This window comes from Labrys sp. KB_33_2 (assembly GCF_052114505.1).
GTDB lineage: Bacteria > Pseudomonadota > Alphaproteobacteria > Rhizobiales > Labraceae > Labrys.
The window spans coordinates 283,927-397,247 of record NZ_JBFREW010000004.1; the positions used below are offsets into that span (position 1 = coordinate 283,927).

Consider the following 113,321-nt stretch of genomic DNA (forward strand, 5'->3'; position numbering starts at 1 on the left):
AAATATATATGACTTCATGATGTCATGACTTAACTTAAGTATATTTCTTTGTAAAAATCAATAATTAAAATATAAAATTGTAATCTTCAGAGTTATATTTTGACTTCGCTATTTTTTAGGTCAGATTCATAAAAATTAATATATGATTTTTACAAAAAATCTCTACGCAATGCAAAAATGTTACTAATATGTACAATATATAGAAAAAAACATCGCGTTAATCAAATAAACCTTTAGGGAAATTTGCGATAATCCGAATATATGCACACTCCGCCCTGCAATTGCTCAAGTCACCGCCGGTGGATACCTCTTCAATCCCGCGGCCTTCCGACAAACTTCGCCAATTAATCAAGTATATTGAAGAAATGGGTCTTTCTGTTTCCGTTTTCAATTCAAGGCCTTAGGCCGCGCGTCGACCGAAACAGGCCCTGATCACCCGTGAGGAATAGAACGAATGAACCGCGGAAATCGCGTTCGGAAATCGGCCAACTCTTCTGCCCGTCCGAAGACGATTGCCTTCGCAAGAGCACAGCGGAGGAGCCGGATAACGCCATCACCGGTTCACGTAGCGCCCGAACCGCAAGGCCTTGCAGACGAAGCGGTCCGCCGCGGCAATCTCAATCCGCCAGCGGATGCAGGTCGCGCACCATCGACTTCACACGCTCGTCGAGGACATGGGTGTAGATCTGCGTGGTGGCGATATCGGCATGGCCGAGCATCATCTGTACGGAGCGAAGATCGGCGCCGTTCTGCAGGAGATGGCTGGCAAAGGCATGGCGCAATACATGCGGGCTGATGCGGTCGGCGCGAATGCCAGCGCTCGCCGCCAGCAGCTTCAATTCCCGCGCGAAATGCTGGCGCGTGAGATGGCCGCTCTCGCCGAAAGACGGGAACAGCCAAGGAGAGGCGCCGTCCCTGCCCGCCTCCGCGAGCAGGGCAAGATAGGCCCGCATGGCCCGCCGGGCAGCCTCGGTGAGCGGTACCAGCCTCTCCTTGGAGCCCTTGCCCACCACGCTCAGCATGTCGAGCCCGGGCCGGGCCGCGGTACGCTTGAGGCTGACCAGTTCCGAGACGCGCAGCCCGGAAGCATAGAGCGTCTCGAGCAAGGCGCTCATCCGCGCTGCCCGCAGACGCTCCGACAAAGGACGGGCGGCATCCTCGATCCCCTCGGCCGCCGCCGCCAGCAGGCGATCGACCTCCGCCTCATCCAGCACCTTGGGCAGGCTACGCCCCCGCTTGGGGCCGTCGAGCACACCGGTCGGATCGTCGGTACGAAAACCTTCGGCATAGAGGAATTTGTGCAATTGCCGGATCGCCGACAAATGACGGGCCAGGGTTGTCGCCTTGAAGCCGAGGTCCGTCAGGGCGGCAAGATGCGCCCGCGCCTCGTCGGCGCCGGCGGTGGCGATCGCCCCGCCCCGGCCCCGCAGGAAATCGCTGTAGTCGGTGAGATCGCGCCGATAGGCCTGCAGCGTATTGTCGGCGCCGCCACGCTCGGCGGACACCATGTCGAGGAAGGCATTGATCAGGCGGCTATCGCTGGCGGGCTTGGGCATGGCGTCAGCCTAAGCCCGCCGAGGTTAACAGCCGGAAAACCGCGCCGGCTATCGGCAGCTCAATAGCCCAGTGCCGCGCGCAGTTCCGCCTTGGCCGGCGCGAACTCGGCCTTGAAATCGTCCTGGCGCATGATGGTGACGGCGATCACCGAGCCGGATATGCGCCCCATCTCGATGTCAGAGGGGTAGTGGATGCCGGCGACCAGGCGGCTATGGCCGTAGTCCCAGGCCCGCGCCATGATCTCGGCACGCTTCTCGGGAACCATGTCGGCGAGGACGATGCCCATCAGCGTGCCGAGGGTGGTGTGGCCCGAGGGATAGGCGCCCGAACTCGACATCTTCACCACCGGCTTTACGATGTCGCTCACCATATGCGGGCGCGGCCGGTTGAGGATCTTCTTGGCCGGATCGACGACGGCGGCTTCGGTTTCGACCACGCGATCGAAGAAAGCGGTGAATTTCGGCAGCTTGGCCTTGTCGAATTTGGGCCCGAACAGCTCGCCGGCAAAGCGCCAGACGGTCTCCTCGTCATCGGCCTTGGCATGGGCGACCATCTCCGGCGTACGCTCGACCTGGAGAGTGAGGATCTCGGCGAGCTCGGCCTTGGTCTTCGCCGAATCCTTGGCCGGCGGCGGCGGCAGGATGGTGACGAGATCGATGGTCTTGGCATCGGTGAAGGGCCTGGCATCTTCGGCATTCGCGGGAGCGAAAGCGGCCAGCGCCAACATGGCGGCGGCAGCGAGAATCGTGCGCATGGAGCACTCCTGTGCATGGGGGCCGCGCCCGCATGGCAGCCGCCGATGACAGCAGGATGACGCTGCTTTGCGCCATTCAGAAATAGAGCGGGTGGTCTTCGAGAGCCAAGGCGATCACCCGAAGCGAGGCCGCGGCCTGCAGGTGGGCATTCGGGCTGGTTTCCTTGACGATGACGGCGGCAAGTTCCCTCAGTGCCCCGATCATGTCGCGCAGCAGCTTGGCATGCGGGATGCGGATGGCCAGGAGGCGGGCGAGCCGCACCAGCATCTCCGAGACGGCGGCGGCATGGTCGGGCTCGATCTGGCCCTCGCGCAGAAAGCGGCGCAGACGCAGGATTTCCAGCCCCATGGTCACGGCGGCCAGGCTCCCGTCCAGCACATATTGGCCCTTGCTGCCCACCCGCTCCAGCGGCGCCATCAACTGGTTGATGCGGTCATAGGCCAGACTCTCGAAAGCCGAGGGCTTGGGCAGGCGCTCATGCAGGCAAAGCCGGGTGAGATCGGCCCGGAAGGCCTCCACCACCCGCTCGACCACGCTTTGCGGCCGGCGGGGCAGCACCACCGCGAACACGGCAAGACTGAGCAGCCCGCCGCCGAGAACCGCGACCGCCGCATTCAGGAAAAGCCAGGGCTCGGCCACCATCGGCTGGCGCGGATTGAGAAAGAGCAGGAAATTGATGGCGAAGGCAGTGGCGATCGGGGTGAAGCGCGGATTGGCCATGCCCAGCGCCGCCGGCAACAGCACCAGACCGATCAGCGCCAGCAGCCAGGGGAGCCCCGGCAGATGCGGCAGCATGAGCTGACCGACCAAGAAGGCGGCCGGCACCGAATAGGCAGTACCCTTGAGGAAGTCCCAGGCCGAGCGCAGCGGATTGGGCATGGTGGCGAACAGGCTCGACATCACCGCCACCATCACAGCCGCGCCGGCAAGATCGGCCCAGCGCGTGGCGATCCAATAGGCTGTGACGATAGTGGTGGCAATCGCCGCCCTGACGGCATTGACGACCGCCACCTCGGTGTCGCGATCGATGGTGAGGGCCGGCAGCTTCCACTGACCGGGTGGATCGGGCGCGCGCAGCCGCAGGGCGGCCAGCCCCTCCAGCACCAGGCGGATGGCCGTAAGGAACTCGATCAGCAGGGTGATGCGTGCCGCTGCCGCCGCACGGTCTTCATGCGGCTGCAGCGGCGCGCCGCGCATCGCCTCGGCCTCCCGGCAGAATTCCTCGATCTGCCGCCGCCAGGGGCGGACGTCCTGGGTGAGCCAGTCGCCCTGGGCGATGCCGTCCAGCATGGTCCTGACGCGGTTGAGCAGCGGGCGCCAGCTCGAATCCGGGGCGCTGGCGTGGGCAAGCAGCGTGTGCACGGCCGAAATGGCCGAGAGCATGTGGCCGATCGTGTGCCGCGCCATGCGGCCATGCGTCACCAGGCTCGGTGCCTCCAGGCGCGCATAGGCACGCATGCCGGCCAGCGCCTCGATATCGACGATCAGACGCTGGTAGCGGGCGTCGAGTTCAGCCTTGGCCGTGCCGCCGATGGCGCCCGCACCATAGAGCGCGATCTCCCTCAGGCTTGCTCCCGCCCGTTCGACCAGCAGGTCGCGGGCAAGCTGAGGCAGCAGCAGGCGGCTCGCCAGCCCCGCGCAAACGATGCCGAGCATGATCTCGATGCAGCGGGCCGCGGCCAGTTCACCAACGAGATGGGGATTGTCGAAAGCCGGCAGTCCGATGATGGCGGCGGTGTAGCCGGCCAACACCGCCCCATAGGATTCGGGATTGCGCAGCATGGAGGCCACGAAGGTACACAGGCCGATCCACACCGCCAGCATGGCCAGGAAAAGCAGATGCTCGCTGCCGGTGAGCTTGACCATCGCCACCGAGGCGAGCGCGCCGATCAGCGTGCCGGCCAGCCGGAACAGACCCTTGGCGAGCACCATGCCCGCGACGGGCTGGCTGACGATATAGACCGTCATCATCGCCCATTGCGGTTGCTCCAGCCCGAGCGCATAGGCGATCGCCAGGGCGAGGAGCCCGATGGCGGTGGTACGGAATGCAAAGATCCAGTCGGCCCGCGGTGGCAGGACCAGATGCGGCAGGCGGGACGACAGGCGTGCAGGAAGCAAGGTCGGGCGAGACATCAGACCGGCCATACAGGGTTTGTCGCTGATTTGGTACCGGATCATGACGCGAGATCATGAAGGGCATCCTACCGCCGAGGCGGCTATGCTCGGCGCGGCAGCATAGGAAACAATCGTTTCCGAACCCCTCCTCGCCTCACCAGATCCCGGGCAGCATGCGATAGCGCACGCGCTCGGCGTAGTCGGCATAGCCTGGCAGACCGCCCGTCAGCGTGTGCTCCTCGACGCGGAAGCGGATCGCGAATGCCAGGAAGAAAACCGGCATCATGGCAAGGCCCCACCAGGAGCCGATCAGCAGCGGCGTGCCGATGAAATAGAGCATGACGCCGGCATACATGGGATGGCGGATGACGGCGTAGGGGCCCGTCGAGATCACGTGATGGTGACGCTCGGCCTGTACCTTGACCACTGGTGCGGCGAAGGAATTTTCGCGAAACACCCACATGATGAAGAGCGTCGAGGCCAGATAGAGCACCAGCCCGATGCCCTGGAGCAGGACGGGCATGGTGGAGGCCTGCAGACGCCGGTCGAGCCCGATGACCACGAACCAGGTCACGGCGACCACGAGGAAAACCCGCATGAACCATTTGTCCGCGCTGGGCTGCTCGGGCGCTTTCAGCCGCATGCGTTCGGCCAGCAGACCGGGATCGGTCCTGGCAAGCCACAGGCCGGAGGCGAGGCCGACAATGAGGGAAACGACCAGGTAAAACCAGGCCGAAGCCCAGTGCAGCGTGCCGGCCGAGAGGAACAGCACCAGGGCCATGATGCCGACGAACACCAGATTGTGCAGGACCAGTTTGACGATCATGGGCACCGTCTCCATTGGGTGGCGCCATCATCCCGCACGTCTTGGGCAAAAATGCAGTTGTCCGAACACGAAGCCTGAACGGGAAAGCCTGGCCGCCGAACACCGGCGCCGCCTTTGTGCGGGACTGCCTTCCGCCTGCCTATGCCTACGGCTTGCTGCCCATGCTAGGGCTTGGCCGGCTCCTTTGGAGGCTCCAGGTTCTTGAGCGGCACATCCTGGCTCATCGGCCGTGTCGCCGGCTTCACATAGGTGCCCAGCACATAGACGAGGCCGAAACCGGTCAACCCCAGCAACAAGAGAATGAGAAGGAAGCGGAAGAGGCTGGGCATGAGGATCCTGAACGCAACGGTGCCAGGATAATGCGCGATTCAGGGCAGCGCCATGGCGTTGTGCCGTCCGCGCGCCCGTGAGGCTCTTGCATCGAGGCCCCTCTCCGGTTCATTAGAACGATGAACTTGTTGATGCAGGACGATATGAGCGGCTTTGCGACACCTCCTGTCCCGGCCGAACGCGAGAGGAAAGTGGCGGAGGCCCTCGCGGGGCGGTCGGTCGTGCTGGTGGGTATGATGGGAGCAGGCAAGAGCGCCGTCGGCCGGCGCCTGGCGGGGCGGCTCGGCCTTGAATTCCGCGACGCCGACACCGAGATCGAAGAAGCCGCCCAGAAGACCATTTCGGAGATCTTCGCTGCGGATGGCGAGACCTTCTTCCGTGACAAGGAGCGGCGGGTCATCGCCCGGCTGCTGGACTGCGAAACGCCGATCGTGCTGGCGACCGGCGGCGGCGCCTATATGAATGAGGAAACCCGCGCCCTCATTGCCAATTGCGGTGTTTCGATCTGGCTGAAGGCGGAACTCGATGTTTTGATGCGGCGCGTCCGTCGCAAGCCGACCCGCCCGCTCCTGCAGACGCCCGATCCGGAAGGCACGCTGAGGAAGCTGATCGAAGCGCGCTACCCCGTCTATGCCGGGGCCGATATCACCGTGCTCTCGCGCGACGTTGCCCAGGAGGCGGTGCTGGAAGATGTCGTCACCGCCCTCGAACACCATTTGTCGACCGAAAGATCGGATAGATCCGCATGAGCCAGCCCATCGTCGTTCCCGTCGCGCTGGGCGCGCGCTCCTATGAGATCGCCATCGGCCCGGGCCTGCTCGCCGAAGCCGGCCAACGTATCGCCGCCCTCGCACCCAAGGCGCGCCTCGCCATCGTCACCGATGCCAATGTCGCGGCCCTGCACCTGAAGACATTGGCTGACAGCCTCGATGCCGCCGGGATCGCGCACCAGACCATCACGGTCACACCCGGCGAGGCGTCCAAGAGCTTCGCCACCTTCGCCGAGGTCTGCGAGGGCCTGATCGCCACCCGGGTCGAGCGCGGCGATCTCGTCGTCGCCTTCGGCGGCGGCGTGGTCGGGGATCTGGCCGGCTTTGCGGCGGCGGCAGTCCGGCGCGGCATGCGCTTCGTGCAGATCCCCACCAGCCTGCTGGCGCAGGTCGATTCCTCGGTGGGCGGCAAGACCGGCATCAATTCCCGCCACGGCAAGAACCTGGTCGGCGCCTTCCACCAGCCCAGCCTGGTGCTGGCAGACACGCAAGTGCTCGACACCCTGTCCAAGCGCGAGTTCCGCGCCGGCTATGCCGAAATCGCCAAATATGGCCTGATCAACGACGCCCCCTTCTTCCATTGGCTCGAGGAGCATTGGCAGGAGGTGATGGCCGGCGGGCCGGCGCGCGAGAAGGCCATCGCCACCTCCTGCCGCGCCAAGGCCGGCATCGTCGCCCGCGACGAGACCGAGACTGGCGAGCGGGCCCTGCTCAATCTCGGCCACACTTTCGGCCACGCCCTGGAAGCGGTCACAGGGTATGATTCCGCCCGCCTCGTGCATGGTGAGGGCGTCTCGATCGGCATGGTGCTGGCGCATGAATTCTCGGCGCGGCTTGGCCTCTGCTCGCAGGAAACACCATCGCGCGTCGCGGCTCATCTCTCCGTCGCCGGCCTGCCCACCCGCATAGACCAGGTGCGGGGCGGGGTCGGCACGGCGGATGATCTGATGAACGCCATCCTGCAGGACAAGAAGGTCAAGCGCGGCAAGCTCACCTTCATTCTAACCCGCGGCATCGGCGAGAGCTTCATCGCCAATGATGTCGATCCCAGTGCCGTGACGGGCTTCCTGGCAGAGAAGCTCGCCGATGTTTAGAGGCTCCATACGAAGCCACTGCCGCCGGGTCATCCCGGACGCGGCGCAGCACGGGATGACGAAGAGCAGGCCTCTCGCAGTGCTCCCTCCTCGATCCCATAGGCGCTGACCATGCATCCCGAGGCCTGGTACTCGCTCTTCATCGTCTTCCTGCTCCTGCTGGCGGGCTTCTTCTTCGCGGGCTCGGAAACCGCCCTCACCGCCGCCTCGCGGGCGCGGCTGCACTCGCTGGAGAAGAACGGCAGCCAGCGCGCCAAGATCGTCAACAAGCTGCTCGACATCCGCGAGGCGATGATCGGCTCGCTCCTGGTCGGCACCAGTATCGTCAACACGGCCGCGGCGGCTCTGACGACGGGCATCCTGCTCGACATCTTCGGCGATGTCGGAATCTTCTATGCCACCATCGTCATCTCGGTGCTGACCATCGTCTTCGTCGAGATCCTGCCCAAGACGCTGGCGATCAACTACCCCGAGCGGTTCTCCCTGGCCGTGGCCTGGCCTGTCAGGCTGGTAGTCGTGGTGTTCTCTCCCGTCACCGGCCTGCTCGGCTGGCTGGTGCGTGCCATCCTGCGCCTCTTCGGGCTCGAAGTCGGCAGGCATCCTTCCCTGCTCTCGGCCACCGACGAATTGCGCGGCACCGTCGATCTCCTGCATAAGGAAGGCTCGGTGGAGAAGACCGATCGCGACATGTTCGGCGGCCTGCTCGACCTGCAGGAACTCACCGTCGACGACGTCATGGTCCACCGCACCAAGATGTTCTCGGTCGACCTCGACGAGGGGCCTGCCCAGATCGTGCAGAGCGTGCTGGCCGCCCCCTATACCCGTATCCCGGTATGGAAGGACAGTCCCGAGAACATCATCGGAGTGCTGCATGCCAAGGACCTGTTGCGGGCCCTCGATGCCGCCGGCAATGATCCCCTCAAGCTCGACATCGAGGAGATCGCCCTGCCGGCCTGGTTCGTGCCCGACACCACCTCGCTGGTCGATCAGCTACGCTCCTTCCGCCGCCGCAAGCAGCATTTCGCCTTCGTGGTCGACGAATATGGCTCGGTGCTCGGCATCGTCACGCTGGAGGACATCATCGAGGAGATCGTCGGCGACATCTCCGACGAGCACGACCTGGTGGTGACGGGCGTGCGCCCGCAGGCCGACGGTGCCGTCAATGTCGACGGCTCGGTGCCGATCCGCGACCTCAACCGCGCGATGGACTGGAACCTGCCGGACGAGGAGGCCACCACCATCGCCGGCCTGGTCATCCACGAAGCCCGTACCATCCCCGAGGCCGGCCAGACCTTCACCTTCCACGGCTATCGCTTCCAGGTGTTGAGGAAGCAGAAGAACCGCATTGCCTCGCTACGGATCACCCCGATCGTGGCAGAGACGCCAGAGGGGTGAGAGCAGGGCGTGGCGCGCCCCAGCCATCCGGGTTCGCTGGGTGCGATGCCCGCCGCATAGCCGAGGACTTGCGGCCGTGCCGATCACCTGGCTGGAACAATCACGATCCGGGAAGTGCGCATTCTCCCTCGAAATCAGGCGGTTCCGAATGGGACAGGCGCGCTTCACTGCCCCTCATCCTCCGCCCCAGCCTCCCGTTTGGTGACATTCAGGATTTGCGGTATGGCGTATTGGCGATCCCGCCAGCGAGGTTGATGGTCCATTCCCAAGCCGACTTTCCACGCGATTGCACGCCTCGCGGGCGTTGGTACGGCGACGGTCGAACGTGTGCTGAACGGCCGCGGTGGTGTACGGCCACGCTTGACCGAAAAGGTCATCGCAGCCGCGCGGGCGCTCGACTATCCGCGCCGGCTGCCGGAGCTGCACCGCGGTATTTTGCGGATCGACGTGATCCTCGTGCGGCCTGAAACCACCTTCTTTTCGCGCCTGTCACAGGCCTTCGGACGCATTGCCGCCGGCCTGGATGCATCGCTCGCCGTGCATCGCACCTTCATGGACGAGCATGATGCTGCCGCGATCGCCAAGCGCATCGCAGAGCCCGAAGCGAGGCGGGCAGGCCTCATCCTCGCCGTACCCAACCATCCACTGATCCGAGCCGCCCTGGCAAAGGTCAGAGCCGAAGGCATCCCGGTCATCCAGATCGTGACGCGTTCGGAGGGGACCGACGCTATCTATGTCGGCATCGACAACTACGCCGCTGGTCGTACGGCCGCGCATTTCCTGTCCCGGATGCAGCCGAGCCGGGGCTCGGTCATCGCCCTCTGCCACAGCCAAGCCTATCAGGTGCACCGCGAACGTATCCGGGGGTTCTCCGATTATCTTCAGGAGCGGCCTCGCGACGGCCTGTTCTTCGTTGCCGTCCTGTTCGGCCTGGATGACGCCGACCACAGTGCGAATAGGCTCGTCGAGGCCTTGCGGGCCTGGCCCGATATGGTCGGTCTCTACAACGCAGGCGGCGCCAACGCCTCGCTGTCGTCGGCTTTGCGCGGCCATCCGCGCGGCGGCGAGATTTTCTTCATCGGCCACGAACTTACCGAGCGCAGCGCCGTTGCGCTGCGAGAAGGGGTCATGTCGATGGTGATCGATCAGGCACCCGAGGCCCAGGCGCGGCGCGCGCTCGACCTGATGCTGGCGCGCCTGGGCCTGGTCGGCGCGCCCCTTGCAAACGACCCCATCCGCTTCGTGACGATCACTTCCGAAAATCTGTGACGCTTGAGGTTCTTGATCTGATTTGATCAGGAAAGCAGCGGCGTGGCCTGCCGCCCCCGCCTATGGTTCTCCCGCCAGTTTCGGGAAGAACGCCATGGGAAAACGCATTACGGTCTATGACCTGCAGAGCCGGAAGGGTCAGAGAAAATGGCTGCAGCTGCATGTCGACAACGCCGAGGAAGCCGCTGCAGCGGTGGAATGCGGCATCGTCGTCCTCTCCTGCGAGCCCGATCATCATCTTGAAGGCATCCGCCAGGCCGCACCTGCGGCTTTTCTTTCGGTCGGCATGCCGCACGGCACCGTCGCCTCCCCCGAAGAAGCCATCCGTCTTGGTTTCCAGATGCTGAGACGTGGGGCGGATGCGATCTATTGTTCCCATTCGCCGCTTTTCATCGAGGCCATGGCCCGGGAGGGCATTCCGGTCACCGGCCATGTTGGTCTCGTGCCCAACCGTGGGACCTGGACGGGCTTTCGCGCCGTCGGCAAAACACCGGAGGAAGCGGTGCGCGTCTTCCGGGCGGTCAAGGATCTCGAAAACGCTGGTGCAGCCGCGATCGAGGTCGAAGTGGTGCCGGTGCGGCTGGCCGAATACATCACCCGCAATACGCCGATGATCACCATGGGGATGGGCTGCGGCTCCGCCTGCGATACCCAATACCTCTTCTCCAGCGACGTGCTCGGTACGCACGCCGGCCATTATCCCCGCCATGCCAAGCGCTATGCGGATTTCAGGGCGCTGATGTCGGAGCTGCAGCACAAACGCGTCGAAGCCTTCAGCGCCTTCGCCACCGACGTCGCCGACGGCACCTATCCGGAGCGCAAGCACAAGGTGGACATGGACGATGCCACTTACGAGCGCTTCCAGGCGCTTGCACGATCAATCTGACGGAGCACCTCCATGGATGATTTGACCTTCGGCAAGCGCAACAAGCGCGGTGACTGGGCGCCCGCCAACCGCATAGAGATCGCCCCGGTCTTCGTGCTGCCACCCCAGCCATTCGCCTTCCTCAAATGGCTTCCCCATTATTTCCTGCCGTGGAACCTGCTGTTCGCCGCTTCGGCCGTGGCCTACTGGTATTTTGCCGTGCCTGAGACGGAGGCTTTGAAGACGCTGCACTGGGGCTGGGTACTGCAGCTCTTCGCCATCAACTCCCTGGCGGTCTTCTTGTTCTACGGCGCCTTCGAGCTGCGTCTCTATATCCTGCGCCGGCAGGGCAATCGCTTCAAATACAACGGCAAATTCCCGGGCGACGCCAGCAATCCGGCTTTCCTGTTCAACAGCCAGAACCTCGACGGCATCATCCGTACCTTCGCCTCGGGCGTTCCGATCTGGACGGCGATCGAGGTCGGCCTTCTCCATGTCTCCGCCAATGGCTGGGGGCCCTGGGTAGGCCTTGCCGAGCATCCCTGGTACCTGTTCTGCCTGGCACTGATCGCGCCGCTCTTTCACGAGGCGCATTTCTTTGCGATCCACCGGCTGATCCATTGGGGCCCGCTCTACCGCTTAATCCATTCCGTGCATCACAACTCGGTCAATCCCTCGCCATGGTCCTCGCTTTCGATGCACCCGGTGGAGCAGTTGCTCTATTTCTCCTCGGCCCTGGTCCATCTGATCATCCCCTCAAATCCGATCTTGGCGATCTACCAGCTGCATTATGCCGGCTTCGGCGCCGTGGTCGGCCATCTCGGCTTCGACAAGATCGAGCTGGGCGAGGAGGCTGCGATCGATAGCCATGCCTATACCCATTACCTGCATCACAAATTCTTCGAGGTGAACTATGGCGACGGCCTCGTGCCTTTCGACAAATGGTTCGGCACTTGGCACGACGGCACCGCCGACGGCGATGCCCGCATGCAGGCTCGCTACGAGAAACGCAGGGCGCGGGCCAACGCCGAAAACACCGCCCAATAGCCAGATCAAGCGAGGGGATCACTGAAATGAACTGGATTTCCGCCTGTCATCTCGACGATATCGAACAGGAAGGCGCGCGCCGCTTCGATCATGCCGGCCGGACCTATGCGCTCTACCGTTCGCCTGCCGACGAAGTCTTCTGTACGGACGGCCTGTGCACCCACGAGGCCATTCATCTCGCCGACGGCCTGGTCATGGATTACGAGATCGAATGCCCCAAGCATTCCGGTATTTTCGACTATCGCACCGGCGAGGCGAAGAGACTGCCAGCCTGTAAGAATCTGAATGTCTACGTAGCGCGGATTGCCGATGGGACCGTCATGGTCAAACTGCCCGGCTGACAGCGGTTCCCCGCTCGCCCTCCCCCTTCATTGCAGTCCCTATGAAATGCTCCAATCCTTGGGCAAGGGTGCGGAACTCGCTGCGCCTGGGGTAACATGCCGACACGTAGAGCCATTCTGGCACGAGGCGTCCTGGCGGCCGGTAGCGTGCTCGGAGCGAGCCTATGCCCGAGGAAGGTGAGCCTCACGCCGCCACCTGGATGGCCTTCGGCCCGAGCACGAAGATCTGGGGCAAAAGGCTGCGCTCCGTCGCCCAGGAAAACCTGGCGGAGATCGCCAAGACCATTGCCGCGCATGAAACGGTGAACATGCTCGTGCGGGAGGAGGAGCATGACCTCGCAGCGCGCCTGTGCGGCCCGGCGGTCAATCTGCTCGTCCAACCGATCGACGATCTGTGGATGCGTGACACCGGTTCCGTCTTCGTCAAGAACGCCTCCGGCGAACGAGGCGGTGTCGGCTTCAACTTCAATGGCTGGGGCGACAAGCAAAGCCATGCCTGAGACGCCAAGTTGCCGCCTTCGTGGTGGGCAAGGTCGATGCGCGTTCATCGAGACCGACCTCGGGATGGAAGGTGGCGGCATCGAGGTGGATGGCGAAGGAACAGCCATCATTACGCAGAGCTGCGTGCTCAATCCGAGCCGCAATCCCGGCGTGAGCAAGGCGGCCTGCGAGAAGGAACTCTTCCGTCTCCTGGGGCTGGAAAAGATCATCTGACTGCCCGGCATCGCCGGCATGCAGCAGCGGGTGGCGGCATCCATTGCACGACGCAGCAGCAGCCGAAATAGGGCTTCGACCATGCCATAGGCAAAGGCGTTCCGATGAGCGAAGAAAAGACGTTCGAGACCGAAATTGCCCCGTTCCGTCAGCCGATGGTGACCTCGATCGGCATCGCGTTGGGCTTCCTGCTGGCCTTGGTCGGTCTGGCGATCGCGCTGGTCATCTGAGCGGTGCAAGCATGCGGCGAACGGCCGGAAACGGCGAGACGCGGGCTGCGCATCCCACATTCCCGCCCTGCTGCCGGCTCGTTCACCAGCCGGACCGTTCGAAATTGGAAAGCCCTAAATCCCGTCGAGAGTCCAACTGCCACTGGCTGAAAATCCGGGTGGAGGTTGCGGCCCCTCGAGTTCAGAGCTTGTGAGTCGTCGCTCCGAGACGACGCCGAACCGAGGCTTCCAATTCCTCGGCAAAGACGATGGTGGAGCGCAGGACTGCAATCTCATTCAAGGCCTGTGATCCCTGATCGTCGATCGCGATCGGAAATTCCATCTTGCCCGCGGCGGTAGGCACTCGAACGCTGAACAGAAGGCGACCGCTCCCCTGTACTTCGACTTTCATCAATTCGACATTTGTCATTTTACTCTCCTGAAAAAAACCGCCCCTCCATTTTCGAAGCCCGAATTTAGAGAATTAATCCGAATATTTGAGTTTATTATTTGAGTTATATTTCAACTTCGAATGACGACGAGTAATCGCGGGGCGGGATGCCCCATCAATACCCCATTCCTCCATTTGGCATGGCGCCGGCAGCGTCCGATTCGGTCGACACGATAATCGCTTCGGTGGTGATCATCAGGGCCGCAACGGAGCCTGCATCCTGCAATGCTGCCCGGACCACCTTGGCCGGGTCGATGATGCCGGCCTCAAGCATGTCGACATAGCGCTCGGTCTGGGCGTCGAAGCCGAGATTGGGATTGTTTGCTTCCAGAAGCTTGCCAACCACCGTCGACCCCTCGACGCCGGAATTCTCGACGATCTGCCGGATTGGCGCTTCGAGCGCACGCATGACGATGGCAATGCCTGCCCGGACATCGGGATTGTCCGAGACGATCTTGTGGAGGACAGCCTTTGCCCGCAGCAAAGCGACACCGCCCCCGGGGACAATGCCCTCCTGGATCGCCGCGCGGGTGGCGTTGAGCGCGTCCTCGATACGATCCTTCTTTTCCTTGACCTCGACCTCGGTTGCGCCACCGACGCGAATAACAGCCACGCCGCCCGAGAGCTTGGCGAGGCGCTCCTGCAGCTTCTCCTTGTCGTATTCGGAGCTGGTCTCTCCGATCTGGTTCTTGATCTGCCGGATGCGGGCCGTGATCTCCTTCTTGTCGCCGGCACCATCGATAACGGTGGTGCTCTCCTTGTCGATGTGCAGGCGCTTGGCACGGCCGAGCATGTCGATCGTGACATTCTCGAGCTTCACACCAAGATCGTCGGAGATGAGTTGTCCGCCCGTCAGCGTGGCAATATCGGCAAGGATGGCCTTGCGCCGATCCCCGAAACCCGGCGCTTTCACCGCGGCGACCTTGAGGCCGCCACGCAGCTTGTTGACGACGAGCGTTGCAAGAGCTTCACCCTCGACATCCTCGCAGATGATCAGGAGAGGCTTGCCGGTCTGCACCACCGCTTCCAGGAGCGGCAGGAGGACCTGGACGCTCGTCAGCTTCTTCTCGTGGATCAGGAGATAGGCATCCTCCAGATCCACCGACATCTTCTCGGCATTCGTGATGAAATAAGGGGAGAGATAGCCCCTGTCGAACTGCATGCCCTCGACGACATCGAGTGCGGTTTCGGCGCTCTTGGCCTCCTCCACCGTGACGACGCCTTCATTGCCGACCTTCTTCATCGCCTTGGCGATCATCTTGCCGATCGAGGCGTCGCCATTGGCCGCGATGGTGCCGACTTGAGCGATTTCATCCGAGGATCGCACCTTCTGGGCCCTCGCCTCGATATCTTTCACCACGGCAAGCACGGCGAGATCGATGCCACGCTTGAGATCCATCGGATTCATGCCGGCGGCGACGAATTTCGTACCTTCCCGGAAAATGGAGGCGGCCAGCACCGTCGCAGTCGTCGTTCCGTCGCCGGCAAGGTCATTGGTCTTTGAGGCGACCTCACGCACGAGCTGGGCGCCCATGTTCTCGAATTTGTCGACGAGATCGATTTCCTTGGCGACGGTCACGCCATCCTTGGTGATGCGAGGCGCACCGTAGGCACGGTCGATGATCACATTGCGCCCTTTGGGCCCAAGCGTGACCTTGACGGCATTGTTGAGGATCTCCACGCCACGCAACATGCGATCACGGGCATCGCTGGAGAATCTGACATCTTTGGCGGGCATGGTTGAACTCCGGTCTCTGTTGTGTGTGAAAGGCAAAGGCAAGCACGGCGTTTACGGCCGCCTCAGCGACGGCTTTCGTTTTGTCGGGACGGCGACGACGCTGCTCTCCCATGATCGGGATCGCCTCACCTTGCCCCGCGTCTGCTCTGCCGTTTCGAAGTAGCGACCTCGTCCCACCGCCGAGGCGACCGACAACGGTTCGGTCTGCCTGAGGTCGAATGTCTTTGAAGTGCACTTTTCAGGCTCGGCGCACATCGGCACGCCACCCCTTTCTTTATACACTCTTTGGCACTCCATGGACATGAGTGCTAGAAAATAAAAATCAACCCTTATTCCAGAGATTGAAGAAAATTTAATTCCACTTGACCGAAAAATTCCAACACAGCTTTTGTATACTTTAAAAAATAATTCTCGATATTAAAACGAATAGGGAGTAAAGTATTTTTCTTTAATGGAAAAAACGCATGGCGGATTTAGAAATGGGATCTTTAATAAAAGGTTTTATTTGAATCTCTGTATTTTCCGAGCGCGAAGCCGTGCCCAGACCTGCCATGAAATAGTATCCATACGGCGTTGATTGGCGCACTTCGCGACTGCAGAGCGAACGTCGCGACATGGCCGACAATACGCACGATGGCATGTCCACGCCCTTCCCGAGACGTCTTGCGAACAGCGATATCGCTTCTGGCGTGGCGCCGAAGCCCAGGCGAAGGAAGCGTTTTGGACATTTGCTTCGCCGCGTGAGGAGGCCCCGATGCGACAAATTCTTTTCAAGTCACCATTCGACGATGGCTTCGACAAAGCGATCGCCAATTGGGAGAATGAAGGAGGCGCCATGCGGGTAGCTCCCGACAGACTTTCCTTGCAGGTTCAGCGAGATTTGCTCGAACGGGAAATATTCCAGGCCATCCTGACAAAAGGCCTGGACGACGAAGGGGCCTTTCGCCCATTTCATTCCTTCCCGTGGGCAATCCGAGCAACTGTCGTCGAATGAACGCCCCCGCCCGGAATCTGGTTGTCGCAGCGAAGGTGACGATCAGCCGGGTGCCATCAGAGGCGGAAACGGCGGTGTTGGAGCAATGTGACCCGCCTGCAGGGGAGATTCCTCTAACTCTTTGTTTTAGCGTACTTTCTTATTCGAAAGATCTGTCGCTTTTTGGAAGTCGCTCTAGGGACGACGTGAGGACCCAAGCCATGAACAGCCCCGGAGGCGTCCTTCTGGAAAAGGCGGTTCTCGCCTTGCTTCAGCCCAAAATCGGCTATTTCTCCGACCATGCCGTGGTCACGCGTACGATGCCGATCTCGCTCTGGCGCGAGCATATGCAATCAGCCATCCAAGCCTACCTTGCCGCCGCGGCGGTAGAGCGAAAGTCCTCCCGTTCTCGCAAGAGCCGAGAGCGGAAATTATCCGTCGGCAAAGGAGAGGTGTGATGAATGTCCGCACGACGCGTTCGACGGTGACTTTTACCAAGCCATTCCGCCTCGATGGCTTCAACGAAAATCAACCGCCAGGAGATTATAGGGTCGACATCGACGAAGAGCTGATCGAGGGCGTGTCGTTTCTGGCCTATCGCCGCATAGCGGCTCTTTTCCACCTGCCGGCGCTCTCAGAGCCACAAACCTCGATCCAGGTTGCCAGCATCACGCCTGCCACGTTCGACGCCATGCTCGAACAGGATTCCACGGCGATTTAGCAATTGCCGGAATTGGCTCGGCAACACGACCGCAAGTCTCGTCGGGCTGGACTTACGCGGTCAGCCGATGTGCTGCAAATCGGAGCCAAATGGCGGCAGGGGAAGCATTTTACGTTGGTACCTCGTATGTCCAGACCCGAAACGACTTCAAGACATGCGGGCCGAACGAGTTGATGAGAGGGACATCGGCTGCGTCCCGGCCCCGAGCAACCACGATCCGGCCAATCCGGGGAACATTGTTTCGCGGATCGAACGTATGCCATGCCCCGCCTAGGAACACCTCTATCCAGGCGCTGAAGTCCATGGGGTCGACAATGGGGACGCCGATGTCCCCCAGATGACCGTTGACGTAGCGCGCGGGAATATTGAGGCAGCGGCAGAGCGTTAGCGCCAGATGCGCGAAGTCGCGACAAACGCCGATGCGCTCATGGAAAACCTCGAAAGCCGTTCGTGTCGAACGGGCCTGCATGTAATCAAAGCGGATGTGGCCGTTGACGAAGTCGCAGATTGCCTGCACGCGGCCCCAGCCGGGAGCGATCTTGCCGAACATATCCCAGGCGATCTGGCTGAGGCGATCCGTTTCGCAGTAGCGGCTCCCCATGAGGTAGGCAAGGCAGTCATCTGGCAGTTCAGGCACCGGGAACTCCCGAGCGGACGGGAATATCCTGTCCGGCTTGCCGTCGTCCTCGATCGTGGCATCGCCCCAGATGGTCAGGTCGCCCGTCGGCGCCACAAGCCGACGGCAGCGATTGCCAAAGAGATCGTGATAAGTCGACAGTTCGGCGGGTGGCGTGGTGAGGATCGTTTCTGCGGCCCGAATGTCGGCCGCGCGATCGTCGTGAACAGACATCAGGCAGACCAAGGCGGTCGGTTGTGGGCAGTTCAACGTGATTTCGTAGCCATAGCGGATCAGCATCAGACCACCGATCGGAAATCAGAGACGGTCAGCGTGTAGGAACTGAGGTGATCGTGAGAATAGGCCTCGCGGGCGACATCATGGATGGATGCCCGCAAGGCATCGAAAGCCGAAATGCACTCCGCTTCCGATGCCGTCGGTCCGCGTGACATCGTGGCCGCTTTGGCGAGCGCACCAGCCTCGACGAAGAACCGTATTTCGAACATGCCATCATACCCGAAGAAACGGACGGCGTTCCGTACTTCATCGAAGCTACGGCTTAGGTTGGGAAAGGCGAGTGTCATGATTGGTACCCCGTTCTGGCAGGTCCCGAGCGAAGTACGATTTCCATAAAACGCCCTTTGGAAACATCCTTTGCTCGAACTTCTTGTTTTGACGAACTTTCATCGCTGTCGATGTTCAGGCGGCGCCCTTTCATCCAGAAGCGCGATGCTGCCGAGACTCTGTGCGAATAGAGGCGGTTTCCTCCGCTATCACTGATGGTGACGGCGTCGGGTTGCTGCGGCATGTTGAGGGTACGCCAAAGCTGACAGGCGATCTCGATCGCATCGTCGACGCCGGCGGCATCCACGGTCTCACGGCCGATCACAGCATGCGCATCGTCAGCCTGACGGACGCGGTAGAATTCGATCACGACCTTCATCAGCATCTCGTCGCTCCGCACGATTTCATCGTTGTCGGATCTTCCCTTTTCGAGTGCGGCGCCCGAATCGGAGGGAATGATCGGTACCGGCGGCCGCGGTGACCTTTGCATGCCAGATCCAGGCAGGTGGGCGAGGGAGCTCACGCGGCGAAGCACAAGCCAGGAGCCCCTGGATTGTTTCCTCGTCAGGGTAGGCACGGGAGCTTCCAAACGACAGACAAACGCCGATATGCCATGCGGTGGCTATATTTTGAGCTTCTGCCTCTCGAAAAGGCAATCAGCCAAGTCAACAACCTCTATAGATATGCGCTTCGATTGGGCTCCAAAAAAGGCGCAATTGATTTTATTTTTTGGTGAAGGAAAAATACTTCCCAATGTTAAAATATTTCAAAGAATGGCACGCGATTTTGTATCCGGATTAAATTATTATGGATGTTGCCACATCTTAAACAGATACTATTCGGTCGAGCATCGGCAGTACATGCTAGGCATTCGTCTTTTTTCCACACCTCGAACAGGCACCCGTCAAGCCGCCACCCCCTTCCCACCACCGCCCTCTCGCATGGGGTCGTGGGAAGGGTGTGGCGGTACTGCGAACCCTCTCCCCCGTTCCCATGTGCCCTACGTCACACGCCAGTCGACGCCCCTTTGCCACGCCCTTTAAACTTGTCTCGATTTCCCCTATCTGGTTGCTCAATATTCAAAGCGTCTTACGATTTGGCGGAACCGCCAGAAATCGCAAAGACGCTCCAGCCAATCCGTTGGATTGGCTTGGAAACAATCAGCCTGGAACAAATAAGCGTTCGGTATGAACGCGTTTGCTCCAGGGGTGCCAACCCAGGGGAGAGCCGCATGGCCGAGTTTGACGCCGCGATCAAAGCCGCCGAATCCGAGATCAAGGCCGCCCAAGCCAAGATTTCCGAGGTCAGCTCGAAAATCGAGCGCGCCCATTCCAAGATGGAGCACGGCGAGGACATCTCCATCGACATCCAGAACGCCACGCTCGACGACGTTCATGCCCATTCCAATGCCATGAACGCCAACATCGCCGAGCTGATCATGGGCCTAGACGACGTCACCGCCGGCTTCTCCAAGGAATTCGACGCCATGCGGGAGAAGTCCGGCTGGGAGAGCTTCGTGGGCATGTTCTCCTCGGCGAAATCGGACTCCATGCGCGAGGAGCGCCTACGCGCCGCCTCCATCGACGACAAGCTGCAGGATCTGATCTCCAAGTCCGACATCATCGTCAACCTGCTGCAGAGCCAGCTCGGCGTGCTCAACGACCACAAGAGCCGGGTCGAGAAGAACCTGACCGGCACCCTCACCGACCGCGAGAACACCGTGGCCGAGCTCGAGAAGATCCGGGCCGAGGTGCTGGCGATGGACCCCAGGATCATCGACCTCGAGAACAAGATCTCGATGGAACAGGACGCCGCCGCCCGCACGCGCCTGGAGAGCGAGCTCGCCCAGACCAACGGGATCTACAACGAGCTGGTGCAGCAGGAGCAGGTCAAGGTCGCCCAGTCGCAGACGCTGGAACGCTATATCGAGCAGGGCAAGACCTGGGTCGACAGCCTGCAGAACCAGGCGGCCACCCAGATGGTGCTGATCAACAAGCTGCAGACCGACACCAAGCAGCGCGTGGTGCTCTATGACGCGCTCACCAAGTCGCTCAAGACGGCCCAGCAGCAGGACGTCGCCCATCGCATCAACGAGATCGGCGTCAAGACCGACCAGGAGGCCCAGGCCGCCATGGCGGCCATCGGCTCGGCCACCAACCAGCGCATGGCCGAGATGATGGAAAAGCACGAGGACCATATGGTCTTTGCCCGCAAGGTCCTGGAAGAAAAGGCCAAATCCGACGAGCGCTTCGCCCGCCGCTTCGCCAAGATCGTCGAGAAGCACGACAAGAACCTCTATGGCGGGGCGTGAGGCTCGCTTACCCATCTCGGAACGGTGCGTGTGACGATGTTTCCCGTGGCTCGACTTTTGTCATTGCCGGGCCTGACCCGGCCATCCAGCCGACCTTTCCATCAAAGATGGATCAACACTGGATGCCCGGGTCAGGCCCGGGCATGACAAGATCGGTGTTTCCACCATCAGGAACTAGAGGCCGCCCTTGAACCCTCCCGGTAACGACCACGTCACCTTGCCGGATCCCCAGGCGATGCGGCGCTATTTCGGCAAATTCTCCCGCATCATCCGCCACTTGCGCGAGGTCACCGGCCAGACCGGCCTGGCCAACGACACCAAATATGGCGGCAATGAATTCGGCAGGATCCAGCTCGACCTGATCGAGAACTATCTCCAGCGCCTGGCCAAGACCTTCACCGCTCTCAGCCTCAAGCATCTGATGTCGGGCCGGGTCTCCTCGTTTCCGCTCACCTTGGCGATCGACCGCTCGGAGAGCGGCTTTCCGGTGTTCCAGGAGATCATGACGATGGCGAACGACCTCGTGCAGGTCGACCGCCACCTCGCCAACCAGCCCGACCAGGTCCGGCTGAAGGAGGAGATGATCGCGCACATCCTCTCCGAGCGGGCCAGGCCCACCAGCCTGCAATATGCCCTGAGCCAGCGCATCTACTACGAGACGCTGAAGTCGCGCGGCCTGTTCTTCGCCCAGAACCATCCCCAATTCGTGCTGCTGTCCGACGCCAAGGCGCAGCGCCGGCGCTACCTCCTGCACTGGGCCGTCTATGACAGCGCCCTCAGCCTGCCGGTGATCTATCTCCTGGTGGTCGAGGATACCGGGCACGTCATCCTGAACGAGGATCAGATGCGCTGGCCGCAGGTGCAGTCCCACCTGATGGCTCAGTCGCTCTCCAGCCTCAAGCTCCTCACCATCGCCCGCGGCTTCGACGTCGATTTCGACAATCTGCACCCCAAGCTGTTGAGGCGCATCCATGTCGGGCCGATGTATTCGCATGCCTTCACAGAGCAGACCGGCCCCTTGCGCGAGATCCTTGCCGAGGTCTCGCGTACCGAGGACAGCGACTGGGCGTTGGCCTGGACCATCGAGACCCTGGTCTCGGCCCGCAGCGAAAGAGTGCCCGCCGGCCTCCTGTCCACGGTGGAGCGCGAGATCTTCGACCTCGACCAGTACCAGCCCGCCGCCGCCGAAGCCGGCGTGACCAGGCTTGAACGCTCGCTCATCCTGCCGGTCCTGCCCTATCAGGTTCTCGTCGACCGCGACCCGCCCGGCTTCCGGGACGTGCGTAAATATGTGGTGGGCGAGGACGGTTCGCTGCTGACGGGGTTGTGATGGGTAGCGCCGCGCGAAAAACCTTCTCCCCTTGCGGGGAGCATAGAATGACCGTGAGGACCCTATGACCGCTTCCCTCAATCTGATGGAAATCCGCGAAGCGGCGATCCGCGCGCAGTATCCACAGGCCCTGGCCCTGATGGAGGGGTTCGAGCATGCGCCGCGCATCGCCAAGGCGAAGGCCGCGCCAGCCGGCGCCGCGCCGGCCGAACGCTCGCCCGGCATTCCCACCGCCACCGGCCGGCTGTTCCGCGCCACCACGCCCGGCCTGACCGCGCGTTCCAGCGCGGCGCAGGACGGCGTCCATCTGATCGCCCGCATCAGCCAGGCCGATCCTGGCGAAGCCCTGATGAGCCCGGCCCAGGCCAGCGTGCTGCAGGCTTTGCGCCGGGCGCTGGCCACCGCCATGGCCGTCGGCGAGCTCTATGAGGAGCGCACCGCTCTCGGCCAGCTCAAGCGCGACAATCGCGAGGGCCGCCTCGATCCGGCAAGGCGCACCGAATTCGCCGAGCTCCTCACCGCGGCCTCCCTGATCGCCCTGCACGTCACGGCGAACATGCTCTCCTTCCTCATCGCCGCACAGGCGAGCGAGGGCCAGGCCGAGGTCGGCGAGCTCGAGGAAATCCTCACCGACAACCCATCCATCGCGCTGCAGGGCGCCCTGTGGGAACTCGACGGCATCCTGAGCCGAATGGATGGCGGCCTCAAGCTGGTGCCGACCCTGACGGCCTGGTGCGAACGGCTGATGGAGGCGGTCGCCATGCGCGCAGGCACCGCCCCGCGCCTGGAGGCCTTCACCAGCGCCGCCTATCGCGTCGAGGCGGACGATTTCCAGATCAATGGCTTTGCACCCTCCACCCACAAGCGCTCCACCGCGCTGACCATGGCCTTCAAGAAACCGACCGAGGTGGTGGGCAACCACATCGCCAAATACCAGTCGATGAAGCTGGCCAAGATGCTGATGGCCTATGATTTCGACAAGCGCCTCAATCCCTTCGCCGAACTCGGCGGCTTCATCTTCACCTTCATGGGCGATGGCAAGCCCGGCACCGGCAAGACCACGCTGATCCAGATGATGGCCGGCCTGCTCAACGATTATTGCGCCAATGCCGGCTATCCCTTCCGCTATGCCAACCTCTCCACCGACAGCATCGATTCCTACCAGGGCAAGTCGGCCCAGAACGCCAAGGCCTTCATCCGCGAGATCATCGACCCCGCCGTGATCGGCTTCGGCACCATCGACGACATCGACCAGCTCGCCGGCAAGCGCGGCGACCGACAATCCTCCTCCGGCCAGCTCGAGATCACGGCCGTGTTGATGGAGAGTTTTGCTGGCGCCAATACCGTGGTGCGCGGCAATTGCACCTTCGGCATGTTCTCCAACTTCCCGGAAAATGTCGACGACGCCCTGCGCCAGCGCGCCGGCGCCCGCTTCCTGGTGGATGGGCCGCAGAGCAAGGAGGACTATATTGACCTCCTGTCCTTGCTGCTCGGCAAGCGCCACCAGATCCCGCTCGGCGAGCACGACCTCTTTGCTGCACAGGAGATCCGGCAAGCGGTGGCCGCCTCCTATGACGCGCATTCGCGCCCGCAGGAGGAAGCCCTGAAAAAGGTGTTCGACAGCGTGCAGGGCAAGATCGGGGCGCTCGACACCGTTGCCAGGCTCGGCGCCTATCTCAAGGCGATCCAGGAGGCAGACGAGCGCTTCACCGGCCGCGCCATCAAGAACATCACCGATGCCATCAAGGTCAGGGCGATGGATTTCGAGCTGCCGGACGAATGGATGGAAAAGCCCGAGCTCTTCCTCACCAAGGACTATGCTACCAAGCTCGCGATGATCTCCGAGCTCGCCAAGCCCATCACGGTCGAAATGGTGATCCAGGAGATCAATCGCTACGCCGATAGCGAATTCCGCTATGCCGACAAGTCGGACGAGGCGGCCATCGACAATGCGGTGCGCGACATGGGCCGCATGGAGGAAGCCAAGAAACGCTATCTGGAGCAGCGCACATGATAGTGATCATCGGCGTTGGACGTTCTGTCATCCCCGGCAAGGCCGAAGGCCTTGGGAAGGGGATCCAGGGGCCAAAGGGTTGTTCACATAGCCCCTGGATTCCCTTCCCGCCGCCTGCGGCGGCGCCGGGAATGACAGATAGTCTTTCGAGGTCATCGTCATGATGGAGCGCCTGATCGAAGCGGGGCTGATGTTCGGAAACCTCATCGAGGTCTCCTCCCCCACCATGGTGGCGCGCTACAATGCGGCGCTGGAAAAGCTCATCGGCAAGCGCACTGGGCTGGAGGACTTCCACATCGACCTCTCCGGCTTCTCGCCGGAAGTCGGCGACGAGCTCGACGACATCCGCTACCTCAATCCCGAGGGCTGCAACCGGATGTTCATCCTGCTCAGCCTCGACCAGCTCAAGGCGCCGCTGCTGAACGCCCAGTTCTCGACCATGCGCTCGGTGCTGCGCAACTTCATCCAGGACAATGCCAAGGAGCTGATGGCGTTGAGCGTGCGCGAGGCCGTGATGGGCGAACTCGTGCATTCGATGTGGCGCATCAAGAGCCCGGCCGACCTGTTGGAACTGCGCACCGTCACCGTCGAGGCCAACACGCCTACCGACCGGCTCGGCGAAGCCGAACAATTGTCGCGCCTGATCGAGGACTTCCGCGTAAAGGACGATCTGTGGCAGGACGACGCCTATATCGACGGCATGATCAAGCTTGCCGGCCGGGTTGGCGACATCACCCGCAACCCCGTGCGCTTCCGCAAGACCGACTACAGCCAGGGCAATTTCTACACCAATTATTTCGACGGGCTCTATCTGTTCCGGGACATGTCCTACCCCGCCATGCTCTATCGTGGCGTGGCGCCGGGCTTTCCCAAGATCGGCACCGTGGAGACCAAGAATCTCGAAAGCGCCGTGGATGTCTGGCACTTCCTGCAGCTCAACGGCCTGATCACCTCGGTCTTCGAGGCTGCTGACCTCAACGCCAAGGCGCTGCTGCGCCAGCGGCTCGATTTCATGCTGGCCAGCGTCCTCGCCGGCAAGGATGACGCACCGGCGGAGCTGGCCCGGCTCAATCGGCAGGATCTGCGCCGCTTCGCCATGCGCCATGCCAACGACCTGCCGCCGGAATTCGAGGCGGTGGAAGCAGCCCTGCGTGCCGCCGAACAGGGCCTGAATCCGCGCCTTCCCGGCCCGTCGGAACCTGGCTGCTTCTATCTCTATCGTGCGGCCCAGTTGCCGGACCGCGACCTCGTCAACCAGTTGCTCAGCGAGTTCACGCCGCTCGACATCCGTCAGCTCTTCCTGTGCAACAAGCCGGCCTTCTACAAGGCCTATCAGGGTTGGTCCGCGCGCAAGCAGGATTATGTGGTGGAGTTCCTGTCCCGGGATGAAGCACTCAGGAACGACGATGCCTGGGAGGATCTGTTCGGCGACGGCACGCCGGAGGAAGAACCCCAGCCCCAGGCCGGACCATGGGGCGCGATCCCGAAGGGGTGAGGAATGGAGCGCGGACATCTTGTCCGCCCCTTAAAAACACCCTACCTCTCAAATCGCTAAGAGCGGACACCGCGACATGAAGGCATGTCGCCGGGATGTCCGCGCTCCAAGGTTGGTTCATGCTGCGTCTGTTCAAATGGATCCTGATCGTCCTGGTGCTCACGGTCGGCTATTGCTGGCTCGACCAGGTGCTGCCGCGCTATGACGTGGTGCGCATCGTCGGCACCGACACCAAGCGCCTCGACAGCTCAGGCTTCTTCGACAGTGAAGCGCCCAATGTGCAGGCGACCAATACGCGCGACGTACGCTTCATCAACACCGTCTACCCCAGCGGCACCCTCAGGGTATATCGCAACGAGGATACCGACTGGGGCTTTCCCTGGTACTACAAGTTCGACTCCGGCAACCTGATGGCGGCGGCCCAGTCCTTCCAGTCCAGTACCGAAAGCCCGAAATGGGTGGTGATCAAGAGCTATGGCTGGCGCGTCACCTATTTGACCATGTTCCCCAACGTCCTTTCGATCCGCGCTGCCAGCGGGCCGGACGAGTATGTCATTCCCTGGATGCGAATCTTCGTGTTCGGCGGTCTGGCGATCGCCCTGATCTGGCTCTATTTCCGCCTGCGCCGCTTCAAGCGCGAGCGGCTCGACCCGATGCTGACCCGTATCGAGAACCATGTCAGCGCCGCGGCTGATGCCGTCGACGATCATGCCGTCGCCGTCTCGAGCCGGGCCACGGGTTTCATGGCACGGATCCGGCGCTGGCTGGATAGCTGGAAGCCAAAGAACCAGCGGCGCTACAAGTAGGATTAGAGACCCGTCTCCGGCCTGAATGCCTCAGGCTGCCGCTCGCGCGATACCATCGCCCACGATCGTCAGGGTCAGCGGTCCCGGAAGCATTTCGCCGATCGCCTCGAAGGCGGGGTGCTCCAGCGTCACCGCCGGATCGAGTTCGATCACGCCCGTGGTCTCGCCCTGCGCGAAGCTGAGCTTGGCATTGAAGCGGCGGGCCAGCGCCTTCATGCTGGCATTGTCGGCATGGGTGGTGACCTCGAGGCGGGTATAGCCGAGGCCGAGAGCGTGCAGCAGCAGGCGCGCGAACAAGCGTCCGCCGATACCCTGATGCTGGCGATGACGCTCGACGCTGAAGGCGATCTGCGCCGTCGGCTCGGACAATTCGGGCAGTTCATGGAGTTCGGCCGCGCCGAGAACCTGGTCGTCCTCGACATAGCCGATGACGGTGGCGCCGCCGCGGAAACTGCGCTCGGCATAGTCGGCGATGAAGGTGGCACTGATGCCGCCATTGAAGCGGTCATGCCGGCTCTCACGGTCCAGCCGCAGCAGGTGATCGCGAAACTTCGGCAGATCGGACGGTCTCAACTGCCGGATAATGCCCCTGGGGGCTATGGTGGTGACCTGGTTCATCTCGCAGTCCTCGTGGCTTACCCTCGAGTCGTCACCTCCCTGTGCGCCAAATATTGTGCACCGCAGCAATAATTGCAAGAGACCTCTGCTGCACTGCACTCAAAGCTGCTATGCAGGGAATGAAAGCCGGTGCCTTCCTCCTTTTTCAGGCCATGCGGAAACCGGCAATCGGAGGCCGGCCAACGGCAAGCGCCGGAACTGGCGGGTAGGCTAGGCTCCGATTTGCTGCATGAGGCCGAACACGTCCATCAGGATACGCGAGCGCTTGATTCTGCCGCGCTCCAAGCCATCGATCACCATGCCCCAAACCGACACAGTGCGGCCCGAGGCGGGAACACCGAAGAATTCCCCCTCATGCGTGCCTGTCCATGTAAAGCGGGTCAGCACGCTGGACTGCTCGGCGATCTGTTCCTCGATGGTCCAGTGCATGTCGGGAAACGCAGCGAACATGCCGCGAAGCACATCCTTCAGCCCGGCAAGACCAGGCCCTTGCCCTGGGAAGGGAACCAGCTCGATCATGTCCTCCGCCATGTAATCGCCGGCAGCATCGAGATTCCGGCCATTGATGACGTGCTCCACGAAGTCACGAACCAACTGCTTGTTTTCTTCGGCCATCCTCAACCTCCCCAAAGATCCATCACCAGACCTGTCCACCCACCGACGCCCGCCCCGGCAATCATTGTCCGGTCGTAGCAGCGATGATCGACCCCGGATGGGCCAGGCGCAACGCCTATATGTTTCCCAGAACCTGCTTGCGGATATCGTCGGCCAGCGGATGCAGCGTCTCGGCCGGCATTGATCCGACGAGGCTGTAGCCCATGCCACGGGTTGCCCAGGTCCAGCCATCGACCTTGCCTTCCGAATGGGCCGCCATCGCCCTGTCCTGGTCCACGGCCATCGGCCTGGTCAACATCACGAGGCGGCCGCCGCGATCGTCGTCATACATCAGCATGAGCGCCGGGCTGTGAGGCGTTGACACGACCCGCCCGCCCATCAGCCGGTACCCCGCCTTCGACAGGTCCGGCAAGACAGGCCTGCGCCCCATCCGTTCAGCCGCCCAATCGGCGAGCTCGGTTGCCTTGTCGGCACGGATTTCGACCGGCCGGACGGTATCCGAGGCATAGGCACTGAAATTCGCCGACGCCTCGCGGGCCAAGGCGCCCACTCCCTCCTGGGGTATGGATGTCATCTCGCGCAAAAGCCATCCCCCCGAACCGCCGATGGCGAGAAGCAGGATGGCGGCGGCCGTAGCCCACCATCGCGAAACGTGGGGCCGCCGCTGCATATCGATCATGTGAGCCAGGTTGAGCCTGGTGGGAATGGGTTCGTCCGCGATCGCGGCGAAGGCGGTACGCAGATCCGAACGCTGGCCAGCATAGGACCCAAAGCGGGCGGCGATGTCGGGATGCGCGTGGAGATAGGAAGCGATCTCCGCCCTGCGGGCCTCGTCGAGGGCGCCGTCGATATAGGCGTGGAGATCATCTTCGGAAATCGGTTTGTCAGTCATTTCACACTCCGCAGATGGCCGCCGCGCCTGGTGGCAGATCGGTCAGAGTTTTCAAGAATTTGCCGCAGGCGTTCGCGGGCGCGCGAGAGCCTCGACATGACGGTTCCGATCGGGATCGCCAATATGTCGGAAACCTGGGCGTAGGAAAGATCTTCGACGCAGACCAGCAGGAGCAGGCTGCGCTGGTCATCCGGAAGCTGCGCCAGCGCCGAGACGAGGTCGGCATGGACCAGGGCGTCTTCCTGGGCCGGCCGATGGACAAGAACGCCTTCCTCGACATCCTCGAACGGCAGATGATCGCCACGCCGCGCCTTCTGTCGAAGCCGGTTGACGGCGAGATTGTGCAGGATGGCAAACGCCCATGTGCTCGGATCCTTGCCGCGCCGCTGCTGCCAATGCGCGATCACCCGTTCCAGGCAATCCTGGACCAGGTCATCGGCGGCGACGGCATCCCTCAGCAAGGCGCGGGCATACCGTCGCAAGGCGGGGATCATCGGCTCGACAAGCCTTTGCAGGTCCCTCATGGCTTTGGGTCACTCATGGCTTTAGATCACTCATGGCCTTGACGCTGCTCCCGCTCGATGGCGCGCTCGCCGGGATGGCCGAAGCGAGCGCGCCGGTCGCTCATTGAACCTGCACCTGGACCACTTCGTCGGGCTTTCCCGGCGTGGAGGCCGCAACCACCAGGAACCGCCTCTCGTCCTTGGGCCTGGCTTCGACGATCTGGCGTATCGGTCCGACGGCATTGACGATGGCGGAGCCGGCCGGGTTCGTGGTGAAGGCCGAAAGCGGCTGCAACGGGCCTCCTCCATCCGGCTGGCTCGAAAGCGCGAGGACATAGGACTTCTTCGGTTCGAGTCCACTGACCGCGGCCTGGAGGATTTGAGTCAGGCCCTGGTCAAACAAGGATACGCTGGTCGGGGCGGTCTTGTCCCCTCTTCCCCCGGGCGCAAGCTTCAGATGGGCGGCCTCGCCGGAAGTGCCGAGCGGCACCAGGTTCTGCAGGCCGTCGCCCTCAGGCACGGCATTGGGGACATAGGCGACGGCCTGCGGCGCCTGCCCGATCGGAATGGTGGCGATCACCTTGTTGGTCAAGGTGTCGATGACGGCAAACTGGTCGGCATTCTCGAGGCCGACATAGACCCGGCTGCCATCGCCGGAGGGCCAGATGCCATGCGGCAGATTGCCGACCGGAATGGTCGCGACCTGCCGGAAATCATTGGTGCGGAACACCTTCACTTCGTTCAACCCGCCAATGGTGACATAGGCGAAGCTGCCGTTCTTGTTGACCACGAGGTTGACGTGATTGGTGATCGGCCCCGTATCGAGCGTCTTGACGAGATCGAAGGGAGGCTCGGCCTTGAAGACCTGCGTCTTGCCGATGTCCTTGAGGGTGAACCACACCTGCTTTCCATCGGCCGAGGCCGCAATGTTCGGGCAGAAGGGGCTCGCCTGCTTGACGCTCCCGACGATCTTGTGATCGGCCGTGGACACGACGACCGTCTGCGGGTTGAATGACGAGCAGACATAGCCGTATTTGCCGTCCGGCGAGAAGATCTGCATGCCCGGCCCACCGGGAACCTTGATCCGCAGCTTTTCCTCGAAGGTGCCGGCATCGATGACGGAGACATAATCCTCACCCCGCACCGTCACCCAGACTTCGCTGCCATCCGGTGTGAAGAAGGCTTCATGCGGGGAACGCCCGACATAGGTGGTGTGCTTGACCGCGTTGGACGCTGTATCGATGAAGGTCACGGAATTGGAGCCGATGGAAACGACAGCCAGCGTTTTATGGTCGGGAGAAAAGCCCATGCCGTGGACCAGCACCTGACCCTTGTAGAGCGGGCTGAGATTGCCCGGCTGGGGATCGCCGAGCCGGATGACGCCGAGCAGCTTGTTGTCCACGGGATCGCTGACCGAGACGGTGTTCGAGAACTGCTCGGCCGCATAGAGGCGATCCCTGTGGCTGATCGGAATGTCGGCACCCGACGCCGATCCTGGCACCTGCCCAGCAAAACCGGCAACCGGTGCCAGCATGGTGCCAGCGAGAAGGCCGAAGGCAAAAAGGGTGCGGCGCATGGATGAGTCCTTCATTTGCCCGCTCCCGTCATCGACATGGCAGGAGGCGGGGGATTGTCGTTGGCGGGCGGATTGAGGGGAACGCCGGCAAAGGGCCGGGCCTGCGTCGGAGCGGCGGCCGGAGGCGGCACCGGATCCCCCACTGCCAGGCGCATGGCGGCGATTTCCTGTTGCTGTTCGACGATGATTTCCTGGGCAATGCGCCTGAGTTGTTCATTGCTGCCGTAACGCAGATAGGTTTGGGCCATATCGATCGCGCCCTGGTGATGCGGGATCATCATCTCGATGAAGTCGCGATCGACATTGCCGGTCGGCTTGACCGCCATCGCGCTCATCATCTTCGACATCGCGGCATCGTTTTCACGGAGGAACGGTGCCTCGGTGGAAGCCGGCATGGCCTCGTATCCATGGTGCTCGGTATCGTGGGCGGCAGCCGGCACGAAGCCGGCAGCCAGGATCCAGGCCAGCACGACGAGGGCGGCCTTGCGCTGAACGATCATGTTTGGTGTCCCGTGGTGTTTCGAACGAGCTCAACTGGGTGGACAACCGGGGGCAGTGTTTATTCCATCGCGCGGGAAATTTTCTGCTTTGCTGTCTCGGGCTCCCTATCGGACCCATATTCACCCGGATAATATTGACATCCATTCGACCCAGGCCTATCCTGCGCACCCAACAGGACCTGGGATCATGACCCATCTTGCCCTTATCGCCTTTGCCGGACGCCAGCGTCTGGCCGAAGGTGACGCAACCACCGTTGCCCTGGCCATCCGCCAGGCCCAGGATTCGGGTGAGGCGTTGCCCGTACAGGTGTTCGAAGATGCCACCGGTCGGCCTGTTGACCTGGATTTGCGCGGCACGCCGGATGACATCCGCGCCCGCTATGCCTTGATCGAGCCACCGCCACGTGGGCCTGGGCGTCCGAAGCTCGGCGTCGTCGCCCGCGAAATCACCTTGCTGCCGCGTCATTGGGACTGGCTGGCCTCACAGCCGGGCGGCGCCTCGGTGGTGCTGCGCCGGCTGGTGGACGAAGCGCGCCATGCCTCCGAGGCGACGGATCGGCTACGTGAAGCGCGCGAGGCTGCCTATCGTTTCATGAGCGCCATGGCCGGCAACGAACCACATTACGAGGAAGCGATTCGCGCCCTGTTCGCCGGCGACAACGAAAAATTCACCGCCATGATCGCCGGCTGGCCCGATGACATCAGCAGGCACGCGCACAAGCTGGCGGAGGCGGCCTTCACGATTGCACCGCAAGGCAATGGCAAGGGGCAGGAGCGATACAAGCCCGCAATCGGGAGCCTGCACGCCTGAAACAGGCCAAGATCGGGTTCCGGCCAGCCTCCGTGACAAACCTGCCGGGCGCCCCTGACGTAACTCCTTTGCCGGCCACGCGAATTTTCACTTTTTGCAACGCAGAAAAATTTCGGCCCGGGCGAAAATTTTTTCTTGCATATGACGCCCATTCTTCCTATTTCCCGCCTTGCCCAATTTCGCACGTGCCTGTGGCCGCGTGTCGGTCGGTGGACATCCAGACAAGAGGCTGGACGGTCGCCAGGGATGGACTAGGGATCGCGGCAGTGGTCTCTTGAGGTGATCAAGCACTGAGGTGCCAAAGTCATCGAATCCCGAACAACGATCGGCAGCCGGAGGCGACCGGTGAACCCCGTACTCCGCGGGGGACGCAGCTTGAAGCAACGACGAAGCGGGCTTTTTTGGTCTCGGCTGGTTTCCATATCCAGCGACTGAAGAGGCTTGTTTCTCTTTGCCAGGCGTGCGGACCGGGTATCCCGATCCAATCCAAGGCAGTTCCGAACCATGCGGCGGCTTGTTCCGTTGCGTGGCGATTTGCATCCCGTCGCGGCGAGGCATCCGGCCTTTCCGGCGGTGGGCGGCGCATCAGCATCGATCGTCCGCGGCTCCACCCCGCGGCGGCCGCGGCGACGCACCGATCCTTGAGACTTTTGGATTTTGGGGAGACCCGCCATGACCGACCGCATCCTCGACTACCTCCGACGCACCCCCGCCGACGGCCCCCGGCTCGTCGTCGACATCGACGTGGTGGAGCGGAATTATCGGGCGTTCGCGCATGCGCTGCCGGACACCCGCGTCTTCTACGCCGTCAAGGCCAACCCGGCTCCTGAGATCCTGAACCTGCTGGCCGGCCTCGGCTCCAGCTTCGACTGCGCCTCCGTGGTGGAAATCGAGCAGGCCCTGGCCACCGGCGCCGGTGCCGATCGCGTCTCCTTCGGCAACACCATCAAGAAGGAGCGTGACATCGCTCGCGCCTTCCAGCTCGGCGTGCGCCTGTTTGCCGTCGATTGCGTGGCCGAGGTCGAGAAGATCGCCCGCGTCGCCCCTGGTTCGCGCGTGTTCTGCCGCATCCTGTGCGATGGCGCCGGCGCCGAATGGCCGCTGTCGAAGAAGTTCGGCTGCGCCCCGTCCATGGCCCCCGACGTGCTCGAACATGCCCAGATCCTGGGCCTCACCGCTTATGGCGTGTCGTTCCATGTCGGCTCGCAGCAGGGCAATGTTCAGGCCTGGGACAGCGCCCTCGCCACGGCTGCCGGCATCTTCCGCGAGATGGCCGAGCGCGGCATCACGCTGTCGATGGTCAACATGGGCGGCGGCTTCCCGGCCAAGTATCTGCGCGCCATGCCCGGCGTTCCCGCCTATGGCGACGCGATCTTCAACTCGCTGCGCACCCATTTCGGCAACCAGCTGCCCGAGACCATCATCGAGCCGGGCCGCGGCATGGTCGGCGATGCCGGCATGATCGAGGCCGAGGTGGTGCTGGTGTCCAAGAAGGCCGAAACGGACGAGATCCGTTGGGTCTATCTCGACATCGGCAAGTTCCATGGCCTCGCCGAGACCATGGACGAGGCCATCCGCTATCCGATCCGCACCGAGCGGGACGGCGATGCCAAGGCGCCCTGCGTCCTGGCCGGACCGACCTGCGACAGCGTCGACGTGCTCTACGAGAAGACCCCTTATGATCTTCCGGTGAGCTTGTCGATCGGTGACAAGGTGCTGATCGAGGCCTGCGGGGCCTACACCACCACCTATTCCACCATCGGCTTCAACGGCTTCCCGCCGCTGGCTTCCGTGGTGATCTGAGATTCAGCGAGGAGCGGTAGAAACCGCTCCTCCGACCTCCAGCCATTCCGTCGTCTCCCAAGCCGGGCGTCCGATCCGGCCTGTGGGGATAGTTGTGTCCCGTACGGCCGTTTCATCGGTGCGAGGGCTGTCGCTCTCCTTTTGCCAGGAGCCACGGCCATGATCCGTATTGTTCCCGAAACCTCTGCCCATCTCGAAGCTCGCGAGGCGCTGCTCGACGCCTGCTTCGGTCCGTCCCGTTTCGCCAAGACCAGCGAGCGCCTGCGCGAAGGCCGCCTGCCGGCCAAGGGCCTGGCCTTCACCGCCGTCGATGACAACCGGCTGATCGGCACGCTGCGCCTGTGGAACATCTCCGCCGGCCCGGGCCGGCCGGCCCTGTTGCTCGGCCCGCTCGCTGTCGATGGCCAGTATCGCAGCGAAGGTCTCGGCGCGCGCCTGATGTGGCACGGCATCGGCTATGCCCAGGAATATGGTCACAAGGCCATCCTGCTGGTGGGCGATGCTCCCTATTACAGCCGTTTCGGCTTTTCGACCGATCTCACCGAGCGCCTCTGGCTGCCCGGCCCGGTGGAGCGCAACCGCTTCCTCGGCCTGGAGCTGGTGCCCGACGGACTGGTGGGAGCCGCCGGCCTGGTGAACGCCACCGGCGAACTCGAAACCGCACCCGACTTCGCGGCGCTCGTTGCCAGGGCAGCCAACGAAGCAACTTTCCGCTTCGCAGCGTAATCTTCGGGGAAGGGTCCCTTTGCCCGTGGCGCTCCCCGAGGCGTCATCGCGTCTTCACATATTCGCGACAAAACTTGCACCCGCGGGCCCCAGCCCCTAAACGCTGGGGCTCGCACATTTTGGAGGATTGAATGGCTCAATGGCCTGTCTACGGTAAGATTTCCGGCCCCGTCGTGATCATTGGTTTCGGTTCGATCGGTCGCGGCGTGCTGCCGCTGATCGAGCGTCATTTCGAATATGACAAGGAGCGCATGGTCATCATCGACCCACATCCGCTCGATGCCGACCGCAAGATCATCGAGGAGCACGGCATTCGTTTCGTGCAGGAGGCCGTTACCAAGGACAACTACAAGAGCCTGCTGCAGCCTTTGCTTACCGCCGGCGGCGGCCAGGGCTTCTGCGTCAATCTCTCGGTCGATACCGGTTCCGTCGACCTGATGGAATTCGCCCGCAGCCTCGGCGCCCTTTATATCGACACGGTGGTCGAGCCCTGGCTCGGCTTCTATTTCGACAAGAACGCCGGTCCTGAAGCGCGCACCAATTATGCCCTGCGCGAGAGCATGCTGGCCGCCAAGCGCCGCACGCCCGGTGGCCCGACGGCCGTTTCCTGCTGCGGTGCCAATCCCGGCATGGTCTCCTGGTTCGTCAAGCAGGCCCTGCTCGACGTTGCCGAGGCAACCGGTCATGGCTCCGCCGATCCCAAGACCCGTGAGGAATGGGCCGCGCTCGCTCATAAGGTTGGCGTCAAGGGCATCCATATCGCCGAGCGCGATACCCAGCGCGCCAAGCATCCCAAGCCGCGCGGCGTGTTCGTCAACACCTGGTCGGTGGAAGGCTTCATTTCCGAAGGCCTGCAGCCGGCGGAGCTGGGCTGGGGCACGCACGAGACCTGGATGCCCGAGACCGGCCGCACTCACAAGGAAGGCTGCGGCGCGGCGATCTACCTGCTGCAGCCCGGCGCCAATACCCGCGTGCTGAGTTGGTGCCCGACGCCCGGCCCGCAATATGGCTTCCTCGTCACCCACAACGAGGCGATCTCGATCGCCGACTACCTGACGGTGCGCGAGAATGGCGAGGCGGTCTACCGCCCGACCTGCCACTACGCCTATCACCCGGCCAACGATGCCGTGCTCTCGCTGCACGAGATGTTCGGCGCGGCCGGCAAGGCGCAGGACAAGTTCGTCATCCTCGACGAGAAGGAAATCGAGGACGGTGCGGACGAGCTCGGCGTGCTGCTCTACGGCCATGGCAAGAACGCCTATTGGTATGGCTCCCAGCTCACGGTCGAGGAGACCCGGAAGCTCGCGCCCTACCAGAACGCCACCGGCATGCAGGTCACCTCGGCCGTGCTGGCCGGCATGGTCTGGGCCCTGGAGAATCCGGAAGCCGGCATCGTCGAAGCCGACGAAATGGACTTCCGCCGCTGCCTGGAAGTGCAGAAGCCCTATCTCGGCCCGGTCAAGGGCTACTACACCGACTGGACCCCGCTCGACGGCCGGCCGGGCTTCTTCCCGGAGGACATCGACACCTCTGATCCCTGGCAGTTCCGCAACATCCTGGTGCGGTGAACGATCTTGCCTTCTCATTGAGAGGGGGCAAAGCGAGACGCGACAAGCCTTCTCCACGCAGTGGGGAAGGCGACCCCGCAAAGCCGGGTCGGATGGGGTGTGGCCCGCAAGCTCTACCCATCCGATCCGGCCCCCAACAATATGTAGAGCCTGTGCTCAACTGGTTCAGGCCCCGCTAGCGGCCCACACCCCATCCGTCATTTCTTCGAAATGCCACCTTCCCCAGCTGCGCTGGAGAAGGTCAGCCGCGCCTTATCCTGCAACGATGGAATGCAGGCCGAGTTGATTGAAGCGCTGAGCACGTAGGGGAAAAAGCCCTCCTACGCCGGCGCGAAACGGAAATGGCCTGTTTGCGGGAAGGCGAACAAGGTGTCCTCTTCCCGCGCACCCTGCCCGATATTGTGGATCGCCAGCCTGCGCCCCGGCGTCTCGGCCGAGACCTCCGACGAGACGATCAGGATATGCGGCAGATTGCCGGGCAGCATCTGGGTGACCAGGTCGCCCGGCAAATAATCGGTCGGATCGGCGGTCACCGGCAGCAGCGTGCCCTTGCGCTTGAAGAAGGCGATCAGATTGGGCACGCGGCGGTGGTCGATATTGGGATCCGGGGCTCGCATGCCCCAATTCCTGGGATAAGCGGCAAAGCCGGCCTTCATGTCCTCATGCACCAGACGCTGGAGGTCGAGGGCGAAGGCCTTGCGATAGGCGCGCACCACCACGTCGGTGCACACGCCCCGCTCGGGCGCCACGTCGCCGCCGGGATAGGCGATGCGCTTATAGGCAGGATCATAGAGTGTGGTGACGCCGATCTGTCCTCGCGCCGCATCCACCAGGTTCTCGCGCCAACCGGCTGCTGCGGCTTCCGCACTCTGCGCGCCGGCCATTCCGGCAGCCAGGGCAATAAGGCCCGATAGCAGGACCCGTCGACGCGTGACTTCGTTCATACCAGGCCCTTGCTTCCCACCAGTTTCTCCAGCGCCGACAGCCAGTGCTTGTAATAATGCGAGCCGTCGTCTGTGGGCGCTGCCGCGATCTCGCCGCCCAATGCCTGCGCCCATTCTGGCCAGGTGAACACGCCCTTTTCGTGGAGGGAGACGGCAAGCGCAAAGGCGCGGGCCTCCCAGGGCTCGCGGAATACCGGTTCGCCGCGGTCGCGCGGAATGGAAGGAATGGCGTCAAGCGGGGTCAAGGTAGCTCTCCCACAGATCGAGCATCACGGTCAGCGTCGGGTCGGCCTGCGGCCCCCAGAGTTCGGTACCGGCGAAGCGCACCGTATAGAGCCATTCGGGATTCTCGCCTTCGCCATGGGCGTTGCTGTCAGGCAGCACGAACATGCCATGGGCTTCGACAATGGTACCCAGATGCCCGCGCGCATAGCGTGGCAACCTCGTATGGGTGAGCTTGTGCTCGTTGCGTGCCCGCACCCCCTCGCCGGCGGCAAAACGCGCGGGCTGGCTCGCCGGGCGATCGCAGCGCGTGCCGGCGGCCAACGCGGCCGGCACCTCGGCCGCCTTGATCACGCGTTTGAGCGGCTTGCCCGGCTCGATCGCCTGCCCCTCGGCAAGCTCTGCCTCGCTGACCAGCGCTTTCGCCAGCATGAGCTTGATCAGGGCCTTGATCCAGATCTCGTAATAGGAGGAGGACAGATAGTCCGCCGGCGGCAGGCTCTCGCGCGCATAGCGCCCGGCGTCGAGCGGCCAGGAGCCGGTCGCGCCCATCGCCAGCGTCACCGCCATCGCCCGCTTCTCCCAGGCGGCGTGGAAGAAAGGTTCGTCCTTTTCCGGCGCGATCGGCCCGAAGCCCATCATGCCGCCGAGGTCCTGCGCACCGTTCATGCCAAACTCCGAGAAAGGCAAGGCCACCAGCCTGTCTTACGCGGAGTCGGTCCCGCTTGGCAAAAGCAATGAAGCCTCACCCTCGCCCCGGCAGCATGCTCTGCAGCACGCCGTCGCGATCCCACAGCCAGTGCTTGAGGGCAGCGGCCACGTGTAGGAGGACGAGGCCGATCAAGATCCAGGCGACCCGGTGATGCAGCGCCTTCATCTGCTCAGAAAGCTCGAAATCGGGCGCAACGAGATTGGGAACATGCCCTCCCCCCGGCAGCTGGATCGGCAGCGGCAGAGGCGAGGCCGAGATCATCACATAGCCGGTGATCAGCATGGCGAAGATCAGGCCGTAAAGCGCCGCATGCACCGCCTTGCTCAGCACGCGCTCATGGCGCGGCATGGTCTGCGGCAGCACCGGTGCCCTGGCCAGGAGGCGCCAGGCGGCACGCAGGGCCATCATCAGGAAGGCGAGGGCACCCAGGCTCTTGTGCAGCTGATAGAGATCGAAGCGCTCGCCCTGGTCCTCCACCCATTCCACCATGACGAGGCCGAGCCCCAGCATGAACAGGATGAGCGCGGCGCAGGACCAATGCAGGAATTGCCCGGTCGCACTCCAGCGATGACGGAGGGATGGCCTCGCCTTCATCACCACGCCTCCCGTCACTGGGCTTGCGCCTCAGTGGTGACGATCAGGTCGACATCGTTGCTGATCGCCGGAAAGCCCGCGCTCATGTTGAAGGCGAGGCGCTTGATCACCCCGGTCGCGCGGAAGCCGATCTGCGAGCTTCCCCCGTTGGCGGGCTTGTCCAGCGCGACGTCGATGGTGAGCGGGCGGGTGACGCCGCGCATGGTGAGGTCGCCCGTGACCCGGGCATGGCTGCCATCGACCTTCTCGACCTTGGTGGACGTGAAGCTGATGGTTGGATACTGCGCCACGTCGAAGAAGGCATCGGTGCGCAGATAGTCGTTGAAGGAGGGCGAGCCGACATCCACCGATTTCGCTACCACCTTGAAGGTGACGCGGCTGGCGGCGGGATTGTCGAAATTGATCGAGATCCTGCCATCGAAATCATGGAAGCGCCCCTTGGTGCGCGGCCAACCGATGCCGTCGACGACAAAGCCCACCGAGGTTCGGGCTGGATTGATGCGCCAGTTGCGCGCTTGCGCGGAATCGGCCTGGCTGGCGCCGAGCAGGCAGATGATCACGGGTATGGCTCCCAGAGAGAGCCTATTCAGTCTGGCGGTGGTCATGGCTCAATTCCGTCTCGATCCGTCACACAGGAGGTTCGGCTGGAAAACACACCGGGCCGGATTTTATTCGTGTTCCCGATGATAGGCCGATCACAACGGGGTGAGCGGGAGAAAGACGACGCGTCCTAGCCCAGGCCGATGCGCGGCGCCGGCGCGCGCGAAGCCTGATCGATCAGCCAGTCGACCAAGGCGCCGATCTCCGGCTTGGCGAGGTTTTCCTGGCTGCAGATGCAGTGATAGTTCTTGGCCGCCGGCACACGCTGCGTCAGCGGCTGCACGAGCCTACCTTCGTCGAGATCGCGCGCCGAGATCACGTCGTCCACCAAGGCGACGCCATGGCCATCCCGCGCTGCCTGCAGGATGAGGGCGAAGTCGCCGAAATAGATGTCGGCCGCACCCGGATATTTCACCCGGGCTTGTGCCAGCCATCGGCGCCATTCCGATCCGTCGTCCTCGTGCAACAGGCGATGATGCAGCACGTCGGCAGGCTGGCGGATGGCATGCGGCCCACGCAGCAATTGCGGGCTGCAGACCGGCATCAGATAGACGCCATGCAGCATGCGCCACCAGAAGCCCGGCCAGGGCGGGTTGCCGTAGACGATGGCGACATCGGTCCTGCGCCAGTCGATAGCATGGAATTCAACGCCGCTGGAGACCTGCAGCCTGACATGCCGGTGATCAGCCATGAAGGCGAACAGCAGGGGCGCGAGCCAGGTCGTGCCCAGGACCGGCGGAATGCAGATGTTGACGACGACCTCCGCCTGGCTGTCGATGCGCTGCGCCGTAAGATTGCGCACGCCCTCGCCGATCTCGGCCATGGCGGCCCCGACAGATTGCCGCAATCCCAGGCCCGCCTCCGTCAGCATCAGCCGGCGGCCTGTCTTGGTGAAGAGTTCCACGCCGAGATGGAGCTGTAGGGAACGCAATTGCTGGCTCACCGCCCCTGGCGTGACATGCAGTTCGGCGGCGGCAGCCCCGACATGGCCGAGCCGGGCGACGACCTCGAAGACCTTGAAGGCATGAAGCGGCGGAAGCATGTGAGTCAGATCATTTAATTTTTCTGCTCCTTTAACTAGCAGAACATTTAGCTTGTTTCCATGCTTTCCCTGCCTGAAAGTCTGGTCATCCAGAACAGAACGGCCGGGATCACGGCATCAGGGGAATGCTTCCATGCGCTCGACGAAGAACCATATCGCACGCGCCATTCTATGCGGCCTTGCCGTCTTCCCGTGGATCTCCATCGGGCCGGCACGGGCGGCGGATGTCCCCTCCTTCGTGCAGAACGGCACCTTCAAGGTCTGCACCGCCGGCGAATTCCCGCCAATGGAATTCTACGAAAAGCCCGGCGACAAGGCCCTGGTCGGCTTCGAGATCGATGTGGCTGAGGCACTGGCCAGGCAATGGGGAGCCAAGACCGACTATGTCGTCGGCGACTTCAAGGGCCTGTTGCCTTCGCTGGATTCCCAGCGCTGCGATGCCGTCATCAGCGGCATCACGCTGCGGCCCGAGCGGCTGCAGAAATATGACGGCATCGCCTATTTCAAGACCTCCATCGTGATGGTGACGGCTGCCGGCGACAGCGAACCCCGCACCCCCGAGGATCTGAGCGGCAAGACCGTCGCCGTCGAGGCAGGCACCAGTTTCGAGCCGACTCTCGCCGCCCTCAACGCCACCTTTGCCAAGGCCGGACGGCCCGAGGCCGTGCTGCAGCCCTATCCCTCGGCCGCGGCCGTCATCCAGCAGATCCTCGTCGGCCGCGCGGCCGCGACCATCACCCTCGACACCACGGCAGCCTATCGCATGGCGCAAACGCCCGGGCGGCTGCAGATGCCCTATGCCTATGCCGACAAGGAATTTTACGCGATCTATCTGCGCAAGGATGTTGGCGACCGCAACGCCGTGCGGGCCGGCCTCGAGGCCTTGCAGGCGGATGGCCGCATGCAGGACATCCTGAAGAAATGGAACCTGTCGCCCCAGGCCGTCGAGATCGACGGCGTTGCGGCTCGATGACCCGGCGCGATGTTCGATTTCCATCTGTTCCTCGAAGCCGTCTTCGGCTGGCCCCTGGCCGAAGGCGCCCTTTTGACCATCGCGCTGTCGCTGGTGGTGATGTCCGTGTCGATGCTGACGGCCATGGGCACGGCCTCCCTCGCGACCTCGCCGCGGCGCCTGGTGCGCTGGAGCATCGTCGGCTATGTCTGGCTGCTGCGCGGAACGCCGGCTTTGCTGGTGTTGCTGTTCATCTGGAACGGCCTGCCCCAGCTTTCGCCGCTGTTCCGGGCCGGCTGGTTCTCGCCCTTCCTGGCCGCCTTCATCGCACTCACCTTGATCCAGGTGGCCTATCTCACCGAGATCCTGCGCAGCGCCTTCGCGGCCGTGGGGCCGGGACAGCGTGAAGCCGGTGCGGCGCTCGGCCTGCATCGCGGCCAGATCTTCGTCCTCGTCACGCTGCCCCAGGCCATGCGCATCGCCCTGCCCGCCCTGATGAGCGAGTTCATCACGCTCCTGAAGACGACGTCGCTTGCCACGGTGATCTCGCTCAAGGAACTGATGACTGTCACCCAATATGCCATCGCCACCAGCTTCCGCTTCATGGAGTGGTATGGCGCAGCGCTGGTCTATTATCTCGTGATGGTCTCGATCCTGACCGCCATCCAGATGCGGACCGAGGCGATCTTCGCGCGAGGCCGGCGTTGATGTTCCCGCCTTCCATAAACGTCGCGCTGCCTCATTCGAAGAAATCACGCCTTGATCCTGGAGTAACGGCATGACCGTGGTCCCTCCTACTGCCTGGTTTGCCAGGGAAAGCCTTACGCCCGACCTGACCCGGCTGTGGGAACCCTGCGTGCACGCCTTCTTCCAGGCCAACATCTTTCACCTGAGGGGCCGCGATGCCGATCTCGTGCTCGATTTCGGCATGGGCCTGTCCTCGCTGCGCGGCGCCCTGGAACTCACCGAAGGCAAGCCCGTCCTGGCGGTGGCAAGCCACGGCCATGTCGACCATGTCGGCTCCTTCCACGAATTCGAGCAGCGTTTCGGCCATGTCGCCGAGCAGGCGGCCTTCGCCGAGATGCGCGACGATGACACGCTCGCCTCGCTGTTCCGCGACATGGATGGCGCCGTCACACGTCCGCCGGTCCCATCCTGGCAGGCGGCAGACTATCGCCTCGACCCCGCTCCCCTCACCGCGTGTCTGGCGGAGGGCGACACCATCGATCTCGGCAATGTCAGGCTGCGCGTGCTGCATCTGCCGGGCCATTCGCCCGGATCGATCGGACTGCTGGACGAGCAGGGCGGCCTGTTCTTCAGCGGCGATGCGATCTATCGCGGCGGCCTCGTCGACGACGTGCCGGGCGCCGATAAGATAGTCTATCGCAGGACGATGGAGCGCCTGGCCCGGCTCGACATCGCGGTGGCCCATGGCGGCCATGGTGACAGCATGGACCGCGCCGCCATGCAGGCGATCGCTCTCGACTATCTGCGGGATTGAGAAGAGAAATCTTTGACTTGTCATCCCCGGCTGAGCCACTCGCGAGCGCAACGAGGGGAAGGGGATCCAGGGGCCAGAGGTGCCGCCCATAGCCCCTGGATCCCCTTCCCTCGGCCAGTGGCCTCGCCGGGGATGACGGATCAAGCTCGGCGCCCTTGATATAAGATTGGCCGCATCTACCGGCTTGCCGACATTGACAAGACCGGCTGCCTGGCGCATTGGGCTCGCCCCCAATTTTCCTGATCGGTGCCACCATGCTGCCCTTGGCCTGCCTCGGCGAGCGCATCGTCGTCCTCGGCCCCTCCAATGCCGGCAAGTCGACGCTCGCCGTCGCCCTCTCCAGAAAGCTCGCGGTTCCCGCCATCCACCTCGACCAGCTTCACCATCGGCCCCATACCGATTGGCAGCCCCGGCCAGAGGCGGAGTTCGCGGCCCTGCACGATGCCGCCATCATGGGAGAGCGCTGGGTGATGGAGGGTAATTATTCGCGCCTGATGCCCCAGCGCTTCGCCCGGGCCACCGGCGCGATCCTGATCACTTCCCATCACTGGCTGCGCTTCTATCGCTATCTCAAGCGCACGCTGGTCAACCGCTCCAGCCGTGCCGGTCATCTGGAGGGCGCCAAGGACAGCCTCAAATGGGAGATGATCCACTGGATCCTGGTCAAGACCCGCGACAGCAGCAGCAAATATAGGGCGATCATCGGCCAGTCCGGCCTGCCGGCCGTCGAATGCCATACGGCGAAAGCGCTCAATGAACTCTATAGGGCCTGGGATTTGTAGGGACTATGCCCAACACGGTTCACTCATACGTCATTCGAACTCGCGCGAGCTTTGTCATTGCCGGGCTTGACTCGGCAATTCAGTCCTAAGCCCTGTTGCGTGCGTGGCTTCTGGATAGCCGGGTCAAGCCCGGCTATGACAAATCAGAGCCGTTCCCCAAAGTGAACCGGGGTCACCCCCCGATCTCCTCCTTGCGCTTGGCGATATAGGCGTCCACCGCATCACGCACGGCCGGATCGAGCGGCGGTGGGACATAGGCATCCCGCGTTTTCTTCCAAATCCCCAGCGCACGATCGGTCGCGGTACGCTCACCGGCATCGCGCCAATTCTCGAAATTGGACCAATCAGAGAGCACGGGGCGGTAGAAGGCGTTCTCATAACGGGCGAGCGTGTGGGGCGAGCCGAAGAAATGGCCGCCCGGCGCCACGCCGCGGATGGCATCGAGGGCGATCTCGTCGTCGCCGAACTCGATGGGTTTGAGGATCTCGGCCCAGCCGCGCAGCAATTCGGCGTCGATCACGATCTTTTCGAGGCTGGCCGACAGGCCGCCCTCGAGCCAGCCGGCCGCGTGGTTGATGAGGTGGCTATGGCTCATGATCGCTGCCCAGAGCGAGAAGCTGGTCTCCCAGGTCGCCTGAGCGTCCGGCGCCGGGCTGGCATTGACGGCGCTGGTGCGCACCGGCACGCCGAGGCGCCGACCGAGCTGGGCGGTCGCCAGGGCCGCATTGACATATTCGGGCGTGCCGAAGGCGGGCGAACCCGTCTTCATGTCGACATTCGACGTGAAGCCGCCCATCACGCAGGGCGCGCCGGGACGCAGCATCTGGCAGAGAGCCATGATGGCGCAGGCTTCTGCCGTCTGCTGCACCAGGGCACCGGCCAAAGTTACCGGTGCCATGGCGCCCATCAAGGTGAAGGGAGTGATCACCACGCATTGGCCATTACAGGCCATGGTCATGATGGAGTCCATGATCTCCTCGTCCACCACGCGGGGCGAGTTGACATTGGTCACCGTCATCAGGGTTGGACGGTCCGCCAGGGCCTCGATGCTGCAGCCGTGCTCGATCGCCGAAAGGGCGAGCGCATCACGCGCCTGCACGCCGCCGACACCGCGCGCCGCCCAGACCAGATCCGACAATTCGATATGGGCGCGATACATTTCCAGATGCCGCACGGGGACGGCGATATCGACCGGCTCCACCACCACGCCGCCCTGCCAATGCAGGAGGCCCAGGCCATTGGTGATCTTGAGGATGTCGCGGAAGGCCTCCAAGTCGCCATAGCGCCGGCCGCGCTCGAGGTCACGCACATTGGGCGCGCCGTTGACCGGGCCGAAATTGACGACATTGCCGCCGACATGCAGGTCCCGCTCGGGGTTGCGTGCATGCAGCACAAAGGACGACGGAGCCTTGGCCAGCATGGCCTCGACGATATCGCGGCCGAGGCGCACCATCTGCGTCGCCTCGTCCACCAGCGCTCCGTGGGTACGATAGGTCTCACGCGCCCTCGGGCTGAGGATCTTCATGCCGTCGGTTTCGAGCAGGGTGAAGGCGGCATCGAGGATGCGCTCGACCTGTTCGGGCGAGAGGATGTCGACCGGCGCGAAGCGATTGGTGAGCCGCGGCATCGGCGGGGTTGCCGCCCCGGTGTTGCGGCTGCCGCGTTCGCGGCGGCCGGCACGACCGTGCTCCGGCGGCGTGTTCTCGCGGGCGATAGGCTGGTCCGAGGGATCCTGGCTCATCCGCGCAACCTTCCGCCGTTCGGATCGTGCAAGGGAGCCTTGCGGATGATGGCCGGGCATTCCCTGCCAAAGATGTCGATGGCGAATTCGCCGCCGTCCTCGTGATATTCGGACTTGATGTAGCCGATGGCCACGCTCTTGCCGACATAATGGCCATAGCTGCCGGACGTGACGTGGCCGACGACCTTGCCCGATTTGAGGATCGGCTCATAGCCGATCACCTCGGTATCGGTGTCGACCTCCAGCACGGTGAATTTCTTCTTCGGGCCCCGCTCGCGCTCCGCGAGCACGGCGTCGCGACCTGTGAAACCTTCCTTCTTGAAGTCGACAAAGAGATCGAGACCCGTTTCGGCAGGCGTGTAATCGGGCCTGAAATCCTTGTTGAAAGAGCCATAGGCCTTTTCGATGCGCAGGGACGACAGAGCCCGACCGCCGAAATGCCTGAGGCCGAGATCGCGTCCGGCCTCGAAGATCTCGTCATAGAGCGTGGCCTGGTAGTCGGGCGTCGCCCAAATCTCATAACCGAGCTCCCCGGTGAAACCGGCGCGGGAGAAGATCACCGGGGACATGCCGACGGCGGTTTCCTTTACGGCGAAGAGCTTGAAGGCATCGGGCGAGAGGTCCTCACGCACCAGGCGCTGCATCAGCGTGCGGGCATTGGGGCCGGCGATGGAGAAACCCGTGAGCGTCGATGCCGCCGAGCGCACATGCACGTCGGCGGGCGGGTTCTGCAGCCAGAACCAGCGCAGGTGATAGGCCTCGGCGAAGCCCGAGCCGATCAGGAGATAGCGGTCCAAGGCAAGGCAGGCGATGGAGAGATCGCCGACGATGCGCCCCTCGGGGTTGAGCATCGGCGCGATCGCCATGCGGCCGGGTTTCGGCAGCTTGCAGGCCAGCAGCTTGTCGAGCCAGGCGCGGGCGCCGGCGCCCTCGATCTCGTATTTACCGTAATTGGAGGTCTCGTAGATGCCGACGGCCTCGCGCACCGCCAGGCATTCGTCCCTGACATGCGGGAAGGCGTTGGAGCGCCGGTAGGTCGGGTTCTCGACGGGTTCGACCCCGGGCGGGGCGAACCAGAGCGCATGCTCCAGGCCGAAATTAGCGCCGAACACGGCACCCGCTCGTCTCAGGCGGCCATAGACAGGCGTGCGCCGCAGCGGCCGCGCATCCGGCAACTCCTCGTTGGGGAAGGCAAGGCGGAAGCGCCGGCGGTAATTCTCGATCACCTTGGCCTTGGTATAGCGCGGCGTGGCGAACACACCGAAGCGTGCGACGTCCATGGCCATGATGTCGGCACCCGGATCGCCCTCGGCCATCCAGCGCGACAGGGTCAGGCCGATGCCGCCACCCTGGCTGAAGCCCGCCATCACGGCGCAGGCCACCCAGAAATTCGGCAGGCCCTTGACCGGGCCAACCAGCGGATTGCCGTCCGGCGCGAAGGTGAAGGGGCCGTTGATCGATTTCTTCACGCCGGCCCGGCCGACAGCGGGGAAATGCTCGAAGCCGACTTCGAGCTCGGGGGCGATGCGGTCGAAATTGTCGGGCAACAACTGGGTGGCGAAATCATCCGGCGTCTTGTCAACAGACCAGGGCGTGCAATTATGCTCATAGGTGCCGAGCAGAGCCCCCTTGCCTTCCTGGCGCACATAGATCTCGCCGGAGAAATCGGTGGTGTTGATGATCTCCTTGTCCAGTCCTTCCAGCTCCGGGATGGCCTCGGTGACGATGTAATGGTGCTCCATCGCCAGCACCGGCAGCTCGATGCCGACCATCCGCCCGATCTCGCGAGCCCACAGGCCGCCGGCATTGACGACATGCTCGGCATGGATGGAGCCCTTGTCGGTGGCGACGTCCCAGGAGCCGTCGGGACGCTGGCTGAGGCCGGTAACGCGGGTGAAGCGATGGATCTCGGCGCCGAGCTTGCGGGCCGCGCCGGCATAGGCATGGGTGGTGCCCCAGGGATCGACATGGCCGCCATCCGAGCGCCAGAGCGCGCCGGTGAAGTATTTCTCCTCGATCAGCACGTTGCGACGCTTGGCCTCGGCCACCGGGATGATCTCGGTTTCCATGTCGAGATAGCGGGCACGGCTGGCGACGAGGCGCAGATAGTCCATCTCGCCCTCATTGGCGGCCAGCATCAGGCCGCCATTGGCGTGGATGCCGCAGGACTGGCCCGTCAGGGCCTCCAGCTCGCGATAGAGGTCGATCGTATATTTCTGCAGCTTGGAGACGTTGGCATCGCCATTGAAGGTGTGCATGCCGCCGGCGGCGTGCCAGGTCGAACCCGAGGTCAGCTCGTTCTTCTCGATGAGCGCGACATCCGTCCAACCGATCTTGGCCAGGTGATAGAGGATGGAACATCCCACCACGCCACCGCCGATGACCACGGCACGCACTTCGCTCTTCATTCTCGGGACCCTTTCACGGCAACAGGTCCCTGATACACGACATCAGGCCGCTCCGCGACGATGGTAGGGAAAACGTCCTGATGACAAAACAAACATGACCAGAGTCAACTCATCAGATTTTTCAGGCTAAAAGTGAGGATAGGAAACAAATGATGGATAAGGAAACGCATTGACCCTGGGACCGCAGGCTTCCAGCCCATGAGCGCTAACTTTGGGTGGTGGCACCAGATTGGAGGGTCGATCTCCAGATCGACCATCTTGGAAATGTCGGCCAGATAGAGGACAAAGGTGGTCGATCTCGCTCCATCAATTGATGGAGCTGTGGAGATCGACCCTCCACGCTACCCGCGCCTCTGGCCGCAAAATTAGCGCCTATGGGCTTCCAGCCTGCATCTTCACCTGCCACAGGCATAGCGTTTCCACGACGCAGGCTGGAAGCCTGCGATTCCAGGGCTCACCCCGTCGCGAAGCGCGCTTCCAGCAAATCAAGCTCGCGCACCAATCTGCGGGCCACCTCATCCGAAAGACGCCGGGTCCGGGCGAACTGGAAGATCTGGTCGCGCTCGGCCCTGAGGCCCGCCAGGCGCAGCTGGCGCTCGATCTCGTCGATGCGGCGCGTCAGCTCGGCTTCCTCACCGGTCTGCAGCCGCCCGTCGATGCGCTGGCGATAGAGATCCATGATGCGCACGCTGGCATCGGCATAGAGATCGGCATCGCTGCGCCCCAACCCCAATTCGTGCTGGGTCCGCTCGATCGCCTTGATCGCGGCTTCCGCCGCGGCGATGCGGGCCTGGTCCTCTTCCTCCTGATGCGAGGGCTCAGGCGGCAGCTCCAGGCCTTTGAGCAGGCGGGGAAGCCCCACGCTTGCCGCCACCAGGGACATCACGATCACCCCGGCCGCCAGGAAAATGGCAAGATCGCGCGCCGGGAAAGGCGAACCGTCGGTCAGGGTCAGGGGTAGCGTCAGCACGCCGGCCAGGGTGATGGCACCGCGCACGCCGGCCAACGAAGCGGCGGCGATCAGCCGCCAGCTCGGCAGTACCTCCACCTTGCCCTTGCGCGCGGCCCGGAACAGGGTGAAGCGCAGCGAGGTCCACACCCACAGGAAACGCAGGATCGCCAGCGACAGCGTGATAGCGAGGACATAGACGATCATCCAGATCGCGCCATGGCTTTCGGCCGCAGCGGCGACGATCTGCGGGATCTGCTCGCCAAGCAGCACGAAGATGATGCCGTTGGCAGCGAACTGCACCATGTCCCACACCGCGCCGCCGCGCATGCGGGCAGCGACCAGCGACTGGCCGAGGCGCTCGACATAGCTCATGGTCATGCCGGCGGCTACGGCAGCCAGAATGCCCGAGCAATGCAGTTCTTCGGCGAGGAGATAGGCGGCAAAGGGGATCAGCAGGCTGACCAGCACCTGCGAACCCGCCTCGTCGCCGAAGCGGCGGGCGACCCAGCGATTGGCGAGGGACGCCCCCCAGGTAACGGCGATGCCGATGGCGACGCCACCGCTCGCCACCCAGATGAAAGTGCCGAGCGCGCTGGTGAAGGAGAAGGTGCCGGTCAAGGCCGCAGCGACGGCAAAACGCATGCAAACCAGGCCGGAGGCGTCGTTCAGCAGCGATTCGCCTTCCAGCACATGCATCAGCCGCTTGGGCACGGGGACCCTGGCAGCGATGGCCGATACCGCGATGGGATCGGTCGGCGAAACGACGGCCGCAAGCGCAAAAGCCACCGCCAGCGGCATGGAAGGGATGATCCAGTGGATGAAGAAGCCGACACCGATCACGGTGAAGACCACCAGGCCCAAAGCGAGCTCTATGATCGTCCCCTTGTCGCGGAACAGGCCGTCCTTGGGGATGCGCCAGCCATCCAGGAACAGAAGCGGCGGCAGAAACAGGAGGAAGAAGACCTGCGGGTCGAGCTCGACCTTGAAGCTGGCGAAGGACGCGATGAGCGCGCCGAAACCGATCTGGACCAACGGCAGCGGCAGGACGATCGGCAGCATCCTGGCCAGCACGCCGCTGAGAACGACCGCCAGCAACAAAAGTAGAATGACCGAGATCGTCTCCATGCCCGCCTTATCCGCTCGTGACGCGGTCAAGCTAGGTAGCGGCTGTTAAGATATTGTTGACCAGTCCGAGTTTTCACCAGTTCTCCGGGGTGCGTCGGATCCAACATTCCCTCTGGCCGGTAACGACTCTCCTAAGGAATCCGGTACGGCCGAAGCCCGATCATCGGAATAGCTCCCAACAACAAGCGCAAGGCGTTCAATGGATTGGGAATAGCCGCAATTGTCCATTGCGCGACATGTTGGCTTAATTCTAGGTTGAACCGGACGGTGGGCCTGCAAAACATTTGGGCCGCCTTGCCTGCAAGGTGTCGTCGGGGGAAACGCAATGTCTTCTTACAAATCCATTGAGCAAAATCCAAAATATCAGGAACTCGTAAGGCGCCGGCGAACGCTTGGCCTTACGCTTTCGGCCATCATGATGATCATCTATTTCGGCTTCATCCTGGTCGTCGCCTATCTGCCCGGCGTGCTGGGCCAGCATCTGGGTACTGGGGTGACCACGATCGGCATTCCGATCGGCCTGCTCGTCATCATCACCGCCTTCATCCTCACGGGCATCTATGTCCGCAAGGCCAATGCCGAATTCGACACGCTGACCCGTGAAATCGTCGAGGAGGCCCGCTGATGGCACGCCGCGCCCTTCTCCTCGCCGCCCCTATCCTCGCCCTGACTGTAAATCGGGCCTTCGCCGATGCGGTCTCGGGGCCCGTGCAGCAGCAGGCCACGAACTGGCACGCCATCATCATGTTCGGTCTGTTCGTGCTCCTTACCCTGGCTATCACCGCCTGGGCAGCCAGGCGGACCAAGTCGACCTCCCAGTTCTATACGGCGGGCGGCGGCATCACCGGTTTTCAGAACGGTCTTGCCATTGCAGGCGACTTCATGTCGGCCGCCTCCTTCCTCGGCATTTCCGGCCTGGTCTATCTTTCCGGCTATGACGGCCTGATCTATTCGATCGGCTGGTTGGTCGGCTGGCCGATCGTGACATTCCTGATCGCCGAACCCCTGCGCAATCTCGGCAAGTTCACCTTCGCCGACGTAGCGTCCTTCCGCTTCAAGCAGACGCCGATCCGCGTGCTGGCGACCTGCGGCACCCTGGTCACGGTCGCCTTCTACCTGATCGCGCAGATGGTCGGGGCCGGCAAGCTGATCCAGCTTCTGTTCGGCCTGCAATACAGCTACGCCGTCGTTATCGTCGGTGTCTTGATGATGCTCTATGTCACCTTCGGCGGCATGGTCGCGACCACCTGGGTGCAGCTCATCAAGGCCTGCCTGTTGCTCGGCGGCGCCACCTTCATGGCCCTGATGGTGCTGGCAACCTTCTCCTTCAGCCCCGAGGCCCTCTTCGCCAAGGCCGTCGAGGTCCATCCCAAGGGCCAAGCGATCATGCAGCCGGGATCGCTGATCTCCAATCCGATCTCGGCCATTTCGCTCGGCCTCGCGCTGATGTTCGGCACGGCCGGCCTGCCGCATATCCTGATGCGCTTCTTCACCGTCGCGGACGCCAAGGCGGCCCGTAAATCGGTGTTCTACGCCACCGGCTTCATTGGCTATTTCTACATTCTCACCTTCATCATCGGCTTCGGCGCCATCACCCTGGTCTCGACCAATCCGGAGTTCTTGACCGATCCGGCCAAGGGCCTGGCCTCCATCCGCGGCGGCGAGAACATGGCGGCCGTGCATCTGGCTTCGGCCGTCGGCGGCAACATCTTCCTCGGCTTCATCGCCGCCGTCGCCTTCGCCACCATCCTGGCGGTGGTATCAGGCCTGACGCTCGCCGGCGCTTCCGCCATCAGCCACGACCTCTATGCCACGGTCATCAAGGGCGGCAAGGCCAAGGAGCAGGACGAGATCCGCGTCTCCAAGATCACCACCGTCGTGCTCGGCGTGGTCGCCATGGTGCTCGGCATCACCTTCGAGAACGTCAACGTCGCCTTCATGGTTGGCCTCGCCTTCGCCATCGCCGCCTCCTGCAACTTCCCGGTATTGCTGATGTCGATGATGTGGCGTGGCATGACCACGCGCGGCGCGGTCATCGGGGGCTATCTAGGCCTGATCTCCGCCCTCGTCGGCGTCATCCTCTCGCCCGGCGTGTGGGAAGCCGTGCTCGGCCACCCCAAGGGCTCGGCGCCGTTCCCCTATTCGAACCCGGCGCTGTTCTCGATGGTGCTCGCCTTTGCCGGAATCTGGCTGTTCTCCAAGCTCGACAACAGCCAGCGCGCCGCCCAGGACCGGGCCGGCTTCGACGATCAGTATGTCCGTTCGCAGACCGGTATCGGTGCCGCGTCGGCCAGCAAGCATTGAGGCAAGGGTCGCCCGGATGAGGTTCACCCCTCATCCGGGCCACCTTCTCCGGCAGGGGGATGAGGGAGCTTCCTCAAGCCCGCAACCACCGTGTCACCTCAATCCAGCTTCAGACCATATTCGGCCGCGCTTTCGACCAGCACCTCGGCGAAAGCCTGGGCCAGGGTCGAGGGCGCAAAAAGATCATAGGCCGGCTCGTCGGACACCTGATGCAGCAGGACGGGAATCTGCGCCATCACGGTCCGTGCGACACGACCCGGCCCGAACACGCGCGGATGCAGGTCGATTCGGCATAGTTTCATGAGGGCGGTGCGGGCCTTGGCGCCCGACAGGCGCAGCACGCCGAAGGCGGAAGACAGATCCACCACCGAAGCGCTCTCGCCGAGCGCATGTTTGAGGCTGACGGCAAGGCTGCCCGGCCGGCCATGCTTGTCCAGAACCAGCCAATCGCCGGGACCCGATGACAGCACCTTCAGGGCCCCCGAGACCGCCGACCGGCCCGGCTCGGGTAGATCGAGCCCGAATTCTGCCTGGAGCGCACGGCGCAGGGCCGCATCGCCGCCCCGCCGCAGCTTGATCTCGGCGATGTCGGGACTGCGCTCGGCCAGTTGCACCTCGGCGACGCGATCAGAGGGGCGATCCGGAATCAAAGCATGATGACCGGGCACGGAACGCGGCAGAGGCAACGGCTCGACGGCTCCGACCGGCGAAGCGTCCTTCACCCTGAGATTATCCGGATCGATGAAATGCGGGGAGACGATGGTGACCTCGCAGGCTTCGCCGCGCACAGGATCGGCGGCATGAAGCCTCTGGCCGATCCGCTCCTTGCCGCCGCGCAGCAGGGCAAGGCCGATGAACCCCGCGCCGCGCGTGGTCGGGCAGGCCGCGGTGACGAAGCCCAGGCTCTCCTTGGCTTCGGCCGAGGCGGTGAGATGGGCACCGGCCCGCAGCTTGCGGTCGGGGTCGTCCACCTTCACGCCGACCAGGGTAAGGCGCCCGGCATCGGTCAGGCCAGGACGGCCTGCCAGGACACGGCCGACATAATCGCCCTTTTTCTTGAGCATGCGGCCAAGGCCGAGATCATCGGCCGTGGTCTGGCCGTTGAGTTCGCTGCCCGCCACATGCCCTTTCTCGATCCGCAGCAGATTGAGGGCATCCAGCCCATAGGGCTTGATGCCGAAGGGCTTGCCGGCGGCGAGGATCGCTTCCCATACCGGCTCGGCATGGCCCGATGGCACCGACACCTCATAGGCGAGTTCGCCCGAGAAAGAGATGCGGAAGAGCCGGCCAGAAACCCCGGCGATTACGGTCTCGACGACAGCCATGAAGGGAAAGGCCTGGTCATCGAGATCCTGGCTGGCGATGCGGGCGAGCACCGCCCTTGCCTTCGGCCCGGCGACCGCGAAGGTCGCCCATTGATCGGCGACATTGGTGATCTGGACGTCGAGATCGGGCCACACCGCCTGATGGTGGAATTCGAGATGCTCCAGCACCGGCCCGGCATTGGCCGTGGTGCTGGTGACGAAATAATGGTCCTCGGCCAATCGCGACGTAGTGCCATCGTCGAAGACGATGCCGTCCTCGCGCAGCATCAGGCCGTAGCGGGCTCGTCCCACCGGCAGGGACAAAAAGCCATTGGCATAGATGCGATCGAGGAAGACGCCGGCATCGCGGCCCTGGACGTCGATCTTGCCGAGCGAGGAGGCATCGGTGACGCCGACGGCCTCGCGCACCGCCTTCGCTTCGGCCAGCACCGGCGCCCAGCTTGTATCGCGCGAGGGGGAATAGACCAGGGGCCGCAGCCATAGACCCAACTTGACGAAGACGGCGCCATGCCGCGAATGCCAGTCATGCAGAGCGAGCCGGCGCTTGGGCCGAAAATGCTCGCCCGTCTCGGCGCCGGCAAGCGCACCGAAGGAGACCGGCGCGGCATAGGGCCGGAAGGTCGGCAGGCCCGTTTCGGCGATGCTCTCGCCCTTCTCGCCGGCGAGGATGGCGCTCCCGACGAGGCCGCCCGTCTTGCCCTGGTCGGTGGCCATGCCGAGCGTGGTGTAGCGCTTGGCGTGCTCGACATGGCCATAGCCTTCGCGCACCGCGAGCCGCAGGTCATCGGCGGTGACGTCGTGCTGCAGGTCGACGAAGGCCTTTCCGAGGAAGGCCTTGCTGGAGCCGCGCGAAGTCTTGACCTCCCAGAAGGGTTGGGGCGGCGTGCCCTCGCCCTCCGTCCCCGCGGCATCGCCGACGAGCTCGATCCGCTCATTGCCCATGGCGCGGAAAGACACGGCCTTTTCGTCCCATTCGAACGGCAACCGGGCCTGGCCGGCCAGCTGCAGCCGGGGATCATGGCCGCCCGAGATGCAGAGCAGATCGGCCAGCAGCATTTGCGGCCGCAGCCTTGCCGCGATCGAAGTGATGGTCAGGACATGGAGGGGAGTGCCCTCGGTGGCCGTGACCTGCGACCCGAACCAGACGGGGATGCCCGATCGCTCCGCCTCGCGACCGGCCGCCGAATCAGCCCTGACATCGATGATACCGGCAATCTCGACGCCGGCTTGCGCAAGCTGCCTCACCGCCTCATAGGCGCGATCATTGTTGACGAAGAAGGCCGCCCGCCGGCCCGGCGCCACGCCGAAACGCGCGGCAAAGGTCGCAGCCGCCGAAGCCAGCATCACCCCGGGCCGGTCATTGCCGGGAAAGGCGATCAGGCGTTCCTGCGCGCCGGTGGCGAGCACGATCCTGCCCGGACGGATGATCCATTGGCGCTGGCGCACCTCGTTCGGCTTCGGCGTGGCGCGATGATCGGCCACCCGCTCGACGGCGCCGACCACCAGCCCGTCATAGAGGCCATAGGCACCGGTGCGGTTGAGCAGCGTCACCTCGGGAAGCGCCGCAAGTTCGGCGAGCTTGTCCGTCAGGCCATCGCGCATCGCCGGATCGAGCAGCGCCGAGCCGCCGAAGGCGAAGTCCTGTTCCAGCACGATCACGCGTTTGCCGGCCCGCCCCGCCGCCAGGGCGCTGTCGAGCCCTGATGGGCCGGAGCCGACGACCAGCAGATCGCAATGGGCATGCATGGTGTCGTAGCTGTCGGGATCCGGCTCCCGCGCCGCCCGCCCCAGCCCCGCCGCCCGGCGGATCAGCGGTTCATACACCTTCTCCCACCAGGCTGGCGGCCACATGAAGGTCTTGTAGTAGAAGCCCGCCGGCAGAAAGGGCGAAAGCCAGCCATTCACCGCGCCGAGGTCGAAACCGAGCGAAGGCCAGCGGTTCTGGCTCACCGCCTCCAGTCCCTCGAAGAGTTCGATCGTGGTCGCTGGAATGTTGGGTTCGCGCCGCGCGCCTTTGCGCAGTTCCACCAGGGCCGAGGGCTCCTCGGGGCCCGCCGTGAAGATGCCGCGCGGCCGGTGATATTTGAACGAGCGCCCGACGATGCGCACGCCATTGGCCAGGAGCGCCGAGGCGAGCGTATCGCCGCGATAGCCGTGCAGGATCTTGCCGTCGAAGCGGAAGGACAGCGGCTTGCCGCGATCGACCTGCCCGCCCTCGGCGAGGCGATGGGGACCGCTCATGCCGAACGCTCCGGCAGGGCGATCTCGTCATGTCTGCTAACCACAGTCTGGATCTCGTGGTTGACCGTATCGCGCAGCACCTTCAGCACCTGCCGGCAGCCATGCACATGCTGCCACCATTCCAGATGCCAGCCTGCCGGATTGGCGCGCTCATAGACATAGTCGTAATAGGCTTGCGCCTCGGCCTCTTCGCCCGGCCGCCGCACCGAGGCATCGCCCCGATAACGGAATTCGACCTCGTCGCGCAGGCCGCAATGGGGACAGGCAATTCTCAGCATGATGGGCGAGCCTCGACGGTCAGGACGCTTCGCAAATCCGCAGGACCGAGAGTGCTGTCATCCCCGGCGCCACCGCAGGTGGCGGGAAGGGGATCCAGGGGCTGACGAGCACGATCCATGGCCCCTTCCCCTCGCTCTGCTCGGCCGGGGATGACAATTGCGGTCATTGCGATGCTTCTCATCTCAATGCATCCAGGCATAGGGGCCGATGCCCCGTTCGTCGATCACCCGCCCCTCCCGGAAGCGTTCCAGGCCGAAATGGGCGATCAGCGGGTGTGGCGCGCCGGTCGCCACCAGATGCGCCGTGGTGAAACCGCCGGCGGGGATCGCCTTGAAGCCGCCATAGCACCAGCCGCCATTGAGGTAGAGATTGCGCACCGGCGTCGTCGAGATGATCGGATTGCCGTCGGCGGTCATGTCCATCGCCCCGCCCCATTGGCGCAGCACGCGCAGGCGCCCGAGGGCCGGCATCAACGTGAGGCCAGCCGCCAGCACATCCTCCACCATCGGCAGGCTGCCCCGCCTGGCATAGGAGTTGTAGCCATCGAGCGCCCCGCCGAAGACGAGGCCGCCCTTGTCCGACTGGCTGACATAGAAGTGGCCGGCGCCATAGGTGACGACGCAGTCGATCAGCGGCTTGACCGCCTCGGAAACGAAGGCCTGCAGCACATGGGTCTCCAGCGGCAGGCGGAAGCCGGCCATGGCAGCCAGCAGCGAGGAATGCCCGGCCACCGCGAACAGCACCTTGCCGGCGCGGATGCTGCCGAGGCTGGTTTCAACACCGGTGATCGCCTCGCCTTCACGCGTGAGGCCGGTGACCTCGCACTTCTCGACGATATCGACGCCGCGCCGGTCGGCGGCACGGGCATAGCCCCAGGCGACCGCATCGTGGCGCACGGTGCCGCCGCGCTTTTGCAGGAAGCCACCGAGCACGGGAAAGCGACCGTTGTCGACATCGACCAGCGGCACCAGGCGTTTGATGCCGTCCTTGTCGAGCAGTTCGGTATCGACGCCTTCCAGCAGCATCTGGTTGGCACGGCGGGCCAGCAGGTCGCGCTGGCCGTCCGCATGCACGAGGTTGAGGGCGCCACGCTGCGAGACCATGGCATTGTAGTTGAGCTCAGCCTCGAGCCCTTCCCACAATTTGAGCGAAAAGTCGTAGAAGCGGATGTTCTCGGGCGAGAAATAATTAGAGCGGATGATGGTGGTGTTGCGCCCGACATTGCCGAGCCCGATGCCGCCGCGCTCCAGCACCGCGACATTGGCGATGCCGTGATTCTTGGCGAGATAATAGGCGGTGGCAAGGCCATGCCCGCCGCCGCCGACGATGACCACGTCATAGGCCGGTTTGGGTGCCGCCTTGCGCCAGGCCGGGCCCCAGCCGCGATGTCCGCGCAACGCCTCCAGAGCGAGACGAAATCCCGAATAGGCGGAAGAGGTGACGGACATGGGCTCCGCTGTAATGCCGCGAGGGCGCCTGCCCGACGCAGGCGCCCCCCGACTTAAGCACCTCGCTTGCCGCTGGCAATCGAAACACCGACGCAGGCCTCGATTTTGTTGGCGGAACCCCGGCGCCGGGGAGACCCGGACAGATCATCCCGCCGTGATCCCGCGCAGCACCGCTGCCGCAACTTTCTCCCAATTTTTCCGCCGTTCCGGTCTTGCCCCGCGCGGCGCATATCTATATGAAGCGCCCGACCAGCTGCGGAGAGGTGGCAGAGTGGTTGAATGCACCGCACTCGAAATGCGGCATGGGGGCAACTCCATCGGGGGTTCAAATCCCTCCCTCTCCGCCATTTGCTCCTGAAATTATTGTCGTTTTCGACCTGATGGTAACTAGTCGTACCATTGGTCCCGTTTTCGCGTAGCTCACCCCGTTTGAGACGGCGCCGTCATTTGCGGAAGAGACAGGCGCCCCGCTGCCGGCTTACAACCGGCTGCGCAACTCCGCCAAATCGGCGGCGAACCAGATGTCCTGGCCGCGATTGGCCTCCCGGACGAAATCACGCAGGGCATCGCTGCCGGCGATCCAGGCCGAGATATCGCCGATCACGGCGAGGCGCATGCGATAATTGACGAATTTCTGCGCCACGGCGCCGGCGAGCCGCGTGCGCAGGCGGAAGAAGTTGTCGCCAAGCCGCGTGACCGGAATGGCAACCAGCCCCGCCTCGTGTTCCCAGGCCTTGCTGAGAAAATCGTTGATATCGGCTTCGCCGGCGAGCTTCTCACCGTCTGCAGCACAGACGAGCACCCGGACGCCGCCGATCTCCTCGACGCTGTCGTTCATGGTCGTTCTCCCGGTGGCCCGCCTCAGACGATCTCGTAGATGTGATACTGATCGCCCGTCGCCTGCGGAAACGCCCGGCGCCGGAAGGCGGGCGGCAGCTTGCCGTCCACCAGGGCAATATCGACATTGGAGATATAGAAGCCTCCCTGCGCCATCAAACCGGGCAGATAGGCGATGATATCGGCCACGATCGGCACGGCGCCCTGCCGGTCCTTGAGGCCGAGGTCGGAATGGGCCAGCGCGGCCTTGCGCGGCAAGCGCTGTCCAGCCGTGCGGATGGTATCGCCGATATCGCCGAGGAAGAGCAATTCATCCGCCGGGCGCACGAAGACATTGGGGCTCACGCGCTTTTCGAAGGCATAGATGTCCCGATCGGGAAAGTTCTGGCGCAAATGGTCATAGGTCCGGCCATGGCCGAGGCCGAATTCGAGCACCGGCCCCTCGATCCCCCGGATGAGCTCGACGGCGAGGTCGAGGCAGCTGCGCTGGGCCGTCATGCGATTGATGAAATTATCGAGATAACTCATTATCCATTTCACATCATTGCAGAAATCCCGGCCGGCCGTTCTCGGCTGCCGTCCCGGCGGGCGCCGGAAGCCGGCTCCCGGACGCTGTGTCCGGGCCGGATATACCGGCCGTCATAAGCCACCGGCCCGGCGCGAGGCAAGCGATCCGGCGGCCTCCCGCGACACGGAGCGGCCTGACAGAAGCAGCGTGCCGGTGTCTCTCAATGTCCGTCAAATTTGCCGGTGTGCGCGAACACAACGTAGCGGCTAAGTTGATTCTGCGAACGGCGCGGCACTCTCCGAACAGATCCCCTCCCTGCCGTGTCGTTCGTGTCTTTCCAGCTCGTCTCTCTCTCGTCTAACCTCCCGGCCCGCGCAAGCGGGCTTTTTCTTTTCCTGCCTGCATTGACCAGACAAATCGGCTGCACTGATTTCCGTTCGGTTACTCTCTGGAATAGGGAATGGCGATCTCCGCCCGTTCCAGCAGCCACTCCCAGTGCCCGCGGGCATAGCCGCGCGAGACGTCGGCAAGGAGCTTGGCCATCTCGCCCTCGATCGCCGCGATCTCGGCCATGGCGTGGCTGTTGGCGACCAGCAAGACGCGCACCGCCGCACGCGCATCGCCGTCACAATCGGCGATGACGCGCTCCACGCTCGCTTCCAGATCTTCCGGCAAAGCCTGTTCGGATTTGCTGGCTTGCGAGGTCATTGACGGTTCTCCCTGTTCAGAGGACTGGAATCGGCAGATATCTCGCCCCACCGTGACGGTGCATGAGCTCTGCCCCGATGACGGAACGGGCGTCTGCCGCCCGCCCCGGCCTTGATCAGCACGAACGCAGGGCAAAGCGCGTTCATGCGAGAACGTTTTTGCTCCAACGCCTTGTTTCGACATGCCGTTGCGATTCTTCCGCTTCGGCAAATCGCAAAATGCTTTCGGATTCGAGACCGGAAAATTAGGCGAGCCGGCTGCGACTGTCGAGCATTTTGTTCATGTTATGTTCTGATATGGACGACACCGACACGAGCCTGCTCCCGATCTCCCGCAGCCAGGCAAGACGCCTGAAAAAATCTGCACGAAGCATGGAACCAAATCCCGGCCCACCGGTTGAGTGTGCAGTCGAATGCCTTGAGACCGTTCCTGGCATTCGAGCGGGCCCGCCCGCATGACTTCGAGCTGTTGACGCACTCGTAGTTTCCTCGGGCTTTTTGGCCCGACCCAACGACCCAACTGCCGGGTGCCCCCGCATCCGGCTTTTTCTTTGCCCGACCGCTACGGCACAGGCTCCGATTTCGGAATCGGATCCAGTGCCGTGGATCTTTGTTGTCGCATCGTTTTTGCCGAAAACCGGAGTCCACTTTTCGGCACGATGCTGCTGCAGCCTCAATTGCGCAGCACCGCGCAACTGCCGCCGACTCGGTGCAGCTTGTCGCAGAGCAGGCTCGCCTCGCGCAGGCTGCGGGCTGGCAGGCGGACACGATAGAAGGCCCGCCGGCCGCGCCCGGCCATGCGCGTGCCGACAATCAATGTCTCCCGGCCCGCCAGGACGGCCGAGAAGCGCTTCACCGCCCGCTCATAAGAGGCGATGGCGATCGCCTTGGAGAAATTGCCGGACAGTTGCACGCCGAAGGGCGCATAGGGGCCCTCGATCAGGCGCGGCACCTCCCGGCGCACGGTGGTGACGACGGCGACGCAATCGACCGGCGTGGCGGCGGGCTCCTCCCCGGCCTTGAGCCCGTCGTTCGAAACCCAGTCGTCAACGCTGCGATGGGTGATGAAATAGACATAGGCACGTGTTTCCGAGGGCAGATAGCGCCCGCCCGCCAGCCAGTCCGAGAGGCGCTTGGGCCCGGCATTATAGGCCGCCAGCGCCAGCCCCCAATTGCCGAACTGCGTCTTGAGCGCGCTGAGATAGGCGGCCGAAGCCGGAATCGCCTTTTCGGGATCGAAGGGATCGTCGAGTTGCCATTCGGCCGCCGTGCCCGGCATGAACTGGGCGATACCCTGCGCGCCGGCACTGGAGATGACGTGGGGACGAAAACTGCTCTCGCGCCAGATCAGCCGGGTGAAGAGTTCGGGCGGAATACCCTTGTCCTTGGCCGTGGTCTCGATCAGGCGGCAGATCGCCTCGTCCAGGCTCTCCTGGCGCGCCTCGGCTCGGCCCACCATGGCCATGCCGGCGAAGGCGGCAAGAAGCAGCATCGTCGTCAAGCAGATTACTCTCGATCGTGGCCCCGGCCCGATCGAGAGTAATCTGCAAGACATCAAATATTTGCAGAATTTTCCGGCGGGGTCCATGGACGGAGCCCGTCGGAAAACTCTGCTTGGGAAAAGCCGAAGGTTCACAAACAAGGCCCCGCCACTGCCAGCGCGGCCTTCTCTATCGCCATAGCCGAGCTCCTCGGCAAGTGCTTCTTGGCGTCCTGCTGCTTCTTGACCTCCTGTTTCCTGGCTACGACGGGCCGGCCTTTGGGCAATGACCCATGACGCCGCGGCCGCCTTGCCAGGATCGCCTGGACTGGTGCAAACAGGGCACCCCGCCACTTGGAAATTCCATCATGACGAGATGTCATTGGGCCCTCGCCGCTCTCGCCTGGTTCGCGGCCTCCACCGGCACGGCCCTGGCCGCCTCCGAATTCGATCCCACGCCGCTATTGCCTGTTTCGATCGAGGAGGCCGACCGCACCCGTCTGATGAATTTCGAGCAGACGCGCCGCAGCGCCGTCGATGCGGTGCTCGGCTCCAATGCCCGCCACACCGCCGACGGCATCGCCCTGGAGGAGATCCTCGCCGGCGATCCCAGGCCGATCGCCAATACACGCGAACTCGTCGGCAATTGGCGCTGCCGCAGCGCCCAGCTCGACGACGGCTCGAAGGCCAATGACGGCAAGGGCAGCATCTATGCCTATCCCTATTTCAAATGCGCCATCAGCGAGCGCGGCGGCAAGCTCTTCTTCGCCAAGGTGAACGGCTCCCAGCGCGTCAGCGGCTTTCTCTACCGCGTCAGCAACACCCGCTTCGTCTTCCTCGGCGGCAATGCCAATGGCGACGATCCGCCGGTCGCCTATGGCGCATCGCCCAAATCCGACGCGGTGGCCTATCTGTTCAAGGCCGGCCCGCGCAAGCTGCGCCTAGAACTGCCGCAAACCTGCTGCAGCACGCTCGAGATCCTCGAACTGGTGCGCTGAGCCTGCCGGCTCTCGGGGGGCTGGTCTTCAGACCAGCCTGAAGCGCGGCGCCTGCCAGGAATGAAGATGCCGGGTCTGAAGTGCCAGAGCGATGCAACCCCTCATCCGCCTTTCTCCGGTTTGTTCGGAAGACCTTGAAAGGGATCTGAAGGCCCGCCCCACCCGGATTCATGCCGTCGGCGGCAAAGAAGCGCGAAACATCTATCCCGCCCGCGTGAAGGCAGCCCGGTCCAGGGACAGAAGATCGCCGATGCGCTCGATGGTGACGTCAGGCTTGGGATCGACAGTGTTCATATCCGCTTCCAGGGCGTAATGGCCCTGGCGCACGAAGATGGTGGTGAGCTTGTCGCCCATCACCGCCTTCATCTTGGCGAGCAGGCGGGGCTTGTCGTCGACCATGGCGTAATGCTCGGCCGGATAATGGCGCTGCACGGAGTCCAGCATCTGCTCCTTGTGCAGATAGATCATCACCCGCCCTTCCACCGCGTCCCACAGGCCGGCGCGCTGCACCTTGCGCGGCTGGAACACGATGTCGCCATCCGAAAGCACGGCGGGAGCGCTGAAGCTCTTGAGATGGGCGATCGCTTCCAGCGCCTTCGGGAAGACGCGCTCGGCGAAGGGATATTCCAGGAGGAATTTCGACATCTGGAGCAGGTCGGGGTCGTCGTCCAGCCCGGCGCGGAAGAGTTGGAGCGCGGCGAGATAATCGGCATAGCCGTAATCGTCGCGGATCTTGCCGTAGATCGTCCAGTAGCGCGCGCGCTGGTCCGCTCCGAAGGCTTCCTCGATATGGTCGCCGAGGTCCTCGCCGAAGCGGTCATTGTCGAGCAGCGTGTTGTCGACGTCGAGAAGGACGACGAGCTTGCGGTCAGGGGACACGGCGAACTCCTATGATGTTACGCGAAAGTGGGGACAGGGCGCGGACAGGGCCGCGCTACAGTACAGGATCCGATATCGGAATCGGATTCCGTACTGTAAGCTTTTGTTATTGCATCGTTTTTTCCGAAAACCGGCATCCACTTTTCGGCACGATGCTCTAGCGCCCCATCCGGTTCCAGGCGTCGAGGCCGGCGATCTTGTAGGCCTCGGCGAGGGTGGGATAGTTGAAGGTGTTCTCGATGAAATAGTCGATCGTGCCTTTGAGGTTAAGTACGGCCTGGCCGATATGGATCAGTTCGGTCGCGCCCTCGCCCAAGATGTGCACGCCGAGCAGGCGGCGCGTCTTGGTCGAGAAGATCATCTTCATGATGCCGCTGTCGAGCCCCATGATGTGGCCGCGCGAGGTCTCGCGCAGCCGGGCGATGCCGACTTCGTAGGGAATGCCCTTCTGGCGCACTTCCTCCTCGGTCAGGCCCGTGGTGGAGATCTCCGGCACCGAATAGATGCCATAGGGGAAATATTCGGGTGGTGGCGGCGGTTCGAGGCCGAAGGCATGGCAGGCGGCCACTCGCCCCTGCTCCATCGAGGTGGAGGCGAGGCTGGGAAAGCCGATGACGTCGCCGGCCGCGTAGATATGCGCCACCTCTGTCTGCAGGGTCGCCGGATTGACGCCGATGCGGCCGCGATGATCGGTCTTGAGGCCGGCCGCGTCGAGGTTCAGCCTGTCCGTATTGCCGACGCGCCCGGCGGCGAACATCAGCATCTCCGAGGACACCTTGCGGCCATCGCCCAGCTTGGTGACGACGCGGCTCTCCTCGCGCTCGATCGAGACCACCGGGGAACCCAGGCGCAGCGAGACGTTGCGGTCCCGCAATTCATGCATGAACTCCTCGATCAGCTCCTTGTCGATGAAATCGAGGAAGCTCGAGCGCGGCTCGATCAGCGTGACGGCGACGTCGAGAGCACTGAAGATGGTGGCATATTCGACGCCGATCACGCCCGCACCGATCACGGTGAGGCTGCGCGGCAGCCGGGGCAGCTCGATGATCTCGTCGCTGTCGAAGACATTATCGGAATTGAACGGCACATAGTCGGGGCGGAAGGGCTGCGTGCCGCAGGCGATCAGGATGTAATTGGCCGTCACCGTGCTGCGCGTGCCGGTCTCCGTAGTGATCTCGATTTCGTGTGGGCCGAGAAAGCGTGCTTCGCCCCGGGCCGTGCGCACGGTGTTACGGCTGAACTGATGCTCCAGCACCTCGACCTCGTGGTCGAGCGTCTTCTGGAGGCGGACCATCAGGTCGGTGGCGCCGATATCCTGCTTGACCCGGTAGGCCCGGCCGTAGAAGCCACGCTCGCGCCAACCCGACAGGTTCAGCACCGTCTCACGCAGCGTCTTGGAGGGAATCGTCCCGGTGTGCACCGACACGCCACCCACGCGCCGGCCCTTCTCCACCACCAGGACCGACTTGCCGAGCTTGGCCGATTGCACGGCGGCGCGACGGCCGGACGGGCCCGAACCGATGACGAGCATGTCATAATCATACATGGAGGGAAGTCTCTAGGCCGTTGGAACAAGGTGTCGAAAAGGCGGGAAGTGCCCGGGAGCATGGTCATGCTGCATGACAGCATGAATGCACATAGGGCTGCCACCTGCCAAGAGACAAGAAAAAATGCCGCGACGACGTCGAACCATCTGCCATGCAGCCGGCGGAATGAAGCGTTGTTTGCCTTCTCCGCGAAGCGGGGGAAGACAGGTCGCGCGCCTATCCTGGCGCCCGGCCCGACAGCACATCCCCCACCGCCGTCGACCAACTGCCATCCGTGTGCTTGGCCCAATAGGCCTCGAGCAGCGCCCGGGTGACCGGCCCCATGCGGCCCTCGCCGACGGCGGCGCCATTGATCCGCGTCACCGGCATGATGCCGCCGGCCGTCGAGGTAATGAAGACCTCGTCGGCAGCCCGCGCCTCGGCCGCCGTCACGACCCGCTCCTCCAGGGGAAAGCCGAGTTCGGCGGCGAGTTCGATCGCGCTCTGGCGCGTAACGCCACGCAGCACGCCGCGATCGGGTGTGGCGATCCGGCCCTGGCGCACGGTGAAGATGTTGAAGCCCGGCCCCTCGGCGAGGTTGCCGTCGGCATCGGTCAGCACGGCGCTCTGCGCGCCGCGATCATAGGCATCGTAGAGGCCCATGACGAAATCCAGCCAGTGATAGTTCTTGACGGTGGGATCGACCGAATCCGGCGGGATGCGGCGAATGTCGGACAGCACGATCGGAAGCCCGGCCTCGCGCTGTTCGGGCTTGAGGATCCAGCCGAACGGAATGGCAAAGCAGATCAGTTGGTTATGGGCCTCCCTGGGGTCGCGCGAGAAGGTCGGCGAGATACCGCGCGTCAGCACCATCTCGACATAGGCATCCTGGAGCCCGGAGCGGGAGACGCATTCGGCGAGAATCTGGACCAGTTTTTCGGGCGAGACCGGCAGCGTGAGGCGCAGCCTGTCGGCCGAGCGCAGGAATCGCTCGATATGGGTGTCGAGGCGGAAGAAGCGGCCCTTCCAGACATGTACGACGTCATAGGTCGCGTCCGAATGCAGGAAGCCCCAGTCGAGCACCGAGATCTTGGCTTCCGACATCGGCACGAAGCCGCCATCGATATAGGCTGTTCCGGCAGGATAGTTCATGCGGCCCCACTCTTGCCCCGCGACCTTTGATCGGAATCGGGCATGCGCGATCTGCGCCCGGTAATGACAATAATTCAAGACCGATGTCGCCCTCCGCCAGGCTCATTCGTCGTCACGATAGGAGGCCGAAGAAATTCGCCCAGGCAAGGAAATGGATACGATGACGATCACCATCACGGCGTTTGAACGATCACCCGATGGCGGCAAGGGACTGGCACGCGATACGCGCGTTCGCTGGGCGCTCGAAGAAGTGGGCCAGCCTTATGAGGTTCGCCTGGTTTCCTTCGCGCAGATGAAGGCGCCTGGCCATCTGGCCATCCACCCCTTCGGCCAGATCCCCACTTACGAGGACGGTTCTCTGTCGCTGTTCGAGACCGGCTCGATCATCTTTCACCTCGCCGAGCGGCATGCGGGCCTGCTGCCTGGGGATCGCGATGCCCGAGCGCGGGCGATCACGTGGATGTTTGCCGCACTCAACACCGTCGAGCCGCCGATCCTCGACCTGACGACAGCACGGATCTTCGAAGCCGACAAGCCCTGGAGCGCGGAGCGCCTGCCCTTGGTAAAGGACCGCGTTCGGGCCCGGCTCGACCAGCTCTCCGCCCGGCTGGGCAACGCCGACTGGCTAGATGGGGCGTTCAGCGCAGGTGATTTGTTGATGGTATCCGTGCTGCTGCGACTGAGAATGTCGGGCCTTCTGGACGAATATCAAAACCTGACCGCCTATGTCGCTCGCGGGGAAGCTCGGCCCGCTTATGTCAGGGCCTTTGCCGCGCAATTTGCGATCAACGCCCCGTCAGCCCGTTGAAACATGAGCTCGCAAAGCCGAGCCGACAGCACAGACTACGCTCTAGTTTGGCCCCAGCGCATGGCCGCGAATGCGATAGCCGAGTGTGAGCGGCATTCCCGGCTCGATCGTGATCGCCGTGCGCACGCCAGACTGGGCGATGGGATTGTCCGAGGCGCCAATTACCGATCCGAAATCGAAGGCCGAGGCCACCGGTTCGACACCGACGCACAGGTGCCGCCCGTTCCAGGGCGGGAATTTGCGCCCGCGATTGCTCATCCACAAGAGGCAGGACGGCAGCTTCGTCGTGTCCCAGGAAAGATCCCAGGCAACCCGGTCGTGCTCGTCGACGAGATGGACGCCGCCTTCGATGCCGCAGAGTTGCAAGATGTCCTCGCGGTCGTCGGCGAAGGGCAGCCTGTCGAAACGCTCGCTCCCGCCTGACTTGACCGCGACATCGGCAAGCGTCGTGAACCTCCTGTCCGGCTCGGCCCGGGCTGCCGCTTCGGCAACGGGATGGCTGAGGCCGAAACGATAGGGACCGGGCTCGATGCGAAAGGATCCTGGTTTTCCACGCAGGGCGAAGTTGGGATGAAAGCCGAACGGCCTGACGCAACGGTGCCGGGCCCGGATCTCGACGGAAACATCCAGTCCCGCCTGCCCGTCGATCGGGCAGATCGTGCGTGTGATCCTCTCGATGGGCGAGTCGCTGGGATAATCGAGGCCGAGGGTGATCGCGTCCTGCGTGCGCGACACCAGGCTCCATTCGGCGGCAGCGCTGTGGCCATGCAGCAGGTGATCGCTTGGGCCGAGCGGATGGACGCTGTCCGGCAACGAAGCATCCACCAGCCCCCGCCAGGCGCCGATCAGGGGATCGTCGCTGCTGTAGAGCCTCCCAAAGGGCAGGCAGGGCCAGTCGCCCCGGAGGTTCTCCAAGCCCGGCTCGACTTTTTCGCCGGCCGTGATCCAGGGCGCCTCGTGGAAGGGTTCGACGAAGCGGCCGTCCTCCAAGCGAAAGCGCGTGCGGCCCAGGGCGGCAGCGCCGGCATGTACCGTCACCTGGCCATGCGACCAGTCGAGCGACCAGGTTTGCGACATGTAGATTTCCTGATTTCCGGCGGGGCCAGTATCCGGGCGGCAAGATTGGTCGCCGCCCGGAACTCGTGCTCAGAACTTGAATTCCTCGACATTGGCCGGCGTGACGATCTTGGCGGGGCCGAGCACCACCTCACCCTTTTCGCCCACCGTATAGTCGCCGAGACGCCCGGCCTTGAACTTGTCGCCCGGCTTGCCGGCGATCTTGCACTGCGCCAGTTGCTGGGCACCGTAATAGGTTAGATAGCCGAGATCCTTGACGTTCCACCAGATGTCCTGGACGGAGCCGTTCTGGATGTATTTCTTGATTAGGGTGGCCGGCGCCAGGCCCGTCAGCTTGACCTTGCCGAGGCTGCCAGCCTGGTCGAGGGCGCGCGCCGCGGCCGGCAGGCCGATGCCGGCGGGAATGATGATGCCCTTGAGGTTCGGGAAGGCCTGGACGAGCGCCAGGGCCTGCTGCTGGTTGACCTGCTCGCTCTCCTGGCCATAGGCGATCTGCACCAACTTCATCTTGGCGAATTTTGGCTCCTTCATCTTGTTCTTGATGAAGTCGATCCAGGCATTCTGGTTGGTGGCCGTCGGCGTGGAGGAGAGGATGGCGAAATCCCCCTCATAACCGATCATCTGCCCCATGCTCTCCAGCATCATCTCGGCCAGGCTGTCGCCCTTGGCCTGGTTGAAGAACAGCGAGCGGGCGGCTTCCGAGACGTCCGAATCGTAGGAGACGATCCTGACGCCCTGCTTGGCGGCGCGCTTGAGGGCCGGCGCCACGGCATTGGCGTCATTGCCGGAGATGGCGATGACGTCGACCTTCTGGGACACCAGATTGTTGATGAACTCGATCTGGGCTTCGGCGGTCGCCTGGGAAGGCGCCTGCTGGATCACCTTGCCGCCGATCTCCTTTTGGGCCTCCTCCGCCCCGGTCTTGGCGACCTGGAAATAGGGATCGGTGTCGAGCTTGGGCAGGAAGCCGACGGTCACGGGCTCCTTGGCGCATTTCTCGGCCGCGAGGGCCGGCGCCGCCAGAGCGCCCAGCATGATGGCCGTGGTCAGGATCAGGTGTGTTCTCATCGCTTTTTTCATGGCTCGTCTCCTCCTTCACGCCTTTCTTCAGGTCGTTGTTGGTTTACGCTTTCAGTCAGGTCGTTCGTTCCGGTTCTCGCGGCCGGCCGGCTGCATTGAACTTGGCCTGGAGACCGCCATAGAGGCGCTGGGCCGTGGTGCTGAGCAATAGCGAGAAGATCAGCAAGAGCCCGATCACGGTGCCCTGCGCATCGCCGCCGATCTGGCTCAGCCCCAGCACGTTGCGCAGCGTGGCGATCAGTACCAGCGCCAGGAACACGCCGGTCAGCTTGCCCTTGCCCCCGAACACGCTGACGCCGCCGAGAAGCGCGATGGTGATCACGTCGAGTTCGAGGCCGATGGCATTGTCGGCCCGGGCATTGGCAAGGCGGGCGGTGAACACGATGGAGGCGATGGCACAGATGAAGCCGCTGAGGACGAACAGGCCGAGGCGGATGCGCGCCACCCGCACCCCGGCATAGAGCGCCGTATCAGGGCTGCCGCCGATGGCGTAGATGCGCCGGCCGATGCTGCTCACCTGCAGGAGGATGGCGAAGACCGGCGCCAGCACGAGGAAAGGCACGATCGTCCAGGGGATCGGCGTGTCGCCCAGCGTGTCGATGCCGAAATCGGTGAAGCTCTCGGGAAACTCGTTCACCGAGCCGGTTCCGAGCAGGATGTAGCCGATGCCGCGAAACATCGCCATGGTGCCGAGGGTGACCACCAGCGAGGGCAGGCCGAGATAGGTCACCAGCACGCCGTTGAACGCGCCCGCCAGGATGCCCGTCAGCAGCGCCAGTGCCATCGCACCCTCCAGCGGCAGGCCCTCGCGGATCAGCACGCCGAACACCACGCTGCTGAGAGCCAGGATACTGGCAACGGACAGGTCGATCTCGCGGGCGATGATCAAGAGCACCATCGGCAGCACGATCAGGGCTCGCTCGGATGCACCGGCAATGGCCTGCGAGATGTTGAAGGCCGTGGCGAAATTCGGTACGGCCAGCACCGCATAGGCGAGCACCGCTACGGTGAGCAGCGCCAGGAAATTCTCCCAGCTGGCGATCCTTTCGATAAGGCTCGTCTTCATCGCCCTCTCCGTCCCTGATGGGTCCGCCGCCCGATGATGGTGTCGACACCGATGGCGAGCAGGATGACGAGGCCATAGACCCCCTGCAGCCAGAGCGGATCGACGCGCACCAGCGTCAGCCCGTTCTGGATCACCAGGAGCGTCAGCGCGCCGAGGGCGACGCCGAGCACCGTTCCGGCACCACCCCTGATGGCGACGCCACCCACCACCACCGAGGCGATCACGGTGAGTTCGAAGCCGAGCGCCACGCGGGCATCGATGGTGGCATAGCGCGAGGCCCACAGCGCGCCGTCGAAGCCGGCCAGCAGGCCCGCCAGCATGAAGGCGCCGAGCACGAGAGCCGTGCGGCGGATGCCGATAAGGGCGGCCCCATCCGGATTGGAGCCGATGGCATAGAGCTCCCGGCCAACAGGCCAGTGCTTCAGGATCACCCCGATCACCACCAGGCAGGCGAGAGCGATGAGGATCACGGCCGGAATGCCGACGATGCGGGCGCTGGTCATGTCGAGCCAGGCTTGCGGCACCTGGTCGGCGCTGATCTGCCGGCCGCCCGCCCACAGGCTGTTCAGGCCCCGGAAGACCGAGAGGGTTCCAAGCGTGACCACGATCGCCGGCACGCGGCCGAGGGTCACCACCAGCCCGTTCAGGGCACCGCAGGCCAGGCCTATGGCACAAGCCGTGGCGACGCCCAGAAGCACCGAGCTTTCGGGATGGGCATGCATGAAGCTGGCGGCGCCATAGGCCGACAGGCCGATCACGGAGGCCACCGACAGATCGATGTTGCGCGTCAGCAGGACCAGCATCTGGGCCACAGCGACGATCATCAGGAGCGCCGCGTCCATGGCGATGGCGGTCAGGTTCTCGGGGCTGACCATGCGCGGATTGAGGAACATCACCGGCAGGACAACGGCCGCCATGGCACCGACCAGCCCGACCTCGCGCCGGCGCAGCAGCGCCTTGAGCCAGTTGCCCGGAGGCTCATCGAGCTTTGCGGCCTCATCCCGCGGCGCCAGCGCCGGCTGCTTGTCCAAAACCACCCCACCGGCATCGGTGGCCGCGCGTATCACCTTTTCCTGGTCGGCCTCCCCGCGCTCAAAGGCGCCAGCCATCCGGCCCTCGCGCAGCACGACGATGCGATCGCACATACTCACCAGTTCGGGCAGTTCCGAGGAAATCAGGATGATCGCCAGCCCCTGCTGGGCCAGTTCGGCGATCATGGTATGGACTTCGGACTTGCTCTCGACATCGATGCCCTGGGTCGGTTCGTCGAGGATGAGCAGCCTGGGCTGGGTGGCGAGCCATTTCGACAGCACCACCTTCTGCTGATTGCCGCCCGAAAGTGTCTTCACAGGCTGGGCGAAGCTGCGGAATTTCAGCTTCAGGCGCCGCAAGTGCGGCTCGACCAAAGCCAGTTCCTGCCGGCGCATCACCAGCCCCGCCATGGTGGCCTTCTCGATCACCGGCAGGGAGGCGTTGTCGAGGATGGGAAAATCCATCACCAGGCTCTGGCCGAGCCGGTCTTCCGAGACATAGGCGATGCCGGCGGCCATGGCGGCGGGCGGATCGGCAAAGGATACCGCCCTTCCTTCCATCTCGATGCGGCCCGCCGTCGGCTGGTCGATGCCGAACAGCACGCGGGCGATCTCGGTGCGCCCGCTGCCCACCAGCCCGCCGAGGCCGAGAATCTCGCCGGCCCGGACGCTGAAGGAGACGTCGTCGAAGGCCCCTTCGCGCGACAGGCCGGAAACGGCGAGCACCTCGCGGCCGGGCTTGGAGTCCCATTGCGGATAGATGGCCTTGAGCGGCCGCCCGATCATCATCTGCACGGCTTGATCGCGGTCGAGTTCCACCGCCCGCCTCACCCCGATCAGATGGCCGTCGCGCAGGACGGCGATGCGATCGGCGATCCGGTAGATCTCTTCCATGCGATGGCCGACGAACATCATCGCCACCTGCCGGGCCTTGAGATCGGCGACCACGGCGAAGAGGCGCTCGACCTCGCGCTGGGACAGGGCAGCGGTCGGCTCGTCCATGATCAGCACCTTGGCGTTGACCGATAGGGCACGGGCGATCTCGACCAATTGCTGCTCGGAGGTGCGCAGCTCCTTCAATTGATCCTCGGGCGAGCATTTCAGTCCGACGACGTCGAGCAGAGCGCGCGCTTCCTCGCGCATGCGCTCATAGTCGATGCGGCCCAGGGAGCGCTGCGGCATGTGGCCGACGAAAATGTTCTCGAACACCGTCAGGTCGCCGAACAGGCCGGGATGCTGATGCATCACTGCAATGCCGCGGCGCTGGGCTTCGAGCGGAGACCAATGCTCCACCGGCTGTTTATCGATGGCGACCGCGCCCTCGTCCGGCCTGTAGACGCCGGCAAGCAGCTTGACGCAGGTGCTTTTGCCCGCGCCGTTCTCGCCCAAAAGGGCCAGCACCTCGCCGGGCAGGAGATCGAAACTGGCGTTGGAAAGAGCGATCGTTCCTCCGAAGCGCTTGGAGGCGTTCACCAACCCGGCAGCCGCCGCGGGGGACGCGATCGAGGTTCCGAGGCCCTCATCGGCCAGGCTGCTCTTCATGGCATTGCACGCCGGCGATGACGCGACCGAGATACCCCCACCATCATCCTCCCGCATCCTTTAATTATTAAAGCAAATGGATATATCGATGCCCCTGGACTGTCAAGCGGATGCCCTTTCCCCTAGCCGGCCCCGATATAGGTTTTCAGGCTGGCGCGCCCGATGCCCGGCGCCTTGGCCTTCACCAGCGTGGCACTGTCCGGCGCGAACATGGCATAGAGCGGCAGGATGGCCGCGCCGATCGCCGCCGCCTGCGGCCCCATCGTCCCGACCGCGATATCAGGCGCGAACAGCCCTTCCGGCATGATCGCCTGGAAACGGCGCGACACCGCCTCGACCGTCCGCTGCAGGATGGCCGATGGCAGGATGCCGTCGATCACGATCGCCGACACATCCACCACGGCGATGGCGCCGACGATCGCCTGGGCGAGCGCGTCGGCGCAGTCCTCCACCCACGCGCCGAGATGGGGTTCGGCCGCCTCGCCGATCTCGGCCAGTTCGTGGGCCCGCCGGATCGGCACGCCGTTCTGGCGCAGATGGTTGGTCAGCACATAGATCGAGGCCCGGCGCAGCAGGATCTCGAATGGCCCTTTTGGCGCCGGCACGCTGGACAGCAGCGAGGGCGTCACGGGATAGGGGCCGAAGGCGGCCGAATTGCCGTTCGGGCCGGTCTCCAGATTGCCGTTGATGATCAGTCCGCCGCCGATGAAGGTGGAGATGAACAGATAGATGAAATCCCTGGCCTCGCGCCCCCGGCCATAGACCAGTTCGGCCGTCGCCGCACCGGAGGCATCGTTCTCGAAGAAAAGCGGCAGATCTATGCTGTCGGCCAGGGCCTTGGCGAAATCGAAATCCTCCCAGGCCTGGGTGATCGAAGCCGGCATGCCCAGCTCCTTGGTCCAGCTGTCCATGAAATAGGGCATCGCCACGCCGACGCCGACCAACCGGCTGCGCAAATCGGGCGCCAGGCCGGCCCGGAAGGTGCGGACATAGGCGGCGGCCAGCTCCGCCACCATCTGTGGTTCGGGATATTCGTAGTCGCTGGTCTCCATGCGCAGGGTGCGGCCGGTGAAATCGACCAGCACCGCATCGAAGGCTCGCCGGCCGACATGCAGGCCGATCGAAAAAGCACCGTCGGGCGCCGGCGCATAGAGGGTGGAAGGCTGCCCCACCTGTCCGGCGCGCTTGCCTTCATGCCTCACGAGCCCGACTTCCTCGAGATGGTCGACGATGACGGCCACGGCCTGGGGCGTGAGATTGGCTGAGCGGGCGAGTTCGGCCTTGGAGGCCTGGCCGAGACGCTGCAGCGCCTCGAGCACCACGCGCTCATTGTAGCGCCGGACCTGGACGGAATTGCTGCCCTTGCGGCTCGCCGGCGCGTTCGGCTGGGACATGATCGCCATCGTGCTCCAATGAATGAAGGATCTCGAGCCGGAAGGATCCTTCAATTATTAAAGCACTATGCTTAATTATCAAGCGAGATGACACGATTGAGGGGAACGCTTCCCGGAAACGCGGACGTTCTCGTCCATGCGTCCTCGAGGTAGCGGACCCGCGAGATGACAAAGGCGACAATAGAACTCGACGCATGTGTCCCCTCGCCCCGTTCTTACGGGGAGAGGCGAGCGTCGCATCTCTCATCCCAAGTCGGCGCTTAGGGATGCGGCATCCAAGTTCCTGGATACATCTTTTCCTATCGCGCCGCCGTCTGCGCATAGGCGCTGCCGAAGCGATTGGCCAGGAAGGCCGACAGGGCAATGTCCTCCTGGCGGATAAAGCCCTTCTGGGGCAATTCTCCTGCGGCCAGCATGTCCAGCACGGCGCAGATGGCGGAGGCCGTCGTCACCTGGATGGCGCTGCGCAGGCGCAAGCCGACGCGGCGGTTGTAGATCTTGTTGGCATAGGTCTCCTGCACCAGGTGGCCGTGGCGCTTGCCGCTGACGGTGACGAAGATCACCACCACGTCCTGGATCGTCGCCGGCAAGGCATTTTCGAGAATGTCCTTGAGCACGTCGCGGCGATGCCTGAGATCGAGGTCGTTGAGGAGCGCCTTCATGATCGCCGCATGGCCGGGATAGCGAATGGTGCGGTAATTCAGCGTGCGCACTCGCCCCAGATAGGTCTCGCACAGGCTGCCGAGGCCGCCCGAGGTGTTGAAGGCTTCATAGGTGACGCCGTCGAGCGAAAATTCCTCACGCTCCTCCATCGCTGGTACTTCGACGCGATGGCCATCGACGATCGCTTCGCAGGGTTCGCAATATTCGTTGATGACCCCATCCGTCGACCAGGTCAGGTTGTAGTTGAGCGCGTTGGAGGGATATTGCGGCAGGGCGCCGACCCGCATGCGGATGGAATCCAGGCTGTCGAATTGCTGGGCGAGATCATTGGCGACGATCGAGATAAAGCCGGGCGCCAGCCCGCATTGAGGGATGAAGGCGCTTTTGGCCAAAGCCGCGAGGTCCCGCACGCGGCGCGTCGAGGCGACGTCCTCGGTCAGGTCGAGATAATGGACATTGGCGCGCGCCGCCGCTTCCGCAATACGGGTGGTGAGATGAAAGGGTGCCGCGCTGAGCACTGCATAGGCACCGTCGAGCACTGCACCGAGGGCAGCCTCGTCCTGGAGATCGAGTTCACGTTGCGCCACCGCCGCCGAAAGCTCGGCACTTTCCAGCTGCTCGGCCGAACGGTCGATGACTGTGACTTCATAGTCTCCGCTGACCGCCAGAATATCGGCGATACACGCCCCGATCTTGCCTGCTCCCGCTACCACGATCTTGCGCATCGTCGGCCTCCCCTGTCGCGATTCTTGCTCAAAAGCCTACGCCTGCCTCCTTTTGTTTCGAAGCCTGCATTTCGACGATATGCCGAGCTTTCTTTGCACAATGCAGGGCGTTATATCGTCATTATGACGACACCCGCCGATGATACCCTGATTGCCATCCTGCGCGAGAATGCCCGCGCCTCCACGGCCGAGATCGCCCGGCGCCTCGGCGTCTCCCGCACCACCGTGCAGAGCCGCCTGGCCCGCCTCGAACATCGCGGCGTGATCGTCGGCTACACCATCCGGCTTTCCGAGGAACACACGCGCTCGCTCCTGCGCGCCCATGTCCTGCTGACCACCGTGCCGAAGCTGATCCGCCAGGTGGAAGCGGGCCTGCGCGAAATTCCGTCCGTGCGCACCCTGCACTCGGTCAGCGGCAATTTCGACATGATCGCAGTGATCGAGGCCCGGTCCGTGGGCGAACTCGACGAACTCGCCGATCGCATCGGGGCGCTGGAGGGCGTCGAGCGCACCTCGACCTCTCTCATCCTGTCGACCCGGATCGAGCGTTAGCTGGGCGGTGACCGATCCCGACACCGACGGATCTTCGATAATCGACGTTCAGTTTCGGTTCAGCCGCAATCGGGATGATGGCGGCCAAATCATGAGAGGTCGAGATGCTCCTGCGCAAGAAACTGTTCGGTCTGGCTGGAACCCTGATGCTCGCCGTCTCGCCCACGGCGATCGTGCTGGTGCAGGATGCCATGGCCCAGGACGCCCAGGCCCCAACCACGGAAGCGCCCGCGCCGGGCGCCAAGCCCTCGGTCGAGGACATTCTGAAGCGCCATAAGAAGGGCAGCGGCCAGGATGGCGAAGGGGCTCCGGCAAAACGGGCTGCCCCCGCCGAATCGCAGGACCAGGACGGTGGCGCTCCCGCTGCAAAGCCGAAGCGGCAGAAGCCGGCTGCCGAGCAGGAGGGGGCAGCGCCCGGTTCCGGCGCTGACGAGGCCCCCGCCGCCAAGCCCAAGCGTCAGAAGCCTGCGCCCGATGCGGCCAGCCAGGACGCGCCCGGCGAACCGGCGCCGGTCGAGACGCCTCCTGCCGCCAAGCCCAAGCCCAAGCGCGAGAAGCCGGCACCCGATGCGGCCGGCCAGGAAACTCCTGGAAAACCGGCTGCTGGCGAGCCGGCACCGGCGGCTCCATCGACAAAGCCGAAGCGCCAGAAACCCGCCGCCCCTGGCGAAAACAGCGGGCAGGACACACCGGCCGCCAAGCCCGGCGCTCCTGCCCAGCCGAATACGGATCAAGGTGCCGGTACTGCCCCCGCGCAACCCAAGCCTCTCCAGCCCAAGCCCCAGCAGCCTGCCGCCGGCGACGACCAGCCGGCTGCAGGCCAGGAGACGGACAAGGAGAACGGCGGCACGCCCGAACCGCGCGGCAAGCGCCGCGACCGCACGCAGGGCCAGCCTGGCCAGGGCCAGCCCGGCAATGACGGCGTGCCGCAGGGCGTCGACGACGGCCAGCCGCAGAAACGCCCCCAAGACCGCCCCCAGGACCGTCCTTTGGACGGCCGCTCAGGCGGGCGCAACCAGCTTCCCGGCCAAGGCGGCATTCCCCTGCCGGCCGACGGCACGCAGCAGGGTCAGGAGGGGCGCCCGGGCCTTCCGCCGCAGCCGGACAACGGCAGCCAGCAAGGCCAGGGCCGCCCCCTGCAGGGCCCGGTCGATCGGGCGGCGGAACAGCGCGCCATCGGCCTGTTGGGTGATACCACGCCGCCCGACCGTCTCAACGACCAGCAATTGCGCCAGCGCCTCAACGTCTATCGCTCGGCCCTGGCGACCGGAAACCTGTCGGAAGCCACCGAGCAAGCCCTGATCCAGCGCCTCAACGGCGCACGCGCGGCCCTGCGCAACCGCGTCGCCGACCAGGAATATGGCGGCGAGCAGCAGCAAGGCCAGGCCGGGCGCGGCTCGCCGTTTGGCCGCTCCCAGTTCCGCCAGGGTTCGCCCCGTCCCCAGGATATTCCCGCCATCCTGGCGGATCGGCGCCCGTCCAACGTATTGACCATCGAACAGCTCAACCGCCGTATCCTGGTCTATCGCGACGCCTCCAACGACCAGCGCTACAATCCCGAGGACCGTGAGGCCTTCGCGCAATATCTGCTGGACGACCGCAACGATCTGCGCCGCCGCCTGCTCAGCGATCGCGGTCAGCGCACTGACCGCCTGCGGGGCGATGAAGACGGCAGGCGATTCGACATGGACATCAACCCGCGCGGGCAGCGCTATCAGAGCGTCTGGGCCGCCGAAGTCGATGACGACCAGATCGAGCAACAATTTGCCGCCCGTCCCCTCAAGCCTCTGCCGCGCCGCTATCCACGTGCCGAATTTCTTGCCCGGCCCGAGGTGGTGATGGAACAGCCCGCCGTGCGCCAGTCCATTCCCAGCGTCGAACTGGATACCATCCACTTCGGCTTCAACGAATCATTCGTACGCGAGGAAGAGATCGCCAATCTCGACCGCATCGGGCGCATCCTCGAGCGCATCGTGGCCGCCCATCCGGGCGAGGTCTTCGTGATCGAGGGCAATACGGATGCGGTGGGCGACGATGCCTATAATCTGCGCCTGTCCAAGGAGCGGGCCGAGGCTGTGAAGCAGGCCTTGACGCAATATTACGTGATCTCGCCCGACAATCTGGTCACGGCGGGCCTCGGCGAGCGCTATCTCAAGATCCCGACGCCGGAGCCCGAGCAGGAAAACCGCCGCGTGACCCTGCGCCGTATCACGCCTCTGCTGGAGAAGTGACGGCTGCGATAAAGATCGCGGCGCGCATCCCCGTCGGATGCGCGCCGCTTTTGCTTGCCATCGCTTCCCCTTTCGCTTAAATCCCGCGGCGCGGTGGCAACTGGTCTCCGCGTCTCCTCGCCTCATGCATAACAGCCACGGCCGGGATCGCATCCTGGCCGCTTTTGTGCGGCGTCCCCTCATCGAGAGCGTCTCAGCACGTTCGAGAGTTCATCGGAGCCTAGTGGCCGTATGTCCGGCAGCCCGCGTCCCCGTCTTGTGATGAAGTTTGGCGGCACCTCTGTCGCCACTGTCGAGCGCATCAAGAATGTGGCGCAGCATGTCAAACGCGAGGTCGCCGCCGGCTACGACGTGGCGGTGGTGGTCTCCGCCATGTCCGGCAAGACCAATGAGCTCGTGGGCTGGTGCAACGAGGCGTCGCCGCTCTACGATCAGCGCGAATATGACACCATCGTCGCCTCCGGCGAACAGGTGACCTCGGGCCTCCTGGCCCTGACGCTCAGCAGCATCGGCATCAAGGCCCGATCCTGGCAGGGCTGGCAGGTGCCGATCGAGACCTCGGCCGCTCACGGCTCCGCACGCATTTCGGCGATCCCCTCCAAGAATCTCGATGACGGCTTTGCCGCCGGGGAAGTCGCGGTGATTTCCGGCTTCCAGGGCGTCGAACCCATAAGCGGGCGCATCACCACGCTGGGCCGCGGTGGTTCCGACACGTCGGCCGTCGCCATTGCCGGCGCGATCGGTGCCGAGCGCTGCGACATTTACACCGATGTCGACGGCGTCTACACCACCGATCCGCGCATCGTGCCCAAGGCCCAGCGCATGGACCGCATCGCTTTCGAGGAAATGCTGGAAATGGCTTCCCTCGGCGCCAAGGTGCTGCAGGTCCGCTCGGTGGAACTGGCCATGGTCCACAAGGTGAAAACCTATGTAAGATCGTCCTTCGACGATCCAGAAAACCCCAATCCCGGAACCCTGATCTGCGACGAGGAAGACATCATGGAACAGCAGGTTGTGACCGGCATCGCCTATTCGAAGGATGAAGCGCAGATCACCCTGCGGGATGTTGCCGACCGTCCGGGTGTCGCCGCCGCCATCTTCGTGCCCCTGGCCGATGCCAACATCAACGTCGACATGATCGTGCAGAACATTTCCGCCGACGGGGCTTCCACCGACATCACCTTCACGGTGCCGCAGGCCGAGTTCCAGCGCGCCAAGGACGTGATCGACAAGGCCCGCAAGGACGTGGTGTGCGACAATGTCGAAACCAATATGGACGTCTCGAAGATCTCGGTGATCGGCATCGGCATGCGCAGCCATGCCGGCGTAGCGGCAACCTGCTTCCAGGCCCTCGCCGGCCGCGGCATCAACATCCGCGCCATCACCACCTCCGAGATCAAGATCTCCGTGCTGATCGACGCGGCCTATACCGAACTGGCGGTACGCACGCTCCACACGCTTTACGGGCTCGACAAGGCCTGAGCAACCGCGCCTTGTTCTCATGACGACGGCATAGCGCCCCGATGACGCAGTGCCCGGCAAGATCGGAAATACTTCTTTCAATTTCCGTGAGATCTTGCGACAGAACAAAAAGTTAGTGCGTGCTTCGTTTGGATTCTCGCGCGAGGTACGCCCCCTATTCATTATGGTACCGGCCGCTTCGCCAGAACCGGCCGGCCCTCTGAGACAGCGGACGGCCCCGGTTCGCCGGGTCGTCAGATCTGTCGAGGACATGGAGGCATCGGATGCGTGGCGCGATCGGTGGCCCGCGCCTGCTCCTCAAGCGGCTCCGCGAAGTCATGGCGGAGCCTGTTTCGGCGCAGGAGAGGCTGGACAAGACCGTTGTCTTGATCGCCGCGAACATGGTCGCGGAGGTCTGCTCGGTCTATGTCCTGCGCACCGACGGCACGCTCGAACTCTATGCCACTGAAGGCCTCAATCCGAACGCGGTGCATTTGACCACCATGCGCAAGGGCGAGGGCCTGGTCGGCCTCGTCGCCAAGGAAGCCGAGGCCGTCACCACCTCGGACGCGCAGCACCATCCCTCCTTTGCCTACAAGCCGGAAACAGGCGAAGAAATCTACAACGCCTTCCTCGGCGTGCCGATCCTGCGCGCCGGCGAGACGCTCGGCGTCCTGGTCGTGCAGAACAAGGCCCAGCGCGCTTATTCGGAAGAGGAGATCGAGGCGCTCGCCACGGTCGCCATGGTGCTGGCCGAGATGATCGCTTCCGGCGAGCTTCAGGCCCTCGCCCGCCCGGGCGCCGATCTCGCCAGCCGTCGCGCCCTGCAGTTGACCGGCGCCCCGCTTTCCGAGGGCGTCGGCCTCGGCCATGTCGTGCTGCACGAGCCACGCGTGGTGGTGAAGACCTTTATCGCCGATGACGTCGGGCGCGAGACAGACCGCCTCGACAATGCCATCGTCGGCCTGCGCGACGCCATCGACGCCATGCTCGACCGTGGCGACCTCGCCCGCGCCACCGAGACGCTCGACGTGCTCGAAGCCTATCGCATGTTTGCGCAGGACCGCGGCTGGATCACCAAGATGCGCGAGGTCATCGCCACCGGCGTCACCGCCGAGGCGGCGGTGCAGCGCGTGCAGTCCGACACGCGCGCGCGCATGCAGCGCGTCGCCGATCCGATCCTGCGCGAGCGCCTCTATGATCTCGACGATCTCGCCAACCGCCTGCTGCGTCAGCTCACCGGCGACGGGCATCACGTGTCCTCCGACGCCATGCCCAAGGATGCGGTGCTGGTGGCCCGCTCAATGGGGCCGGCGGCCCTGCTCGATTATTCGCGCGACAACCTGCGCGGCCTCATCCTCGAAGAGGGTGGCCCGACGAGCCATGTCGCCATTGTGGCGCGCGCGCTCGGCATTCCCACCGTGGGCGAGGTCGAGGGCATCACCAGCCTGGTCGAACAAGGCGATGCCATCATCGTCGACGGCTCGGTGGGCGAGGTCCAGGTGCGTCCGGCGCCCGATGTCGAACACGCTTATGCCGAGAAGGTGAGGTTCCGGGCCAAGCGGCAGGAGCAGTATCTCGCCCTGCGCAACCTGCCCAGCCGCACGCGCGACGGCAGCGATATCAGATTGTTCATCAATGCCGGCCTCCTGGTCGACCTGCCGCATATCAAGGAGAGCGGCGCCGACGGCATCGGGCTGTTCCGCACCGAACTGCAATTCATGATCGCCTCGCAGTTCCCGCGTACCGGCGAGCAATATGCGCTCTACAAGGCCGTGCTGGAGGCTGCCGGTGACCGGCCCGTGACCTTCCGCACCCTCGATATCGGCGGCGACAAGGTGCTGCCCTATATGCACCAGATCGAGGAGGAGAACCCGGCGCTCGGCTGGCGCGCCATCCGTCTCGGCCTTGACCGTCCCGGCCTGATGCGCTCGCAGCTCCGCGCCTTGCTGCAGGCCGCCGCCGGACGCGAGCTCAGGGTGATGTTCCCGATGATCTCGGCCGCCGAGGAATTCGACCAGGCTCGCGGGGTGGTGGAACGCGAGATCACCTTCCTGCGCCGCCACGGCAAGCCCCTGCCGGATCTCGTGAAGCTCGGCGCCATGGTGGAGGTGCCCAGCCTCCTCTTCCAGCTCGACGAGATCCTGCAGCGCACCGACTTCCTGTCCGTCGGCTCGAACGATCTCTTCCAGTTCCTCTATGCGGTCGACCGCGGCAATGCGCGTGTGGCCGGTCGTTTCGACACGCTCTCGCCCTCGGTGATGCGGGCCCTGAAGATGATCGCCGACAAATCCAACGCCGCCGGCGTGCCGGTGACGCTGTGCGGCGAGCTGGCATCCAGACCGCTGGAGGCGCTTGCCCTGATCGGCCTCGGCTTCCGGCAATTGTCGATGACGCCGTCCGCGATCGGCCCGGTCAAGGCCATGTTGCTCGAAATCGACACGCGCGAGATCACAGACCTCGTCAACCACTACCTCAAGCCGGAAGCGGAGAAGCCGCTGCGCCTTGCCTTGCGGGAATTCGCTGCCGAACGCGGCATCCCGTTATAGCGAGGCTGCTCCGGGAGCGCGGGCGTCCTCGCCCGCTTTTTCTCCCCATGCGCACCGTTTCCAAGATGCGGACGAGGACGTCCGCGCCCCCAGGATGAATAGATGCTACCCCTCGACCGCCTTGATGCCTTGCTTCGCCGCCGCGATTTCGTCGAGGCGGAGCTCGCCTCCGGCCCGGATGCCGAGTCCTATGTGGCCTTGGCTCGCGAACTCTCCGAACTCGATCCCGTCGCGGCAATCATTCGCGAATGGCAGGGTGCCCAGGAAGAACTGAAAGGCGTCGAAGTCATCATTGCCGAACCGGCCATGGCCGGCGAGATGGCCGAGATGGCGGAGGAGGAACGCAAGTCGCTGCTCGAACGGCTCGGCGAGTTGGAGACCGCGATCAAGCTGTCGCTGCTGCCCAAGGACGCCGCCGACGAAAAATCGGCCATCCTGGAAGTGCGCGCCGGCACCGGGGGCGACGAGGCCTCGCTTTTCGCCGGCGACCTCCTGCGCATGTATATGCGCTATGCCGATCTCCAGGGCTGGAAGACCGAGATCCTGACCGAATCCGAAGGCACCATGGGCGGCTACAAGGACGTCGCCGTGGCAGTCAGGGGCAAGGGCGTCTTCGCCAAGCTGAAATTCGAATCCGGCGTGCATCGCGTGCAGCGTGTACCGGTGACGGAGGCAGGCGGACGTATCCACACCTCCGCCGCCACGGTCGCCGTGTTGCCCGAAGCCGAAGAGGTGGATATCGCCATCGAGGAGAAGGACCTCAAAGTCGACGTCTTCAGGGCGTCCGGCGCCGGCGGCCAGCACGTCAACACCACCGACAGTGCCGTGCGCATCACCCATCTGCCCACCGGCATCGCCGTCGCGGTACAAGCTGAACGCTCCCAGCACAAGAACCGGGCGCAGGCCATGGCGATGCTGCGGGCTCGACTCTACGAGGCCGAGCGCGAGCGGGTCGACAGCGCCCGTGCGGCCGACCGGCGCGACCAGGTCGGCTCGGGTGACCGTTCCGAACGTATCCGCACCTATAATTTCCCGCAGGGGCGGCTCACCGATCATCGCATCGGCCTCACCCTCTACAAGCTCGATCAGATCATCACCGGGGATGCCCTCCACGAGGTGATCGACGCGCTGGTGACCGAAAACCAGGCCCGGCTTCTCGCCGCCAGCGAGGCTCGGGCGTGAGAGACAAGCTTGGTCTGCACGGCAAACGACGCGCATGGGCGCTTCCATGACCACGCTCGGCGGCCTCTATCGGGAGATCCTGACCGACTTCCGCACAGCGAGCCTTGCCACGCCCGAGCTCGACGCGCGGTGGCTGGTCGCCGAGGCCGCAGGCCTGCCGGCGACCGCGATCACGCTCTCACCCGACAGCCCGATAACGGCCGAGGCCGCTGCGAAAGCCTACGCCTTCCGCGCCCGGCGCCTGGCCGGGGAGCCGGTGGACCGCATCCTGGGGAGCCGCGCGTTCTGGAGCCTGGAATTCCGCCTCGGCCCTGCCACCCTGTCGCCAAGGCCGGACACCGAAACCATCGTCGAAACCTGCCTTGCCCTGCTGCCCGAGCGGGATGCAGCCTATCGTCTGCTCGATCTCGGCACCGGCACCGGCGCCATCCTGATTGCCCTGCTCCATGAAAGACCCCGAGCGAGCGGAATCGGGATCGATCGCTCTGCCGACGCCCTGGCTGTTGCTGCCCTGAATGCCGCCGACAATGGCGTTGCCGACCGGGCTCAATTCCAGCCCCGGAATTGGACGGAGGGCCTGGAGGATAAATTCGACCTCATCGTCTCCAACCCGCCCTATATTCCCTCCGCCGATATTGCCGGGCTGGAACCCGAGGTCCGCCAGCACGACCCGCTGCTGGCCCTCGATGGTGGCACGGACGGCCTCGACGCCTATCGTGCCATTGTCGCCGACGCGCCTCGCCTGCTGCGCCCGGGCGGGCTGCTGGTCTTCGAGCTCGGCATCGGCCAGGAGGACGCCGTGGCGGCGCTGATGCGTCAAGCCGGTTTCGAGATGATCGGTCCGGCGCGCAAAGATCTCGGTGGCGTCGCCCGGGCTCTCGCCGGCCGCTGGCCGGCCTGACGTCTAGAGCAGGCGCTCAACCAGTTCCATCCCGCAGAAAGCGTTGCAGCAGCGGCACGCAAAAATCCAGGAACACCCTGACGCGATGGGGAATGTTGTCGCCGCCGAAGAAGAGGACATGCATGTCCTCCTCGTCAGGCGTGACCGCATCAGCGAGGATCTCGACGAGGCGTCCGGCCGCCAGCTCGTCGCGGATGTGATAATCGGCAAGGCGCGCCAGACCCACACCGGCGACGGCCATGCGGCGCAGCGTCTCGCCATTGTTGGCGAGCAGGGAAGCGCGCACGGCACGGTCGACGATGCGGCCGCTCTCACTAATCGGCCATACCGGCACGGCACGACGGAAACTGAAACCCAGGCAATTGTGCCGTATGAGGTCATCGACCGATCGCGGCATGCCATGACGGTCGAGATAGGCCGGAGCTGCGACAATCAGGCGTCGCGAGGTGCCGATACGGCGTGCCCGCAGACGCGAGTCGGGCAAAGCACCCACCCGGAAAGCCACGTCGATATGCTCCTGATAGAGATCGAGCTTTTCTTCCGAAAGCGCCAGGTCGACGGCAACCTCCGGATAGGCCTGCCAGAAGGCCGGCAGGATCGGCTCGATCGCCATTGCCCCGAAGGCCAGCGAAGCCGTCACGCGCACGGTGCCGCTGGGGGTCACGGCTTGCCCGCTCAAATCCCGCTCGATCGCATCGAAGTCGTCGATGACGGCACCGCCGCGCTCGTAATAGGCCCGCCCTTCCCCGGTAAGAGACAGACGCCGGGTCGAACGCTCGAACAATCGCAATCCCAGGCGCGTCTCGATCCGTGCAATCAGCTTGCTCACCGTCGAAGGCGTCATGCGCAACTGCCGGGCGGCACGCGAATAGCTGCCGGTTTCGACCACCAGCCGGAACACCTGCATCTCGCCAAAGCGGTTGTCCATCTGCTGCCTGCTCTTACTCGTGAAACGATTTCATAAATAAGGTGATCCCCGGCGCCTTTCCCGGAACCCGACGCGGCCCTACCTCCACCTGAACCCAGGCGGCAGCGCTGATGCCGTCGCCGCTTGGAAACCAAGGAATCGAAAGTCGAGAAACGACAATGGATGCAATGGCCCCACTACCACGTACCGCCAATGCCGGCACGCCGTCCAGCTTCTGGCCGCTGACGGCGCTGGCCATCGGCGCCTTTGGCATCGGCACCACCGAATTCTCGCCCATGGGCATGCTGCGCGACATTGCGCAAGGCGTCAGCGTCGACATTCCGACCGCCGGCCTGTTGATCAGCGCCTATGCCATCGGCGTAATGGCTGGCGCACCGGTGATGACGCTGCTGCTGGCCCGCCTTCACAAGCGCACGGCCTTGATGGTGCTGATGGGCATCTTCACCATCGGCAATCTGCTGGCGGCGATCGCACCCGGCTACTGGACGCTCATGGCCGCCCGCATCGTCACCAGCCTCAATCATGGCGCCTTCTTCGGCCTCGGCTCGGTCGTCGCTGCCAGCATCGTGCCACGGGAACGCCAAGCCAGCGCTATCGCCGCGATGTTCCTGGGCCTGACCATCGCCGCCATCGGCGGCGTGCCGGCGGCCACCTGGATCGGCCAGGCCATCGGCTGGCGCCAGACCTTCGCTGCGACGGCCCTGCTCGGGCTGGCGGCCATCCTGGCGCTCTTCCTGGCTCTCCCGAAAGGGGAACCCGGCAGCATGCCCGACATCCGCCGGGAATTCGGCGCCATTGCCCAGCGCAGCGTGCTGACCGCCATGGCGGCCACCGTGATGGGTGCAGGTGCCATGTTCGTCCTCTATACCTATGTCACCTCGGTACTGGTCGAGATCACCCAAGCCGGCGCCAGTTTCATCACCCTCGCCCTTGCCCTGATCGGCATTGGCCTGACCCTCGGCAATACGCTGGGTGGCCGCCTGGCCGACTGGTCGCTGGACGGCGCCGCCAGGCTCTCACTGGCAGCCCTCGGCGTGATCATGATGGTGCTGCCGCTCGCTCTGACCAATCATTGGGGCGCCGCAATCGGCCTTGTCATCTGGGGCATGGCCGCCTTCGCCATCGTGCCGCCCTTGCAGATGCGGGTGATGCAGGTCGCCTCGGCGGCACCGGGCCTGGCTTCTTCCATCAATGTCGGCGCCTTCAATCTCGGCAACGCCCTCGGTGCCGCCATCGGCAGCGCAACCCTCAGCCTGGGCCTGGGTTATGCAGCCATACCGATTGCTGGCGGATTGCTGGCCCTTGCCGGCCTCGCACTCACCTTCGTTGGTAGCGAGCGGGCAGCGGCGGTAGCCTGCCCCGACCCGACCTAAGGTGGCGTTATTGCTGGGACCGCAGGCGTCCTCGCCTGCTCTTGGAAGGGCAGCGCTCACAGGATGGGAAGATGCAGGCGAGGACGCCTGCGATCCCAGGAAAAAAGAAAACCCCGCCGAAGCGGGGTTTTTTTGTGATGGATGGGGAAGCGCCTCAGGCGGCGGCCTCCTCCTCCTCTTCGGTGGCGTCGTCGAACTCTGCCTCGGCTTCCTTGGCACCGCCACGCTTGGGGCCCTTGGCGAGGTTGGCTTCGATCACCTTCACGGCCTCGGAATCGATGAGGTCGTCCACGGCGGCGAGCTCGCGCGCCATGCGATCGAGGGCCGCTTCATAGAGTTGACGCTCGGAATAGGACTGCTCGGGCTGCGCGTCGGAGCGATAGAGATCACGCACCACCTCGGCAATGGCGATCAGGTCGCCCGAATTGATCTTGGCTTCGTATTCCTGCGCACGGCGCGACCACATGGTGCGCTTGATGCGGGCACGGCCCTTGAGCGTCTCGAGCGCCTTGGCGACCACAGCCGGCTCGGACAGCTTGCGCATGCCGACGGAAGCGATCTTGGTGGTGGGCACGCGCAGCGTCATCTTGTCCTTGGAGAAGGAGATCACGAACAGCTCAAGCTTGAAACCGGCTACTTCCTGCTCGTCGATCGACACGATCTTGCCGACGCCATGCGAGGGGTAAACAATGCTCTCGCCCGTCTTGAAACCCTGCTTCGTGGACGTCTTTTTCGCTGTCGTCATGACGCTTCAACGCTCCTATCATTGGCGGATGCCGAACCGGCAGCCGCACCAAACCACGGACAGGCTCGCGCCTGTTGCCGCAAACACCATTCGACAGTGAAACCAGGCCAAAGCTTCAAGGAGCCGCCGCGAGGAACGTCGAACTGAAGGACGGTCAAAAATTCCATGTATCTATCGGCGCTACCCGCACCGACCGACTGAGGTCCCTTGAAGCTGAGCACAAAAAAATTGCCCCTGTGCGGAGCAGCGGCGGGGGTAACTCGGTCTCTCTCTTGACCATCCCGTGTGTATACACCAAAAATCGGCAAAAATCAACGCTTTTACACGCAAAAACGGCGCGTAAAGCGCTCGTTAAGGTTGATACCACGCGGTTTTTGTGAATAGCCGCTATGCAAAAAGCGACGGGCACATGCGAGCGCATCCCGACGGCCACCTGTGGCCGAGGACCAGAAAACGGGCAGCCATGCGGCCCGCACAGTGGAGGCGAACCCTGCCGAATTCGGCCGGGATCTGGCGGTCAGGCGTCGCCCTGGCCCGGTTCCGGAGAGAGCAGCGGCAACTTGTCCGGCTTGCCGTCCCACTCCTTGGAATCGGGGAAACTGTCGCGCTTGACCGTGATATTGGGCCAGCTCTGCGCGAATTTGGCATTCAGCTCAAGCCAGGCCTCCAGGCCCTTTTCGGTATCGGCCTTGATGGCATCCGCCGGACATTCAGGCTCACAGACACCGCAATCGATGCATTCGTCGGGATGGATGACGAGAAAATTCTCACCCTCGTAGAAACAGTCCACCGGGCAGACTTCCACGCAGTCCATGTATTTGCACTTGATGCAGTTCTCAGTGACCACGTAGGTCATGCCAGAAAATCCCGAAAGTTTATAATCTTGCTAAAACTGCCTAGCCGAACTGCGCCGACGGTTCAAGGCGCACCAGCACAGAGCAGCCATTCGTCGCGGTGCTGGCTTTAACACAGTTCATCACAAACGGGGCACTGGACCTGTCCTCTACCCGGCCTGTCCTGCATCTCCAGCGCCCGGCTGGGGCGACAGCAAAGCGAGCTTGCCAGGCCTGCCGTCCCACTGCTTGGCATCCGCTGGGGTTTCGCGCTTCATCGTGATCTCCGGCCAGAGATAGGCATAGCGCGCGTTCAGTTCAACCCAGGCCTCCAGCCCTCGCTCGGCGCCGGAATGGATGGCGTCCGCCGGACAAACCGGTTCGCAGATGCCGCAATCGATGCACAACATCGGATCGATGACGAGCATGGTCTCGCCTTCGCGGAAGCAGTCCACCGGGCACTCGGCCACGCAATCCATATATTTGCATCTGATGCAGTTTTCGGTGACCACATAGGTCATGGCGCCGTTCCATCGGGAGGGAGCCCTCAGTGGAACGGCTGGTTGTGGCGTACCCAAGGCGCAATTGCGGTCACAAGAGATCGCGGAGGATTTTCTCGTGCCAGCGGCGCTCGACTGCCACCTCACCGTTGGCGACAGCCTTGAGCTCGCCTTCCAGGATGAAATCGGTGGCGGTCGCCTGCATCGCGGTCTTCACCTCGATACGGATCTGCCAGCCCTCGCGCCCCATCTCATAGCTCTCGGTGAGGTGGTAGCGCGCGCTGAGTGGATCATCACCTCTGATGGTCAATTCGCGCCGGAGACTATGGGAGAGCGTGGTATCGATCTCGTCGAAGCGCAGCACGCCCTCTCCGAACAGGCCACCCTCCCCCTCCGTGACATAGGTGGCCGTGTTCGTCAGGAGATCGAGCGAGGTGGTACGCGCCATCCGCCCTTCGGCGACCTTGGACATCGGGGTACGCGCCGCGCTCAGGGCGGGCTCGAAGGCGACGACGAAGTCGTCCGCGCGGGCCTCGCGCACCGGCATGCTCAGCCGACCCGGGCAGCGCAGGGTCAGCGTCACCGGTTCCGGCGCCGGCCAGATCAGCGGCCAGTAGGCCGTCGACAAGGCCAGGCGGATGCGATGCCCCGGGGCGAGAGCATAGCCGCAATCGCTCAATTTGAGGCGGATGGGATAGAAGCGGCCGGGCACCAGCGCCTCGGGGTCGGCATGGCTGTCGCGATGGGTCAGGTTGAGCACGCCATAGGCGATGCGGCGAGAAGATCCATCCGGCGCGACGTCGCAGAGCCGGGCGCAGAGCTGGGCCAGAGGCTTATCGGAGGCGACCTCGATCTCGATCTCCGGGGCGCCAAGCAATTCGACCCGTTCGGTCAGGACCTCGCCGTCGAAGCTGCAGGAGAAGGCATCGTCATGCCGCTGATCGGCCGGCTCCTCGCCGCTGACCCCGGTGCCCATCCATTCCCCGGCCGCTGCCCCCGTCCAGGCCGGCGAGGCGAAGGCGATCTCGCTGGCCGGGCCGGGCTCGGGCGTCAAGGTGCCCGGCGCTAGATGGAAGGTCTTGGCGGTGATCTGCGGCGAAGGCCAGGTCATCTCGCCGACAAAGCGGCCAGGCACCGGATCGCGGTGACCGGGCGGCGTCCATTCCTCGATGAAGGCCCGCATCATCGGCTCGGCCATAATGCCGCGATCCCGGCCCTTCAGCCAGTGATCCCACCAGCGCGTCGCCTCCTGCAGGAAGCCGATGGCAGGGCCCGGCACGCCGTCCTGCGGGTAGATATGGGCCCAGGGCCCGATCAGGCCGAGCCTGGGCACCTCCAGGCCCTCCAGCAGGCGCGGAATGGCATTGGTGTAGGCATCGCCCCAGCCGCCGACTGCGAAAACCGGACATTGCACGGCCGAGAAATCCTCACAGATCGAGCCGTGCCGCCAATAGGCATCGCGCCTCTGATGGGCGAGCCAGAGCGCCGGGAAGAAAGGCAGACGTTCGAGCCGGTGCTGCCATTGCGCCCGCCAGGCCTCGCCGACCAGCGCCGGATCCGCCGGGCGCGCCTGGTAGGCCAGCATGATGCTGCCCCACCACAGATTGTCGTTGAGCAGGGTGCCGCCCATAAAATGGATGTCGTCGGCATAGCGGTCGTCGGTCGAGCAGACGGTGATGACAGCCTTGAGCGCCGGCGGGTTGAGCGCCGCGACCTGCAGGCAGTTGAAACCGCCCCAGCTCTTGCCCATCATGCCGACGGCGCCCGAGCACCAGGGCTGGGCCGCGAGCCAGGCGATCACCTCGCAGGCATCGTCGAGCTCGCGTTGCAGATATTCATCCTCGAGCAGGCCGTCGGATTCGCCGCTGCCTCTCATGTCCACGCGGATGGCGGCATAGCCATTGGCAGCGAACCAGCCATGCATCGGCTCGTCCCGCCCGCGCGTGCCATCACGTTTGCGGTAGGGGATATATTCGAGGACCGCCGGCACAGGCCTGGCCTCCGCATCCTCGGGCAGCCAGAGGCGGGCTGCGAGCCGGGTGCCATCGGCGAGTGGGATAAAAAAATGTTCGATCGTGCGGGTCGCGGTCATCGGAAAAGACTTTATGAAAGACAAACGAAAGGGCCGGTCCGAGGACCGGCCCTTTCTACGAACTATTGGATCACGCCACCTTGCGGCTGGCGAGAATGTTGTCGAGCCAGTGGGTATCCATCTCCGGCACGGAGCTGATCAGCTTCTCCGTATAGGGGTGGAAGGGCGGCGCGAAGATGTCGGCCGTCGGGCCCTGGGCGATGATCTCGCCCTTGAGCATCACCGCCGTGCGATGGGCGATGCGGCGCACCGTGCCGAGGTCGTGGGTGATAAACATATAGGCGAGACCAAGATCGTCCTGCAGCTTCTTGAGGAGCTTGAGCACGTCTTCCGCCACCAGCGGGTCGAGCGCGGAGGTCGGCTCGTCGCAGATGATCACCTCCGGCTCGGCGGCCAGGGCACGCGCGATGCAGACACGCTGCTTCTGGCCGCCCGAGAGCTGTCCGGGCCGACGGTCCGCGAACTCCTCCGGCAGGCCGACCTGATGCAGCAGTTCGAGCACCCGCTTGCGCACGTCCCCCGCCGAACGGTTGAAGTAGAAGCTCACCGGGCGCCCGATGATCTGCCCCAGGCTCTGGCGCGGATTGAGCGCCACGTCCGGCATCTGGTGCACCATCTGCAGGCGGCGGAGGATGTCCTTGCTGCGTTGGGGCAAGGCCGGCGGCAGGGTCTTGCCGTTGAGTGAGACATCCCCCTCCCAGCGCGGCAGCAGGCCGACCACGATACGCGCAATCGTGCTCTTGCCGGAGCCGGACTCGCCCACCACCGCCAGGGTCTCGCCTTTTGCGAGCTTGAAGGAGGCGTTCTTGACGATCGCCACCGGGCCGTAGCCAGCGGTGACGTTGGTCATGGAGAGTACGGGCTCGGCCCCCTCCGCCGGGGCGGTGAGTTGGAGATGCTCGGCCTCGCGCCGCTCGTTCACCAGCGCACGGGCATAGTCGGTCCGCGGCGCCTCCAGCACCTGCTGGGCCTCGCCGACCTCGACGGTCTTGCCATGACGCAGCACCATGATGCGATGGGCGATCTGGGCCACCACGGCAAGGTCGTGCGTGATGTAGAGACCTGCCGTGCCGAATTCCCGGATGAGGTCGCGCAGCAGCGCCAGCACCTCGATCTGGGTGGTGACGTCGAGCGCCGTGGTCGGCTCGTCGAGCACGATCACGTCGGGCCGGCAGCTCATTGCCATCGCCGCCATGGCGCGCTGGAGCTGGCCGCCCGAGACCTGGTGGGGATAGCGGTCGCCGATCGTGTCGGGATTGGGCAGTTGCAGGATGCGAAAGAGCTTGCGGGCATAGGCTTCCGCCTCCGGCCGCGTCATCACGCCATGCACCACCGGCGCCTCACAGACCTGGTCCATCAGCGTCATGGCCGGGTTGAAGGAAGCGGCGGCACTCTGGGCGATATAGGCGATGCTCTTGCCGCGGAAATTGCGGCGTTGCGCGGCGGTGGAGGCGCGCAGTTCGGTGCCGTCGAGCTTGATCGAGCCTCCGGTGATGCGCATGCCGGCCCGGGCATAGGCCATCGACGCCAGGCCGATGGTGGACTTGCCGGCACCGGACTCACCGATGAGGCCGAGGATTTCTCCCCGCCGCAACGTCACGTCAACATTGTCGACCAGAACGCGGCCGGTGATGGTCTCGACCCGGAGCTTTTCCAGCTCGAGGATCATGTCGGAAGAGGTTTTGTCGTCTGCCATCTCAGCCCCCTTACATTTCCGCTTGCGCGCCGGATGGGCGGGCATCGATCGACAGGAACCAATCGACCACCAGGTTGATGCCGATGGTGAGCAGGGCGATGGCGGCGGCGGGATAGAGTGCCGCGGCCCGCCCGAGCTTAAGGCTGGTGATGTTGTCGCGCACCATGCCGCCCCAGTCCGCATAGGGCAGGGGAACGCCGAGACCGATGAAGCTCAAGGCGGCGATGAACAGGAAGTTGAAGCAGAAGCGCAGTCCGAACTCCGACATCAAAGGCGCGGCGGCATTGGGCAGGATCTCGCGCCAGACCACCCACCAGATGCCCTCGCCGCGCAGCCTCGCCACCTCGACGAAATCCAGCGAGGCGAGGTTCATGCCGAGCGCGCGGGCAAGGCGATAGACGCGGCTGGAGTCGAGGAAGGCGATGGTCAGCACCAGGGAGGTCAGGGTCTGGCCGAAGATCGACAGGATGATCAGCGCCCAGATCAGCAGCGGCACCGACATGACGATGTCGACGGCGCGCGAGAGCACAGCGTCGATCCACCGCCCGGTCACGGCCGCCACCAGGCCGAGCGTGATGCCGATGGCGAAGGACATGATGGTGGTGACCAGGGCGATGCCGATGGTGAGGCGCGCTCCATAGATCAGGCGGGTGAGCATGTCACGCCCGATCTGGTCGGTCCCCAGCCAGTTGGCCGCCGAGATTGTCGCCCAGGTCTTGCCGACAGTCTGCGTCTCCGAATAAGGAGCGAGCCAAGGGCCGGCGATGGCGACGACGACGTTGAGCGCGATGATGAACAAGCCGATGACGGCAGTGAGCGGCGCCTTGTGTCCGAAAATGACCATGCTGCTTTCCTACCGGGGATGCCGCAGACGCGGATTGAGGATGATCGCCAGCACGTCGGCAATCGTATTGAGGATGATGAACACCGCTGCAAACAGGATGCCGCAGGCCAGGATCGCCGGCACGTCGCGCTTGGTCACCGCGTCGATCATGTATTGGCCGACACCCGGATAGGTGAAGACCTTCTCGATGACGACCACGCCGACCACCAGATAGGCGACGTTCAATGCGACCACCGAGATGATCGGCGAGGCCGCGTTGGGTAGCGCATGCTTGGTGACGACACGGGCCCGCGTCAGGCCCTTGAGGAAGCCCATTTCGACATAGGGTGTCGACATGATCGACAGCACGGAATTGCGCGTCATGCGCATCATATGGGCGGTAACCAGACAGGTCAGCGCCACCGCCGGCAGGAAGGTCACATAGAGACGGAAGAAAAAGCCCATGTCGGAATTGACGGTCGCCAGCGGTGGAAACCAGCGCCAATAACCGGCAAAGAGCAGGATCAGTACCCCGCCGATGAAGAATTCCGGCAGCGAGATGGCGATCAGTGCCAGCACGTTGGCGGCACGGTCGGCCAAGCGCCCCTCGGTGATGGCGCAGGTGATGCCGGTGATGACGGCGAGCGGCACGGCGATCACGGCCGCGTAGCAGGCCAGGAACATCGTATTGGTGAAGCGCGGCCACAGATCGTTCACGATGGCGTTCTGGTTGGTGTAGGAGCGACCAAAATCAAAATGCGCGACGATGTTCCAGAGCCAGTTCAGATAACGCTGCCAGGCCGGCACATCCAGACCGATGCTGCGTTCGAAGGCGGCCTTGGTTTCTGCCGTGGCCGCCTGGCCGAGCACGGCGTCCGCCGCATTGCCCTGCAAATTGAGGGTTAGAATAAACAGAATGAGCGAGATGGCGAAGAGCGTCACCAGCCCCTGGACGATGCGCCAACCAATAAGACGTCCCACAATGTGCCCTTTCGACCTGTTGCCGACGGAGACCGGGCACGTAGCAGTTCCCCCCGCATGCGCCCGGCCTTCTGCAATATGAAAGGAGAAGAGCGAGGCGCCTCACGCGCGTCGCCCCCGAAGCGCTCCACGATCTGGCTGATACACCAGGGATCGCAGGAACGCGTCGAAACAAAGAGCAGGGGCAAAGCGGCGTTGTCGCCAAACGCCCCTTGCTCCAGAGTTCTCAGGCGAACCAACCCTTTTCGGCGACGCGCTGGTCGCACATGTCGTAGCGTGGATGCGGGGCCGTCCCCATGATCTTCTTGGAGTAGGCGTCGAGATAGTCGCCGACCGCGTAACAGACCATGCCGCCATCGTCGTGGATCATCTTCTGGCAATCGGCATAGATCTGAGCGCGCTTGGCTTCGTCGCTCTCGACGCGGGCGGAGATCAGGAGCTTGTCGAATTCAGGACGCTTCCAGTGGGTGTCGTTCCAATTGGCGGTGGACAGGAAGGTCTGGGACAATTGCAGATCGATGTTGGGACGTCCGCCCCAATAGACGGCGCAGAAGGGATCCTTCAGCCAGATGTTCGACCAGTAGCCGTCGCCCGAGACACGGGTGACCGTCAGATCGATACCCGCCTGCTTAATGGCCTCCTGATAGAGCAAGCCAGCGTCCGTCGCGCCGTTATAGGCGCCTTCCGAGACCTTGAGCTCCATCTTGGGACTACCGGCCTTCTTGTAGTGAAAGGCGGCTTTCTCCGGATCGTAGGGCGTCTGCGGCACGTCCTTCGCGTAGTATTTGTGTGACGGGCTGATCGTGGTGTCGTTGCCGATGGTGGCGTAACCCTGGTAGACTGTGTCGACGATCTTCTTGCGGTCCATGCCGTATTTGAGCGCCCAGCGCAGATCGGCGTTGGTATAAGGATCGGTGTCGCACAGCGCCACGAAGGCGAATCGGTTGCCGGTACCCTTGCTCTGTACCACACTCACGTCAGGCGAAGAGGTCACGATATCCATGGTCTTGGCATCGAGACGGTTGATGGCATCGACCTGGCCCGAAATCATGGCCTGCAGGCGGGACGCCTGGTCCTGGATATATTGCAGCTCGATGCCATCGAAATTGCCGCGTCCCGGCTTCCAGTAATTGCCGGTGTTCTTGGTCACGACGCGCACGCCGGGCTCGAACACTTCGAGCTTGTAGGCGCCCGTGCCAATCAGCTTGGAGAAGTCGGTGTAGCCATTGGGCACGCACAGGACGTGGTAATCGGAGAGATTGTAGGGCAGATCGAGATTGCCCTCGGACAGGGTGATCTGGACCTGGTTGGCACTGAGCTTCTTGACGTCGGTGATCGAACTCAGCAGATCCTTGGCGGCAGACTTGGTATCGCCGCGATGCAGGTTGATCGAATAGATCGCGTCATCGGCATCGAGCGTCTTGCCATTGTGGAACGTGACGTCCTTGCGGATGTTGAAGATCCATTCCTTGGCGCCGGGCTTGTATTCCCAGCTCTCGAACAATTCGCCCTTGGGCAGACCGTCCTCGCCGATTTCGACGAAACCGTTGCAGATCTGGTAGCCGTAGGAGATCGGCACGGAATCGGCATAGGTGCGAGGGTCGAGACTGTCGGAGGCGGAACCGCCCTCCATGCCCAGCTTCAAGGTGCCCCCCTTCTTGGGGGTGTCGGCCGCCAGGGCCGGGCCGCCGAGCGCACCCAAGGCGCCGAGGCTCAAGCCGAGCGCAGCCGCACTCTTCATCAATTCGCGACGATCAAGGATCAGGCCCGACCCTTGCTGCGTGAAGTTCTTACCCGTCATGTCAATGTTCCCTGCGGCTCGCCTGTATGGAATTTGCGCTCGTTGCCCGAGCGTTCGACCTGCCCACTATCGTGTCCTGCAAGCCGCTGTGCAAGAGACCTACAAACGACATCAAATGACAGCAGCGCGACGTTCCTTCATTTTCGTCAAGCTTAGATCACGCCAGATTTGCAGATTTGAACGTCAGGTAAAGCCCGAATTTTCAACGAGCAGGCCTGATTTTCATCGTTTCCGGCCAAAAGAGATCCCCCACGAAGCAAGCAATTACAGACGATATCAGGCCCATCCGCCCCGATAACCGAAAACCCCGGCCATAGGCCGGGGTTCGGATCTGTTGCATGCCGTTGGGATCAGCTGTGATAGGCGCGTTCACCATGTTCGACGATATCGAGGCCTTCGGCCTCGGTCTGACGGTCGACACGCAGCCCGACGACGAGATCGATGATCTTGAACAGGATCGCCGAACCGACGCCCGTCATCACGATGGTGAAGGCGACCGCCTCGAGCTGGACCCAAAGCTGGCTGGCCATGGTCACGCCGTCCGCATAGCCGACACCGCCCAGGGAGGGCGACGCCAGTACGCCGGTGCCGAGGGCACCGAGAATACCGCCGATGCCATGCACGCCGAAGACGTCGAGGCTGTCGTCATAGCCGAAGGCATTCTTCACGGTCGTCACGAAGAAGAAGCAGACGATACCGGCGATGAAGCCGAGCGCGATGGCGCCGGCAGGGCCGACGAAACCGGCGGCAGGCGTCACCGCCACCAGACCAGCAACCGCACCCGAGATCGCACCCAGCATCGAGGGCTTGCCATGGGTGAGCCACTCGATCAGCGACCAACCGAGGATCGCCCCGGCCGTAGCGACGAAGGTCGTCATCATGGCAAGGCCCGCGCTGGCACCGGCCGAAAGCGCCGAGCCGGCATTGAAGCCGAACCAGCCGACCCACAGCATGCCGGCGCCGACCCAGGACAGGGTGAGCGAATGGGGCGGCATCTGCTCCTTGCCGAAGCCAGTGCGCTTGCCGATCATCAGGCAGCCCACCAGGCCGGCGACGCCCGCATTGATGTGCACGACGGTACCGCCGGCGAAATCGAACGCGCCCAGCTTGAACAGCCAGCCCGTCGACTGCCACACCGAATGGGCGACCGGGATGTAGATGAAGGTGACCCAGAGCAGGCAGAACAGCACCACGGCCGAGAACTTCATGCGTTCGGCGAAAGCGCCGACGATGAGGGCCGGCGTGATCGCAGCGAAGGTCATCTGGAAGCACACGAACACATATTCGGGAATGGTGCCGCTCAGCGTGTCCTTGGTGATGCCGGCGAGGAAGGCCTTGGAAAAGCCGCCAAAGAGCGGGCCACCGTCGCTGAAGGCGAGGGTGTAGCCGTAGAAGACCCAGATCACCATCACCACCGAGGCGACGATCAGCACCTGCATGAGAATGGAGAGCATGTTCTTGGCGCGCACCAGGCCGCCGTAGAACAGGCCGAGGCCCGGCGCGATCATCATCAGCACCAGCGCGCAGGACACCAGCATCCAGGCGGTGTCACCGGAATTCAGCGTGGGCGGCGGCGTTGCGGTCTGGGCGAGAGCGGGGCCTGCCAGCAGCCCGGCGCCGAGCAAGGCCGACACCGCAAGTTTGAGGGAACGAAGGGAAGTCATCGGGAAAGCATCCTGTCTCATGGAAGTCGAGGGCATCGGCAGAGGGGACCTAGAGCGCGTCGCCGTCGCGCTCGCCGGTGCGGATGCGCACCGCGGTTTCGATCGGCGTGACGAAAATCTTGCCGTCGCCGATCTGGCCGGTCTTGGCGGCTGCCGAGATCGCATCGATCACCTTGGCGACGAGATCGCTCGGCACCGCCACCTCGATCTTCAGCTTGGGCAGGAAGCTCACCGCATATTCGGCGCCGCGATAGATCTCGGTATGCCCCTTCTGGCGGCCATATCCCTTCACCTCGGTCACGGTCAGGCCGTGCACGCCCAGACCCGTGAGGGCATCGCGCACCTCCTCGAGCTTGAACGGCTTGATGATGGCCATCACTATTTTCATGCTGTTCTATCCCCTTAAAGCGTTTTGCGATTTGGCGGTCGGACATGCTCTTTCAAGCCGCGTGCCAACTGCGAAACGCCATGCTAACATCATGAAAAATCACGACAAAAATTACCCTCCTGCCATGTGAGGACCACTCGCTTGCCAAGGCATGCACAAATTTTGGGCACAATGGCCGTCGTTGCGATATTTTCAAGCAATGTGCATACGGCGTTGGCGGATCCGTGCTCAGTCCCGGCGGAAGCGGGCGAGAATGTGACGATTGCCGGCAAAAGCGACGAGGGTCATCTCCTGCTCGCGGACGGCCGCAAGATCAGGCTTGCGGGCGTGGATCTGGCCTCGCTGCGCCTGCCCGATCTCACCAACGGCACTGCCACTCTGGTGGCTTCGGCGACGCCCGACAGGCACGGCGCCCTGCGCGGAGCGCTCTATCTGGAGGGGCGCGACCTGGCGGCCGATCTCGCGGCTCGTGGATTGGCGCGCATTCGGCCTTCCGTTGGGGAAGAGGTGTGTTACACAGAATTAATGACTGCGGAAGACAATGCCCGTCGGGCTCGGCTTGGCCTCTGGGCTGAACCGGGCTATGCAGTCGCCGATGCGGCGACTCCTGAGGCCGTTGCCCGCCACGCCGATGGCTTCGCCATCGTGGCGGGACGCGTGCTGCATGTTGGAGTGACGAAGACGACCGTGTGGATCGATTTCGGCAAAATCTGGCGCGAAGACGTGACTTTGGCGATCCCCGCCAAACAATGGCCACGTTTCGAGGCAACCGGTCTCAGCGCTGCTGCCCTTGAGGGCAGCTATGTCAGGGCCCGCGGTGTCGTGACGATGCGCGACGGGCCTCGCATCGAAATTACCGAGCCGGCGGCGATCGAACAGGTCGCGCCGGTGTCGCCGTGAAAGGAGTGGAGAGCTGAGCGAGATGCTGGGGGGCGCGACAAGACAACCGAACTGGTGGCGGGTTTGCGCCCTGGCGGTCGCGCTCGGCCTGTCTTCTTGCGCCACCGTGGGCGACAACGACCAGTCGGGCGAGCTTGCGCGCGCCATGCCGGCGGCCCTCCCCGCCGAGGCCCCTCGCGTCATTGCTCCTCCCAATGCGGAAGACCGCGAAAGCGCCCGCGTTCTCGCCTCTTATGGTGGGGCCTATCGCAATGCCGCCCTGGAGCGCTATCTCGACGATCTCGTCCAGCGTCTTGCCGCCCAGTCGGACCGGCCCGACATTCCCTACAAGCTGACGGTGCTGAACGCCTCGTCGATCAACGCTTTCGCTTTGCCCTCCGGCCGGCTTTATGTGACGCGCGGCCTGCTGGCGCTCGCCAATGACGATGCCGAAATCGCCGCGGTGGTCGCCCATGAGATGGCGCATGTCTCCGCACGCCATGCCGCAGCACGTGCCGATCGCGAGCGCCAGTCCGTGGTCGTCTCCAAGGTGGCGAGCATGGTGCACAATCCCGGCCTGGTTTCCTCAAGCCAGAACAGTCTGGCGAGCTTCTCGCGCCAGCAGGAATTGAACGCTGACGAGATCGGCATCCGCACCATCGCCAAGGCCGGCTTCGACCCCTATGGCGCCGCGCGCTTCCTGACCTCGATGCGCCGGCAGGTGGAGGCGCGTTCGCGCCAGGCCACGCCGGACTTCCTGTCGACCCATCCCTCCACGCCTGAACGCATCGCCAAGGCCAACACCGAGGCTGCCCAATATGGCGCGCCTGGTTCGGGCGAGCATGACAAGTTCCGCTATCTGTCGGTGATCGACGGGCTCACTTATGGCGAGGATCCTGCACAGGGCTATGTGCAGGGCCGCATCTTCTGGCAGCCGCGCCTGGCCTTCACCTTCACCTCCCCGCCCAATTTCACCCTCGACAACACGCCGCAAGCCATTCTCGGCATTGACGGCAATGGCCGGGCGCTGCGCCTCGATACGGTGAAGACCAAGGATGGCCAGTCGCTGTCCGATTATCTCGCCTCTGGCTGGATCAGCGGTGTCGATACCGCCTCGGTCTCCACCCTGCGCATCAACGGCAACGAGGCGGCGACAGCCCTCGCCCGCGGCCAGGACTGGAGCTTCCGCCTCTATGCCATCCGCTTCGGCAGCGACGTCTATCGCCTGATCCTGGCAGCACGCGATCTCAATGCCACGACCGATGCGCTGTTCCAGGAAACGGCCAACAGCTTCCGGCGCATGACACCTGAAGAGCAGCGCAATGTGCGCCCCGAGCATATCGACATCGTCACCGTGCGCTCGGGCGATACGCTGCAATCCCTGGCAGCCCGCATGGCCGACCCCCAGGACCAGTTGGAACGCTTCCTCGTGCTGAACGGCTTCGACGAAACCAGCCCGGTCAGGCCGGGTGATCGGGTCAAGGTCGTCACGCAGTAGCCGCAGCCCCTCACCCGAGTCGATAGAACGCCGCCGCATTGTCCCTGAACAGCTTGCGCCGCTCCGACGGCGAGCAGTCATGCACGATCTCGTCGACGACATGCACCCAGTCTGGATAGGTCCCCGCCAGTTCCAGCACATGCCAATCCGAGCCGAACATCACGCGGTCGAAACCGAAACTCTCCAGGGCATGCTCGACATAGGGCGTGATCTCCTGGCGGGTCCAGGTGCGGTGATCGGCCTCCGTGCATACGCCGGAAATCTTGCAATAGACGTTGGGCAGCGCTGCGAGCCGCTTCAAATCGGCGCGCCAGGGCTCCATCTCGCCTGCCTTGATGGCCGGCTTGCCGATATGGTCGAGTACGAAACGAACATCCGGGCATTGCTGCACCATGCGGATCACGCTCGGCAGTTGATGATACAAAATGCAGATGTCGAAGGACAGGTCGTGGCGGGCCAACAGCTTCAGGCCGGCCAGGAAATCGGGCTGCAGGCAGAATTCCGGATCGGACTGGCCCTGGATCAGCCGCCGGATGCCTCGCAGGGGCTTGTGCTCGCGCAGGCGTTCGAGGTCCCGCTCGACGGCGGCGCCCCGCTCGAGCGGCAGGCTCGCGACCATGCCGCCGAGACGCGGTTCGGCTGCCGCAAGTTCCGTCACCCAGGCGGCTTCGTCGAGATGCTGACCGGCATCGACATCGACTTCCACGAAGACGAAACGCTCGATCTCGACCGGTTTGGCGGCAGCGAACACATCCGCCGGCACTGCCTTCGGCCGCAGACCGGTGATACCCTGCGTCCAGGCATAGCCCAGGCGCGCCGGGTCGAGCAGATGAACGTGGCTATCGATGATGGGGTAGTCGAGCATGATATTGGGCCTATGGCGTTTTGCGATTTGGTGGAATCACCAAGAACCGCAAAAGCGCGTTTGCGCTTAAACGCGCTTTTGCTCCCGACGGCGTTGATCTTTTTGGTTGAGCCAATGCTATTGCCTGACAATTGAGCGGTCAACCAGCAGGCGAACTGCGTTCTCACCAGCCCCGCGTCCGGATCGCCTCCGCCAAGCGGGAGACGTCCGGGCCGCTCGGGCGATCCTCCTCCAGACGCTCGACATGGGCGCGCACGAAATCGCGGATATGTGCGGTGCCCTCGCCCAGCGCGACCGCGCCGCGCAAGTCGATGCTCTGGGCCGCAACCATCATCTCGCAGGCCGCCAGCACCAGCACCCGCGCCGCGCTTTCGCCGAGCTTGGTCACCGCGGCCGGCGCATTGGCGGCATGATCCTCGACGCCGTCGGCGGCGTGCAGCAAGGCCAGGGTCGCCGGCTGGGCTCGAGCCCGGATCTCGCCCTCCAGGGCACCAATGGCTTTCTGCAGCGTGGCGAAGCCGGTGCGGCTCTGGCCCATCGGGGTAAGGAAGCGCGGCTGGTCGGAATAGACGGGCGACATCAGCTTCAGGGCCCGCTGGGCCGAGATCGTCGCCACATGAGAGAGCGCCTGCGACAGCGCCTCGAAACGCAGGGTGAAGCCGGTCATGTCGAAATTGCCGTTGGAGACCAGTTGCCCCTCGACGATGACCGGGTTGTCGCCGGAATGGTTGAGTTCGAGCAGCACCATCGCCTCCGCCTCAGCAAAGGCGGTGCGCGCGGCGCCATGCACCGGGGCGACGCAGCGGAAGGAAAGCGGGTCCTGAACCCGCCGGCTCGCCTTGTTGTCGCCGAGTGGGCCGCCGGCCAGCAGGGCATAGATCGTCCGGGCCGCCTCGATTTGCCCGGGAGCTGGACGGGCTGTATTCACTGCTTCCGCCAGAGGCGTGATATTGGCGCCGAAGGCTTCCATCGACAGCGCGGCGGCGCGGTCGAGCGTATCGAGCGCCAGGCGCGCCTCCGCGAGCACCAGGGCGCCGCGCCCGGTGGAAGCGGCATTGGCCACCACGAGGGCATGCCCATCCTTCGGCCCGATCGGCACCGGCTGCAGCCCGGCCCGCCGCAGCGCCTCGGCGCCGGCCAGGCGTTCGCCGCGATATTCGGCCTCGCTTTCACCGAGCAGCGCCAGGGCCATATGGGCGAGCGGAGCGAGGTCGGCCGCCCCGATCGAGCCGATGGACGGCACGATGGGATGAAAGCCCGCATTCAGGGCAGCAGCCAGGGCCTCGACGACGGCGAGCGACACGCCGGTCTGGCCAACACTCATGCCGGCAATACGCGCCGCCATCATAGCCCGGACCTCGGCGACCGGCATTTCGTCACCCACGCCGACCGCGCGGGCAAAAGCGACACGTCGTTGGAAAGCGGCGAGATCGTCGGCCGAGAGCCGGGTGTCGACGCCGGCGCCGAGCCCGGTGGTCAGGCCGTAGACCGGTTTGTTCTCGGCGATGGCTTGCTCGATCACCGAGCGCGCCGCGCAGATGCGCTCGCGGGCAGAGGATGAAAGGACGACCGGGCGGCGCTCACGGGCAACGGCCGTCAGCGCATCGATGGTCAGAGGCGCATCGCCGATCACCACGGGTTCGCCGGACATTCCTTGGGCTCCTTCATCACCATCGGTCCGCGCCATCGTTTGCGTGACCTAACATCGCCAATCGCATAGAAGGAGTCGCATCTCCAAGGAAATGTGCATGCTGCGAGGGTGAGAATGAGCGCGCTGATCGAATTGTTCTTGTGCCGGAGCGACAATTTCGGCGTACTGCTCCACGACGAGGCGACCGGACGCACCGCGGCCATCGACGCGCCGGAGGCCGAAGCGATCGAAGCGGCCCTCGAACGGCGAGGCTGGCGGCTGACCGACATCCTGGTCACCCATCATCATGCCGATCACGTCGAGGGCATCGAGGCGTTGAAGACGTCCTATGGCTGCCGGGTGGTGGCGGCCAAGGCCGATGCCCACCGCATCCCGGCCGTCGACGAGATGGTCGGGGAAGGCGATACCGTCGCTGTCGGTTCCCTCGTGGCCGAGATCATCGACACGCCCGGCCACACAGTCGGCCATATCGCCTATTGGTTCAGGCAGGAGAAGCTGTTGTTTGCCGCCGACACCCTGTTCTCGCTCGGCTGCGGCCGGCTGTTCGAGGGCACGCCGGCGGACATGTGGCGCTCGCTGCTCAAATTGCGGGCCCTGCCCGATGATACGCAGCTCTATTGCGGACATGAATACACGCTGGCCAATGCGCGCTTCGCCCTCACGGTCGATCCCGCCAACCAGGCGCTTGCCAGGCGCGCCGCCGAGGTCGAGGCGCAGCGTGGTGCCCACCGCTTCACCCTGCCAGTCCTTCTTGGCGCCGAGAAGCGCGAAAACCCCTTCCTGCGTGCCGACGATCCCGGCGTTGCCGAGGCGATCGGGCTGGCGGGATCAGATCCTGTCGCCGTGTTCACCGAATTGCGCGAGCGCAAGAACCGGTTCTGATCGGGCAAAAGAACGCACCGGGATACTCCTGTCGCGACCGGCGGGAGCGCTCGGGCACGATATCCTCGCAAAACAACCGGAATGACCATGACGACCGCCGCCGAGATCATCGCCCTCCTCGACATGCAGCCCCATCCCGAAGGCGGCCATTATGTCAGCACCTTCTCCGACGGCACTCTCCACGGCGACAGGCCGGCTTCGACCGCGATCTACTACCTGCTCCAGGCGGGCGAGCGTTCGCATTGGCATCGGGTCGACGCCGCCGAGATCTGGCATTTCCATGCCGGCGCGCCGCTGGCCCTCGACCTCTCGGCCGATGGTGCGACCACCGAGCGCCTGATTCTCGGCACCGACTTCGACGCCGGCCAGCGGCCACAAGGCGTGGTGCCGACGGGCGTGTGGCAGGCGGCCCGTAGCCTCGGCGACTGGACCCTGGTCGGCTGCACGGTTGCCCCAGGCTTCCGCTTCGAAGGCTTCGAGCTGGCCCCGCCGGACTGGGCGCCGGGCACGCGATAGCTTGGGACGAGGTTGACGGGCGACCAGACCCTATACATATTACAGCATGTATATCCGGAGCCATATTCATGCAGGTCGCTAAATGGGGCAATAGCCTGGCTGTTCGCATCCCCGCCGTCGTGGTCGAGGCTCTCCAGTTGAAAGAGGGCGACGAGATCGAAGTCCATATCGCCGAAGAGCGTCGGTTGGAAATCGCCCGCAAGCCTGGTCGCGAAGAGTTGCTGCGCCGGTTGCGGGCGTTTCGCGGAAGGCTGCCTGCGGATTTCACCTTCGACCGTGATGAAGCAAATGCGCGATAGCGCCGATGCCCGGTGATTTCTTCGACACGAATATCCTGCTCTACCTGGCCTCGTCGGATACGAGCAAGGCGGATCGGGCAGAAAAGCTCCTCCTCGCGGGCGGCACGATCAGCGTTCAGGTCCTGAACGAAATCGCCAATGTGACCCGCTGCAAACTCGCCATGTCATGGCAGGAAACGCGGCAGTTCCTGTCGCCTTTGCGCAGCCTATTGCAGGTGGTGCCCAACACCGTCGAGATCCATGGGACCGGGATCGACCTAGCCGAACGCTACAAGCTCTCCGTCTACGATGCCATGATCGTCGCGGCAGCCCTGACGAGCAACTGCGACAGGCTGTGGTCCGGGGACATGCAGAACGGCCTGTTCATCGACGGGCGCCTGCGGATCGTCAATCCATTTCTGCCTTAGCACGATCGTTGTGTTTTCCTTCGAAGGAGTTTGGAGTGTCAGCCTCCTGGATGACATCTTGAAAAAAGCGCTTGCCGGCAAAGGATGTCAGCCCTGCTCCATCACCTGATGGAGCTGTGAGGCTGACACTCCGTATATCCGGCGCTCTCTTATGCCAACGCAACTGGGAAGTGTTAGCCCTGCTCCAGCCCCGGCGACGACCCGGCCCATCCTTACACTTTCCTTATGCCGGGGCCCGATAATCGGAATCGAACCCTGACGCGCTTTGGTGGCAAACCAGACCCATGCCCAATCGGGTTGGAGTTTTGTCATGCTAGATCTTGCCTATGTGGCGCTGGGGCTTGGTGGCCTGTTCCTGATGGTCCTTTATGCCCGCGTCCTCGACAGGCTGTGAGGCGCATCATGTTCGATCCCCTCCTTGGCCTCCTCGTGGCCGTCCTGCTCGGCGCCTATCTCGTGTTCACGCTAGTGCGCCCCGAACGCTTCTGAGTTTTACGGCTTCACCGCCTTTCTTCGCCGGCCGCCCCCGCGCCGGCGCGATGGCGCGTGACGGGAGCGGGGCCGGCTCATCGGGAAACGGCCCCGCTCCCTGCTCGTCCCCTCTTTTCCGGGCCCCACGCCGCTCTCTCGAGAGAAACCGTTCTCGCGAGAGAATTGGCGGGGCCCGTGCTCTTTTGGAGAATTTCCATGTCCCTGAACGGATGGCTTCAGATCATCCTTCTGTTCGCCCTGGTGCTCATAGCGGTGAAGCCACTGGGTGCCTATATGGCCCGTGTCTTCACCGGTGAGAGAACCTTCCTCTCGCCCGTCCTGGCGCCCATCGAGAAGGGTTTCTACAAACTTTCCGGCATCGATCCCGCCCGGGAGCAAGGTTGGCTCGCCTATACGCTCGCCATGTTGTTTTTCAGCATGGCAGGCTTCGCCTCGCTCTACGCGATCTTCCGGCTGCAGGCCTATCTGCCGCTCAACCCGCAGGGTTTCGACAATCTGCCGCCGGATCTGTCCTTCAATACGGCAATCAGCTTCGTCACCAACACCAACTGGCAGAACTATGCCGGCGAAAGCACCATGAGCCATTTCAGCCAGATGGCTGGGCTCACCGTGCACAATTTCGTCTCGGCCGCCACCGGCATCGCACTTGCCATCGCCCTTACCCGGGCCTTTGCACGTTCGAGCGCGGCCACGCTCGGCAATTTCTGGGTCGATCTCACCCGCTCCACGCTCTATGTGCTGCTGCCCATCGCCATCATCGTGGCGCTTGCCTTCGTCGCCATGGGCATCCCGCAGACCCTGCAGGCCAGTGTCGATGTCACCACGCTGGAAGGCGCCAAGCAGACCATTGCCATGGGACCGATGGCGAGCCAGGAAGCGATCAAGCAGCTCGGTACCAATGGTGGCGGCTTCTTCAATGCCAACTCGGCCCATCCCTTCGAGAACCCGACGGCTCTCGCCAACTACCTGTCGATCTTCTCGATGCTCGCCATCGCCGCGGCTCTGACCTACACCTTTGGCCAGATGGTTGGGGTGCGCCGCCAGGGCTGGGCCCTGCTGTCTGCCATGGCTGTCATCCTGATCGCCGGCGCCGCCGTGGTCTACTGGTCTGAAACGGCGGGCAATCCGATCCTGGCGCATCTCGGCCTCGACGGGGCCCTCGGCAACATGGAAGGCAAGGAGATCCGCTTCGGCCAGGCCATGACCGCCGTCTTCGTCGCCGTCACCACCGGCGTTTCCTGTGGCGCCGTCAACGCCATGCATTCCTCGCTGACCCCGCTCGGTGGCCTCATCCCGATGTTTCTGATGCAGCTCGGCGAAATCCTGCCTGGCGGCGTCGGCTCGGGCCTCTATGGCATGATCGTCTTTGCCATCCTCAGCGTGTTCATCGCCGGCCTGATGGTCGGCCGCACGCCGGAGTTCCTCGGCAAGAAGATCGAGTCGCGCGAGATGAAATTCGCCGTGATGGCGATCCTGATCCTGCCCACCGCGATCCTCGGCTTCACTGCGATCTCGGCCATGGCGCCCTTCGCCCTGTCGCAGCTCGGCAATGCCGGCCCGCACGGCCTCTCTGAACTGCTCTACGCCTACACTTCGACGACTGCCAATAACGGTTCGGCCTTCGGCAGCCTCTCGGCCAATACGCCCTGGTTCAACGCCACGCTCGGCATCGCCATGCTGCTGGGACGCTTTGCCTATGTCGTGCCGGTGATGGCGATTGCAGGCTCCCTGGCCGCCAAGACCAAGGTGCCTGCCTCGGCCGGTACGTTCCCGACCCACACGCCGCTGTTCGTCGGCCTGCTGGTCGGCGTCATCCTGATCGTCGGCGGCCTGCAATTCTTCCCGGCGCTCGCGCTGGGGCCGATCGTCGAGCACTTCGTCATGCTCGCCGGCAAAACTTTCTAAGGAACGGCTGTCATGTCTTCCAAACCCACTTCCCCCTCCATGTTCGACGCGGCCATCCTGCTGCCGGCGATCAAGGATGCCTTCGTCAAGCTCGATCCCAGGCTGCTCGTCCGCAATCCGGTGATCTTCGTCACCGAGGTCGTGGCCGCCCTGGTCACCGTGCTCAGCCTGCGTGACGCCTTCACCGGGGCCGGCGTCGGCTTCAGTGCCCAGATCGCCGCCTGGCTGTGGTTTACCGTGCTGTTCGCCACCTTCGCCGAAGCCGTGGCTGAAGGGCGCGGCAAGGCGCAGGCCGAGAGCCTCAAGCGCACCAAGTCCGACCTCAAGGCCAAGCGCATGCCTTCGGCCGCGGCCGCCTTGGGAAACTTCCAGGTGATCGACGCCACCAAGCTCGTGGTTGGCGACATCGTCATCGTCGAAGCCGGTGATCTCATCCCCGGCGACGGCGAGGTGATCGAGGGCGTCGCGTCGGTGAACGAAAGCGCCATCACCGGCGAATCCGCCCCGGTGATCCGCGAATCCGGCGGCGACCGCTCCGCCGTCACCGGCGGCACGCAGGTGCTGTCGGACTGGATCAAGGTGCGCATCACCACCCAGCCCGGCTCCTCCTTCATCGATCGCATGATCGCGCTGGTCGAGGGCGCCGAGCGCCAGAAGACCCCCAACGAGATCGCCCTGTCGATCCTGCTGTCGGGCATGACGCTGATCTTCCTGATCGCCGTGGTCACGCTCTGGGGCCTTGCCGGCTACTCCGGCACGCTGCTCTCCATCACAGTGCTGGTGGCGCTGTTGGTCACCCTCATCCCCACCACCATCGGCGGCCTGCTTTCGGCCATCGGTATCGCCGGTATGGACCGCCTGATCCGCTTCAACGTGGTGGCGACCTCCGGTCGCGCGGTCGAGGCCGCCGGCGACGTCGACACCCTGCTGCTCGACAAGACAGGCACCATCACCTTCGGTAACCGCATGGCGACCGAGTTCCTGCCGGTGCCGGGCGTCAGCGAACAGGATCTAGCCGAGGCCGTGCTCCTGGCCAGCCTCGCCGACGAGACGCCCGAGGGCCGTTCCATCATCGCGCTCGCCCAGGGCGAATATGGCCTGACTCAGCCGGACCTGACCTGCAAGGCAATCACCACCATCGCCTTCGCCGCCCAGACCCGCCTGTCGGGCATCGACATCGACGGACGCTCCATCCGCAAGGGCGCGGTCGATGCCATCGTGAAGTTCGCCGGCACCACGCTGGAGGCGGCACCATCAGCCTTCCGGCAGGCGGTGGAAAAGGTAGCCCGCACGGGTGGCACCCCCCTCGGCGTCACGGACGGCAGCCGCGTCCTCGGTGTCGTTCACCTCAAGGACGTGGTGAAGCCCGGCATCAAGGAGCGCTTCGCCGAGCTGCGTTCGATGGGCATCCGCACCGTCATGGTGACGGGCGACAACCCGATCACCGCCGCCGCGATCGCCTCCGAGGCCGGTGTCGACGACTTCCTGGCCGAGGCGACGCCCGAGGAGAAGCTCGCCTATATCCGCAAGGAGCAGACGGGCGGCCGCCTGATCGCCATGTGCGGCGACGGCACCAATGACGCGCCGGCGCTAGCCCAGGCCGATGTCGGCGTCGCCATGCAGACCGGCACTCAGGCGGCACGCGAAGCGGGCAACATGGTCGACCTCGACTCCAGCCCCACCAAGCTGATCGAGATCGTCGGCATCGGCAAGCAATTGCTGATGACGCGTGGCTCGCTCACCACCTTCTCGATCGCCAACGACGTCGCCAAATATTTCGCCATCATCCCGGCCTTGTTCATCGCGACCTATCCCGAGCTCGGTACGCTGAACGTCATGAACCTGGCTTCGCCCCAGTCGGCCATCCTCTCGGCTGTGATCTTCAATGCCCTGATCATCGTCGCCCTGATCCCGCTGGCCCTCAAAGGCGTCTCCTACAGGCCGGTCGGCGCTGCCGCGCTGCTTAGGCGCAACCTCCTGGTCTACGGCCTCGGCGGACTGCTGGTGCCGTTCGTCGGCATCAAGCTGATCGACCTGGTCGTCGCCGCCCTGCATCTGGTGTGACGGCGATGCGCATGAGGAACGGATGGAGCGTGGCCCGCTGGCTCGCTCTGTCCGGCCAGCACCGATCCCAGGCCCATACACTGCCCCTCCCCACGGGGAGGGCTCCCGCCTTCCGAGGCAATCCCGTTTTCGCGCTCCAAGGGAGCAAGCCCATGTTGACCCATATTCGCCCCGCCATCGTGATGATGGCCCTGTTCACCCTGCTGCTGGGCATCGTCTATCCGCTGCTCGTCACCGGCATCGCCCAGGTCGCCTTGCCCGGCCAGGCCAATGGCAGCCTGATCGCCAGCAACAACACGGTGATCGGCTCGTCCCTGATCGGCCAGAACTTCACGTCGGAACGCTATTTCCAGGGCCGCCCCTCGGCAACCTCCGGCACCGATCCCAATGATTCCAGCAAGACCGTGTCTCAGCCCTACAACGCCAGCGGTTCGACCGGCTCCAATCTCGGCCCGACCTCCAAGGCGCTGGCCGATCGCGTGGCAGCCTCGGTCGAGGACCTGCGCAAGCAGGGCGTGACCGGCGCCATTCCTGCCGACGCGGTGACGACCTCGGGATCCGGCCTCGACCCCGATGTCTCGCCAGCCGATGCCGTGCTGCAGATCCCGCGGGTTGCCAAGGCTCGCAACCTGCCGGAAGCAGACGTGAAAGCATTGGTCGATGCCCAGACGTCAGGCCGGCTCTTTGGCGTGATCGGTGAGCCGCGCGTCAATGTTCTCGCCCTGAACCTTGCGCTTGATGCAATCAAGCTGAAGTGATGTTGTGCTGGTCTTCCACTGGTGAAGCATCGAATCGTGCCGGTCCCGCTCCATCTCTCGATGGAGCTTAGAAGACCGGCACATCGCATTTGAGGCCCCATGCCAAGCGCTGCCTCCGACAAACGTCCCGATCCCAATGCCCTGCTGACCCTGGCGGGACGGGAAGGTCGCGGCCGCCTCACCGTCTTTCTCGGCGCGGCACCGGGTGTCGGCAAGACCTACGCCATGCTGTCGCGGGCGCGGCGGGAGAAGGAAGCGGGCATCGACGTCGTCGTCGGCATCGTCGAAACGCATGGCCGCAGCGAGACGGCCGCCCTGACGGATGGGCTCGAGATCATGGCACGGCGGACGGTCGACTATCGCGGCCGCCAGCTCGAGGAGTTCGACATCGATGGCGCGCTCGCCCGCAGGCCGCGCCTGATCATCGTCGACGAACTTGCCCATACCAACGCGCCGGACAGCCGCCATCCCAAGCGTTACCAGGACGTTGAGGAACTGATAGGTGCCGGTATCGACGTGTGGACGGCGCTCAACATTCAGCATCTGGAAAGCCTCACCGACGTCGTCTCGCGCCTCACGGGGGTGACGGTGCGCGAAAGCGTCCCCGACAGCGTGATCAAGAAGGCGGACGAGGTCATCGTCGTCGACATCACGCCCACCGAACTGATCCAGCGCCTGGAGGACGGCAAGGTCTATCTGCCCGATAACGCCAAGCGCGCCGCCGACGGCTTCTTCAAGCCCGGCAACCTCACCGCCCTGCGCGAGCTTGCCCTGCGGCGGACCACGGAACGCGTCGACGACCAGATGCTGGCCTATCTGCGCCAGAATGCCATCGAAGGCCCATGGGAGACGGCAGACAGGCTGATCGTCTGCATCGGCTCCGACAATTTTTCCCAGCAGGTCGTACGGGCGGCCGGGCGCCTGGCCACCGGGCTGAACGCCGATTGGCTGGCCGTTACGGTCGAGCGCCCGGGACAGGAGGCCGGTGGGGAGGCGCTTGCCCAGCTCGAGGCCAATCTACGCCTTGCCGAGCGCCTGGGCGCGGAGGTGCGGCGGCTCAACGGCCACGATTATGTCGGTGAGATTCTCAGGCTGGCCAGGGCCGAAAACGTCACGCAGATCGTGCTGGGCAGCGGCAAGTCGAGCTGGTGGCAGCGCCTGACCGGGCGCTCTTTGGCCGACGACCTCCTGCACCGCTCCGAAGAGATCAACGTCACCATTATCACCAACACCATGGCCGAAGCCCCGCCGGCGCGACGATGGTGGCGCCGGATTGCCCTGCAGCCCTCGCTGGCCGGGCTCGCCATGGCGGCGGCCTGCGTTGCGGCAGCCGTCGGCATCGGTATCGGCCTCAGGCATTTCGTTTATCTGCCCAATGCCTCGATGCTGTTCCTCATGGCGGTGCTCGCCAGCGCCCTCACGGTCGGGCGCTGGAGCGCCATCACCGCGGCGGTCCTGTCCTTCTTCGCCTATAATTTCTTCTTCATCCCACCCCTCTACAACTTCACCATCGCCGAGCCGCACGAAGTCTTCGCCCTCGCGGTGTTCCTGATCGTGGCCGTGGTGGCGGGCGACCTCGCCGGGCGAGTACGCGAGCGGGCGGAGGGCGAAGGGCGGCGCGCCGCCAACATCATGTCGCTCTACGAGTTCTCCCGTAAACTCTCGGGCATTACCAGCCTGGACGATGTGCTCTGGGCCGCCGTCGCCCATGCCCAGGCGACGCTGCACGGACGCGTCGTCATCGCCGTGCCGCAGGACGACGAGCTCAGCGTCGCCGCCGCCTGGCCGCCGGACATCAGCCTCGATACCACCGACATGACGGCGCTGCGCTGGGCGTTCGAGAAGAGGGAAATTGCCGGCCGGGGCACGGGTACCCTGCCCAACATCGCCTTCGAATTCAGGCCGATCCTCACCCCGAACGGGGCCGTCGGCGTGCTCGGCCTGGCCCAGCTCGAAGGAGCTGAACCGCTCTCGCCGGCCGAGGAGCGCATTCTCGTTGCCATTCTCGACCAGACCGCCATCGCCATCGACAGGGCAAAGCTCGCCAAAGAGAATGTGCGTACCGCCGCCCTCGAGGAAAGCGAGAAGCTTCGCAGCGCCCTGCTCTCCTCCCTCTCGCACGATTTGCGTACACCACTGGCCTCCATCACCGGTGCCGTCACCACGCTGCGCCAGCTCGGCACCAAGATGAGCGAGGAAAGCCGCGACGATCTGCTTGCTTCCATCGAGGAAGAGGCGGCCCGGCTCAGCCGCTTCGTCGCCAATCTCCTCGACATGAGTCGCCTCGAAGCGGGCGCCCTCAATGCACGGCGCGATTTCATCGACGTGGCCGATGTCGTCCGAGCCGCGGTGGATCGCGCCCGCAAAGCTTTCCCAACCCGCCTGATCGAGACCAGCCTGGCGACCGACCTGCCGCCCGTGCGCGGCGACCAGGCCCTGCTCGGCCAGGTGCTGTTCAACCTGCTCGACAACGCCCACAAATATGGCGGGGAGGATTCCTCGACCGCCGTGTTCGCCCGACGCGAGGATGCCGAGGTGGTTGTTACCATCACCGATCAGGGCAAGGGCATTCCGCCTGACGACCTGGAGAAGATCTTCGACAAGTTCTATCGGCGGGGCAAGGTCGACGGCCGCGCGCCGGGCACGGGTCTCGGCCTCTCGATCAGCCGCGGCTTCATCGAAGCCATGGGTGGCACCATCACCGCCGAAAGTCCGGCCGTGCGCAAACGCGGCACCCGCATTGTCATTCGCCTGCCGGTCGGGGCATGATGGCGTGTACCTTTCCGGTGTGCCGGTCTTCAGACCGGCATTCTCCGCTGCCATGCCGGTCTCGTTCCATCACTTGATGGAGCTCTAAAGACCGGCACACCAAGAGTTTCCCGTCTTATGCACATTCTGGTTGTCGACGACGAGCCGCAGATCCAGCGTTTCCTCAAACCGGCGTTGATCGCCGCCGGCTATGAGGTGACGCCGGCCGTCAACGGCGCCGACGCCATGCGCCTGATCGCCACCGCCGCGCCGGATCTCGTCATCCTCGATCTCGGCCTGCCCGACATGGACGGCAAGGACATCATCACCAGGGTACGCGAGTGGTCGAAAGTGCCTGTCATCGTGCTGTCGGCCCGCGACCGCGAGACCGAGAAGATCGCCGCTCTCGATCTCGGCGCCGACGACTATGTCGAAAAGCCCTTCGGTATCGGCGAATTGATCGCCCGCATCCGCACGGCCCTGCGCCATCGGGCCCATGACGAGGGCAACGCCACCCGCTTCGAGAGCGACGGCCTCGTCATCGACACGCTGAAACGGCTGGTGAGCCGCGACGGCGAGGCCGTTCGCGTCACGCCCAAGGAATATGACCTGCTCGCCATGCTGGCGCGCCATGCCGGCCGCGTCGTCACCCATCGCCAATTGCTGACCTCGGTGTGGGGCCCGGCGCATGTCGAGGACCTGCATTATCTGCGCGTCTTCATCGGCCAGCTCAGGACCAAGATCGAACGCGATCCCGCCAATCCCCGCATCATCCAGACGGAGCCCGGCATCGGCTACCGGTTGAAGGACGAGGAATGAGGATGCAGGCCGGTCTGAAGTCCGGCCTGCATCCTCACATCACCAACTTCAGCGCCAATCCGCACATGGTCATGCCGATCAGCCCGTCCAGCACCCGCCAGGCGCCCGGCCGGGCAAAGAGCGGGCGCAGCAGGCGGGCGCCATAACCGAGCGAGAAGAAAAACAGGAAGGAGGCGCAGACCGCGCCGAGGCCGAAGGCGGTCTTGGCATTCGGATATTGCGTGGAAATCGATCCGAGCAGGACCACCGTGTCGAGATAGACATGCGGGTTGAGC

At 64.0% G+C, this 113,321-nt stretch carries 104 protein-coding genes, 1 tRNA gene and 1 pseudogene (1 of these 106 running past the window's edge); 51 read left to right on the top strand and 55 right to left on the bottom strand.

What is annotated here, in order from left to right:
• Positions 1-617: 617 nt before the first annotated feature.
• The 5 genes from AB4037_RS09690 to AB4037_RS09710 form a co-directional block, all read right to left on the bottom strand.
• A complete protein-coding gene (locus AB4037_RS09690) occupies positions 618-1,556 on the bottom strand; it encodes a site-specific tyrosine recombinase XerD (protein ID WP_434954991.1) in 939 nt (312 codons plus the stop codon).
• A 59-nt stretch (positions 1,557-1,615) separates the two neighbouring features.
• Positions 1,616-2,311, bottom strand: a complete 696-nt coding sequence (locus AB4037_RS09695) for an acid phosphatase (RefSeq protein WP_434954990.1) — start codon at positions 2,309-2,311, stop codon at positions 1,616-1,618.
• A 76-nt stretch (positions 2,312-2,387) separates the two neighbouring features.
• Positions 2,388-4,445 (bottom strand): FUSC family protein, encoded by a 2,058-nt coding sequence (locus AB4037_RS09700; RefSeq protein ID WP_441771366.1) that lies wholly within the window; start codon positions 4,443-4,445, stop codon positions 2,388-2,390.
• 136 nt (positions 4,446-4,581) lie between these two features.
• Positions 4,582-5,253 carry a methyltransferase family protein gene (locus tag AB4037_RS09705; protein WP_441771367.1) on the bottom strand — a complete coding sequence of 224 codons (672 nt, stop codon included), beginning with the start codon at positions 5,251-5,253 and terminating at the stop codon, positions 4,582-4,584.
• Positions 5,254-5,417: 164 nt separating this feature from the next.
• Complete coding sequence (locus tag AB4037_RS09710) at positions 5,418-5,582, bottom strand: hypothetical protein (RefSeq protein ID WP_434954986.1); 165 nt, start codon at positions 5,580-5,582, stop codon at positions 5,418-5,420.
• Positions 5,583-5,714: 132 nt separating this feature from the next.
• Here AB4037_RS09710 and AB4037_RS09715 point away from each other — a divergent pair, with 132 nt between their 5' ends.
• The 10 genes from AB4037_RS09715 to AB4037_RS09760 all read left to right on the top strand — a co-directional run bounded on the left by AB4037_RS09715 (position 5,715) and on the right by AB4037_RS09760 (position 13,308).
• Complete coding sequence (locus AB4037_RS09715) at positions 5,715-6,332, top strand: shikimate kinase (protein ID WP_441771368.1); 618 nt, start codon at positions 5,715-5,717, stop codon at positions 6,330-6,332.
• A complete protein-coding gene (gene aroB / locus AB4037_RS09720; RefSeq protein ID WP_441771369.1) occupies positions 6,329-7,447 on the top strand; it encodes a 3-dehydroquinate synthase in 1,119 nt (372 codons plus the stop codon). The genes AB4037_RS09715 and aroB overlap by 4 nt, the downstream gene beginning before the upstream one ends.
• Positions 7,448-7,558: 111 nt before the next feature.
• Complete coding sequence (locus AB4037_RS09725; protein ID WP_434954983.1) at positions 7,559-8,842, top strand: HlyC/CorC family transporter; 1,284 nt, start codon at positions 7,559-7,561, stop codon at positions 8,840-8,842.
• A 261-nt stretch (positions 8,843-9,103) separates the two neighbouring features.
• Complete coding sequence (locus tag AB4037_RS09730) at positions 9,104-10,111, top strand: LacI family DNA-binding transcriptional regulator (protein WP_434959581.1); 1,008 nt, start codon at positions 9,104-9,106, stop codon at positions 10,109-10,111.
• Between the two features lie 94 nt (positions 10,112-10,205).
• On the top strand, positions 10,206-10,997 hold the full coding sequence (locus AB4037_RS09735) for a 3-methyl-2-oxobutanoate hydroxymethyltransferase (RefSeq protein ID WP_441771370.1): 792 nt from the start codon (positions 10,206-10,208) through the stop codon (positions 10,995-10,997).
• Positions 10,998-11,009: 12 nt separating this feature from the next.
• Positions 11,010-12,023, top strand: a complete 1,014-nt coding sequence (locus AB4037_RS09740) for a sterol desaturase family protein (protein WP_441771371.1) — start codon at positions 11,010-11,012, stop codon at positions 12,021-12,023.
• 26 nt (positions 12,024-12,049) lie between these two features.
• Positions 12,050-12,364: a MocE family 2Fe-2S type ferredoxin gene (locus AB4037_RS09745; RefSeq protein ID WP_441771372.1), complete on the top strand. Its 315-nt coding sequence runs from the start codon at positions 12,050-12,052 to the stop codon at positions 12,362-12,364.
• A 164-nt stretch (positions 12,365-12,528) separates the two neighbouring features.
• A complete protein-coding gene (locus tag AB4037_RS09750; protein ID WP_441771373.1) occupies positions 12,529-12,864 on the top strand; it encodes an agmatine deiminase family protein in 336 nt (111 codons plus the stop codon).
• Positions 12,857-13,078: an agmatine deiminase family protein gene (locus AB4037_RS09755; RefSeq protein ID WP_441771374.1), complete on the top strand. Its 222-nt coding sequence runs from the start codon at positions 12,857-12,859 to the stop codon at positions 13,076-13,078. The genes AB4037_RS09750 and AB4037_RS09755 overlap by 8 nt, the downstream gene beginning before the upstream one ends.
• Before the next feature lie 104 nt (positions 13,079-13,182).
• Complete coding sequence (locus AB4037_RS09760; RefSeq protein ID WP_441771375.1) at positions 13,183-13,308, top strand: hypothetical protein; 126 nt, start codon at positions 13,183-13,185, stop codon at positions 13,306-13,308.
• Positions 13,309-13,489: 181 nt separating this feature from the next.
• Here AB4037_RS09760 and AB4037_RS09765 read toward each other — a convergent pair whose 3' ends face one another.
• Together AB4037_RS09765 and groL are read right to left on the bottom strand one after the other, a co-directional pair.
• Positions 13,490-13,717, bottom strand: coding sequence for a hypothetical protein (locus tag AB4037_RS09765; RefSeq protein ID WP_434954978.1), 228 nt, complete (start codon positions 13,715-13,717; stop codon positions 13,490-13,492).
• A 136-nt stretch (positions 13,718-13,853) separates the two neighbouring features.
• Positions 13,854-15,476 (bottom strand): chaperonin GroEL, encoded by a 1,623-nt coding sequence (gene groL / locus AB4037_RS09770; protein WP_441771376.1) that lies wholly within the window; start codon positions 15,474-15,476, stop codon positions 13,854-13,856.
• Positions 15,477-16,230: 754 nt separating this feature from the next.
• On the opposite strand from groL, the gene AB4037_RS09775 reads away from it, so the two are divergent.
• The 3 genes from AB4037_RS09775 to AB4037_RS09785 are packed head-to-tail and all read left to right on the top strand — an operon-like array spanning position 16,231 to position 17,170.
• Positions 16,231-16,470 (top strand): hypothetical protein, encoded by a 240-nt coding sequence (locus AB4037_RS09775; RefSeq protein ID WP_441771377.1) that lies wholly within the window; start codon positions 16,231-16,233, stop codon positions 16,468-16,470.
• On the top strand, positions 16,467-16,907 hold the full coding sequence (locus AB4037_RS09780) for a hypothetical protein (protein WP_441771378.1): 441 nt from the start codon (positions 16,467-16,469) through the stop codon (positions 16,905-16,907). Before AB4037_RS09775 ends, AB4037_RS09780 begins: the two co-directional genes overlap by 4 nt.
• On the top strand, positions 16,907-17,170 hold the full coding sequence (locus tag AB4037_RS09785; protein WP_441771379.1) for a hypothetical protein: 264 nt from the start codon (positions 16,907-16,909) through the stop codon (positions 17,168-17,170). The genes AB4037_RS09780 and AB4037_RS09785 overlap by 1 nt, the downstream gene beginning before the upstream one ends.
• 109 nt (positions 17,171-17,279) lie before the next feature.
• Here AB4037_RS09785 and AB4037_RS09790 read toward each other — a convergent pair whose 3' ends face one another.
• Genes AB4037_RS09790 through AB4037_RS09800 form a run of 3 tightly spaced genes read right to left on the bottom strand, consistent with a single transcriptional unit; the run spans position 17,280 to position 18,735 of the window.
• On the bottom strand, positions 17,280-18,086 hold the full coding sequence (locus AB4037_RS09790; protein WP_441771380.1) for a transglutaminase-like domain-containing protein: 807 nt from the start codon (positions 18,084-18,086) through the stop codon (positions 17,280-17,282).
• Positions 18,086-18,370 carry a DUF1488 domain-containing protein gene (locus tag AB4037_RS09795; RefSeq protein ID WP_434954972.1) on the bottom strand — a complete coding sequence of 95 codons (285 nt, stop codon included), beginning with the start codon at positions 18,368-18,370 and terminating at the stop codon, positions 18,086-18,088. Before AB4037_RS09795 ends, AB4037_RS09790 begins: the two co-directional genes overlap by 1 nt.
• Positions 18,367-18,735, bottom strand: coding sequence for a hypothetical protein (locus tag AB4037_RS09800; protein WP_441771381.1), 369 nt, complete (start codon positions 18,733-18,735; stop codon positions 18,367-18,369). The genes AB4037_RS09795 and AB4037_RS09800 overlap by 4 nt, the downstream gene beginning before the upstream one ends.
• 846 nt (positions 18,736-19,581) lie before the next feature.
• Here AB4037_RS09800 and AB4037_RS09805 point away from each other — a divergent pair.
• From AB4037_RS09805 to AB4037_RS09825, 5 genes are all read left to right on the top strand, one after another.
• Complete coding sequence (locus tag AB4037_RS09805; protein WP_441771382.1) at positions 19,582-20,661, top strand: hypothetical protein; 1,080 nt, start codon at positions 19,582-19,584, stop codon at positions 20,659-20,661.
• A 187-nt stretch (positions 20,662-20,848) separates the two neighbouring features.
• The gene (locus tag AB4037_RS09810) at positions 20,849-21,991 is read left to right on the top strand and encodes a hypothetical protein (protein ID WP_441771383.1); all 1,143 of its coding nucleotides are present in this window, start codon (positions 20,849-20,851) and stop codon (positions 21,989-21,991) included.
• A 64-nt stretch (positions 21,992-22,055) separates the two neighbouring features.
• On the top strand, positions 22,056-24,005 hold the full coding sequence (locus tag AB4037_RS09815) for an ATP-binding protein (RefSeq protein WP_441771384.1): 1,950 nt from the start codon (positions 22,056-22,058) through the stop codon (positions 24,003-24,005).
• A 160-nt stretch (positions 24,006-24,165) separates the two neighbouring features.
• Positions 24,166-25,500 carry a DUF6638 family protein gene (locus AB4037_RS09820; RefSeq protein ID WP_441771385.1) on the top strand — a complete coding sequence of 445 codons (1,335 nt, stop codon included), beginning with the start codon at positions 24,166-24,168 and terminating at the stop codon, positions 25,498-25,500.
• 119 nt (positions 25,501-25,619) lie between these two features.
• The gene (locus AB4037_RS09825) at positions 25,620-26,306 is read left to right on the top strand and encodes a DUF1523 family protein (protein ID WP_434954966.1); all 687 of its coding nucleotides are present in this window, start codon (positions 25,620-25,622) and stop codon (positions 26,304-26,306) included.
• 30 nt (positions 26,307-26,336) lie between these two features.
• Here AB4037_RS09825 and AB4037_RS09830 read toward each other — a convergent pair whose 3' ends face one another.
• The 6 genes from AB4037_RS09830 to AB4037_RS09855 all read right to left on the bottom strand — a co-directional run bounded on the left by AB4037_RS09830 (position 26,337) and on the right by AB4037_RS09855 (position 31,010).
• Entirely contained in the window at positions 26,337-26,924 is a 588-nt protein-coding gene (locus AB4037_RS09830; protein WP_434954965.1) for a GNAT family N-acetyltransferase, read from the bottom strand.
• A 210-nt stretch (positions 26,925-27,134) separates the two neighbouring features.
• Positions 27,135-27,539 carry an ester cyclase gene (locus AB4037_RS09835; RefSeq protein ID WP_434954964.1) on the bottom strand — a complete coding sequence of 135 codons (405 nt, stop codon included), beginning with the start codon at positions 27,537-27,539 and terminating at the stop codon, positions 27,135-27,137.
• A 115-nt stretch (positions 27,540-27,654) separates the two neighbouring features.
• A complete protein-coding gene (locus tag AB4037_RS09840) occupies positions 27,655-28,431 on the bottom strand; it encodes an anti-sigma factor family protein (RefSeq protein ID WP_441771386.1) in 777 nt (258 codons plus the stop codon).
• Positions 28,428-28,955: an RNA polymerase sigma factor gene (locus AB4037_RS09845; protein ID WP_441771387.1), complete on the bottom strand. Its 528-nt coding sequence runs from the start codon at positions 28,953-28,955 to the stop codon at positions 28,428-28,430. The genes AB4037_RS09840 and AB4037_RS09845 overlap by 4 nt, the downstream gene beginning before the upstream one ends.
• 100 nt (positions 28,956-29,055) lie before the next feature.
• On the bottom strand, positions 29,056-30,525 hold the full coding sequence (locus AB4037_RS09850; protein ID WP_441771388.1) for a YncE family protein: 1,470 nt from the start codon (positions 30,523-30,525) through the stop codon (positions 29,056-29,058).
• Complete coding sequence (locus AB4037_RS09855; protein ID WP_441771389.1) at positions 30,522-31,010, bottom strand: DUF305 domain-containing protein; 489 nt, start codon at positions 31,008-31,010, stop codon at positions 30,522-30,524. Before AB4037_RS09855 ends, AB4037_RS09850 begins: the two co-directional genes overlap by 4 nt.
• A gap of 187 nt (positions 31,011-31,197) precedes the next feature.
• Here AB4037_RS09855 and AB4037_RS09860 point away from each other — a divergent pair, with 187 nt between their 5' ends.
• The 4 genes from AB4037_RS09860 (at position 31,198) to AB4037_RS09875 (ending at position 35,918) form a co-directional block, all read left to right on the top strand.
• Positions 31,198-31,821, top strand: coding sequence for a DUF2239 family protein (locus AB4037_RS09860; protein ID WP_441771390.1), 624 nt, complete (start codon positions 31,198-31,200; stop codon positions 31,819-31,821).
• Between the two features lie 672 nt (positions 31,822-32,493).
• The gene (locus AB4037_RS09865; protein ID WP_434954958.1) at positions 32,494-33,624 is read left to right on the top strand and encodes a type III PLP-dependent enzyme; all 1,131 of its coding nucleotides are present in this window, start codon (positions 32,494-32,496) and stop codon (positions 33,622-33,624) included.
• 159 nt (positions 33,625-33,783) lie between these two features.
• The gene (locus AB4037_RS09870; RefSeq protein WP_441771391.1) at positions 33,784-34,350 is read left to right on the top strand and encodes a GNAT family N-acetyltransferase; all 567 of its coding nucleotides are present in this window, start codon (positions 33,784-33,786) and stop codon (positions 34,348-34,350) included.
• A gap of 131 nt (positions 34,351-34,481) precedes the next feature.
• The gene (locus AB4037_RS09875; RefSeq protein ID WP_441771392.1) at positions 34,482-35,918 is read left to right on the top strand and encodes a homospermidine synthase; all 1,437 of its coding nucleotides are present in this window, start codon (positions 34,482-34,484) and stop codon (positions 35,916-35,918) included.
• Between the two features lie 320 nt (positions 35,919-36,238).
• Here the strand turns inward: AB4037_RS09875 and AB4037_RS09880 are convergent, their stop codons facing one another.
• The 6 genes and pseudogenes from AB4037_RS09880 to AB4037_RS09905 form a co-directional block, all read right to left on the bottom strand.
• On the bottom strand, positions 36,239-36,862 hold the full coding sequence (locus AB4037_RS09880; protein ID WP_441771393.1) for a DUF1287 domain-containing protein: 624 nt from the start codon (positions 36,860-36,862) through the stop codon (positions 36,239-36,241).
• A gap of 2 nt (positions 36,863-36,864) precedes the next feature.
• Positions 36,865-37,125: pseudogene (locus AB4037_RS09885) on the bottom strand (nitrile hydratase accessory protein); the annotation flags it as partial.
• Positions 37,094-37,753, bottom strand: coding sequence for a nitrile hydratase subunit beta (gene nthB, locus AB4037_RS09890; protein WP_441771394.1), 660 nt, complete (start codon positions 37,751-37,753; stop codon positions 37,094-37,096). The pseudogene AB4037_RS09885 and the gene nthB, both read right to left, overlap by 32 nt.
• Before the next feature lie 76 nt (positions 37,754-37,829).
• Positions 37,830-38,390 (bottom strand): cytochrome b, encoded by a 561-nt coding sequence (locus AB4037_RS09895; RefSeq protein WP_441771395.1) that lies wholly within the window; start codon positions 38,388-38,390, stop codon positions 37,830-37,832.
• Positions 38,391-38,404: 14 nt separating this feature from the next.
• Entirely contained in the window at positions 38,405-38,995 is a 591-nt protein-coding gene (locus AB4037_RS09900) for a YceI family protein (RefSeq protein WP_434954952.1), read from the bottom strand.
• A 125-nt stretch (positions 38,996-39,120) separates the two neighbouring features.
• Positions 39,121-40,032 (bottom strand): LysR substrate-binding domain-containing protein, encoded by a 912-nt coding sequence (locus tag AB4037_RS09905; RefSeq protein ID WP_441771396.1) that lies wholly within the window; start codon positions 40,030-40,032, stop codon positions 39,121-39,123.
• Positions 40,033-40,165: 133 nt separating this feature from the next.
• On the opposite strand from AB4037_RS09905, the gene AB4037_RS09910 reads away from it, so the two are divergent.
• The 4 genes from AB4037_RS09910 to AB4037_RS09925 all read left to right on the top strand — a co-directional run bounded on the left by AB4037_RS09910 (position 40,166) and on the right by AB4037_RS09925 (position 43,267).
• Positions 40,166-41,005 (top strand): ABC transporter substrate-binding protein, encoded by an 840-nt coding sequence (locus AB4037_RS09910; RefSeq protein ID WP_441771397.1) that lies wholly within the window; start codon positions 40,166-40,168, stop codon positions 41,003-41,005.
• 9 nt (positions 41,006-41,014) lie between these two features.
• Entirely contained in the window at positions 41,015-41,692 is a 678-nt protein-coding gene (locus AB4037_RS09915; RefSeq protein WP_441771398.1) for an amino acid ABC transporter permease, read from the top strand.
• Between the two features lie 70 nt (positions 41,693-41,762).
• Positions 41,763-42,485, top strand: coding sequence for an MBL fold metallo-hydrolase (locus tag AB4037_RS09920; RefSeq protein ID WP_441771399.1), 723 nt, complete (start codon positions 41,763-41,765; stop codon positions 42,483-42,485).
• Between the two features lie 254 nt (positions 42,486-42,739).
• Positions 42,740-43,267 carry an AAA family ATPase gene (locus tag AB4037_RS09925; protein ID WP_441771400.1) on the top strand — a complete coding sequence of 176 codons (528 nt, stop codon included), beginning with the start codon at positions 42,740-42,742 and terminating at the stop codon, positions 43,265-43,267.
• Positions 43,268-43,439: 172 nt separating this feature from the next.
• On the opposite strand, the gene AB4037_RS09930 is transcribed toward AB4037_RS09925, so the two are convergent.
• The 3 genes from AB4037_RS09930 to AB4037_RS09940 form a co-directional block, all read right to left on the bottom strand.
• Positions 43,440-45,008 carry a trimethylamine methyltransferase family protein gene (locus AB4037_RS09930; protein WP_441771401.1) on the bottom strand — a complete coding sequence of 523 codons (1,569 nt, stop codon included), beginning with the start codon at positions 45,006-45,008 and terminating at the stop codon, positions 43,440-43,442.
• Positions 45,005-47,416, bottom strand: coding sequence for a GcvT family protein (locus tag AB4037_RS09935; protein WP_441771402.1), 2,412 nt, complete (start codon positions 47,414-47,416; stop codon positions 45,005-45,007). Before AB4037_RS09935 ends, AB4037_RS09930 begins: the two co-directional genes overlap by 4 nt.
• Before the next feature lie 454 nt (positions 47,417-47,870).
• A complete protein-coding gene (locus tag AB4037_RS09940; RefSeq protein WP_434954944.1) occupies positions 47,871-49,493 on the bottom strand; it encodes a Na+/H+ antiporter in 1,623 nt (540 codons plus the stop codon).
• Positions 49,494-49,818: 325 nt separating this feature from the next.
• Here AB4037_RS09940 and AB4037_RS09945 point away from each other — a divergent pair, with 325 nt between their 5' ends.
• Positions 49,819-50,118 carry a DUF485 domain-containing protein gene (locus AB4037_RS09945; RefSeq protein WP_441771403.1) on the top strand — a complete coding sequence of 100 codons (300 nt, stop codon included), beginning with the start codon at positions 49,819-49,821 and terminating at the stop codon, positions 50,116-50,118.
• Entirely contained in the window at positions 50,118-51,797 is a 1,680-nt protein-coding gene (locus tag AB4037_RS09950) for a cation acetate symporter (RefSeq protein ID WP_434954942.1), read from the top strand. The genes AB4037_RS09945 and AB4037_RS09950 overlap by 1 nt, the downstream gene beginning before the upstream one ends.
• Positions 51,798-51,895: 98 nt before the next feature.
• Here AB4037_RS09950 and AB4037_RS09955 read toward each other — a convergent pair whose 3' ends face one another.
• The 3 genes from AB4037_RS09955 to AB4037_RS09965 form a co-directional block, all read right to left on the bottom strand.
• Complete coding sequence (locus AB4037_RS09955) at positions 51,896-55,363, bottom strand: 2Fe-2S iron-sulfur cluster-binding protein (RefSeq protein ID WP_441771404.1); 3,468 nt, start codon at positions 55,361-55,363, stop codon at positions 51,896-51,898.
• The gene (locus AB4037_RS09960) at positions 55,360-55,641 is read right to left on the bottom strand and encodes a sarcosine oxidase subunit delta (RefSeq protein WP_441771405.1); all 282 of its coding nucleotides are present in this window, start codon (positions 55,639-55,641) and stop codon (positions 55,360-55,362) included. The genes AB4037_RS09955 and AB4037_RS09960 overlap by 4 nt, the downstream gene beginning before the upstream one ends.
• A 183-nt stretch (positions 55,642-55,824) precedes the next feature.
• Positions 55,825-57,090 (bottom strand): sarcosine oxidase subunit beta family protein, encoded by a 1,266-nt coding sequence (locus tag AB4037_RS09965; RefSeq protein WP_441771406.1) that lies wholly within the window; start codon positions 57,088-57,090, stop codon positions 55,825-55,827.
• 257 nt (positions 57,091-57,347) lie between these two features.
• Between AB4037_RS09965 and AB4037_RS09970 the strand changes: the two genes are divergently transcribed.
• Positions 57,348-57,437: transfer RNA gene (locus AB4037_RS09970), tRNA-Ser, on the top strand.
• 131 nt (positions 57,438-57,568) lie between these two features.
• Here the strand turns inward: AB4037_RS09970 and AB4037_RS09975 are convergent.
• The 4 genes from AB4037_RS09975 to AB4037_RS09990 all read right to left on the bottom strand — a co-directional run bounded on the left by AB4037_RS09975 (position 57,569) and on the right by AB4037_RS09990 (position 60,634).
• Entirely contained in the window at positions 57,569-57,928 is a 360-nt protein-coding gene (locus tag AB4037_RS09975) for a DUF4180 domain-containing protein (RefSeq protein WP_441771407.1), read from the bottom strand.
• A 23-nt stretch (positions 57,929-57,951) separates the two neighbouring features.
• Positions 57,952-58,455 (bottom strand): class I SAM-dependent methyltransferase, encoded by a 504-nt coding sequence (locus AB4037_RS09980; protein WP_441771408.1) that lies wholly within the window; start codon positions 58,453-58,455, stop codon positions 57,952-57,954.
• A gap of 421 nt (positions 58,456-58,876) precedes the next feature.
• On the bottom strand, positions 58,877-59,143 hold the full coding sequence (locus tag AB4037_RS09985; protein ID WP_434954932.1) for a hypothetical protein: 267 nt from the start codon (positions 59,141-59,143) through the stop codon (positions 58,877-58,879).
• Positions 59,144-59,815: 672 nt separating this feature from the next.
• Positions 59,816-60,634, bottom strand: a complete 819-nt coding sequence (locus AB4037_RS09990) for a lytic transglycosylase domain-containing protein (RefSeq protein WP_441771466.1) — start codon at positions 60,632-60,634, stop codon at positions 59,816-59,818.
• A gap of 356 nt (positions 60,635-60,990) precedes the next feature.
• Between AB4037_RS09990 and AB4037_RS09995 the strand changes: the two genes are divergently transcribed.
• Positions 60,991-61,620, top strand: a complete 630-nt coding sequence (locus AB4037_RS09995) for a DUF4893 domain-containing protein (protein ID WP_441771409.1) — start codon at positions 60,991-60,993, stop codon at positions 61,618-61,620.
• Positions 61,621-61,821: 201 nt separating this feature from the next.
• On the opposite strand, the gene AB4037_RS10000 is transcribed toward AB4037_RS09995, so the two are convergent.
• From AB4037_RS10000 to AB4037_RS10010, 3 genes are all read right to left on the bottom strand, one after another.
• On the bottom strand, positions 61,822-62,499 hold the full coding sequence (locus AB4037_RS10000; RefSeq protein WP_441771410.1) for an HAD family hydrolase: 678 nt from the start codon (positions 62,497-62,499) through the stop codon (positions 61,822-61,824).
• Between the two features lie 157 nt (positions 62,500-62,656).
• Positions 62,657-64,045 carry a Si-specific NAD(P)(+) transhydrogenase gene (sthA, locus tag AB4037_RS10005; RefSeq protein ID WP_434954929.1) on the bottom strand — a complete coding sequence of 463 codons (1,389 nt, stop codon included), beginning with the start codon at positions 64,043-64,045 and terminating at the stop codon, positions 62,657-62,659.
• A gap of 217 nt (positions 64,046-64,262) precedes the next feature.
• Positions 64,263-65,177, bottom strand: a complete 915-nt coding sequence (locus AB4037_RS10010; protein WP_441771411.1) for an aminotransferase class IV — start codon at positions 65,175-65,177, stop codon at positions 64,263-64,265.
• A 160-nt stretch (positions 65,178-65,337) separates the two neighbouring features.
• On the opposite strand from AB4037_RS10010, the gene AB4037_RS10015 reads away from it, so the two are divergent.
• Positions 65,338-65,985 carry a glutathione S-transferase family protein gene (locus AB4037_RS10015; protein ID WP_441771412.1) on the top strand — a complete coding sequence of 216 codons (648 nt, stop codon included), beginning with the start codon at positions 65,338-65,340 and terminating at the stop codon, positions 65,983-65,985.
• Between the two features lie 42 nt (positions 65,986-66,027).
• Here AB4037_RS10015 and AB4037_RS10020 read toward each other — a convergent pair whose 3' ends face one another.
• The 6 genes from AB4037_RS10020 to AB4037_RS10045 form a co-directional block, all read right to left on the bottom strand.
• A complete protein-coding gene (locus tag AB4037_RS10020) occupies positions 66,028-67,062 on the bottom strand; it encodes a hypothetical protein (protein ID WP_441771413.1) in 1,035 nt (344 codons plus the stop codon).
• 69 nt (positions 67,063-67,131) lie between these two features.
• Positions 67,132-68,142: a rhamnose ABC transporter substrate-binding protein gene (locus AB4037_RS10025; RefSeq protein ID WP_441771414.1), complete on the bottom strand. Its 1,011-nt coding sequence runs from the start codon at positions 68,140-68,142 to the stop codon at positions 67,132-67,134.
• 55 nt (positions 68,143-68,197) lie between these two features.
• A complete protein-coding gene (locus tag AB4037_RS10030; RefSeq protein ID WP_441771415.1) occupies positions 68,198-69,208 on the bottom strand; it encodes an ABC transporter permease in 1,011 nt (336 codons plus the stop codon).
• A complete protein-coding gene (locus AB4037_RS10035; RefSeq protein ID WP_441771416.1) occupies positions 69,205-71,781 on the bottom strand; it encodes an ATP-binding cassette domain-containing protein in 2,577 nt (858 codons plus the stop codon). Before AB4037_RS10035 ends, AB4037_RS10030 begins: the two co-directional genes overlap by 4 nt.
• A 122-nt stretch (positions 71,782-71,903) precedes the next feature.
• A complete protein-coding gene (locus tag AB4037_RS10040) occupies positions 71,904-73,175 on the bottom strand; it encodes an ROK family protein (RefSeq protein ID WP_434954923.1) in 1,272 nt (423 codons plus the stop codon).
• A gap of 299 nt (positions 73,176-73,474) precedes the next feature.
• Complete coding sequence (locus tag AB4037_RS10045) at positions 73,475-74,563, bottom strand: saccharopine dehydrogenase C-terminal domain-containing protein (protein WP_434954922.1); 1,089 nt, start codon at positions 74,561-74,563, stop codon at positions 73,475-73,477.
• A 123-nt stretch (positions 74,564-74,686) separates the two neighbouring features.
• On the opposite strand from AB4037_RS10045, the gene AB4037_RS10050 reads away from it, so the two are divergent.
• The 6 genes from AB4037_RS10050 (at position 74,687) to prmC (ending at position 83,439) form a co-directional block, all read left to right on the top strand.
• Positions 74,687-75,115 (top strand): Lrp/AsnC family transcriptional regulator, encoded by a 429-nt coding sequence (locus tag AB4037_RS10050; RefSeq protein WP_441771417.1) that lies wholly within the window; start codon positions 74,687-74,689, stop codon positions 75,113-75,115.
• Between the two features lie 104 nt (positions 75,116-75,219).
• Positions 75,220-77,346, top strand: coding sequence for an OmpA family protein (locus AB4037_RS10055; protein ID WP_441771418.1), 2,127 nt, complete (start codon positions 75,220-75,222; stop codon positions 77,344-77,346).
• A 231-nt stretch (positions 77,347-77,577) separates the two neighbouring features.
• A complete protein-coding gene (locus AB4037_RS10060; RefSeq protein ID WP_434954919.1) occupies positions 77,578-78,828 on the top strand; it encodes an aspartate kinase in 1,251 nt (416 codons plus the stop codon).
• 263 nt (positions 78,829-79,091) lie between these two features.
• A complete protein-coding gene (gene ptsP / locus AB4037_RS10065) occupies positions 79,092-81,356 on the top strand; it encodes a phosphoenolpyruvate--protein phosphotransferase (protein WP_434954918.1) in 2,265 nt (754 codons plus the stop codon).
• Positions 81,357-81,458: 102 nt separating this feature from the next.
• Positions 81,459-82,538, top strand: coding sequence for a peptide chain release factor 1 (prfA, locus tag AB4037_RS10070; protein WP_434954917.1), 1,080 nt, complete (start codon positions 81,459-81,461; stop codon positions 82,536-82,538).
• A gap of 34 nt (positions 82,539-82,572) precedes the next feature.
• On the top strand, positions 82,573-83,439 hold the full coding sequence (gene prmC, locus AB4037_RS10075) for a peptide chain release factor N(5)-glutamine methyltransferase (RefSeq protein WP_434954916.1): 867 nt from the start codon (positions 82,573-82,575) through the stop codon (positions 83,437-83,439).
• Between the two features lie 16 nt (positions 83,440-83,455).
• On the opposite strand, the gene AB4037_RS10080 is transcribed toward prmC, so the two are convergent.
• Positions 83,456-84,367 (bottom strand): LysR family transcriptional regulator, encoded by a 912-nt coding sequence (locus AB4037_RS10080; RefSeq protein WP_434954915.1) that lies wholly within the window; start codon positions 84,365-84,367, stop codon positions 83,456-83,458.
• A gap of 167 nt (positions 84,368-84,534) precedes the next feature.
• Between AB4037_RS10080 and AB4037_RS10085 the strand changes: the two genes are divergently transcribed.
• On the top strand, positions 84,535-85,740 hold the full coding sequence (locus tag AB4037_RS10085; protein ID WP_441771419.1) for an MFS transporter: 1,206 nt from the start codon (positions 84,535-84,537) through the stop codon (positions 85,738-85,740).
• Positions 85,741-85,894: 154 nt separating this feature from the next.
• Here AB4037_RS10085 and AB4037_RS10090 read toward each other — a convergent pair whose 3' ends face one another.
• From AB4037_RS10090 to AB4037_RS10135, 10 genes are all read right to left on the bottom strand, one after another.
• On the bottom strand, positions 85,895-86,485 hold the full coding sequence (locus AB4037_RS10090) for a CarD family transcriptional regulator (protein ID WP_367624859.1): 591 nt from the start codon (positions 86,483-86,485) through the stop codon (positions 85,895-85,897).
• 517 nt (positions 86,486-87,002) lie between these two features.
• On the bottom strand, positions 87,003-87,341 hold the full coding sequence (fdxA, locus tag AB4037_RS10095) for a ferredoxin FdxA (RefSeq protein ID WP_105865397.1): 339 nt from the start codon (positions 87,339-87,341) through the stop codon (positions 87,003-87,005).
• A gap of 147 nt (positions 87,342-87,488) precedes the next feature.
• The gene (fdxA, locus tag AB4037_RS10100; protein WP_441771420.1) at positions 87,489-87,839 is read right to left on the bottom strand and encodes a ferredoxin FdxA; all 351 of its coding nucleotides are present in this window, start codon (positions 87,837-87,839) and stop codon (positions 87,489-87,491) included.
• A 70-nt stretch (positions 87,840-87,909) separates the two neighbouring features.
• Positions 87,910-89,910, bottom strand: a complete 2,001-nt coding sequence (locus AB4037_RS10105; RefSeq protein ID WP_441771421.1) for a CocE/NonD family hydrolase — start codon at positions 89,908-89,910, stop codon at positions 87,910-87,912.
• 70 nt (positions 89,911-89,980) lie between these two features.
• On the bottom strand, positions 89,981-91,606 hold the full coding sequence (locus AB4037_RS10110) for an ABC transporter ATP-binding protein (RefSeq protein ID WP_434954911.1): 1,626 nt from the start codon (positions 91,604-91,606) through the stop codon (positions 89,981-89,983).
• Positions 91,607-91,616: 10 nt separating this feature from the next.
• The gene (locus AB4037_RS10115; protein ID WP_322434950.1) at positions 91,617-92,450 is read right to left on the bottom strand and encodes an ABC transporter permease; all 834 of its coding nucleotides are present in this window, start codon (positions 92,448-92,450) and stop codon (positions 91,617-91,619) included.
• 9 nt (positions 92,451-92,459) lie between these two features.
• A complete protein-coding gene (locus AB4037_RS10120) occupies positions 92,460-93,410 on the bottom strand; it encodes an ABC transporter permease (RefSeq protein ID WP_434954910.1) in 951 nt (316 codons plus the stop codon).
• 226 nt (positions 93,411-93,636) lie between these two features.
• Complete coding sequence (locus tag AB4037_RS10125; protein ID WP_434954909.1) at positions 93,637-95,211, bottom strand: ABC transporter substrate-binding protein; 1,575 nt, start codon at positions 95,209-95,211, stop codon at positions 93,637-93,639.
• A 350-nt stretch (positions 95,212-95,561) separates the two neighbouring features.
• A complete protein-coding gene (locus AB4037_RS10130) occupies positions 95,562-96,875 on the bottom strand; it encodes an ammonium transporter (protein WP_441771422.1) in 1,314 nt (437 codons plus the stop codon).
• Positions 96,876-96,924: 49 nt separating this feature from the next.
• A complete protein-coding gene (locus tag AB4037_RS10135; RefSeq protein WP_434954907.1) occupies positions 96,925-97,263 on the bottom strand; it encodes a P-II family nitrogen regulator in 339 nt (112 codons plus the stop codon).
• A gap of 255 nt (positions 97,264-97,518) precedes the next feature.
• Here AB4037_RS10135 and AB4037_RS10140 point away from each other — a divergent pair, with 255 nt between their 5' ends.
• Positions 97,519-98,163 (top strand): thermonuclease family protein, encoded by a 645-nt coding sequence (locus AB4037_RS10140; protein ID WP_441771423.1) that lies wholly within the window; start codon positions 97,519-97,521, stop codon positions 98,161-98,163.
• Positions 98,164-98,185: 22 nt separating this feature from the next.
• Positions 98,186-99,640 (top strand): M48 family metalloprotease, encoded by a 1,455-nt coding sequence (locus tag AB4037_RS10145; RefSeq protein ID WP_434954905.1) that lies wholly within the window; start codon positions 98,186-98,188, stop codon positions 99,638-99,640.
• Between the two features lie 10 nt (positions 99,641-99,650).
• Here AB4037_RS10145 and AB4037_RS10150 read toward each other — a convergent pair whose 3' ends face one another.
• Together AB4037_RS10150 and AB4037_RS10155 are read right to left on the bottom strand one after the other, a co-directional pair.
• On the bottom strand, positions 99,651-100,505 hold the full coding sequence (locus AB4037_RS10150) for an amidohydrolase family protein (protein WP_441771424.1): 855 nt from the start codon (positions 100,503-100,505) through the stop codon (positions 99,651-99,653).
• Positions 100,506-100,668: 163 nt separating this feature from the next.
• Positions 100,669-102,156 (bottom strand): HAL/PAL/TAL family ammonia-lyase, encoded by a 1,488-nt coding sequence (locus AB4037_RS10155; RefSeq protein WP_441771425.1) that lies wholly within the window; start codon positions 102,154-102,156, stop codon positions 100,669-100,671.
• A gap of 114 nt (positions 102,157-102,270) precedes the next feature.
• Here AB4037_RS10155 and gloB point away from each other — a divergent pair, with 114 nt between their 5' ends.
• The 11 genes from gloB (at position 102,271) to AB4037_RS10210 (ending at position 113,046) form a co-directional block, all read left to right on the top strand.
• Positions 102,271-103,038, top strand: coding sequence for a hydroxyacylglutathione hydrolase (gloB, locus tag AB4037_RS10160; RefSeq protein ID WP_434954902.1), 768 nt, complete (start codon positions 102,271-102,273; stop codon positions 103,036-103,038).
• A gap of 87 nt (positions 103,039-103,125) precedes the next feature.
• Complete coding sequence (locus tag AB4037_RS10165) at positions 103,126-103,554, top strand: cupin domain-containing protein (protein WP_434954901.1); 429 nt, start codon at positions 103,126-103,128, stop codon at positions 103,552-103,554.
• A gap of 68 nt (positions 103,555-103,622) precedes the next feature.
• Complete coding sequence (locus tag AB4037_RS10170; RefSeq protein ID WP_434954900.1) at positions 103,623-103,853, top strand: AbrB/MazE/SpoVT family DNA-binding domain-containing protein; 231 nt, start codon at positions 103,623-103,625, stop codon at positions 103,851-103,853.
• A 5-nt stretch (positions 103,854-103,858) separates the two neighbouring features.
• Positions 103,859-104,260, top strand: a complete 402-nt coding sequence (locus tag AB4037_RS10175; RefSeq protein ID WP_441771426.1) for a PIN domain-containing protein — start codon at positions 103,859-103,861, stop codon at positions 104,258-104,260.
• Between the two features lie 268 nt (positions 104,261-104,528).
• Positions 104,529-104,654, top strand: coding sequence for a hypothetical protein (locus tag AB4037_RS10180; protein ID WP_434954898.1), 126 nt, complete (start codon positions 104,529-104,531; stop codon positions 104,652-104,654).
• The gene (kdpF, locus tag AB4037_RS10185; RefSeq protein ID WP_195826137.1) at positions 104,651-104,749 is read left to right on the top strand and encodes a K(+)-transporting ATPase subunit F; all 99 of its coding nucleotides are present in this window, start codon (positions 104,651-104,653) and stop codon (positions 104,747-104,749) included. Before AB4037_RS10180 ends, kdpF begins: the two co-directional genes overlap by 4 nt.
• A gap of 198 nt (positions 104,750-104,947) precedes the next feature.
• Positions 104,948-106,657, top strand: coding sequence for a potassium-transporting ATPase subunit KdpA (gene kdpA, locus AB4037_RS10190; protein ID WP_441771427.1), 1,710 nt, complete (start codon positions 104,948-104,950; stop codon positions 106,655-106,657).
• 12 nt (positions 106,658-106,669) lie between these two features.
• Positions 106,670-108,721, top strand: a complete 2,052-nt coding sequence (gene kdpB / locus AB4037_RS10195) for a potassium-transporting ATPase subunit KdpB (protein ID WP_434954896.1) — start codon at positions 106,670-106,672, stop codon at positions 108,719-108,721.
• 152 nt (positions 108,722-108,873) lie between these two features.
• Positions 108,874-109,479, top strand: coding sequence for a potassium-transporting ATPase subunit KdpC (kdpC, locus tag AB4037_RS10200; protein WP_441771428.1), 606 nt, complete (start codon positions 108,874-108,876; stop codon positions 109,477-109,479).
• A 99-nt stretch (positions 109,480-109,578) separates the two neighbouring features.
• A complete protein-coding gene (locus tag AB4037_RS10205; protein ID WP_441771429.1) occupies positions 109,579-112,248 on the top strand; it encodes a DUF4118 domain-containing protein in 2,670 nt (889 codons plus the stop codon).
• 117 nt (positions 112,249-112,365) lie between these two features.
• On the top strand, positions 112,366-113,046 hold the full coding sequence (locus AB4037_RS10210) for a response regulator (RefSeq protein WP_441771430.1): 681 nt from the start codon (positions 112,366-112,368) through the stop codon (positions 113,044-113,046).
• A gap of 34 nt (positions 113,047-113,080) precedes the next feature.
• Here the strand turns inward: AB4037_RS10210 and AB4037_RS10215 are convergent, their stop codons facing one another.
• Positions 113,081-113,321, bottom strand: the 3' portion of a protein-coding gene (locus AB4037_RS10215) for a LysE/ArgO family amino acid transporter (RefSeq protein WP_441771431.1). Its footprint extends 359 nt past the window's final position; the window shows 241 of its 600 coding nt (coding positions 360-600); its start codon lies off the right edge, out of view; the stop codon is at positions 113,081-113,083.

Bases quoted from the DNA above. Each gene is read 5' to 3' on its own strand.
- AB4037_RS09690 (WP_434954991.1), bottom strand. From the start codon at position 1,556: ATGCCCAAGCCCGCCAGCGATAGCCGCCTGATCAATGCCTTCCTCGAC.
- AB4037_RS09695 (WP_434954990.1), bottom strand. From the start codon at position 2,311: ATGCGCACGATTCTCGCTGCCGCCGCCATGTTGGCGCTGGCCGCTTTC.
- AB4037_RS09700 (WP_441771366.1), bottom strand. From the start codon at position 4,445: ATGTCTCGCCCGACCTTGCTTCCTGCACGCCTGTCGTCCCGCCTGCCG.
- AB4037_RS09705 (WP_441771367.1), bottom strand. From the start codon at position 5,253: ATGATCGTCAAACTGGTCCTGCACAATCTGGTGTTCGTCGGCATCATG.
- AB4037_RS09710 (WP_434954986.1), bottom strand. From the start codon at position 5,582: ATGCCCAGCCTCTTCCGCTTCCTTCTCATTCTCTTGTTGCTGGGGTTG.
- AB4037_RS09715 (WP_441771368.1), top strand. From the start codon at position 5,715: ATGCAGGACGATATGAGCGGCTTTGCGACACCTCCTGTCCCGGCCGAA.
- aroB (WP_441771369.1), top strand. From the start codon at position 6,329: ATGAGCCAGCCCATCGTCGTTCCCGTCGCGCTGGGCGCGCGCTCCTAT.
- AB4037_RS09725 (WP_434954983.1), top strand. From the start codon at position 7,559: ATGCATCCCGAGGCCTGGTACTCGCTCTTCATCGTCTTCCTGCTCCTG.
- AB4037_RS09735 (WP_441771370.1), top strand. From the start codon at position 10,206: ATGGGAAAACGCATTACGGTCTATGACCTGCAGAGCCGGAAGGGTCAG.
- AB4037_RS09740 (WP_441771371.1), top strand. From the start codon at position 11,010: ATGGATGATTTGACCTTCGGCAAGCGCAACAAGCGCGGTGACTGGGCG.
- AB4037_RS09745 (WP_441771372.1), top strand. From the start codon at position 12,050: ATGAACTGGATTTCCGCCTGTCATCTCGACGATATCGAACAGGAAGGC.
- AB4037_RS09750 (WP_441771373.1), top strand. From the start codon at position 12,529: ATGCCCGAGGAAGGTGAGCCTCACGCCGCCACCTGGATGGCCTTCGGC.
- AB4037_RS09755 (WP_441771374.1), top strand. From the start codon at position 12,857: ATGCCTGAGACGCCAAGTTGCCGCCTTCGTGGTGGGCAAGGTCGATGC.
- AB4037_RS09760 (WP_441771375.1), top strand. From the start codon at position 13,183: ATGAGCGAAGAAAAGACGTTCGAGACCGAAATTGCCCCGTTCCGTCAG.
- AB4037_RS09765 (WP_434954978.1), bottom strand. From the start codon at position 13,717: ATGACAAATGTCGAATTGATGAAAGTCGAAGTACAGGGGAGCGGTCGC.
- groL (WP_441771376.1), bottom strand. From the start codon at position 15,476: ATGCCCGCCAAAGATGTCAGATTCTCCAGCGATGCCCGTGATCGCATG.
- AB4037_RS09775 (WP_441771377.1), top strand. From the start codon at position 16,231: ATGCGACAAATTCTTTTCAAGTCACCATTCGACGATGGCTTCGACAAA.
- AB4037_RS09780 (WP_441771378.1), top strand. From the start codon at position 16,467: ATGAACGCCCCCGCCCGGAATCTGGTTGTCGCAGCGAAGGTGACGATC.
- AB4037_RS09785 (WP_441771379.1), top strand. From the start codon at position 16,907: ATGAATGTCCGCACGACGCGTTCGACGGTGACTTTTACCAAGCCATTC.
- AB4037_RS09790 (WP_441771380.1), bottom strand. From the start codon at position 18,086: ATGCTGATCCGCTATGGCTACGAAATCACGTTGAACTGCCCACAACCG.
- AB4037_RS09795 (WP_434954972.1), bottom strand. From the start codon at position 18,370: ATGACACTCGCCTTTCCCAACCTAAGCCGTAGCTTCGATGAAGTACGG.
- AB4037_RS09800 (WP_441771381.1), bottom strand. From the start codon at position 18,735: ATGCTGATGAAGGTCGTGATCGAATTCTACCGCGTCCGTCAGGCTGAC.
- AB4037_RS09805 (WP_441771382.1), top strand. From the start codon at position 19,582: ATGGCCGAGTTTGACGCCGCGATCAAAGCCGCCGAATCCGAGATCAAG.
- AB4037_RS09815 (WP_441771384.1), top strand. From the start codon at position 22,056: ATGACCGCTTCCCTCAATCTGATGGAAATCCGCGAAGCGGCGATCCGC.
- AB4037_RS09820 (WP_441771385.1), top strand. From the start codon at position 24,166: ATGATGGAGCGCCTGATCGAAGCGGGGCTGATGTTCGGAAACCTCATC.
- AB4037_RS09825 (WP_434954966.1), top strand. From the start codon at position 25,620: ATGCTGCGTCTGTTCAAATGGATCCTGATCGTCCTGGTGCTCACGGTC.
- AB4037_RS09830 (WP_434954965.1), bottom strand. From the start codon at position 26,924: ATGAACCAGGTCACCACCATAGCCCCCAGGGGCATTATCCGGCAGTTG.
- AB4037_RS09835 (WP_434954964.1), bottom strand. From the start codon at position 27,539: ATGGCCGAAGAAAACAAGCAGTTGGTTCGTGACTTCGTGGAGCACGTC.
- AB4037_RS09840 (WP_441771386.1), bottom strand. From the start codon at position 28,431: ATGACTGACAAACCGATTTCCGAAGATGATCTCCACGCCTATATCGAC.
- AB4037_RS09845 (WP_441771387.1), bottom strand. From the start codon at position 28,955: ATGAGGGACCTGCAAAGGCTTGTCGAGCCGATGATCCCCGCCTTGCGA.
- AB4037_RS09850 (WP_441771388.1), bottom strand. From the start codon at position 30,525: ATGAAGGACTCATCCATGCGCCGCACCCTTTTTGCCTTCGGCCTTCTC.
- AB4037_RS09855 (WP_441771389.1), bottom strand. From the start codon at position 31,010: ATGATCGTTCAGCGCAAGGCCGCCCTCGTCGTGCTGGCCTGGATCCTG.
- AB4037_RS09860 (WP_441771390.1), top strand. From the start codon at position 31,198: ATGACCCATCTTGCCCTTATCGCCTTTGCCGGACGCCAGCGTCTGGCC.
- AB4037_RS09865 (WP_434954958.1), top strand. From the start codon at position 32,494: ATGACCGACCGCATCCTCGACTACCTCCGACGCACCCCCGCCGACGGC.
- AB4037_RS09870 (WP_441771391.1), top strand. From the start codon at position 33,784: ATGATCCGTATTGTTCCCGAAACCTCTGCCCATCTCGAAGCTCGCGAG.
- AB4037_RS09875 (WP_441771392.1), top strand. From the start codon at position 34,482: ATGGCTCAATGGCCTGTCTACGGTAAGATTTCCGGCCCCGTCGTGATC.
- AB4037_RS09880 (WP_441771393.1), bottom strand. From the start codon at position 36,862: ATGAACGAAGTCACGCGTCGACGGGTCCTGCTATCGGGCCTTATTGCC.
- nthB (WP_441771394.1), bottom strand. From the start codon at position 37,753: ATGAACGGTGCGCAGGACCTCGGCGGCATGATGGGCTTCGGGCCGATC.
- AB4037_RS09895 (WP_441771395.1), bottom strand. From the start codon at position 38,390: ATGAAGGCGAGGCCATCCCTCCGTCATCGCTGGAGTGCGACCGGGCAA.
- AB4037_RS09900 (WP_434954952.1), bottom strand. From the start codon at position 38,995: ATGACCACCGCCAGACTGAATAGGCTCTCTCTGGGAGCCATACCCGTG.
- AB4037_RS09905 (WP_441771396.1), bottom strand. From the start codon at position 40,032: ATGCTTCCGCCGCTTCATGCCTTCAAGGTCTTCGAGGTCGTCGCCCGG.
- AB4037_RS09910 (WP_441771397.1), top strand. From the start codon at position 40,166: ATGCGCTCGACGAAGAACCATATCGCACGCGCCATTCTATGCGGCCTT.
- AB4037_RS09915 (WP_441771398.1), top strand. From the start codon at position 41,015: ATGTTCGATTTCCATCTGTTCCTCGAAGCCGTCTTCGGCTGGCCCCTG.
- AB4037_RS09920 (WP_441771399.1), top strand. From the start codon at position 41,763: ATGACCGTGGTCCCTCCTACTGCCTGGTTTGCCAGGGAAAGCCTTACG.
- AB4037_RS09925 (WP_441771400.1), top strand. From the start codon at position 42,740: ATGCTGCCCTTGGCCTGCCTCGGCGAGCGCATCGTCGTCCTCGGCCCC.
- AB4037_RS09930 (WP_441771401.1), bottom strand. From the start codon at position 45,008: ATGAGCCAGGATCCCTCGGACCAGCCTATCGCCCGCGAGAACACGCCG.
- AB4037_RS09935 (WP_441771402.1), bottom strand. From the start codon at position 47,416: ATGAAGAGCGAAGTGCGTGCCGTGGTCATCGGCGGTGGCGTGGTGGGA.
- AB4037_RS09940 (WP_434954944.1), bottom strand. From the start codon at position 49,493: ATGGAGACGATCTCGGTCATTCTACTTTTGTTGCTGGCGGTCGTTCTC.
- AB4037_RS09945 (WP_441771403.1), top strand. From the start codon at position 49,819: ATGTCTTCTTACAAATCCATTGAGCAAAATCCAAAATATCAGGAACTC.
- AB4037_RS09950 (WP_434954942.1), top strand. From the start codon at position 50,118: ATGGCACGCCGCGCCCTTCTCCTCGCCGCCCCTATCCTCGCCCTGACT.
- AB4037_RS09955 (WP_441771404.1), bottom strand. From the start codon at position 55,363: ATGAGCGGTCCCCATCGCCTCGCCGAGGGCGGGCAGGTCGATCGCGGC.
- AB4037_RS09960 (WP_441771405.1), bottom strand. From the start codon at position 55,641: ATGCTGAGAATTGCCTGTCCCCATTGCGGCCTGCGCGACGAGGTCGAA.
- AB4037_RS09965 (WP_441771406.1), bottom strand. From the start codon at position 57,090: ATGTCCGTCACCTCTTCCGCCTATTCGGGATTTCGTCTCGCTCTGGAG.
- AB4037_RS09975 (WP_441771407.1), bottom strand. From the start codon at position 57,928: ATGAACGACAGCGTCGAGGAGATCGGCGGCGTCCGGGTGCTCGTCTGT.
- AB4037_RS09980 (WP_441771408.1), bottom strand. From the start codon at position 58,455: ATGAGTTATCTCGATAATTTCATCAATCGCATGACGGCCCAGCGCAGC.
- AB4037_RS09985 (WP_434954932.1), bottom strand. From the start codon at position 59,143: ATGACCTCGCAAGCCAGCAAATCCGAACAGGCTTTGCCGGAAGATCTG.
- AB4037_RS09990 (WP_441771466.1), bottom strand. From the start codon at position 60,634: ATGCTGCTTCTTGCCGCCTTCGCCGGCATGGCCATGGTGGGCCGAGCC.
- AB4037_RS09995 (WP_441771409.1), top strand. From the start codon at position 60,991: ATGACGAGATGTCATTGGGCCCTCGCCGCTCTCGCCTGGTTCGCGGCC.
- sthA (WP_434954929.1), bottom strand. From the start codon at position 64,045: ATGTATGATTATGACATGCTCGTCATCGGTTCGGGCCCGTCCGGCCGT.
- AB4037_RS10010 (WP_441771411.1), bottom strand. From the start codon at position 65,177: ATGAACTATCCTGCCGGAACAGCCTATATCGATGGCGGCTTCGTGCCG.
- AB4037_RS10015 (WP_441771412.1), top strand. From the start codon at position 65,338: ATGACGATCACCATCACGGCGTTTGAACGATCACCCGATGGCGGCAAG.
- AB4037_RS10020 (WP_441771413.1), bottom strand. From the start codon at position 67,062: ATGTCGCAAACCTGGTCGCTCGACTGGTCGCATGGCCAGGTGACGGTA.
- AB4037_RS10025 (WP_441771414.1), bottom strand. From the start codon at position 68,142: ATGAAAAAAGCGATGAGAACACACCTGATCCTGACCACGGCCATCATG.
- AB4037_RS10030 (WP_441771415.1), bottom strand. From the start codon at position 69,208: ATGAAGACGAGCCTTATCGAAAGGATCGCCAGCTGGGAGAATTTCCTG.
- AB4037_RS10035 (WP_441771416.1), bottom strand. From the start codon at position 71,781: ATGAAGAGCAGCCTGGCCGATGAGGGCCTCGGAACCTCGATCGCGTCC.
- AB4037_RS10040 (WP_434954923.1), bottom strand. From the start codon at position 73,175: ATGTCCCAGCCGAACGCGCCGGCGAGCCGCAAGGGCAGCAATTCCGTC.
- AB4037_RS10045 (WP_434954922.1), bottom strand. From the start codon at position 74,563: ATGCGCAAGATCGTGGTAGCGGGAGCAGGCAAGATCGGGGCGTGTATC.
- AB4037_RS10050 (WP_441771417.1), top strand. From the start codon at position 74,687: ATGACGACACCCGCCGATGATACCCTGATTGCCATCCTGCGCGAGAAT.
- AB4037_RS10055 (WP_441771418.1), top strand. From the start codon at position 75,220: ATGCTCCTGCGCAAGAAACTGTTCGGTCTGGCTGGAACCCTGATGCTC.
- AB4037_RS10060 (WP_434954919.1), top strand. From the start codon at position 77,578: ATGTCCGGCAGCCCGCGTCCCCGTCTTGTGATGAAGTTTGGCGGCACC.
- ptsP (WP_434954918.1), top strand. From the start codon at position 79,092: ATGCGTGGCGCGATCGGTGGCCCGCGCCTGCTCCTCAAGCGGCTCCGC.
- prfA (WP_434954917.1), top strand. From the start codon at position 81,459: ATGCTACCCCTCGACCGCCTTGATGCCTTGCTTCGCCGCCGCGATTTC.
- prmC (WP_434954916.1), top strand. From the start codon at position 82,573: ATGGGCGCTTCCATGACCACGCTCGGCGGCCTCTATCGGGAGATCCTG.
- AB4037_RS10080 (WP_434954915.1), bottom strand. From the start codon at position 84,367: ATGGACAACCGCTTTGGCGAGATGCAGGTGTTCCGGCTGGTGGTCGAA.
- AB4037_RS10085 (WP_441771419.1), top strand. From the start codon at position 84,535: ATGGCCCCACTACCACGTACCGCCAATGCCGGCACGCCGTCCAGCTTC.
- AB4037_RS10090 (WP_367624859.1), bottom strand. From the start codon at position 86,485: ATGACGACAGCGAAAAAGACGTCCACGAAGCAGGGTTTCAAGACGGGC.
- fdxA (WP_105865397.1), bottom strand. From the start codon at position 87,341: ATGACCTACGTGGTCACTGAGAACTGCATCAAGTGCAAATACATGGAC.
- fdxA (WP_441771420.1), bottom strand. From the start codon at position 87,839: ATGACCTATGTGGTCACCGAAAACTGCATCAGATGCAAATATATGGAT.
- AB4037_RS10105 (WP_441771421.1), bottom strand. From the start codon at position 89,910: ATGACCGCGACCCGCACGATCGAACATTTTTTTATCCCACTCGCCGAT.
- AB4037_RS10110 (WP_434954911.1), bottom strand. From the start codon at position 91,606: ATGGCAGACGACAAAACCTCTTCCGACATGATCCTCGAGCTGGAAAAG.
- AB4037_RS10115 (WP_322434950.1), bottom strand. From the start codon at position 92,450: ATGGTCATTTTCGGACACAAGGCGCCGCTCACTGCCGTCATCGGCTTG.
- AB4037_RS10125 (WP_434954909.1), bottom strand. From the start codon at position 95,211: ATGACGGGTAAGAACTTCACGCAGCAAGGGTCGGGCCTGATCCTTGAT.
- AB4037_RS10130 (WP_441771422.1), bottom strand. From the start codon at position 96,875: ATGACTTCCCTTCGTTCCCTCAAACTTGCGGTGTCGGCCTTGCTCGGC.
- AB4037_RS10135 (WP_434954907.1), bottom strand. From the start codon at position 97,263: ATGAAAATAGTGATGGCCATCATCAAGCCGTTCAAGCTCGAGGAGGTG.
- AB4037_RS10145 (WP_434954905.1), top strand. From the start codon at position 98,186: ATGCTGGGGGGCGCGACAAGACAACCGAACTGGTGGCGGGTTTGCGCC.
- AB4037_RS10150 (WP_441771424.1), bottom strand. From the start codon at position 100,505: ATGCTCGACTACCCCATCATCGATAGCCACGTTCATCTGCTCGACCCG.
- AB4037_RS10155 (WP_441771425.1), bottom strand. From the start codon at position 102,156: ATGTCCGGCGAACCCGTGGTGATCGGCGATGCGCCTCTGACCATCGAT.
- gloB (WP_434954902.1), top strand. From the start codon at position 102,271: ATGAGCGCGCTGATCGAATTGTTCTTGTGCCGGAGCGACAATTTCGGC.
- AB4037_RS10165 (WP_434954901.1), top strand. From the start codon at position 103,126: ATGACGACCGCCGCCGAGATCATCGCCCTCCTCGACATGCAGCCCCAT.
- AB4037_RS10170 (WP_434954900.1), top strand. From the start codon at position 103,623: ATGCAGGTCGCTAAATGGGGCAATAGCCTGGCTGTTCGCATCCCCGCC.
- AB4037_RS10175 (WP_441771426.1), top strand. From the start codon at position 103,859: ATGCCCGGTGATTTCTTCGACACGAATATCCTGCTCTACCTGGCCTCG.
- kdpA (WP_441771427.1), top strand. From the start codon at position 104,948: ATGTCCCTGAACGGATGGCTTCAGATCATCCTTCTGTTCGCCCTGGTG.
- kdpB (WP_434954896.1), top strand. From the start codon at position 106,670: ATGTCTTCCAAACCCACTTCCCCCTCCATGTTCGACGCGGCCATCCTG.
- kdpC (WP_441771428.1), top strand. From the start codon at position 108,874: ATGTTGACCCATATTCGCCCCGCCATCGTGATGATGGCCCTGTTCACC.
- AB4037_RS10205 (WP_441771429.1), top strand. From the start codon at position 109,579: ATGCCAAGCGCTGCCTCCGACAAACGTCCCGATCCCAATGCCCTGCTG.
- AB4037_RS10210 (WP_441771430.1), top strand. From the start codon at position 112,366: ATGCACATTCTGGTTGTCGACGACGAGCCGCAGATCCAGCGTTTCCTC.